116 protein-coding genes, 2 tRNA genes, 2 pseudogenes and 1 riboswitch are annotated in these 103,264 nt (G+C 59.5%); of the genes and pseudogenes, 72 read left to right on the top strand and 48 right to left on the bottom strand.

Going from position 1 to position 103,264, the window contains the following annotated elements; all coding sequences use genetic code 11:
• Window positions 1-15 precede the first annotated feature (15 nt).
• A complete protein-coding gene (locus tag AC1DU9_RS11115) occupies window positions 16-441 on the bottom strand; it encodes a helix-turn-helix domain-containing protein (RefSeq protein ID WP_223462956.1) in 426 nt (141 codons plus the stop codon).
• A 300-nt stretch (window positions 442-741) separates the two neighbouring features.
• Between AC1DU9_RS11115 and AC1DU9_RS11110 the strand changes: the two genes are divergently transcribed.
• The 3 genes from AC1DU9_RS11110 (at window position 742) to AC1DU9_RS11100 (ending at window position 2,732) form a co-directional block, all read left to right on the top strand.
• Complete coding sequence (locus AC1DU9_RS11110) at window positions 742-1,020, top strand: Ogr/Delta-like zinc finger protein (protein ID WP_223462957.1); 279 nt, start codon at window positions 742-744, stop codon at window positions 1,018-1,020.
• Between the two features lie 2 nt (window positions 1,021-1,022).
• Entirely contained in the window at window positions 1,023-1,385 is a 363-nt protein-coding gene (locus AC1DU9_RS11105) for a hypothetical protein (RefSeq protein ID WP_223462958.1), read from the top strand.
• Window positions 1,386-1,517: 132 nt separating this feature from the next.
• On the top strand, window positions 1,518-2,732 hold the full coding sequence (locus AC1DU9_RS11100) for a class I SAM-dependent methyltransferase (RefSeq protein WP_223462959.1): 1,215 nt from the start codon (window positions 1,518-1,520) through the stop codon (window positions 2,730-2,732).
• Here AC1DU9_RS11100 and AC1DU9_RS11095 read toward each other — a convergent pair.
• A complete protein-coding gene (locus AC1DU9_RS11095) occupies window positions 2,723-3,715 on the bottom strand; it encodes a DMT family transporter (protein ID WP_223462960.1) in 993 nt (330 codons plus the stop codon). The genes AC1DU9_RS11100 and AC1DU9_RS11095 overlap by 10 nt on opposite strands.
• 296 nt (window positions 3,716-4,011) lie before the next feature.
• Here AC1DU9_RS11095 and AC1DU9_RS11090 point away from each other — a divergent pair, with 296 nt between their 5' ends.
• From AC1DU9_RS11090 to AC1DU9_RS11080, 3 genes are all read left to right on the top strand, one after another.
• Window positions 4,012-4,593, top strand: a complete 582-nt coding sequence (locus AC1DU9_RS11090) for a DJ-1/PfpI family protein (protein ID WP_223462961.1) — start codon at window positions 4,012-4,014, stop codon at window positions 4,591-4,593.
• Between the two features lie 15 nt (window positions 4,594-4,608).
• Window positions 4,609-4,914 carry a ribbon-helix-helix domain-containing protein gene (locus AC1DU9_RS11085; RefSeq protein ID WP_008051823.1) on the top strand — a complete coding sequence of 102 codons (306 nt, stop codon included), beginning with the start codon at window positions 4,609-4,611 and terminating at the stop codon, window positions 4,912-4,914.
• 164 nt (window positions 4,915-5,078) lie between these two features.
• On the top strand, window positions 5,079-5,423 hold the full coding sequence (locus tag AC1DU9_RS11080) for a YegP family protein (protein ID WP_223462962.1): 345 nt from the start codon (window positions 5,079-5,081) through the stop codon (window positions 5,421-5,423).
• 158 nt (window positions 5,424-5,581) lie between these two features.
• Here AC1DU9_RS11080 and AC1DU9_RS11075 read toward each other — a convergent pair whose 3' ends face one another.
• Window positions 5,582-6,601, bottom strand: coding sequence for a DUF4917 family protein (locus tag AC1DU9_RS11075; protein WP_223462963.1), 1,020 nt, complete (start codon window positions 6,599-6,601; stop codon window positions 5,582-5,584).
• 132 nt (window positions 6,602-6,733) lie between these two features.
• On the opposite strand from AC1DU9_RS11075, the gene AC1DU9_RS11070 reads away from it, so the two are divergent.
• From AC1DU9_RS11070 to AC1DU9_RS11055, 4 genes are all read left to right on the top strand, one after another.
• Window positions 6,734-7,642 carry a LysR family transcriptional regulator gene (locus tag AC1DU9_RS11070; RefSeq protein ID WP_223462964.1) on the top strand — a complete coding sequence of 303 codons (909 nt, stop codon included), beginning with the start codon at window positions 6,734-6,736 and terminating at the stop codon, window positions 7,640-7,642.
• A 252-nt stretch (window positions 7,643-7,894) separates the two neighbouring features.
• Entirely contained in the window at window positions 7,895-9,088 is a 1,194-nt protein-coding gene (locus AC1DU9_RS11065; protein ID WP_223462965.1) for a CaiB/BaiF CoA transferase family protein, read from the top strand.
• Complete coding sequence (locus AC1DU9_RS11060; RefSeq protein WP_477810150.1) at window positions 9,085-10,011, top strand: hydroxymethylglutaryl-CoA lyase; 927 nt, start codon at window positions 9,085-9,087, stop codon at window positions 10,009-10,011. Before AC1DU9_RS11065 ends, AC1DU9_RS11060 begins: the two co-directional genes overlap by 4 nt.
• A gap of 171 nt (window positions 10,012-10,182) precedes the next feature.
• Window positions 10,183-11,514 (top strand): MFS transporter, encoded by a 1,332-nt coding sequence (locus AC1DU9_RS11055; RefSeq protein ID WP_223462967.1) that lies wholly within the window; start codon window positions 10,183-10,185, stop codon window positions 11,512-11,514.
• Window positions 11,515-11,742: 228 nt separating this feature from the next.
• On the opposite strand, the gene AC1DU9_RS11050 is transcribed toward AC1DU9_RS11055, so the two are convergent.
• Window positions 11,743-12,228, bottom strand: coding sequence for a DMT family transporter (locus tag AC1DU9_RS11050; RefSeq protein ID WP_223462968.1), 486 nt, complete (start codon window positions 12,226-12,228; stop codon window positions 11,743-11,745).
• 77 nt (window positions 12,229-12,305) lie between these two features.
• On the opposite strand from AC1DU9_RS11050, the gene AC1DU9_RS11045 reads away from it, so the two are divergent.
• From AC1DU9_RS11045 to tam, 7 genes are all read left to right on the top strand, one after another.
• A complete protein-coding gene (locus tag AC1DU9_RS11045; protein WP_223462969.1) occupies window positions 12,306-13,214 on the top strand; it encodes a LysR substrate-binding domain-containing protein in 909 nt (302 codons plus the stop codon).
• An 87-nt stretch (window positions 13,215-13,301) separates the two neighbouring features.
• On the top strand, window positions 13,302-13,940 hold the full coding sequence (locus AC1DU9_RS11040) for a LysE family translocator (RefSeq protein WP_108227804.1): 639 nt from the start codon (window positions 13,302-13,304) through the stop codon (window positions 13,938-13,940).
• A gap of 79 nt (window positions 13,941-14,019) precedes the next feature.
• On the top strand, window positions 14,020-15,366 hold the full coding sequence (locus AC1DU9_RS11035) for a sensor domain-containing protein (protein WP_223462970.1): 1,347 nt from the start codon (window positions 14,020-14,022) through the stop codon (window positions 15,364-15,366).
• Between the two features lie 117 nt (window positions 15,367-15,483).
• Window positions 15,484-15,642 carry a KGG domain-containing protein gene (locus AC1DU9_RS11030; RefSeq protein ID WP_223462971.1) on the top strand — a complete coding sequence of 53 codons (159 nt, stop codon included), beginning with the start codon at window positions 15,484-15,486 and terminating at the stop codon, window positions 15,640-15,642.
• 72 nt (window positions 15,643-15,714) lie between these two features.
• Window positions 15,715-16,218 (top strand): DUF4142 domain-containing protein, encoded by a 504-nt coding sequence (locus AC1DU9_RS11025; protein ID WP_223462972.1) that lies wholly within the window; start codon window positions 15,715-15,717, stop codon window positions 16,216-16,218.
• A 434-nt stretch (window positions 16,219-16,652) separates the two neighbouring features.
• Window positions 16,653-17,738: a type I restriction endonuclease gene (locus AC1DU9_RS11020; RefSeq protein WP_223462973.1), complete on the top strand. Its 1,086-nt coding sequence runs from the start codon at window positions 16,653-16,655 to the stop codon at window positions 17,736-17,738.
• A 261-nt stretch (window positions 17,739-17,999) separates the two neighbouring features.
• The gene (gene tam, locus AC1DU9_RS11015) at window positions 18,000-18,770 is read left to right on the top strand and encodes a trans-aconitate 2-methyltransferase (protein ID WP_223462974.1); all 771 of its coding nucleotides are present in this window, start codon (window positions 18,000-18,002) and stop codon (window positions 18,768-18,770) included.
• 216 nt (window positions 18,771-18,986) lie between these two features.
• On the opposite strand, the gene AC1DU9_RS11010 is transcribed toward tam, so the two are convergent.
• The 15 genes and pseudogenes from AC1DU9_RS11010 to AC1DU9_RS10940 all read right to left on the bottom strand — a co-directional run bounded on the left by AC1DU9_RS11010 (window position 18,987) and on the right by AC1DU9_RS10940 (window position 33,130).
• The gene (locus tag AC1DU9_RS11010; RefSeq protein ID WP_007997797.1) at window positions 18,987-19,256 is read right to left on the bottom strand and encodes a hypothetical protein; all 270 of its coding nucleotides are present in this window, start codon (window positions 19,254-19,256) and stop codon (window positions 18,987-18,989) included.
• Between the two features lie 448 nt (window positions 19,257-19,704).
• The gene (locus AC1DU9_RS11005; RefSeq protein WP_095945156.1) at window positions 19,705-20,112 is read right to left on the bottom strand and encodes a type II toxin-antitoxin system HicB family antitoxin; all 408 of its coding nucleotides are present in this window, start codon (window positions 20,110-20,112) and stop codon (window positions 19,705-19,707) included.
• Between the two features lie 37 nt (window positions 20,113-20,149).
• Window positions 20,150-20,329, bottom strand: coding sequence for a type II toxin-antitoxin system HicA family toxin (locus AC1DU9_RS11000; RefSeq protein WP_077184214.1), 180 nt, complete (start codon window positions 20,327-20,329; stop codon window positions 20,150-20,152).
• Window positions 20,330-20,623: 294 nt separating this feature from the next.
• Window positions 20,624-20,697: transfer RNA gene (locus AC1DU9_RS10995), tRNA-Gly, on the bottom strand.
• A 181-nt stretch (window positions 20,698-20,878) separates the two neighbouring features.
• Window positions 20,879-21,763, bottom strand: a complete 885-nt coding sequence (locus AC1DU9_RS10990) for an alpha/beta fold hydrolase (protein WP_223462975.1) — start codon at window positions 21,761-21,763, stop codon at window positions 20,879-20,881.
• A 314-nt stretch (window positions 21,764-22,077) separates the two neighbouring features.
• Window positions 22,078-22,770: a pseudouridine synthase gene (locus tag AC1DU9_RS10985; RefSeq protein ID WP_223462976.1), complete on the bottom strand. Its 693-nt coding sequence runs from the start codon at window positions 22,768-22,770 to the stop codon at window positions 22,078-22,080.
• Between the two features lie 36 nt (window positions 22,771-22,806).
• A complete protein-coding gene (locus tag AC1DU9_RS10980) occupies window positions 22,807-23,022 on the bottom strand; it encodes a cysteine-rich CWC family protein (protein WP_223462977.1) in 216 nt (71 codons plus the stop codon).
• A pseudogene (locus tag AC1DU9_RS10975) lies at window positions 23,009-23,206 on the bottom strand (diguanylate cyclase domain-containing protein); the annotation flags it as partial. The pseudogene AC1DU9_RS10975 and the gene AC1DU9_RS10980, both read right to left, overlap by 14 nt.
• A 93-nt stretch (window positions 23,207-23,299) precedes the next feature.
• Window positions 23,300-25,078, bottom strand: a complete 1,779-nt coding sequence (gene atzF / locus AC1DU9_RS10970; protein ID WP_223462978.1) for an allophanate hydrolase — start codon at window positions 25,076-25,078, stop codon at window positions 23,300-23,302.
• 25 nt (window positions 25,079-25,103) lie between these two features.
• A complete protein-coding gene (uca, locus tag AC1DU9_RS10965; protein WP_223462979.1) occupies window positions 25,104-28,751 on the bottom strand; it encodes an urea carboxylase in 3,648 nt (1,215 codons plus the stop codon).
• A 303-nt stretch (window positions 28,752-29,054) separates the two neighbouring features.
• A complete protein-coding gene (locus AC1DU9_RS10960; RefSeq protein ID WP_477810149.1) occupies window positions 29,055-29,696 on the bottom strand; it encodes an urea amidolyase associated protein UAAP2 in 642 nt (213 codons plus the stop codon).
• A gap of 11 nt (window positions 29,697-29,707) precedes the next feature.
• Window positions 29,708-30,433, bottom strand: a complete 726-nt coding sequence (locus AC1DU9_RS10955) for an urea amidolyase associated protein UAAP1 (protein WP_223462981.1) — start codon at window positions 30,431-30,433, stop codon at window positions 29,708-29,710.
• 13 nt (window positions 30,434-30,446) lie between these two features.
• The gene (locus AC1DU9_RS10950) at window positions 30,447-31,235 is read right to left on the bottom strand and encodes an ABC transporter ATP-binding protein (RefSeq protein WP_223462982.1); all 789 of its coding nucleotides are present in this window, start codon (window positions 31,233-31,235) and stop codon (window positions 30,447-30,449) included.
• Window positions 31,232-32,047 carry an ABC transporter permease gene (locus AC1DU9_RS10945; protein ID WP_223462983.1) on the bottom strand — a complete coding sequence of 272 codons (816 nt, stop codon included), beginning with the start codon at window positions 32,045-32,047 and terminating at the stop codon, window positions 31,232-31,234. Before AC1DU9_RS10945 ends, AC1DU9_RS10950 begins: the two co-directional genes overlap by 4 nt.
• 15 nt (window positions 32,048-32,062) lie before the next feature.
• The gene (locus tag AC1DU9_RS10940) at window positions 32,063-33,130 is read right to left on the bottom strand and encodes a putative urea ABC transporter substrate-binding protein (RefSeq protein ID WP_223462984.1); all 1,068 of its coding nucleotides are present in this window, start codon (window positions 33,128-33,130) and stop codon (window positions 32,063-32,065) included.
• 60 nt (window positions 33,131-33,190) lie between these two features.
• Window positions 33,191-33,291: riboswitch (guanidine-I (ykkC/yxkD leader) on the bottom strand.
• Window positions 33,292-33,587: 296 nt separating this feature from the next.
• Here AC1DU9_RS10940 and AC1DU9_RS10935 point away from each other — a divergent pair.
• Both AC1DU9_RS10935 and AC1DU9_RS10930 read left to right on the top strand, forming a co-directional pair.
• Complete coding sequence (locus tag AC1DU9_RS10935; RefSeq protein ID WP_457266122.1) at window positions 33,588-33,833, top strand: hypothetical protein; 246 nt, start codon at window positions 33,588-33,590, stop codon at window positions 33,831-33,833.
• A gap of 167 nt (window positions 33,834-34,000) precedes the next feature.
• Entirely contained in the window at window positions 34,001-34,447 is a 447-nt protein-coding gene (locus AC1DU9_RS10930; protein WP_223462986.1) for a hypothetical protein, read from the top strand.
• A gap of 99 nt (window positions 34,448-34,546) precedes the next feature.
• Here the strand turns inward: AC1DU9_RS10930 and AC1DU9_RS10925 are convergent, their stop codons facing one another.
• Window positions 34,547-35,659: an enoyl-CoA hydratase/isomerase family protein gene (locus tag AC1DU9_RS10925; RefSeq protein WP_223462987.1), complete on the bottom strand. Its 1,113-nt coding sequence runs from the start codon at window positions 35,657-35,659 to the stop codon at window positions 34,547-34,549.
• Window positions 35,660-35,792: 133 nt separating this feature from the next.
• On the opposite strand from AC1DU9_RS10925, the gene ung reads away from it, so the two are divergent.
• On the top strand, window positions 35,793-36,485 hold the full coding sequence (ung, locus tag AC1DU9_RS10920) for a uracil-DNA glycosylase (protein ID WP_008050720.1): 693 nt from the start codon (window positions 35,793-35,795) through the stop codon (window positions 36,483-36,485).
• A gap of 100 nt (window positions 36,486-36,585) precedes the next feature.
• Here the strand turns inward: ung and AC1DU9_RS10915 are convergent, their stop codons facing one another.
• From AC1DU9_RS10915 to AC1DU9_RS10895, 5 genes are read right to left on the bottom strand one after another with little or no spacing between them, the layout of a single operon-like run.
• The gene (locus AC1DU9_RS10915) at window positions 36,586-37,620 is read right to left on the bottom strand and encodes an AbrB family transcriptional regulator (RefSeq protein WP_223462988.1); all 1,035 of its coding nucleotides are present in this window, start codon (window positions 37,618-37,620) and stop codon (window positions 36,586-36,588) included.
• Window positions 37,613-39,127 (bottom strand): tripartite tricarboxylate transporter permease, encoded by a 1,515-nt coding sequence (locus AC1DU9_RS10910; protein WP_223462989.1) that lies wholly within the window; start codon window positions 39,125-39,127, stop codon window positions 37,613-37,615. Before AC1DU9_RS10910 ends, AC1DU9_RS10915 begins: the two co-directional genes overlap by 8 nt.
• 1 nt (window position 39,128) lies before the next feature.
• Window positions 39,129-39,587, bottom strand: a complete 459-nt coding sequence (locus AC1DU9_RS10905; protein ID WP_223462990.1) for a tripartite tricarboxylate transporter TctB family protein — start codon at window positions 39,585-39,587, stop codon at window positions 39,129-39,131.
• A 59-nt stretch (window positions 39,588-39,646) separates the two neighbouring features.
• Entirely contained in the window at window positions 39,647-40,624 is a 978-nt protein-coding gene (locus AC1DU9_RS10900; protein WP_223462991.1) for a Bug family tripartite tricarboxylate transporter substrate binding protein, read from the bottom strand.
• Between the two features lie 39 nt (window positions 40,625-40,663).
• A complete protein-coding gene (locus AC1DU9_RS10895; RefSeq protein WP_223462992.1) occupies window positions 40,664-41,953 on the bottom strand; it encodes an OprD family porin in 1,290 nt (429 codons plus the stop codon).
• 238 nt (window positions 41,954-42,191) lie between these two features.
• On the opposite strand from AC1DU9_RS10895, the gene AC1DU9_RS10890 reads away from it, so the two are divergent.
• Window positions 42,192-42,863, top strand: coding sequence for a response regulator (locus tag AC1DU9_RS10890; protein WP_007979804.1), 672 nt, complete (start codon window positions 42,192-42,194; stop codon window positions 42,861-42,863).
• Window positions 42,856-44,244 (top strand): sensor histidine kinase, encoded by a 1,389-nt coding sequence (locus tag AC1DU9_RS10885; protein WP_223462993.1) that lies wholly within the window; start codon window positions 42,856-42,858, stop codon window positions 44,242-44,244. Before AC1DU9_RS10890 ends, AC1DU9_RS10885 begins: the two co-directional genes overlap by 8 nt.
• Before the next feature lie 127 nt (window positions 44,245-44,371).
• Here the strand turns inward: AC1DU9_RS10885 and AC1DU9_RS10880 are convergent, their stop codons facing one another.
• A complete protein-coding gene (locus AC1DU9_RS10880; RefSeq protein ID WP_223462994.1) occupies window positions 44,372-45,193 on the bottom strand; it encodes an HDOD domain-containing protein in 822 nt (273 codons plus the stop codon).
• Between the two features lie 34 nt (window positions 45,194-45,227).
• Complete coding sequence (gene ygfZ, locus AC1DU9_RS10875; RefSeq protein WP_223462995.1) at window positions 45,228-46,169, bottom strand: CAF17-like 4Fe-4S cluster assembly/insertion protein YgfZ; 942 nt, start codon at window positions 46,167-46,169, stop codon at window positions 45,228-45,230.
• A gap of 149 nt (window positions 46,170-46,318) precedes the next feature.
• On the opposite strand from ygfZ, the gene AC1DU9_RS10870 reads away from it, so the two are divergent.
• Both AC1DU9_RS10870 and AC1DU9_RS10865 read left to right on the top strand, forming a co-directional pair.
• Window positions 46,319-46,573, top strand: coding sequence for an FAD assembly factor SdhE (locus tag AC1DU9_RS10870; RefSeq protein ID WP_003184348.1), 255 nt, complete (start codon window positions 46,319-46,321; stop codon window positions 46,571-46,573).
• Complete coding sequence (locus AC1DU9_RS10865; RefSeq protein WP_223462996.1) at window positions 46,557-47,009, top strand: protein YgfX; 453 nt, start codon at window positions 46,557-46,559, stop codon at window positions 47,007-47,009. The genes AC1DU9_RS10870 and AC1DU9_RS10865 overlap by 17 nt, the downstream gene beginning before the upstream one ends.
• On the opposite strand, the gene nadB is transcribed toward AC1DU9_RS10865, so the two are convergent.
• Window positions 46,978-48,594 (bottom strand): L-aspartate oxidase, encoded by a 1,617-nt coding sequence (gene nadB, locus AC1DU9_RS10860; RefSeq protein ID WP_223462997.1) that lies wholly within the window; start codon window positions 48,592-48,594, stop codon window positions 46,978-46,980. The genes AC1DU9_RS10865 and nadB overlap by 32 nt on opposite strands.
• A gap of 552 nt (window positions 48,595-49,146) precedes the next feature.
• Between nadB and rpoE the strand changes: the two genes are divergently transcribed.
• From rpoE to AC1DU9_RS10840, 4 genes are all read left to right on the top strand, one after another.
• Entirely contained in the window at window positions 49,147-49,728 is a 582-nt protein-coding gene (gene rpoE / locus AC1DU9_RS10855; RefSeq protein ID WP_003172477.1) for an RNA polymerase sigma factor RpoE/AlgU, read from the top strand.
• 31 nt (window positions 49,729-49,759) lie between these two features.
• Window positions 49,760-50,347: a sigma-E factor negative regulatory protein gene (locus AC1DU9_RS10850; protein ID WP_223462998.1), complete on the top strand. Its 588-nt coding sequence runs from the start codon at window positions 49,760-49,762 to the stop codon at window positions 50,345-50,347.
• An 8-nt stretch (window positions 50,348-50,355) separates the two neighbouring features.
• On the top strand, window positions 50,356-51,315 hold the full coding sequence (locus tag AC1DU9_RS10845; RefSeq protein WP_223462999.1) for a MucB/RseB C-terminal domain-containing protein: 960 nt from the start codon (window positions 50,356-50,358) through the stop codon (window positions 51,313-51,315).
• Window positions 51,316-51,493: 178 nt separating this feature from the next.
• Window positions 51,494-52,918 (top strand): DegQ family serine endoprotease, encoded by a 1,425-nt coding sequence (locus tag AC1DU9_RS10840; protein ID WP_108216830.1) that lies wholly within the window; start codon window positions 51,494-51,496, stop codon window positions 52,916-52,918.
• 77 nt (window positions 52,919-52,995) lie between these two features.
• Here AC1DU9_RS10840 and AC1DU9_RS10835 read toward each other — a convergent pair whose 3' ends face one another.
• Window positions 52,996-54,429 carry a M48 family metalloprotease gene (locus AC1DU9_RS10835; protein WP_108216831.1) on the bottom strand — a complete coding sequence of 478 codons (1,434 nt, stop codon included), beginning with the start codon at window positions 54,427-54,429 and terminating at the stop codon, window positions 52,996-52,998.
• 98 nt (window positions 54,430-54,527) lie between these two features.
• Here AC1DU9_RS10835 and AC1DU9_RS10830 point away from each other — a divergent pair, with 98 nt between their 5' ends.
• Complete coding sequence (locus AC1DU9_RS10830) at window positions 54,528-54,767, top strand: sulfurtransferase TusA family protein (RefSeq protein ID WP_223463000.1); 240 nt, start codon at window positions 54,528-54,530, stop codon at window positions 54,765-54,767.
• A 31-nt stretch (window positions 54,768-54,798) separates the two neighbouring features.
• Window positions 54,799-55,869 (top strand): AI-2E family transporter, encoded by a 1,071-nt coding sequence (locus AC1DU9_RS10825; protein ID WP_223463001.1) that lies wholly within the window; start codon window positions 54,799-54,801, stop codon window positions 55,867-55,869.
• Between the two features lie 130 nt (window positions 55,870-55,999).
• Here the strand turns inward: AC1DU9_RS10825 and AC1DU9_RS10820 are convergent, their stop codons facing one another.
• Together AC1DU9_RS10820 and AC1DU9_RS10815 are read right to left on the bottom strand one after the other, a co-directional pair.
• A complete protein-coding gene (locus AC1DU9_RS10820) occupies window positions 56,000-56,473 on the bottom strand; it encodes a peroxiredoxin (protein ID WP_223463002.1) in 474 nt (157 codons plus the stop codon).
• 10 nt (window positions 56,474-56,483) lie between these two features.
• Complete coding sequence (locus AC1DU9_RS10815) at window positions 56,484-57,044, bottom strand: glycine cleavage system transcriptional repressor (RefSeq protein ID WP_007979776.1); 561 nt, start codon at window positions 57,042-57,044, stop codon at window positions 56,484-56,486.
• A gap of 328 nt (window positions 57,045-57,372) precedes the next feature.
• Here AC1DU9_RS10815 and dapA point away from each other — a divergent pair, with 328 nt between their 5' ends.
• The 8 genes from dapA (at window position 57,373) to AC1DU9_RS10775 (ending at window position 63,380) form a co-directional block, all read left to right on the top strand.
• Window positions 57,373-58,251 (top strand): 4-hydroxy-tetrahydrodipicolinate synthase, encoded by an 879-nt coding sequence (gene dapA, locus AC1DU9_RS10810; protein ID WP_223463003.1) that lies wholly within the window; start codon window positions 57,373-57,375, stop codon window positions 58,249-58,251.
• A 17-nt stretch (window positions 58,252-58,268) separates the two neighbouring features.
• Window positions 58,269-59,384, top strand: a complete 1,116-nt coding sequence (gene bamC, locus AC1DU9_RS10805; RefSeq protein ID WP_223463004.1) for an outer membrane protein assembly factor BamC — start codon at window positions 58,269-58,271, stop codon at window positions 59,382-59,384.
• Between the two features lie 4 nt (window positions 59,385-59,388).
• Window positions 59,389-60,147, top strand: a complete 759-nt coding sequence (locus tag AC1DU9_RS10800) for an MBL fold metallo-hydrolase (protein WP_223463005.1) — start codon at window positions 59,389-59,391, stop codon at window positions 60,145-60,147.
• Between the two features lie 28 nt (window positions 60,148-60,175).
• Window positions 60,176-60,889, top strand: coding sequence for a phosphoribosylaminoimidazolesuccinocarboxamide synthase (gene purC / locus AC1DU9_RS10795; RefSeq protein WP_007944067.1), 714 nt, complete (start codon window positions 60,176-60,178; stop codon window positions 60,887-60,889).
• A gap of 83 nt (window positions 60,890-60,972) precedes the next feature.
• A tRNA-Ser gene (locus tag AC1DU9_RS10790) sits at window positions 60,973-61,062 on the top strand.
• A gap of 312 nt (window positions 61,063-61,374) precedes the next feature.
• Entirely contained in the window at window positions 61,375-62,079 is a 705-nt protein-coding gene (locus AC1DU9_RS10785; RefSeq protein WP_477810148.1) for a hypothetical protein, read from the top strand.
• The gene (locus tag AC1DU9_RS10780; protein ID WP_477810147.1) at window positions 62,072-62,716 is read left to right on the top strand and encodes a hypothetical protein; all 645 of its coding nucleotides are present in this window, start codon (window positions 62,072-62,074) and stop codon (window positions 62,714-62,716) included. Before AC1DU9_RS10785 ends, AC1DU9_RS10780 begins: the two co-directional genes overlap by 8 nt.
• Complete coding sequence (locus AC1DU9_RS10775; protein WP_477810146.1) at window positions 62,709-63,380, top strand: hypothetical protein; 672 nt, start codon at window positions 62,709-62,711, stop codon at window positions 63,378-63,380. The genes AC1DU9_RS10780 and AC1DU9_RS10775 overlap by 8 nt, the downstream gene beginning before the upstream one ends.
• A gap of 8 nt (window positions 63,381-63,388) precedes the next feature.
• Here AC1DU9_RS10775 and AC1DU9_RS10770 read toward each other — a convergent pair whose 3' ends face one another.
• The 10 genes from AC1DU9_RS10770 to AC1DU9_RS10725 form a co-directional block, all read right to left on the bottom strand.
• Window positions 63,389-64,603, bottom strand: coding sequence for an Arm DNA-binding domain-containing protein (locus AC1DU9_RS10770; RefSeq protein WP_477810145.1), 1,215 nt, complete (start codon window positions 64,601-64,603; stop codon window positions 63,389-63,391).
• Window positions 64,600-64,815 (bottom strand): excisionase family protein, encoded by a 216-nt coding sequence (gene xisR / locus AC1DU9_RS10765; protein ID WP_477810144.1) that lies wholly within the window; start codon window positions 64,813-64,815, stop codon window positions 64,600-64,602. The genes AC1DU9_RS10770 and xisR overlap by 4 nt, the downstream gene beginning before the upstream one ends.
• A gap of 166 nt (window positions 64,816-64,981) precedes the next feature.
• The gene (locus AC1DU9_RS10760; RefSeq protein ID WP_477810143.1) at window positions 64,982-65,440 is read right to left on the bottom strand and encodes a hypothetical protein; all 459 of its coding nucleotides are present in this window, start codon (window positions 65,438-65,440) and stop codon (window positions 64,982-64,984) included.
• 74 nt (window positions 65,441-65,514) lie between these two features.
• Window positions 65,515-66,327, bottom strand: a complete 813-nt coding sequence (locus AC1DU9_RS10755; protein WP_477810142.1) for a DUF2303 family protein — start codon at window positions 66,325-66,327, stop codon at window positions 65,515-65,517.
• A 42-nt stretch (window positions 66,328-66,369) separates the two neighbouring features.
• Complete coding sequence (locus tag AC1DU9_RS10750; RefSeq protein WP_429560201.1) at window positions 66,370-66,720, bottom strand: hypothetical protein; 351 nt, start codon at window positions 66,718-66,720, stop codon at window positions 66,370-66,372.
• Window positions 66,721-66,779: 59 nt separating this feature from the next.
• Complete coding sequence (locus tag AC1DU9_RS10745) at window positions 66,780-67,022, bottom strand: pyocin activator PrtN family protein (protein ID WP_448645989.1); 243 nt, start codon at window positions 67,020-67,022, stop codon at window positions 66,780-66,782.
• A complete protein-coding gene (locus tag AC1DU9_RS10740) occupies window positions 67,019-67,402 on the bottom strand; it encodes a hypothetical protein (RefSeq protein ID WP_477810141.1) in 384 nt (127 codons plus the stop codon). The genes AC1DU9_RS10745 and AC1DU9_RS10740 overlap by 4 nt, the downstream gene beginning before the upstream one ends.
• The gene (locus AC1DU9_RS10735; protein ID WP_477810140.1) at window positions 67,399-67,680 is read right to left on the bottom strand and encodes a phage antirepressor KilAC domain-containing protein; all 282 of its coding nucleotides are present in this window, start codon (window positions 67,678-67,680) and stop codon (window positions 67,399-67,401) included. Before AC1DU9_RS10735 ends, AC1DU9_RS10740 begins: the two co-directional genes overlap by 4 nt.
• A gap of 10 nt (window positions 67,681-67,690) precedes the next feature.
• Window positions 67,691-68,062: a hypothetical protein gene (locus AC1DU9_RS10730; RefSeq protein ID WP_477810139.1), complete on the bottom strand. Its 372-nt coding sequence runs from the start codon at window positions 68,060-68,062 to the stop codon at window positions 67,691-67,693.
• Window positions 68,063-68,397: 335 nt separating this feature from the next.
• Complete coding sequence (locus AC1DU9_RS10725; RefSeq protein WP_477810138.1) at window positions 68,398-69,075, bottom strand: helix-turn-helix domain-containing protein; 678 nt, start codon at window positions 69,073-69,075, stop codon at window positions 68,398-68,400.
• 438 nt (window positions 69,076-69,513) lie between these two features.
• Between AC1DU9_RS10725 and AC1DU9_RS10720 the strand changes: the two genes are divergently transcribed.
• The 33 genes and pseudogenes from AC1DU9_RS10720 to AC1DU9_RS10560 all read left to right on the top strand — a co-directional run bounded on the left by AC1DU9_RS10720 (window position 69,514) and on the right by AC1DU9_RS10560 (window position 97,075).
• Window positions 69,514-70,002: a phage regulatory CII family protein gene (locus AC1DU9_RS10720; protein WP_477810137.1), complete on the top strand. Its 489-nt coding sequence runs from the start codon at window positions 69,514-69,516 to the stop codon at window positions 70,000-70,002.
• Entirely contained in the window at window positions 69,995-70,201 is a 207-nt protein-coding gene (locus tag AC1DU9_RS10715) for a TraR/DksA C4-type zinc finger protein (protein ID WP_237882088.1), read from the top strand. Before AC1DU9_RS10720 ends, AC1DU9_RS10715 begins: the two co-directional genes overlap by 8 nt.
• Window positions 70,198-72,897 carry a bifunctional DNA primase/polymerase gene (locus tag AC1DU9_RS10710; protein WP_477810136.1) on the top strand — a complete coding sequence of 900 codons (2,700 nt, stop codon included), beginning with the start codon at window positions 70,198-70,200 and terminating at the stop codon, window positions 72,895-72,897. Before AC1DU9_RS10715 ends, AC1DU9_RS10710 begins: the two co-directional genes overlap by 4 nt.
• A 328-nt stretch (window positions 72,898-73,225) precedes the next feature.
• On the top strand, window positions 73,226-73,708 hold the full coding sequence (locus AC1DU9_RS10705; protein ID WP_477810135.1) for a hypothetical protein: 483 nt from the start codon (window positions 73,226-73,228) through the stop codon (window positions 73,706-73,708).
• A 235-nt stretch (window positions 73,709-73,943) separates the two neighbouring features.
• Window positions 73,944-74,294 carry a phage holin family protein gene (locus AC1DU9_RS10700; protein WP_237882082.1) on the top strand — a complete coding sequence of 117 codons (351 nt, stop codon included), beginning with the start codon at window positions 73,944-73,946 and terminating at the stop codon, window positions 74,292-74,294.
• Complete coding sequence (locus AC1DU9_RS10695; protein ID WP_477810134.1) at window positions 74,284-74,643, top strand: HNH endonuclease; 360 nt, start codon at window positions 74,284-74,286, stop codon at window positions 74,641-74,643. Before AC1DU9_RS10700 ends, AC1DU9_RS10695 begins: the two co-directional genes overlap by 11 nt.
• Before the next feature lie 195 nt (window positions 74,644-74,838).
• Window positions 74,839-75,330, top strand: a complete 492-nt coding sequence (locus AC1DU9_RS10690) for a phage terminase small subunit P27 family (protein ID WP_477810133.1) — start codon at window positions 74,839-74,841, stop codon at window positions 75,328-75,330.
• Window positions 75,293-77,107, top strand: coding sequence for a terminase large subunit (locus AC1DU9_RS10685; protein WP_477810132.1), 1,815 nt, complete (start codon window positions 75,293-75,295; stop codon window positions 77,105-77,107). The genes AC1DU9_RS10690 and AC1DU9_RS10685 overlap by 38 nt, the downstream gene beginning before the upstream one ends.
• Entirely contained in the window at window positions 77,104-77,289 is a 186-nt protein-coding gene (locus AC1DU9_RS10680) for a hypothetical protein (RefSeq protein ID WP_423502811.1), read from the top strand. The genes AC1DU9_RS10685 and AC1DU9_RS10680 overlap by 4 nt, the downstream gene beginning before the upstream one ends.
• 2 nt (window positions 77,290-77,291) lie before the next feature.
• Window positions 77,292-78,563 carry a phage portal protein gene (locus tag AC1DU9_RS10675; RefSeq protein WP_423502812.1) on the top strand — a complete coding sequence of 424 codons (1,272 nt, stop codon included), beginning with the start codon at window positions 77,292-77,294 and terminating at the stop codon, window positions 78,561-78,563.
• Complete coding sequence (locus AC1DU9_RS10670) at window positions 78,560-79,504, top strand: S49 family peptidase (RefSeq protein WP_477810131.1); 945 nt, start codon at window positions 78,560-78,562, stop codon at window positions 79,502-79,504. The genes AC1DU9_RS10675 and AC1DU9_RS10670 overlap by 4 nt, the downstream gene beginning before the upstream one ends.
• A gap of 63 nt (window positions 79,505-79,567) precedes the next feature.
• Window positions 79,568-80,887 (top strand): phage major capsid protein, encoded by a 1,320-nt coding sequence (locus AC1DU9_RS10665; RefSeq protein ID WP_477810130.1) that lies wholly within the window; start codon window positions 79,568-79,570, stop codon window positions 80,885-80,887.
• A 48-nt stretch (window positions 80,888-80,935) separates the two neighbouring features.
• Window positions 80,936-81,220 (top strand): hypothetical protein, encoded by a 285-nt coding sequence (locus tag AC1DU9_RS10660; RefSeq protein ID WP_477810129.1) that lies wholly within the window; start codon window positions 80,936-80,938, stop codon window positions 81,218-81,220.
• A gap of 3 nt (window positions 81,221-81,223) precedes the next feature.
• A complete protein-coding gene (locus AC1DU9_RS10655; protein ID WP_477810128.1) occupies window positions 81,224-81,775 on the top strand; it encodes a hypothetical protein in 552 nt (183 codons plus the stop codon).
• Window positions 81,776-81,777: 2 nt separating this feature from the next.
• A complete protein-coding gene (locus AC1DU9_RS10650) occupies window positions 81,778-82,140 on the top strand; it encodes a phage head closure protein (RefSeq protein ID WP_423502817.1) in 363 nt (120 codons plus the stop codon).
• Window positions 82,133-82,654: a hypothetical protein gene (locus AC1DU9_RS10645; RefSeq protein WP_477810127.1), complete on the top strand. Its 522-nt coding sequence runs from the start codon at window positions 82,133-82,135 to the stop codon at window positions 82,652-82,654. The genes AC1DU9_RS10650 and AC1DU9_RS10645 overlap by 8 nt, the downstream gene beginning before the upstream one ends.
• 43 nt (window positions 82,655-82,697) lie before the next feature.
• Window positions 82,698-83,306, top strand: a complete 609-nt coding sequence (locus tag AC1DU9_RS10640; RefSeq protein ID WP_477810126.1) for a phage tail terminator protein — start codon at window positions 82,698-82,700, stop codon at window positions 83,304-83,306.
• 5 nt (window positions 83,307-83,311) lie between these two features.
• A complete protein-coding gene (locus AC1DU9_RS10635) occupies window positions 83,312-83,512 on the top strand; it encodes a DUF2635 domain-containing protein (protein ID WP_477810125.1) in 201 nt (66 codons plus the stop codon).
• Window positions 83,512-84,996: a phage tail sheath subtilisin-like domain-containing protein gene (locus AC1DU9_RS10630; protein WP_477810124.1), complete on the top strand. Its 1,485-nt coding sequence runs from the start codon at window positions 83,512-83,514 to the stop codon at window positions 84,994-84,996. Before AC1DU9_RS10635 ends, AC1DU9_RS10630 begins: the two co-directional genes overlap by 1 nt.
• A gap of 54 nt (window positions 84,997-85,050) precedes the next feature.
• A complete protein-coding gene (locus tag AC1DU9_RS10625; RefSeq protein WP_477810123.1) occupies window positions 85,051-85,398 on the top strand; it encodes a phage tail tube protein in 348 nt (115 codons plus the stop codon).
• Window positions 85,395-85,697, top strand: a complete 303-nt coding sequence (locus AC1DU9_RS10620) for a phage tail assembly protein (RefSeq protein ID WP_477810122.1) — start codon at window positions 85,395-85,397, stop codon at window positions 85,695-85,697. Before AC1DU9_RS10625 ends, AC1DU9_RS10620 begins: the two co-directional genes overlap by 4 nt.
• 131 nt (window positions 85,698-85,828) lie before the next feature.
• Entirely contained in the window at window positions 85,829-87,745 is a 1,917-nt protein-coding gene (locus tag AC1DU9_RS10615) for a phage tail tape measure protein (protein ID WP_477810121.1), read from the top strand.
• Window positions 87,745-89,004: a DNA circularization protein gene (locus AC1DU9_RS10610; protein WP_477810120.1), complete on the top strand. Its 1,260-nt coding sequence runs from the start codon at window positions 87,745-87,747 to the stop codon at window positions 89,002-89,004. The genes AC1DU9_RS10615 and AC1DU9_RS10610 overlap by 1 nt, the downstream gene beginning before the upstream one ends.
• Before the next feature lie 2 nt (window positions 89,005-89,006).
• Window positions 89,007-90,116: a phage baseplate assembly protein gene (locus AC1DU9_RS10605; RefSeq protein WP_477810119.1), complete on the top strand. Its 1,110-nt coding sequence runs from the start codon at window positions 89,007-89,009 to the stop codon at window positions 90,114-90,116.
• Window positions 90,113-90,628 carry a phage baseplate assembly protein V gene (locus AC1DU9_RS10600; protein ID WP_477810118.1) on the top strand — a complete coding sequence of 172 codons (516 nt, stop codon included), beginning with the start codon at window positions 90,113-90,115 and terminating at the stop codon, window positions 90,626-90,628. The genes AC1DU9_RS10605 and AC1DU9_RS10600 overlap by 4 nt, the downstream gene beginning before the upstream one ends.
• The gene (locus AC1DU9_RS10595; RefSeq protein WP_477810117.1) at window positions 90,625-91,011 is read left to right on the top strand and encodes a phage GP46 family protein; all 387 of its coding nucleotides are present in this window, start codon (window positions 90,625-90,627) and stop codon (window positions 91,009-91,011) included. Before AC1DU9_RS10600 ends, AC1DU9_RS10595 begins: the two co-directional genes overlap by 4 nt.
• Window positions 91,001-92,044 (top strand): baseplate J/gp47 family protein, encoded by a 1,044-nt coding sequence (locus AC1DU9_RS10590; protein ID WP_477810116.1) that lies wholly within the window; start codon window positions 91,001-91,003, stop codon window positions 92,042-92,044. The genes AC1DU9_RS10595 and AC1DU9_RS10590 overlap by 11 nt, the downstream gene beginning before the upstream one ends.
• The gene (locus tag AC1DU9_RS10585) at window positions 92,035-92,679 is read left to right on the top strand and encodes a putative phage tail protein (RefSeq protein WP_477810115.1); all 645 of its coding nucleotides are present in this window, start codon (window positions 92,035-92,037) and stop codon (window positions 92,677-92,679) included. Before AC1DU9_RS10590 ends, AC1DU9_RS10585 begins: the two co-directional genes overlap by 10 nt.
• A gap of 310 nt (window positions 92,680-92,989) precedes the next feature.
• Window positions 92,990-93,112, top strand: a pseudogene (locus tag AC1DU9_RS10580) (gp53-like domain-containing protein); the annotation flags it as partial.
• Between the two features lie 93 nt (window positions 93,113-93,205).
• Window positions 93,206-93,493, top strand: coding sequence for a gp53-like domain-containing protein (locus tag AC1DU9_RS10575; protein ID WP_477810151.1), 288 nt, complete (start codon window positions 93,206-93,208; stop codon window positions 93,491-93,493).
• Window positions 93,494-93,575: 82 nt separating this feature from the next.
• Entirely contained in the window at window positions 93,576-96,053 is a 2,478-nt protein-coding gene (locus AC1DU9_RS10570) for a hypothetical protein (RefSeq protein ID WP_477810114.1), read from the top strand.
• 66 nt (window positions 96,054-96,119) lie between these two features.
• Window positions 96,120-96,545 (top strand): cell wall hydrolase, encoded by a 426-nt coding sequence (locus AC1DU9_RS10565; protein ID WP_477810113.1) that lies wholly within the window; start codon window positions 96,120-96,122, stop codon window positions 96,543-96,545.
• Entirely contained in the window at window positions 96,542-97,075 is a 534-nt protein-coding gene (locus AC1DU9_RS10560; protein WP_477810112.1) for a lysis system i-spanin subunit Rz, read from the top strand. The genes AC1DU9_RS10565 and AC1DU9_RS10560 overlap by 4 nt, the downstream gene beginning before the upstream one ends.
• On the opposite strand, the gene AC1DU9_RS10555 is transcribed toward AC1DU9_RS10560, so the two are convergent.
• Window positions 97,044-97,403 carry a hypothetical protein gene (locus tag AC1DU9_RS10555; protein ID WP_477810111.1) on the bottom strand — a complete coding sequence of 120 codons (360 nt, stop codon included), beginning with the start codon at window positions 97,401-97,403 and terminating at the stop codon, window positions 97,044-97,046. The two genes, AC1DU9_RS10560 and AC1DU9_RS10555, sit on opposite strands and share 32 nt — an antisense overlap.
• Window positions 97,404-97,667: 264 nt before the next feature.
• Here AC1DU9_RS10555 and AC1DU9_RS10550 point away from each other — a divergent pair, with 264 nt between their 5' ends.
• Window positions 97,668-98,462 (top strand): DNA adenine methylase, encoded by a 795-nt coding sequence (locus tag AC1DU9_RS10550; RefSeq protein WP_477810110.1) that lies wholly within the window; start codon window positions 97,668-97,670, stop codon window positions 98,460-98,462.
• Between the two features lie 94 nt (window positions 98,463-98,556).
• Here AC1DU9_RS10550 and AC1DU9_RS10545 read toward each other — a convergent pair whose 3' ends face one another.
• The 6 genes from AC1DU9_RS10545 to AC1DU9_RS10520 form a co-directional block, all read right to left on the bottom strand.
• Complete coding sequence (locus tag AC1DU9_RS10545; protein WP_477810109.1) at window positions 98,557-99,504, bottom strand: toll/interleukin-1 receptor domain-containing protein; 948 nt, start codon at window positions 99,502-99,504, stop codon at window positions 98,557-98,559.
• 377 nt (window positions 99,505-99,881) lie between these two features.
• Window positions 99,882-100,268: a hypothetical protein gene (locus AC1DU9_RS10540; protein ID WP_477810108.1), complete on the bottom strand. Its 387-nt coding sequence runs from the start codon at window positions 100,266-100,268 to the stop codon at window positions 99,882-99,884.
• 456 nt (window positions 100,269-100,724) lie between these two features.
• On the bottom strand, window positions 100,725-101,522 hold the full coding sequence (locus AC1DU9_RS10535; protein WP_457266121.1) for a DUF6708 domain-containing protein: 798 nt from the start codon (window positions 101,520-101,522) through the stop codon (window positions 100,725-100,727).
• Between the two features lie 137 nt (window positions 101,523-101,659).
• Complete coding sequence (locus AC1DU9_RS10530) at window positions 101,660-102,652, bottom strand: DUF6708 domain-containing protein (protein WP_223463007.1); 993 nt, start codon at window positions 102,650-102,652, stop codon at window positions 101,660-101,662.
• A complete protein-coding gene (locus AC1DU9_RS10525; protein WP_477810107.1) occupies window positions 102,652-103,077 on the bottom strand; it encodes a hypothetical protein in 426 nt (141 codons plus the stop codon). The genes AC1DU9_RS10530 and AC1DU9_RS10525 overlap by 1 nt, the downstream gene beginning before the upstream one ends.
• The coding region (locus AC1DU9_RS10520) for a hypothetical protein (RefSeq protein ID WP_477810106.1) at window positions 103,067-103,264 on the bottom strand (198 nt) is incomplete at its 5' end. The genes AC1DU9_RS10520 and AC1DU9_RS10525, both read right to left, overlap by 11 nt.

Here is a 103,264-nt window from a genome sequence, read left to right as displayed (position 1 = left end):
GGATTACATGGGTCATCAAGTTTCATTCGAAGGTTTAAGCGTTGCCAGAATGGAAGCCATTTCGGAAAGCCTGAGTTCCATATCACGCAGTCGTTGCTTTTCCTCGAGTGCGTTTTGTATGGCGCAGCGATCATCTTCGCCGAGCAACCGCCAGAGCGTGAGAATGGTGTTTTCCCGTGCTGTGCTTTCCTGATTGGCTTCCGAAGAATTAGTAACTGTTTGTCTCAAAATCGGACCTTCGCCCAGCAGCAGCCAGTCAAGGGATATTCCCCGGTTTTGAGCGATTTCTACGCATAGTGAGTATGGCGTGCTATCGCGCCCTTTCCAGCTGCTAAGGGTTTGCGGGCTGATCTGTAGCGCGGAAGATAAAGAGGCATCGGTTTTTGTGCCCGTGACTTGCTTTAATCGAGCCAGAACAGCTTGTGATTTTTTGCTACGCAATTTGAGCCTCTTTCTTTTGACTTATGCTTTTTGAGTGCCTAATTTATGCGTAATGAATACTTTTTTTCATGTGAGTAATCAATCTTCAAAGATGAGTCAGAAGAATACGATGTTGAAACTTCCTAATAGTATCAGGGTGATTTCCTACGAGCATGGCTCGAACCCATTACACGTCCGCCGGATGCACCTCCTTATGCCTGGCAGACACTGTTCGCAAGTCCGGAGTGCCGCGATGAACGTTTCAAGCAGTATTGCGTTTGATCAGGTTGATTGCCACTCAATGACCGTCGGGAATCAAGCATGAGTACTTATAAAATGGTGTGTCCGCACTGCTTGAACAGGATGCGCATCCGCACCAGCGAGGGCCGACATATTTTCCTGCGGGTGGCGTATCTGCAATGTACGTCGGAAGCTTGCGGTTGGTCCGTACGTGCCGAGTTTGAAATGACCCATGAACTTTCGCCCAGCGGCATGCCCAATCCGGCCGTACGTTTGCCTTGCGCCGGACCCGATTTGCGCCGTGCCGCCCGGCCCGTAGCAGTCAGTCCTGCCACGACAGACGTGCCGCAGGGGGCGTGAGCATGAAAATCATCGATGAATATGCAGACCTGAATGGGGAGCTGCTGGCTATAGCCCAGGCGTTTCTGGGGCGCCATGAAAGTGAAGGGGGGAACGATGATCAAGTCCTGTTTTGTCGCGCGGTGAAGCATCTGCAGAATATGGATGTACCGATGTACCTGGCGGAAAGGCTGGTTAGCCGTGCCTACGGCGTACTCAAGTCGTGCAACGACCGGCGGCGCCTGGATATCGAGGCAAGTTCCGAAACGGTCGCCGTGGTGACTGACCCTGCCAATGGCCTGACTTGGGCGGTACCAGTGGGGCTGATCGTCAAACACATCATCAACTCGCCGAACAACCGCAGGCTTCGCTTGGTGGAACCCTGAGTTTTCGGCGGTTGTATTGAGGTCCTGGGCATCATGACTGGGACCTGCCGCAAAATAACTCCGTGCCCAAAGTCCTCGTCCCCCTTAAAATAACGGCATTCTCCGATTTGCATCGCCTGAGGCCGTTTTTCCATGTCCGTCACCGCCACTCCCGCCAGTCTCGCGCCGGATCATCACACCCAGTTCATCGACCTGGTGCAAACCAGCCTCGAGCAAAATGCGTTCATCAAACTGGTGCTGGCCAGGTACGTGGGTGATGAAACGGACCTGCAGCGGATCATCATCAAACCGGTGACGGTCAAGGCGCTGCCTAGCCTGTCCTTTGTCTACCGCTACAAGACCCGCGACATCACCAAGAACCTGCCGCTGGCCGAAGGTGTGGCAAGCATTGCCGGACTGCTGCCAGCGTCTTTCAAAAATGCGCATTTGTTGGCGTTGACCGACGAAGTCCAGCTCGAATACAGCAAAAAGGGCAAGTCATCGCTGTTCAAGAGCAAACCTCAACAATTGCGCGAAGTGCCATCGGCCGAGCACAACCGTGAGAAAAACCGTTTTCTTGACCTGAGCCGGCCGTTTCTCGCCGACCTGGGTGTGACCAACAAGCAGCATGAACTGATCCCGGCGATGTCGCGCAAGTGGAAGCAGATCAACAAGTTCATCGAAGTGTTCAGCCATGCGCTGACCTCGTCGCCCCTGGCGCTGGACAAACCGGTGCGCGTGGCGGACTTCGGATCGGGCAAGGGTTACCTGACCTTCGCCATCCACGACTATCTGCGCAACACCTTGAAGGCCGAAGGTGAAGTGACCGGCGTCGAGTTGCGTGAAGACATGGTCACCCTGTGCAACGCCGCGGCCGCCAAGCTTGAACACCCCGGCCTGGTGTTCAAGTGCGGTGACGTGCGCAGCGTGGCACCGAGCGAGCTGGATGTAATGATCGCCCTGCATGCCTGCGACATCGCCACCGACTATGCGATCCACACCGGCATCCGCTCCGGCGCGGCGATCATCATGTGCTCGCCGTGCTGCCACAAACAGATCCGCCTGCAAATCCAGAGCCCGGCGCTGCTCAAGCCGATGCTGCAATACGGCCTGCACCTGGGCCAGCAGGCGGAAATGGTCACCGACAGTTTGCGCGCGTTATTCCTTGAGGCCTGCGGCTACGAGACCAAGGTGTTCGAGTTCATCTCACTGGACCACACCAACAAGAACAAGATGATCCTGGCAGTCAAACGCGCCGAGCCGGGGGACCCGGCCCGGTTGCTGGCGAAGATTCAGGAACTGAAGGACTTCTATCACATCAGCGAGCATTGCCTGGAAACCTTGCTGCGCGCTGACGGTTACCTTTGATCCTGTGGGAGCGAGCTTGCTCGCGATGGCGGATTTACAGTCGACAGATGTGTTGAATGTGATGTCCCCATCGCGAGCAAGTCGGATCGCCGCACCGTCGCTCCCACAGGATTGGGTTTGATCGCGGTCTTGCGTCCCAGCATCACAGTCACAATGACGCCGGCAGCAAACAGCCAGGTAATCGGCTCCACATGTTCACCGAAGAACAGCGCCGAGAAGGCGATGGTGAAGAAGATCTGCAGCAACTGGATCTGACTGACCCGGGCAATGCCGCCCATGGCCAGCCCGGCGTACCACGCGAAGAAGCCGATGAACTGCGAAAACAGCGAGACATAACCGAAGGCCCACCAGGTCTTGGCGGAAATTTCGCCCTGATGTTGCAGCGCCAGATACACCACCGGCCCGATCAGCAACGGCGTCGACAGCACCAGTGCCCAGCAGATCACCTGCCAGCCGCCCATCTCCCTGGCCAGTCGGCCTCCCTCGGCGTAGCCCAATCCGCCCACTGCAATGGCCCCCAGCATCAGCAAATCACCGGCCTGAATGCTGCCGGCACCGCTGATCAGTGCATAACCGAGCACCAACGCGCTGCCCAATGCGGCGCAGGCCCAGAAGGCTTTTGAAGGCCGTTCATGGGACAACCACGCGGCATACAGGGCCACGCACAGCGGCTGCAAACCGTTGACCAGCGCACCGTGGGACGCCGGCAAGGTTTGCATGGCCCAGGCCGACAATACCGGGAAACCGAGGATCACCCCGGCCATCACCAGCGTCAGGCCTTTGACCTGTTTCCAGGTCGGCCATTTTTCCCGGTGCCACAGCAACAACAACGCCGCCGGAACCGCTGCAAACAGTGCCCGGCCCAGGCCATTGAGCAGCGGGTGCAGTTCCTGCACGACGATCCGCGTGAAGGGCAGGGTGAGGCTGAAGATCACAACGCCGAGCAGGCCCAGGGCCATGCCGGTGTTTTCGCGCGAGGACATGATGGCAACCAGAATCGTGGAGGGTGGGAGAGGGTGTTATCTAGCCATAAACCCGGGGCTGTGGCGCTTACAGCTGGCTACAGAAGTATCCGTACAGTTTGAGGCCGCCATCGCGAGCAAGCTCGCTCCCACAGGTCCTGTGTCGTTCTCGTGGCCAACGCAAAACCTGTGGGAGCGTGGCTTGCCCGCGAAGAACGATAACGCGGTCCATCAGGTAGTAGCCGGTTGTTACCCACCCCACCGGATAAGGACTACCTTGAATACTCCTGCACGCCCACTTCCAGAGGAGTCCTCCCATGGCTGCGAAAAAAATTCTGATGCTGGTTGGTGATTACGTCGAAGACTATGAGGTGATGGTGCCGTTCCAGGCGCTGCTGATGGTCGGCCACACAGTACACGCCGTTTGCCCGGACAAAACTGCCGGCCAGACCGTGCGCACGGCGATTCATGACTTTGAAGGCGATCAGACCTACAGCGAAAAACCCGGTCACCTGTTTGCCCTCAACTTCGATTTCGCCAAGGTCAACGCCGCCGATTATGACGCCGTGCTGATTCCGGGCGGCCGTGCGCCGGAGTATCTGCGCCTGAACGAAAAAGTCCTGGAACTGGTGCGCGCATTCGACAAGGCCGGCAAACCGATCGCCGCCGTGTGCCATGGCGCGCAGTTGCTGGCGGCAGCGGGTGTTCTCGAAGGTCGCGAATGCAGCGCTTATCCGGCCTGCGCTCCGGAAGTGCGACTGGCGGGCGGTACGTATATCGATATTCCGGTGACGGACGGCCATGTTCAGGGCAATCTGGCCACGGCTCCGGCCTGGCCTGCGCACCCGAACTGGCTGGCCGGTTTCCTGGGGTTGCTGGGTACCAAAATCACGCTGTAACGAGGGGGCATGTCCATGTGCGAGCTGTACGTCAAAGCCGACCCGATTCTTTACGAATCGCGCTCCCGCTCGCTGCGCATCTGCGGGGTGGTCACCACCCTGCGGCTGGAGAATCAGTTCTGGGACATCCTCAGCGAAATCGCCGAGGTCGATGGCATGACCACCAATCAGTTGATCGCCAAGTTGTATGAAGAGGTGATGGACTATCGCGGCGAGGTGGTCAATTTCGCTTCGTTCTTGCGGGTGAGTTGTACGCGGTATCTGAGCCAGCGGCGGACGTCGGCGCCGGAGTTGTCGGTGGTTCGGGCAGTGGTGAAATAGCTGCAACCGCATTGCCCCTTTCGCGAGCAAGCTCGCTCCCACAGGGATCACGCTGAACCTGTGGGAGCGAGCTTGCTCGCGATGGGGCCGGTACAGACGACAGAAACACCAGGCTGGTCTTTACTGTGAAGCGCGCAACCTCTCAATCGCCCAGGAGAAAGAGCATGTCCGGATGGTATGAAGTGAGCAAAAGCAGCAATGGCCAGTTCAGGTTTGTCCTCAAGGCGGCCAACGCCGAGACCATCCTGACCAGCGAGCTGTACACCACCCACGCCGCCGCCGACAAAGGCATCGCCGCGGTCCAGGCCAACAGCCCGCTGGATGAGCGTTACGAGAAGAAAACCACCAAGGATGGCCACCCGTATTTCAACCTCAAGGCAGGCAACCACGAGATCATCGGCAGCAGCGAGGCCTATTCCTCCGCTGCAGCCATGGAGAAAGGCATCGCCAGCGTGAAGGCTAATGGCCCGAGCAAAGTGGTCAAGGACAAGACCTTGCCAGTGCTTTGAACGCTACCTTCACATCCAGTACCAATCCTGTGGGAGCGAGCTTGCTCGCGATGGCGGTCTGACAATCAACATCTGTGTTGAATGTAATGGCCTCATCGCGAGCAAGCTCGCTCCCACAGGGGTAATGCGATCCGACAATGGCGGCAGCCGCGTCGCCGCTAAACCTCGACCGGAACCGCCAGCTTCGGGCCACCCAGCGCATGGCTCTTGGAATCAAAAAACCGCAACTCCACACCCGTCCCCTCAAACACCTTCGCGTAATGCCGCTTCTGGTGCTGGATGAATGCCTTGCTGCGCGGATAGATCGAGATCGCCACCACCTGCGGCTTCGCCAGGCGCAAGGCGTGGATGATATGACTGTCCTGCTCCCCCAACGCATGGCCGAAGATGCACAGTGCCTGGCCGTGACCGAGTAGTTGCTCGTAGCAGAACGACAGATAGTCCGAACTGCGGATGGTCTTGAGCTTGTCCGCGCTCGGCCCTTCGTTGACGAACAGCGGCACGTCGTCGAGGGTCTTGATCGTGTTGTTGATGGCGAAACTGCCCAGCAAGGTGCCCTCGGTCGACATCAGCTTGCGCGCCGTGCCGTCCTGGTTGCGCACCAGATGCAGACCGCCGTGCAGGTACAGCAAACGGGTTTTGTCGGTGGCCGTGTCGCTCAGGTCGAAACCGGGTTCTGCGCCCTGGAACAAATCGGTGATCGCCTCGGGCTGCTGTTGCACCGCCCAGTAGTTGAGCAGGTCGTAATTGGTGGTGAACACCGTGCGATAACTGGCCAGTTCCTGATTGATGGTTGCCAGCGTCGAGGGCACCACCAGCCGCCACGGGATATGCACCGCATGCACGGTGTTGATCAGCGCTTCCTTGATCGCGTAGTAGCGATTGCGCGGGGCGGCGGAGCTGACAGCCAGGGCCTTGTTAACCCGGCTGGTGGTTTTCAGTGCACTCAGTACCTGCTCGAAACTGCGGGTCTGCAGCGCATCGAACACGCTCAGCTCGGACGGGCTCAAGGGTTTTTCTTCAACGGTGCGGGCGTTTTCGAACAGCGACTCGTAGCCGAAATCGTCCCACACCGCGCGACTGGCGCCGTTGCCCACCAGCAAACCACTGAACGAAGCGGTGTTGCGCAAGGCGTTCCAGTCTTCAAGTTGGGCATCGACATCCTGGAAATCGGTCATTGCGGTCTTCGTCTCACGGCAAAAGGTCTTTGGGCGGCGACTTTATCACGACCGGGTGCCCGGACCACGGCACGACGCGGGCGAAGAACGCTATGCTGCGATTCTGTCTGAGCCGACTTCGCCGAGTACCCGATGCTGCAAAAAAGCCTGATCCGCCGTCTCGACCTGATCACTCTGCAATTGTTCGTCGCCGTGCATGAAGAGGGCACGCTGACTCGTGCCGCCTCGCGCGAAGCGATTGCCGTTTCGGCGGCGAGCAAGCGCTTGATGGAGCTGGAGGAGGCACTGGGCATCAGCCTGTTCGTGCGCCAGGCCAAGGGCATGTCCCTGACGCCTGCCGGTGAAACCCTGCTGCACCATGCCCGGCAGATGCTGTTCAACGTCGAGAAAATGGGCCTTGAACTGGGCGAGCACAGCCACGGTGTACGCGGTTATGTGCGGATGCTCGCCAACCTGTCGGCGATCATTCAGTTTTTGCCCGAGGACCTGCGGGACTTTTCCGAGCGTCACCCACAGGTCAAGACCGACCTCGAAGAACGCCCCAGCGCCGGGGTGATTCAAGGCGTGCTCGACGGGGTGGCCGACCTCGGGATCTGTTCCATCGACAGTGATATCAAAGGCCTGCACAGCGTGCTGTATCGCCAGGACAAACTGGTGGTGTTGATGCCGCCCCATCATCCGCTGGCGAGCCGTTCGAGCCTGGCATTCGCCGATACGCTGGACAGCGATTACGTTGGCTTGCATGCCGCCAGTTCGATCAACATGCGTACCCATGCCGCGGCCCGGGAGGCCGGCAAGGTGTTGCGGGTGCGCATTCATGTGCCAGGGTTCGATGCCATGTGCCGCATGATCCAGGCCAACATGGGGATTGGCATCCTTCCGCAGCGGGCCTATGAATTGTTTGGCCGGGCACTGGGTTTGCACGCGGTGCCGTTGACGGACGAATGGTCGGACCGGGCGTTGATCCTGGTGGTGCGCGATGAGGCGTTGCTGTCGCCGGTGAGCCGGATGTTGTTTGAGCATTTGCGGGGGGATGTCTGAAAGATCCCGGCTGGTAGCGCTGGCCCCATCGCGGGCAAGCCCGCTCCCACAGTGGGCAATGTGAAGCACAAGTTGTGCGAACACCGAAGATCCCTGTGGGAGCGAGCTTGCTCGCGATGACGGACTACAGGTCACGACAATCTTCCAGAGCGTTCGCATTTCGCGAACGCTCGTTGCCAACTGAAGGTTGGATTCCCGAGCCCCCTGTCCTCTAGCCTTGGCGCATATTCCAAGAACAAGAGGTACCCCGCGATGACTGCCCCCTTGAGTGCGATCAAAGTGATCGAGATCGGCACGCTGATCGCCGCGCCGTTTGCGGCGCGCATGCTGGCCGAGTTCGGCGCCGAGGTGATCAAGATCGAAGCCATGGGCCAGGGCGATCCCTTGCGCAAATGGCGCAAGCTGCACGAAGGCACCTCGCTGTGGTGGTACCTGCAATCGCGCAACAAGAAGTCCCTGGCGCTGAACCTCAAATCCCCCGAAGGCATCGAACTGGTCAAGCAACTGGCAACCAGCGCCGATGTGCTGATCGAAAACCTGCGCCCCGGCGCCCTGGAGAAACTCGGCCTCGGTTGGGACGTATTGCATGCGCTCAACCCCAACCTGACGCTGGTGCGGATTTCCGGTTATGGCCAGACCGGCCCGTACCGCGATCGTCCGGGTTTCGGTGCCATCGGCGAAGCCATGGGCGGTATTCGCTACACCACCGGCACGCCCGGTTCGCCGCCGGCGCGGGTCGGCGTCAGCCTTGGCGATTCCCTGGCGTCGCTGCACGCGGTGATCGGCGCACTGATGTCATTGCTGCGGGTCAAGACCGGGCAGGGCGGCGGGCAAATCGTTGACGTGTCCCTGGCCGAAAGCGTGTTCAACGTCATGGAAAGCCTGGTGCCGGAATACGACATGCTTGGCCATGTGCGTGAGCGCAGCGGTGGCGCCTTGCCGGGCATCGCGCCGTCCAACACCTATCTGACCGCCGACGGCGCCTACGTGGTGATTGCCGGCAATAGCGATCCGATTTACAAGCGCCTGATGCAAACCATCGGCCGCCCGGATCTGGCCGAAGCCCCGGAGTTCGCCCACAACGACGGGCGTGCAGCCAAAAGCAATGTGCTCGACGCCGCCATCACCCACTGGACCAGCAGCCTGCCCATCGACGAGGTACTGGCCGCGCTGGAGGCCGCCGAAGTCCCGGCCGGGCGCATCTATTCGGTGGCCGACATCGTCGCCGATCCGCACTACCAGGCGCGGGACATGCTGCTCAATGCCGAGCTGCCCGGTGGCGCCACGGTGAAGATGCCGGGCATCGTGCCGAAACTCTCCGAAACCCCCGGCGGCGTGAACTGGTCCGGTCCCGGTCTGGGCCAGCACACCGACGGCATCCTCGCGCAACTGGGCCTTACCGTTGCCGACATAGAGCGCCTGAAAGTCGAAGGAGTGGTGCAATGATCACCGATTATTCCGATAGCCTGATCGTGCAGGAAGTGTCCCCGCGCGACGGCTTGCAGATCGAGCCGACCTGGGTTGAAACCGACGACAAGATTGCATTGATCAATCAACTGTCGCAGGCCGGATTCAGCCGTATCGAAGCCGGTTCGTTCGTGTCGCCCAAGGCCATTCCAGCGCTGCGCGATGGTGAACTGGTGTTCAAGGGCATTACCCGACAACCGGGGGTGATCTATGTCGCGTTGATCCCCAACCTCAAGGGCGCGCAACGGGCACTGGCGTGCAGTGCCGATGAACTGAACCTGGTGATGTCCGCCAGCCAGACTCATAACCTGGCGAACATGCGCATGGGTTGTGATGATTCGTTGGCAGCGTTCGGCGAGATCGTGCAGTTCGTTGGTGACAGTCCTGTGCGACTCAACGGCAGCGTCGCCACCACCTTCGGCTGCCCGTTCGAAGGCAAGATCGATGAAGACCGCGTACTGCAAATCGTCGAGGCCTATCAGGAACTCGGCATCCAGGGCATCACCCTGGYCGACACCACGGGCATGGCCAATCCGCGTCAGGTCGACCGGCTGGTGCGCCGGGTGCTGCAACGGGTGTCCCCAGCGGACCTGACCCTGCATTTTCACAACACCCGCGGCCTTGGCCTGTGCAACGTGCTGGCCGCTTACGAGGCCGGTGCCCGACGCTTCGATGCGGCCCTCGGTGGCCTCGGTGGCTGCCCGTTTGCACCGGGAGCATCGGGAAACATCTGCACCGAGGATCTGGTGAACCTGTGCGACGAAGTCGGCATTCACACCGGTATCGATTTGCCGCTGTTGCTGAAATTGTCCCGAGGATTGCCGGCGCTGCTCGGCCACGAAGTACCCGGTCAACTGGCCAAGGCCGGGCGCAATTGCGACCTGCATCCGATCCCCACCTGACACCAATCCCCTGTAGGAGCGAGCCTGCTCGCGATAGCGGTGGGTCAGTCAACATCAATGTTGGATGTGACTCAGCCATCGCGAGCATGCTCGCTCCCACAGTAAAAAAGCACCTCAACCAGACAACAAAAACAATCGGACACCCACGGGAAGTCCGCCTGGAGAACCGCAATGAGCCTTAATGCACTGGAGGCGGGCGCGAGCCCGGCCGTTAGCCACGACACCGAAAAAGCCCTGGTCAGCAAAGTCGCCTGGCGCCTGATGCCGCTGATCATGGTCTGCTACCTGTTCGCTTTTTTCGACCGCATCAACATCAGCTTCGCCAAGTTTCAGCTGCAGACCGACCTGAGCCTGAGCGACACCGCTTACGGCCTGGGTGCCGGGTTGTTTGTGGTCGGCTATGTGATTTTCGAAGTGCCGAGCAACATGATGCTGTACAAGGTCGGCGCACGCCGCTGGATCGCCCGGATCATGATGTCCTGGGGCCTGGCCACGGCGGCCATGGTGTTCGTCAACAGCGAATGGCAGTTCTACGTGCTGCGCTTCGTGATCGGTGCGATGGAGGCGGGTTTCGCCCCGGGCGTGCTGTATTACCTGACCCTGTGGTTCCCGCAGCACTACCGCGGACGCATCACCTCGATGCTGTTCCTGTCGTCGGCGTTCGCCGGCCTGGTGGGCGCGCCGTTCTCCGGGCTGGTGCTGCAACACCTCGACGGTGTGCTGCAAATGCGTGGCTGGCACTGGCTGTTCCTGCTCGGTGGCGTGCCGTGCATCGGGCTCGGTCTGCTGGTGCTGACCCTGCTCAAGGACCGCATCGAAGACGCCCATTGGCTGACGCCTTCGGAGAAGACCCTGCTGGCCAGTCGCATCGCCCAGCATGAGCCGCACAAGAGCGGTGGTTCGCTGCTCGCCGCACTCAGGATTCCGGGTTTCCTGACCTTGGGCCTGATTTATTTCCTGATTCAGGTGGCGTCCTACGGCTTGAACTTCTGGGCGCCGCAACTGATCCGCAGCGCCGGCACCGAAAGCCCGGTGATGATCGGCTTGCTGACGGCCATCCCGTACATCTGCGGTGCCATCAGCATGGTAGTGATCGGACGCCTGTCCGATGCTTCCGGCGAGCGCCGCAAGTTTGTCGCCGGTCTGGTGGCGGTCGGTGCGATCGGGTTCTTCTGTGCGGGGATTTTCGCCAACCACACGACCTTCCTGATTGTCGCACTGGGCCTGCTCGGTGCCGGGATCATCGCCTCCATCCCGAGCTTCTGGACCCTGCCGCCGAAACTGCTGGCCGGTGCCGGCGCGGGCGCTGCCGGCGGGATTGCGGTGATCAACACCCTGGGCCAGTTCGGCGGCATCGTCAGCCCGGTGATGGTCGGCCGGATCAAGGACCTGACCGGCAGCACCACGCCGGCGCTGTATGTCATTGGTGTCTGTGCGCTGATTGCGGTGGCGCTGTTGCTGTGGGGGTTGCCGCAGAAGTTGCGCACTCTGGACAAGTTCTAAACGGTTCGCAGGCTACGCCGGTTCCTGTACGGACCACGCATCCGTGCCGGGGCTGGCGAAGGCTGTGATCAAAGGTCTGAAGTCTGTGGTGACAACGCTGACGCCATCGCGAGCAAGCTCGCTCCCACATTGGTTCTGCGTCGAATAGGTTATTTGCATTCACCACAATCACTGTGGGAGCGAGCTTGCTCGCGATGACTGCCTGACAAGCACCACAGCACTGTCGCCTTACCCCGTAACCAAAGTTTTGCTCGGTGTGGCACCGAATTGAATCAACACCACCCCTGCCATCAACAGCGCCACCCCAAACACCTTCGGCAAGGTGACCTGCCGCTCCACCAACCCAAACCAGCCGTAGTGATCCAGCAATAACGACGCCACCACTTGCCCCGCCAGCGCCAATGCCATGAACCCCGCGGCACCCAGCTTGGGTAGCAGCACCAACACCAGGGAAATAAAACAAACCCCAAAAGCACCACCGGCCCACATCCAGAGCGGCGCCTTGCTGATGAACGCCAGTGACGGCAACGGCAAGCGCATCGCAATGATGATCGGCAACAACACCACAACGCTCACCAGCAACGAGGCGAGCGTCGCCCACAACGGATGGCCCAACCCGCGCCCGAGATTGACGTTGATGGCGCTCTGAAACGGCACCACCGCCCCGGCGATCATCGCCAGCCCTATCAGACCGGCCCAATGCAACGTACTCATGTTCATGCTCCAACAGGTTTTGCTGGACTCTAGGGTATTCATCGCGCAGATTTAAATTCCGTTTTGTTATCCAGAACATGCAGCAAATGAATGATCTTCGACGCATCGACCTCAACTTGCTGGTGATCCTCGACGCCCTGCTCAGCGAGCAACACGTGACTCGGGCAGCCGAGCGTCTGCACTTGAGCCAGCCAGCAGTCAGCCATGCGCTGGCGCGTTTGCGTGACCTGCTTGGCGATCCGCTGCTGGTGCGCGCCGGGGCCGGCCTTGTACCGACACCGCGAGCGCTGGAACTGGTGGCCCCGCTGGCCGAAGCCCTGGCCCAGGTGCAAGCGCTGCTGGCGCCGAACGCCTTCGATCCCGCGACCACCCGGCGGACCTTCCGCCTGGCGATGTCCGACTATGGCGCCGCCATTGTCTTGCCGAGACTGATCCGAACCTTGCGCCGTGAAGCGCCAGGCATTGACCTGCAAGTCAGCCATGGCAGCCGCGAAAGCATGCTCGAAGGGGTGCTCAACGGTGACATTGATGTCGCCGCCGGTGTATTCCCGGAAATGCCCAACGAATTGCGCAGCACAGCGCTGTTCGAAGAGCACTACGCCTGCCTTGTGGACCGCAACAGCCTGCCCGCCGATGGTGTCCTCGACTTGCCCACCTATCTGGCTCGGCCCCATGTACTGTTGGAAATGCGCGGCAGCGGTACCCCGGAGATCGAGCGTGCGCTGACCGCCTTGCGGGAGCGTCGGCGTGTCGCCATCAGCCTGCCGCATTGGCGCGTGGCCCCACAGCTCATCAGCGGCACCGACCTGATCCTCACCGTCGCGTCGCGCGGATTGCGCGATATCGATGAGTCCTCATTGGTTGTCGTGCCTCCACCGTTTCACATTCCATCGTTCACCTTTGTACTGGCCTGGCACAAGCGTCGAGGCGGGGATCAGGCGTTGAACTGGCTGAATGAGCGGATCGTGCAGGGGACCCACCGTTGAAGAATTTCTGTCGCGATCAGGCAGTCGACAGCTGAAGACCTGATATAGACTGGCCACCATTCACCAAGCAGTTCAAAAGGACTCCCCATGACCCCATCGTTGCTAATGGCCGTGCTTGCCTCGGGTTTTATCTACGGCATCACCCCGGGGCCGGGTGTGCTGGCGGTGTTCGGCATTGGCGCGGCCCATGGGCGACGGGCCGGGGCAGGGTTTCTGTGCGGGCATTTGCTTGGCGATGTGATCTGGTGCAGCACGGCGCTGATCGCGATTGTCGGTGCGCGGGAGATCGGCAGTACCGCGTTCGACGTGCTCGGTGTGCTCAGCGGCCTGTACCTGTTCTGGCTCGGCTGGCGTGCGGTGCGCGCCCGGCGCAGCAGCGCTGATGCGCCACAGGGCCCGGCGCGGCAACCGTTCTGGCACGGCATTCTGTTCGGTTTGACCAATCCGAAGGCCTATCCGGTGGCGGTGGCGACGTTCACGGCCCTGTTGTCGAGCCGCGCGGAACTGCTCAACTGGTCAATGTTGCCGGCGCTGATCGCCCTGAGTTTCGTCGGCGGGTTGCTCGCCTACGCTATTCTCATTGGCGTTGTCGGTGCTCGGCGAGTGCGCAGCTTGTACCAGCGTCATGAACTGGCAATCACCCGGTTGTGCGGGGTGATGTTCATCGGTTTCGCCATTAACGCGCTGGTCCATGCGTTGCCGGGGCTGATGCCGAACAAGGCTTGAATATGATCACAAGGATGCAAGGCCGACAGGGCAGGGATGATTGATAAGCGCTGCATTATCGGGACACCCACGCTGAACCATGGAAAACCGAAATTCCGCGCCACTGGCAAGCTATATCGATCTGTTGCTGGACGCCGTCTGTGCGGTGGATAAACAGGGCCGCTTCGTCTTTGTCAGTGCGGCGTGCGAGCGTATTTTCGGCTACAGCGCCGATGAGATGATCGGAGAGACGATGATCGATATGGTGCACCCGGCCGATCGCCAGCGCACCCTCGACGCCGCGCGGGAAATCATGGGTGGCGAACCCAAGCTCAACTTCGAAAACCGCTACCTGCGCAAGGACGGCAGCGTGGTGCACATCCTCTGGTCTGCACGTTGGTCCGAGGACGATCAGTTGCGCATCGCGGTGGCCCGCGACATCACCGAACGCAAGCAGGCCGAATCCCGCCAGGCCGCGCTGTATGCGATTTCCGAAGCAGCCCATGCGGCAGAGGATCTGCTGGCGTTGTTCAAACGCATCCACATGATCATCGGCGAATGGCTGCCGGCACTGAATTTTTCCGTGGCGCTGTACGACGAGCACTGCGCACAGCTGAACTTCCCTTATCACGTCGATGACCACGAGCCACAGCCCGAGCAGCCTGGAACCATGACCGGGCGCCTGTGCACCGAAGTGATCCGTACGGGGCAGCCGATCCTGCTGACCCCGGACCAGTGCCCACCGCCTGCCGGCTTCGAAGCGCTGGTGACCGGGCAGAACGCACCGTGTTGGCTGGGTGTGCCGCTGAACTCGCAAAAAGGCACCATCGGTGCGTTGATCGTCAAGAGCATTCCGGGCGGCGAGCGCTACACCGAGCAAGACAAGGAACTGCTGCAATACGTCTGCGCCCAGGTCGCGACCGCCATCGAGCGCAAACAACTGCATGCCCGCCTGCAATACATGGCCCAGTACGACCAGCTGACCCAGTTACCCAACCGTGAACTGCTGCGCGACCGGCTCAAGGCATCACTGCAAGTGGCCCGGGAGGACCGCGGGCGCATGGCGCTGTTGTACATCGACCTCGACCGCTTCAAGCACGTCAACGACACCCATGGCCACGCGGTCGGCGACATGCTGCTGCAAGCGGTGGCCAACCGGCTCAAGGGTTGCGTGCGGGAAACCGACACCGTGGCCCGCATCGGCGGCGATGAATTCGTGGTGTTGCTGCACAGCATTCGCGCTGCGGACGATACCGACATCGTGGTCGAGAAAATCCGTCAGGTCCTGGTCCAGCCCCTGCGCCTGGACGGGCACAGCGTGAACATCCAGCCAAGTATCGGCGTCGCCCGATACCCCGATCACGGCACCGAAGAGAAGCAATTGTTCCGGCATGCCGACGAGGCAATGTACTGCGCCAAACGCGAGCATCACCTGCGACTGGTCTGAAAACCGGGCACCGTTCGTCGTGGTATCCATGCAATTTTCTAAACCTTTTGGGACGCGCAACTTCAGATTCTATGGGGGTTACAGCTCGCCGCGATCATCACCAGGAGGAAGAGAATCATGCCTGATTCAAGAAACTCGAACTCGGGAAACTTCGCCAACGATCGAACGAAGGCCTCTGAAGCCGGTCGCAAGGGTGGGAAAACCACCACCACGACCGTCGATAAAGACCCGGCGAAACCCGACATGAGCCGCAAGGGCGGTCAGAAAACCCGCTAAAGGATGCAGGTGGTTTTGATTGAGAGGCGGGGGCGAACGCTCCCGTTTGAATTTGAAAAGGAGGGCGCGACCATGAACCGGATGGCCACCCGATTATGTAATGCCAGTTTTGCCACGCTGCTGGGCCTGATTGCCAGCAGCGCCTTTGCCCAGTCGCCCGCCGAATTCATCGACGAGGCCTCGGCAAAAGGTATCGCCGATATCGAAGCGAGCCGCGTGGCGCACCAGAAATCCGAGTCCAAAGAGGTCAAGGACTACACCATCGTTGTCATCAACGACCGCACCACTGCGAACCAGCACCTGGCGAAAATCGCCAAGAAACTCGACTTACCGGTCGCTCCACGCGAAGAGGTTGTCGAAAAGGCCAAAGCCCTGATGCCACAAGTCATGGATGGGGTGACCTTCGACGAGGCCTATGCAGCCAGTCAGGTGAAGACCACCCAGGAAGCCATCGATCAATTGCAGCAGGAAGCACAGACCACCGACCTGCCGGAAATCAAGGCGTTCGCCGAAGAGACCCTGCCAAAACTGCAAAATCATCTGCAAATGGCCAAGGCGTTGCAGGCTAAAAGTTGAGCATAAGGATTGAACAAAAACGGCGCGGGACTTCGGTCACGCGCCGTTTTTCTTTTCAGCACTGATTCAGATGCGGATTGAGGTTATGCAGTGGATTCAGGCCATTGAGGTCAAGTACTTCGTTCTCGTCCATGGCACGGTAATGCCTGCGCAGCGTCTCCAGGAACGTCCGGGGCTACAGGCCCAGAGGGCGAGTGTCTGCGCGTTTTTTGCGAGTTTCATGACCGTGCTCCTTGTAGGGGATGAACCTGAAGTTCAGGCATAGGTGGCTAGATGAAAATTCGGCTGGGGTTGCGACCCAATGAAGCATGGCGGTGGGCAAGATCTTAATTCTTGGTGGGATTCTTCCTTTGTGCCGGTTTGTGTCTAGTATCAATGGCAGTCAATTTGCCAGCATGTATTCACACGGATCGAAACCGGAAAAGAGGCTACTCATGGAATTCTTCGAAAAGTTAGCAAGTCTCGCTGCCAAAGTTCGTTTGCAGAGCGCTGCCATTCAAACGGAAGAAGCGACCAAGAATGCTTTTGTCATGCCCTTTATCAGCACGGTACTGGGCTACGATGTTTTCGATCCGACGGAAGTGACACCTGAATTCGTTTGCGATATTGGAACGAAGAAAGGGGAGAAAATTGACTACGCAATCATGAAGGCTGGCGAGGTACAGATCCTCATCGAGTGCAAGAAAATAGGCGAGCCACTGCACATCAATCATGCCTCCCAACTGTTTCGTTATTTCCATGTCACCAGCGCTCGAATCTCCATTCTCACCAATGGCCAGGTCTATAAGTTTTTCACTGATCTGGACGCGCCTAACAAAATGGACGAGAAGCCGTTTCTTGAACTCGATCTGCTGGATATAGACGAGTATTCCGTTCCTGAACTGGTGAAACTCACCAAGTCTGCATTCGATGTGGAGTCGATCATCAGCGCCGCAGGTGAGTTGAAGTACGTCAGCCAAATCAAGAAGGTGATTGCATCTCAGGTCAGCAAGCCGGACGACGATTTTGTGAAGGTCTTCGCTTCACGTGTTTACGACGGGGTGATTACTCAGAAGGTCCGCGAGCAGTTCCAGGAACTGACGAGAAAGGCCGTGGTGCAGTTTCTCAACGACCAAATCAATGACCGGCTCAAGTCGGCTATGAGTGGCGTCATCCAGCCTGCGCTCGCCTCTGTACCGGTCGCTACCGGTGGCACTGAGCAATCAGATGTTCGAGACGAGTCAGAGGACAAGGTACTGACGACATTGGAAGAGCTGGAGGGATATCACATCGTCCGTGCCGTGGTCCGGTCGGTTGTTGACGCCAAGCGGATTGTTCAGCGCGACACACAGAGTTACTTTGGCATCCTGCTCGATGACAACAACCGCAAACCGATCTGCCGACTGCACTTCAACCGATCGCAGAAATACATTGGCATATTTGACGAAGAGAAGAATGAAACCCGGCATGCAATCAACTCCGTTGATGACATTTACGAGTACTCGGATCATTTGAAGAAGACTGTCGGGTACTATGATTAAGATTGCTGTCTAGCGACGAAAAAACTGGTCAATAGAGCCTAGGCCGATCAGTTAAGTTGAAAAACTGTGGGAGCGAGCTTGCTCGCGATAGCGCCATGTCAGTCGACGACGATGTTGACTGTGCAATCGCCATCGCGAGCAAGCTCGCTCCCACAGAAGTTTTCGCAACAAAGGTGGAATAGAGCAGAGCCTATTGGCCGATGTATCGTAGTGAACTGGTGGTCTGCCCAGATCACGACAACGTACCGACAGGAGAACGCAATGAGTTGGTCCGCCAAACAGTACGTCGCTTTTGAAGATGAACGCACCCGTCCCGCCCGCGACCTGTTGGCGGCCATCCCCGCCGGGGACGTGCGCTCGGCCATCGATATCGGTTGTGGGCCCGGTAACTCCACCGAGTTGCTGGTGGAGCGTTTTGCCAACGCCACGGTCCGAGGCCTGGACAGTTCGATCGACATGATCGAGGCCGCGCGCAAGCGTCTGCCGCAGGTGCAGTTTGATGTCGCGAACATCGACACCTGGAACGACGGGGGCCCGTTCGATGTGATTTTCGCCAACGCGGTATTGCAGTGGGTGCCTGATCACGCCACGTTGTTGCCGTCGCTGGTGAGCAAACTGGCGCCGGGTGGCAGCCTGGCCGTCCAGATGCCTGACAACCTGAATGAACACTCGCACCGCTTGATGCGTGAAGTCGCCGCTGATGGCCCTTGGGTCGGCAAACTGGCAGGCGCCGCCGGGCAGCGGACCGAGATGGCCGATGCCAGTGGCTACTACTCGATACTCAAAGCCTGCTGCACCCGCGTCGATGTGTGGCGCACCACATACCATCATCCGCTCGCGGGCGGTGCGTCTGGGGTGGTGGAGTGGTTCAAGGGCAGTGGCTTACGGCCGTTTCTCGATCCGCTGGACGAGGCGGAACGGGCGCAGTATCTGAAGCAATATCAGACTGCTATCGAGCGGGCGTATCCGGCCATGGCCGATGGTTCGGTGCTGTTGCCATTCCCGCGACTGTTTATCGTCGCGACCCGCTGATGCGAAAAGGGGACAGTTGAAGAGCGTCTTGATCTCGGGGCGAAGGATGGCAACCCGTGGCGAGGGAGCTTGCTCCCGCTGGACTGCGTAGCGGTCCCTATTCGGGGTCGCTTCGCCCGAATGCGGACCGCCCCAGCGGGACGGTGCGGCGATCCGACAAGCTCCCTCGCCACAATGACTGTTCGTCCGTGCTATCTCTTAACTGGCCGCGATCGCTCAGGACGGCTCTGCGTCCATTCGTCGAGCGATCACATCCAGCACATCGCAACCATCACGCAACGGCACGCAGCACAGCAATGCGAAGTCACTGAGTACAACTGAGTCAGAGGTAAGGTCGCCGCGCATTGCGAGATTTTCAAGCAGCTGCGTCACGGCTCGAATTCTGTAGCTGGCGGTGCTGAGCAGGGAGTGTAGGGGTTGGGTGGTGTTGACGTAGAGGGAGGGGAGGTCGTCGGCGTTGCTGGTTAAAGCCATGAATTCTTTCATGAGTGAGTACCAATTGTAGGTGGAAGACCTACCACTCAATTGTCGCCAAACAATAGGGTGGTAGCTGTACGCGGGTTGGCGAACCGGACAATGGTAAAACCGGCAGACCCGAAGGTCTCCCACGCACAGCTACCGAAAAAGCAGCCAAGCGTGATCAAAAGTGCTCCGAGAAATCCTCGGAGCCTTCTGTACCGTTGTTACCGAGTCGCCAAACCCGATACGCCATTTGGGCGCGGTCGGACTATAGGTCTCATGACAAAGGCACAGCAATGCGCAAGTGTACGGACATTTCCCAGTGTCGTGTAGGACGTTGCTTTTTCTAGCGTTGATCTCCGTTGGGCCTTTAAAAGTGGGTCTTTGCACTGACTTCGACGGGCCCTTCATCAAATCCCGCCCACAAAAAAACCGGCCACTTGGGACCGGTTTATTCATGTCAAAAGCAAGGTTTTCAGCTCTGTTGCAAGACCTTGAGTGCCGCCGAGGCCAGAAAGCCCGAACGGCTTTTCTCTTCCGGGTGATGCAGTACGTACTCATCAATCCGGTTGAGGAGGTAGCCAGGCAACGTGATGTTCAGCTTCTGGGCCTTGCCCAGATATTTGGTTACGTCGATGTCCACCAGCGCCCACGCACACCCCGCGTACTTTGGGTTGGCAGCATGTAAGGTCACTTTATTGGCGGGGGGAATTGGCGAACCGTCTTCGGCCAGAATCTCGAAGTGGCCTTCAATGGCTTCCCGCGCCATGGCCATCGCGTCATCCAGGTCTTCCCCAGCGGAAAAGCAGCCCGGAATGTCGGGGACTTCCACACCCCAGGCGTGTTGGTCGTCGCCCATTGAAATTGCAATTGGGTACAGCATGTTCATTGTCCTCCACGGACCTAGCGCATCGGGCTCCTTAGAGCAGCGCCTGTTGCAAAATACTGATGGCCGTTTTCTTGAGCAGATCTTTCTTCGGGTGAGGGACTGTCACCAGCCCCGGTTTGGTCGGGTGCTTGAAGTGATGATGGCTGCCTCTGATTCGTACCAGATACCAGCCGTCCGCAACGAGTTGGCTTATCAAAAATCGGCTATTCACATCACCTCCCTGTGGTGTGCTTGTGGTTACTATACCTACTAAGATTTTGTTATCAACACTATACCTACCAAACCTTCCTGGGTTCGGCGGGAAAGCGATAGGCTTCGAGTCTAGGAGGGCGCTGTGGCAAAGGCTTTGGGTAAGCCTGTCATTACCTATTTTGTGTATTGCGAGGTTTTGCCGTAAACACGTGACACTCGAATTTCAGGCATAAAAAAACCGGCCATCAAGACCGGTTTTTTCTGTCTCTGCATCCCCCGTCAAAACCACCCTGACGTGAGATCAAAATTCGATTGGAGCGGGTGAAGGGAATCGAACCCTCGTTATCAGCTTGGGAAGCTGGAGTAATGCCATTATACGACACCCGCTCAGAGCGCTGACTTTGTACCAGATACGGCCGCGGATTTGAAGTTTTTCTTTACGTGGAGCGGGTTTAACGCAAATGTGACAAAAAAGCCCGAATCGCATGACGGTCGATCGCGGGCAAGCCTCGCGCCTGCAGAATACGTTTAACGCAGCAGGGTGGGGCTTGCTCGCGATGACGCTACTTCAGTTTGCCAATGCATGGTGTTCCTGGGCTTTGTGGTAACGCGGTCGGCTTTCGTGTTGCGCTGGCTTCAGGAAGCCCATCAGTGCGTTGCGGCTGTCTCGGCAGGCGGCTTTGTGCTCCATGTCGAGAAAGTGGCCGGTGGCCTGAATGGTACTGAACGTGCTGTGTTGCACGTGGCTTTCGAACAACCGGGCGTCGTCGGCGGCGGTGTATTCGTCCCATTCGCCGTTGAGGAACAGCACCGGCACGTCGATTTTTTTTGCCGCGTGCAGGTAGCACTGGCGATCGTTGTGCAGCACGTCGTTGATGTGGAAGTGCATCTGCCCGTACTCATGTTCGGCCAGGGAGCTGACGTGGCGATAGTTGAAGCGCTTGAACAACGACGGCAGGTGTTTGCCGATGGTGTCGTTCACCAGATGCCCGACCCGGTCGCGGTCCAGGTTGCTGAGGTGTTCGACGCCACGCTCGAGGTAGTCAAGCATGTGCGCGTTGATCACCGGGGAGAACGAGCTGATCACGGCTTTTTCGATGCGCCGTGGCCGTTGCGACAACGCCATCATGGTCGCGGCACCGCCCCAGGAAAACGACAGCACGTGCTCGGCGGCGAAGTGGTCGATCAGCTCGAGCAGGATCTGCCCTTCGATTTCCTTGGTGAGCATTTTTTCATGCAGGTTGTGGGCTTTTGACCGGCCCGCGTAGGGCTGGTCGTAGCAGACGACGTTGAACTGCGGATGGAGGTTTTTCACGGTTTGTGCAAACGACGCAGTCGTGGCCATCGAGCCGTTGACCAGGATAATGGTCCTCTCTGCGGCGTCTGCGCGATAGAACTCCGTGTAAACCCGATACTGACCCTGTATATCCAACACAGCGATTTCTGGCCTCATGTCATAAGACTCCTGGCAAGCGGGTATGCGCGCAAATAGAGATTGCACGAGCTTTGTGACAGGTAGGCATACGCCTGGAATTTGAGAGGCCCATGTCGATCCACTGCAGTCCGGTCGACGGGTATTGTTATTGGCGGGCAGTCTGCCGGATGAGGCCGGAACCCTTGGGTTCCTACCGGCAAAAAGTTTCTTGGAAGTATGTGGTGACTCGTCGGTCACATTTCGGCCGACGTCCTGATTCAAGCAGGGGTCACGTCATCGCGCAAGTGCCATTGGTAAATTGTTCGACAACTTTCTGCTCGGCGGTCGCCTGCTTAGATCAATCCGATCTCTGCATCGCTCAGTGAGCGGTATTCGCCCGGTTTCAACGCGTCGTCGAGCACCAGCGGCCCCATGCGTTCGCGGTGCAGGCGCATCACCTTGTTGTTGAAGTGGCCGAACATGCGCTTGACCTGGTGGTAGCGACCCTCGACGATGCTCAGGCGTGCGCATTTTGCCCCGAGCAGCTCTAGCCCGGCCGGTTGCGTGGTGAGGTCTTCGAAGGCGAAGTACAGCCCTTGGCTGAACTTGACCGCGTATTCGGGGCCGATGTCCTGTTCGGTTTCGACGTAATAGACCTTGGGCAGTTTGGTCTGTGGTTGGGTCAAGCGTCGCGACCAGCTGCCATCGTTGGTGATCAGCATCAGACCGGTGGTATTGAAGTCCAGGCGTCCGGCGATGTGCAGTTCTTCCTTGTCCGGTTCATCAATCAGGTCGAGCACGGTTGGGTGCTGCGGGTCCTTGGTAGCGCTGACGCAACCGGCAGGTTTGTGCAGCATGAAGTGGCGCAGCGGTTTACCGACTTGCAGCACGTCGTTGTCGACTTCGACGCGGCTGAATTCGCGGACTTCGCTGTGCGGGTCGCTGACGACTTTTCCGTCAACCCTGACGCGTTTTTCCACCAGCAACAGGCGTACCTGCTTACGGTTGAAGCACGGCAGGTTGCTGAGGAAACGGTCGACGCGCATGACTAAGGATCAGTGAGGAAAGGGGCGCGCATCTTACTAGAACGATTCGGGCGCTGCTTGCAACTGCGTCTCGACTTCGGCGCAACGCGGGCACAGGCACGAGGCGTTGCGCAGTTCCGTCGGCAGCGCCTGGAGCACCGCCGGGTCGATGCTGACGCCGTAGCACCAGCAGGCGCGGTCAGCGGTTCGCGGGTCGGCCAGGGTGCAGTCGTTGGGGGCGCCGCAGGCGGGGCAGAGCTCAGGCTGGTTCATGGACGGAGTGAGACTTCTCTACGCAGGTTCGGTTGCGGCCACTTTGTTTGGCCCGATACATCGCATGATCCGCCCGCGACAGCAGGCTGTGCAAGGTGTCATCGGGCTGCAGGGTGGTGAGGCCGATGTTCACGGTCAGTTGCAAGGCTTCGTGCAGGAGCCTGTGGGAGCGAGCTTGCTCCGAGCGGCGATCCGACGATTGCGGTATGTCAGTCACATCAATCGTGAATGTGCTGACGCCATCGCGAGCAAGCTCGCTCCCACAGGGGATGTGTGTTTATCGCAGGGTTTTCAGATACATCCGCCACCCGCCCAAATGACTGATGTTCACCGCACCCTCCAACCCATAGGCCTCACAGATAAACCCGCTTTCCCAGCGACCATCCGCCAGTTGTACCTTGCCCAATCCCAGCGGTGCCGGAATCCCGGTCAGGAACGAACCCAACTCGCTGCTTGGCAACTCCCAGACTTCCACCGCAATCGCCACGCCGCCACCCTTCACCCGGACCATGCCCGGACGAAACGGCGGGCCGCCGGCCAGGGCATAGAGTTGATAGTCCGGCGAACTGAATGTCGATTCCACCAGGCGGGCGCCGCGCTGCTTGAGCTGCCAGTTCAACGCCAGCCCGTCCAGGTGCGCGCCGCAGACCACCAGCCGCGCCCGATCATGGCGTGCAACCGGCGCCGGGGCAGGTGCGGCCAGGCCTTGCTGACGCTGCAGGGCATCCGCCACGCTCAGCAGATACTGATCGGTGAAGGCCCGGCCAAACAGCGTCACGCCCCAAGGCATGCCGTTGTCCATGAAGGCGCTGGGCACGGCGACAGCGGCGTAGTCGAGCAGGTTCATGAAGTTGGTGTAGTAGCCCAGTTCCGAATTGCGCAGCACCGGTTCGGCCTCGAGTTCAGCCAGCGTCACCGGGCGGCCGATGGTCGGCGTGACGACACAGTCGAGGCCTTCCAGCGCGTTGTCGCACAGGGCTTTGAGCGCTTGCAGGCGGTATTGGGCGCGGAAGGTTTGCACGCCGTCGACGGCGGACGCCTTGGCCAATACGGCGCGAATCACCGGCAACACGGCCTCGGGATTTTGCGCCATCAACTCCCCGGCCACGCTGTAGCGCTCGGCCACCCACGGGCCTTCATAGAGCAAGCGGGCGGCCTCCAGAAACGGTGACAAGTCCAGTTCCACCGCTTCGCCGCCCAAGGCCTTGAGGTGGTCGATGGCATCACCGAACAACAGCGGGCCTTCAGGGCAACCGAAAAATTGCAGATCCTGCGCGCGCGGCACGCCGAAACGGAACGGCCGCGGTGTGCCGAACGCCGAGCCGTCGTTCCACAACGGGTTGCTGCGGCTGTATTCGTCCCGTGGATCGAGGCGCGCAGTGAGTGCCAGCAACTGACTGGCCTCCCGGGCGGTGGCAGTGAACGTGGTGACGCAATCCAGCGTACGACAGGCCGGTACGACGCCGGCCGTCGAGATCAGGCCCTTGGTGGCTTTCATCCCGACCAGATTGTTCAACGCCGCCGGCACGCGTCCGGACCCTGCGGTGTCGGTGCCCAGGGAAAAACTCGCGACGCCGAGCGCCACCGCCAGCGACGAACCGGCGCTGGATCCGCCCGATGGGTACTGCGGCAGCACGCTGTTGGGGCACGCGCCGTAGGGTGAGCGGCTGCCGTTGAGCCCCGTGGCGAACTGGTCGAGGTTGGTCTTGCCCAACGGAATCGCACCGAGGGCCAGCAGTTGCTCGACGATGGTCGCCGAACGCTGCGGCACGTAGGCAAATGCCGGGCACGCCGCCGTGGTCGGAATGCCCGCCAGGTCGATGTTGTCCTTGATCGCGAACGGCACACCATACAGCGGCAGACTGTCGGGAGCGCGATCGTCGAGGGCGGCGAGGTAAGGTTCCAGTTCTTCGGCGCTGAGCAAGTGGATGAACAGGTGATAGTCCGGGTTCAGCGCGGCGGCTTTGTCCCGCAGGTTCAGCAGCAGTTGCCGGGGGGTAAGGTTGCCGTGGCGATAAGCGCTGCGCAGGGCGTCGAGTTGCAGGTTGATGTTCATGGCATGAGTCCTTGGCAAAATGGGTTCAGTCGAGTTCCAGCACCACGACGCGCTGTCCGGCGCGCACCGCCGAACCCGGTTGCACGCGAATCTCGCGCACCACGCCGGCCATCGGTGCGAGCAGGGGGATTTCCATCTTCATCGACTCCAGGATCACCAGCACGTCACCGGCCTCGACGTGGCAACCGGCCTCGACCTGAACCTGCCAGAGGTTGCCGGCGATATGGCTGTCGACGCTCTGTTGGCCGCTGGCCAGCGGCGCCTCTGCGGTCGCCTCCGGGGCCGGTTCTTCACTGTCGAAATGGGCCTGGCCGCTGGCGATCCAGCGCTCGCGTTCGGCGTTGAACGCGCCTTTTTGCTGATTGCGAAACGCGCCGATGGTCTCGGCTTCCTGCGCCAGAAACGCCTGATAATCCGCCAGATTCAACTGACTGTGCTCGATGTTCAGGTCGAAGCGCCCGAGGGGGAAATCCCGGCGGATGCGCAGCAGTTCATTGGCGCTGACCGGGTAGAAACGGATCTGATCGAAAAACCGCAGCAACCACGGTTTGCCATCGAAGGCTGCGACTTCGCGGTAGCGGTTCCACATCTGCAGCGTGCGCCCGACAAACTGATAGCCGCCGGGGCCTTCCATGCCGTAGACGCACATGTAGGCGCCGCCGATGCCCACCGAGTTTTCCGCGGTCCAGGTGCGCGCCGGGTTGTACTTGGTGGTCACCAGGCGATGGCGCGGGTCGAGCGGGGTGGCGACCGGTGCGCCGAGATAGACATCGCCCAGGCCCATCACCAGATAGCTGGCGTCGAACACCGTGCGTTGCACTTCATCGAGGTTCGGCAGGTCATTGATGCGGCGGATGAACTCCAGGTTGCTCGGGCACCATGGCGCGTCCTTGCGCACGGTGGTCATGTATTTCTCGATGGCCAACTGGCACGCCGGGTCGTCCCAGGACAACGGCAGATGAACGATGCGCGACGGTACTTGCAGGTCTTTGGCGGCGCATACGGCGTCCCATTCGCCGGCGACGATGCCGAGCAGGTCGGACAGCGGCAGTTGTTCGGGCTGATAGTGAATTTGCAGGGAACGGATGCCTGGCGTCAGGTCGATCACGCCGTGCAGGTGTTTGCTTTCCAGCGCCTGCATGAGGGCGTGGGCGCGGAAGCGCAGAACCAGGTCCAGTTCGGGGGCGCCGATTTCCAGTAGCAGGTGGGTGTCGCCGGACAGCCTCGCCACCAGCCGCGTGTCATCCTGCCCCAAATCCAATACCACAGGCGACACAATTCCCTGTAGGAGTGAGCCTGCTCGCGATTGCGGTGTTTCAGTCACAGAGATGTCGGATGTGATGCCGTCATCGCGAGCAGGCTCACTCCTACAGGAGGGAGTCCATTTCAAGGCCAGGGTGCGGGCGGTCTTGAGGTCGACAGGGGAGAACTGCACCTTGTCCCCCGCCTTGAGTTGCCCCAGTTGCCAAAGATCCGCCTCGATCACCGTCACCGGGCACACGAACCCGCCGAGGCTCGGGCCATCCGGGCCGAGGATCACCGGCATGTCACCGGTAAAATCCACCGCGCCGATCGCGTACGGATTGTCGTGGATGTTCGACGGATGCAAACCGGCTTCACCACCGTCGGTGCGCACCCACTCAGGTTTCGGTCCGATCAGGCGCACGCCCGTGCGGCTGGAGTTGAAGTGCACTTCCCACTGCGTGGCGAAGAAGGTGCCGATGTAGTTTTCGGTGAAATATTCCGGGGCCCCGTGGGGACCGTAGATCACGCGAATCTGCCGAACCGCCGGCAACTCGGCGACCTGTTCTTCAACCAGTTGTTCACCGGCGCTACGGTCATCCAGCGCTGGCACATGCAATATGTCGCCGGCCCGCAAGGCGCGACCACCGTGGCCACCAAACTGACCGAGGGTGAAGGTGCTTTTGCTGCCCAGATAGTCCGGCACTTGCAGGCCGCCGCGCAGGCACAGATAGCTGCGCGCGCCCGCACCGGCAATGGTGCCGAGGCTCAAGGTGGATCCTACGGCGACCAACAGCGCAGTGTTCATCGGCACGGCTTCACCGTTGAGCAGTAATGGAGTCACCGCCCCGGTCACCGCCACCACCGCCTCGCAGTTGAAGCGCAGCAACGGCCCGTTCATGGTGATTTCCAGCGCCGCCGCGCCTTCGTCATTGCCCAGCAAACGGTTACCCAGACGCAACGCCCGACTGTCCATCGGCCCCGATGGCGGCACGCCGACCGCCCAGTAACCGAGACGGCCGGGATAGTCCTGAACACTGGTTTGCGTACCGGCGCTGAGTACCTCGAAAGTGTTGGCCTGATAGACCAGGCCTTCCAGGCAACGGGTCCACGGCTGGCCGCTGGCGAAAGGCACATCGAGCAGAATCTGCCGCAGGTAGTCGCGGTTGGTTTCCACGCCATACAGCTGACTGTCGCCGAGGGCTTGATGCAAATCGGCGCGGGCCTCTTCGCGAGTCGGCGCCCAACTGATGACCTTGGCGATCATCGGGTCGAAGTAGGGCGGGATCTCGCAGCCAGCCTCGACCCAGGTGTCGATGCGCAGTCGAATGCCATTGGCCGCCGGGAAATCCACGGCGGTGAGCAAGCCCGGGCTGGGTTGAAAATCGCGACCCGGATCCTCGGCATACAACCGTGCCTGAATCGCATGGCCCTGCGGTTTCAAACCCTGTGCCAGATCGCTCAGCGGCGGCAGGTCACCGGCCGCCAGTTGCACCATCCAGCGCACCAGATCGACACCCCATACCTGTTCGGTGACACCGTGTTCCACCTGCAAGCGAGTGTTCACCTCAAGGAAATAGAAGCGCCGGGCATCGCTGTCGAAGACGAACTCCACGGTGCCGGCACTGCGGTAGTTCACTGCCTTGGCCAGTTTGATCGCCGCCGCACACAGTTCATCGGCCATGCCGTCGGGCAGGTTTGGCGCCGGGGTTTCCTCGAGGACTTTCTGATTGCGGCGCTGCACCGAGCAGTCGCGCACGCCGAGGGCGATCACTTCACCGTGACCATCGCCGAATACCTGCACTTCCAGGTGACGGGCACGCTGGATGTACTTCTCGATGAACACCCCGGCGTCGCTGAAGTTGTTCTGGCCCAGGCGTTTGACGGCCTCGAAGGACTCGCTCAACTCGGCCGCGCTGCGGCACACGCGCATGCCGATGCCGCCACCGCCGGCGGTGCTTTTGAGCATCACCGGATAGCCGACCTGTTCGCCGGCGATCAATGCGGCATCGAGGCTGTCGAGCAGTCCGGTGCCTTCGAGCATGGGCACGCTGTGTTGTTTGGCCAGGGCGCGGGCGGTGTGCTTGAGGCCGAACACCCGCAGTTGTTCGGGCGTCGGGCCGATGAAGGCGATGTTGGCGGCCTCGCAGGCTTCGGCGAACGCGGCGTTTTCCGATAGAAATCCGTAGCCGGGATGGATCGCGGTGGCGCCGGTGGTTTTGGCGATGGCGAGGATTTTATCAACCATCAGGTAAGTGCCGGCGGCCGCACCTTCGCCGAGGCTGTGGGCCTCGTCGGCTTGCAGGATGTGCAGGCTGGCGGCATCGGCTTCGGAGTACACGGCAACGCCCTGCACTTGCAGCTCGCGCAAGGTACGCAGGATGCGGCAGGCAATGGCGCCACGGTTGGCAATCAGGACTTTTTCGAACATGGCATAACCCCCGGAGGCGATAGCGCATCAGCCTCGACTGGGATGCGGGCCGTCCCGCAGTTTTTTTGATGCACCTGGGCCGTCCCCGGTGACAAATCAGTTCACTTCGCAACACCGCCGATCCCCTGTGGGAGCGAGCTTGCTCGCGATAGCGGTGGGTCAGTCAACATATGTGGTGAATGCGCTGACGCCATCGCGAGCAGGCTCGCTCCTACAGGGTTTATTGGTGTTCTGTAGATTTGAGGCACTGGCCGGATCGGGCCTGGCACAAGGCAAACAACCAGCGCCGCAATCTCGGGAATTTCAGTTCCATACCAGCAGCTCCGCAGGCGTCGGGTTGTAGGCATTGCACGGGTTGTTCAGTTGCGGGCAGTTGGAGATCAACACGATCACGTCCATCTCGGCGCGCAGGTCGACGTACTTGCCCGGTGCCGAGATGCCGTCTTCGAAGGTCAGGCCCCCGTCAGCGGTGACCGGCACGTTCATGAAGAAGTTGATGTTCGGCCCGATGTCGCCCTTGCCCAGGCGGCCATCGTGAGCACAGGCGCGCAGGTAGTTGTCGCGGCAGCTGTGCATGTAGCGTTTTTCCAGGGCATAGCGCACGGTGTTGCTCTCTTGCGCACAGGCGCCGCCCAGGGTGTCGTGACGCCCGCAAGTGTCGGCGACGATGGTCAGCATCGGCTTGCCGAGGTTGGAATACAGCACGCTGCCAGTGCTCAGGTACACGCTGTTCTGCCGACGCAGGGTGCGCTGCACGTCGTAGCGCTCCCTGGGATTGGCAACGCTGTAGAACAAGGTGTCGACGGCCTGATTGCCCTCAAGGTCGAGGATGCGCAGGGTCTGGCCGGCCTTGACCTCCATCAGCCAGGGTTCGCCGGCGGGGATGGTGGCGCGGTAGATCGCGGTGTCTGGTTGCTTGTKAACGGTAGCGATAGCGAGTGACATGGCAGCGATCCTCAGGCAAACAAACGGTCGGTGTTGATGAAGCCGCGCTCGTTTTCCGGGCGCGAGGTGCGGCAGTGTTCGGCGACGCTGGCGTCGGCGTTCATCCAGCTGAGCTTCAAGGGTTTCGGTGCATAGTCCGGCGTCGGGTCCATCGGGTGCTGCAGGGCGGTGAGCACCACCAGGGTGTCCATCGGCGCGTACAACTCGATGTAGTCGCCAGCCTTGGAATTGCCCTCGACGAAGTGGAAACGTCCGGCGTCATCGACGTTCACGCGGCTGAACAGGTTGAGGGTCATCAGCAGGTCGGACAGGCCCAGCCCCCACTTGCCCAGTTCCACCAACAGGTTGTCGGTGCCGTTACGGAAGAAGCCGTTGCGCAATTCCTGATAGCGGCCGACGCCGTATTTTTCTGCCACTTCTTCAGCGCAGAGCACGCCACCGAGGCTGTCGCTCCAGCCGCAGGTGTCGGCGGTGATGGCGGCCAGCACGCGGCCCATGTCCGAGTACAGGCAATGGCCGGCGGTGAGCTTGGCGGTGTGTTGGCATTTGAGGCTGTCGGGCAGGTTCAGGCGCTCGGTTTTTTCATTGGCGTTGAGCAACGTCAGGCTGACGTTGGCGCCGCCGCGCAGGTCGGTCAGGCGCAGCAATTGGCCGCGCTTGAGCACGAAGGAACGATGGCCGCCGCCGGGGAGCATTTCTTCGGCGAAGGGCGGGAACAGTTGGGTTGAATCGGTCATGGGCAGAATCCTCTCAAGCGATACGGAGCGTGCCAGCCAGTTGCACCGGCAAGGCGTCGACGGCCTTGCTCCGGGCGCGGCGGTCGCTGTTCAAAGGGATGTCGTAGGTGATGCGTGCGCCATAGGCGCCGGGGGCGTGCGGATCGAGGCGGACCTTGTCGAACACCAGCAGCCGCGTGCCGAGGCTGAAACCTTCGGACAGGTCATGGGTGACCATGAACACCGTCAGTCGGGTCTCGCGCCACAGCTCCAGCAGCAAGGCGTGCATGTCTTTGCGGATGCCCGGATCGAGGGCGCCGAACGGTTCGTCGAGCAGCAACACCCGCGGCTTCATGATCAGCGCCTGGGCGATGGCCAGCCGCTGTTGCATGCCGCCGGAGAGCTGCGCCGGGTACTTGTCCAGCGAGTGGCCCAGGCCGACTTTGTGCAGCAACACCGAAGCCTGTTCGCGGGCCGCTTTTTTCGCGCCGCCGAACAGTCGTCCAAGCAAGGGTGAGCGCGGCAGTTCGAGACCGAGGGCGACGTTGTCCAGCACGCTCAGATGCGGGAACACCGAGTAGCGCTGGAACACCACGCCACGGCTGGCGTCCGGCTCTGCGGCCAAGGGCTGACCGTCGAGCAGGATCTCGCCACGACTGGCGCGCTCCTGGCCGAGCAGCAGGCGCAGGAAGGTCGATTTGCCGCAGCCGGACGCGCCGACGAGTGTGCAGAACTCACCTTCGTTGACGCTCAGGTTCAGACCTTCGAGCACCACCTGATCGTCGTATTGCTGCCAGACGTTTTTAACGGTGATGAAACTCATTTGGCAGCCCCCTCATACCAGGGAAAGGCGCGGTGAGTGAGGTGCTTGAGCCCCCAATCCATCAGCCAGGCGAGCAGGGTGATCCACACCACGTAGGGCAGGATCACGTCCATCGCCAGGTAGCGGCGCACCAGGAAAATCCGGTAGCCGAGACCGTCGGTAGAGGCGATGGCCTCGGCGGCGATCAGGAACAGCCATGCCGAGCCGAGCATCAGTCGCAGCGAGATCAACAAGCGGGGCAACAGTTGCGGCAACACCACCCGCAGCATCAGGGTCCAGGTCGAAGCGCCGAGGGTCTGGGCCTTGATCAGCAACTCCACGGGGATTTCCCGGGCGCGCTGTTCCAGGTCACGGGCCAGGGCCGGGGTGATGCCGATGACGATCAGCATCACTTTCGACAATTCCCCCAGGCCGAAGACGATGAACAGGATCGGCAGGATCGCCAGCGGTGGCACCATCGACAGCACCGTCAGTAACGGTGACAACGGCGCACCGAACAGCGGCAGGGTACCGGCGGCGATGCCCAGGCACAGCCCGGCCAGGGCGCTGATGCCCAGGCCGATGGCCAGGCGTTGCAGGCTGGACGCCGTGTCCTGCCACAGCAGGTATTCGCCGGTGCGGGTGTCGGCCACGAACGCCAGGCGTTTCACCGCATCGGTCATCTGCACGGCGCTGGGCAGTAGCTTGTCGTTGGGGTTGTCCGCCAGTCGCTCGGCCGAGCCTGTGAAGTAGGCGAACAGCACCAGGGCGAACGGCAGGATCACCAGCAACAGGCGACTCGGACGGTCCGGGTGACGGTTGATCAGGCGCATGGCCAGTTCTCCTGATTACAGCTTGGCGTCGGCGGCCATCTGCACGTAACTCGGGTCGAAACGCAGCTTGAGGTTGCCTTTGTCGCCGCTGGTCACACCGTTGGCGAAGGCCATGCCGACTGCGCTGGTGTCCTTGGCGCCTTCACCCAGCAAGCCGTGCTGGAAGGAGAATTCGGCGACCTTGCGCATGGTCTCCGGCAGTTGCTTGCTGGTGGAAAACGCCAGCGCTTCTTTCGGTGTGGCGAACAATTTAGTGGTGTCCAGTTGTGCCTGGAAACCCGCCAGGTCAGTGCCCGAGGCCTTGGCCATGTGTTCCAGCGCGGCTTTGCTGGCGGCGTTTTTCGCGCTCATCAACTCGACCACTTCGAACCAGGCGCCAGTCAGTGCCTTGCCCAGGGCCGGGTTGTCTTTGAGGGTGGCGCTGTTGACCACCATCATGTCCATGATTTCGCCGGGGATCTGGCTGGAGTTGAACACCTCGGTCACGGCAGGCTTGGCCTTGATGTCCGAAAGCATCGGGTTCCAGGTGGTGACGGCACTGACCTGATCGGTGTTGAAGGCGGCGGAGATGTCGGCGTCGGAGGTGTTGACCACTTTCAGGTCTTTCTCGGTGAGGTCCACCGAATCCAGAGCCCGGGCCAGCAGGTAATGGGACACCGACAGCTCCACCAGGTTGACGTCCATGCCCTTGAGGTCGGCGACTTTTTTGCCTTCGCCCTTGAGCACGATGCCGTCATTGCCGTTGGAGAAATCGCTGACGATCAGCGCAGTGCTGTCGACGCCGCCGGCGGCCGGAATGGTCAGCGCGTCCATGTTGGTCATGGTGCAGCCGTCGAACTGGCCGGCGGTGTATTGGTTGATCGATTCGACGTAGTCGTTGAGCTGTACCACATCGATCTTGATGCCGTACTTTTTCGCCCATTTGTCGACGATGCCCTGGCTGCCGGCATATTCCCACGGCATCCAGCCGGCGTAGATCGTCCAGCACACGCTGAAGTGGTCTTTCTGGGCGGCCTGGGACGAGAAGCTCACGAGGGCTGCGAACGCAGCGGCGAGCAGGGCGGGTAAACGAAGCTGGGACATGGTGGTTCTCCAGTTGATCAAGGACGGACAGGACGGCAGCGGCACCGCTAACGGTGGCTTGTCTCCCGGGCTTTTGTCCCGCCGTGTAACCTCAACTGGAGGTCGCCAACTCTCGGACCAGTCACTCGCGATTGCGAGCCGGAACCCTAGTCAGCCATTTGCAAATTGTGGTGCCGCGAACCTGTAGTGACGCCTGCACATTTTTTTGGAACAAGTGCGCTAAAGCGAGAGGCGTGCCAAGTCGGCCCGAGGGCTCTAGCGTGGGGGGCGGGGTGATCGGCGGGTTTGATCGGGAAAGCAGGCTGCCTTGTGATGGTGCGCAAGTGCACCGCATTGGAACGTATCCGCCGCTGATCAGGAGGTGCTCGCGGCATTGCACTTGGCACAGTTTTGCCAGTCAAAACAGATGTCAGCCGGTCTGTGCCGACTGCTGTCACGGGTCTTTACGGAGGCCGTCATGTTGCGTCGATTGTTGTTCGGTGCATTGCTCGGAGTGGGATTGTCTGGCTGCTACTACTACGACAGTCCTGCCGACGTCTACGCGGCACCTTATTACTATCCCGGTTACTACTCGCCTTATTACCACGGCGGCTATTACGGCCCACGTTATTACGGTGGTTATCGCTCCTATTACTACGGTGGGCATGGTTATTACCGTGGCCACGGCTATCACGGCGGTGGATATCGCGGTGGCCACCGTTAATCAGGACGTGAATGGATGAAAAACCTTTCATCGGGCAGATGTTTCTACTTGTTTCATAGACGCACCAGATTCCGAATTCGATGTCTGATATTTCGACAGTCACCGAACATTTGATTGTCGCCTGTCAGCGTCGCTGGCGTGGCTTATCCGCGGTCCAGGAGGCCGCCATGCTCTGTCAAAAAAATCTGTGCCGAATTCTTCTGCTTGCTCTGTTGGGGTTGTCCCTTGGTGGGTGCGCGCCTTACTACGACGAAGGAGGCAGTTACTACAGTTCCGAAGTCTATACCTCGCCTGCGCCAACCTATTACACCGGGAGGAGCTCTTACTATTCCAATGGTTATTACACACCGCCGCCCCGGTATTACGTGCCACCAGCGCGGTATTACCAGCCGACACCGCGCTATTACTCGCAGCCGCGGATGTATCAACCGTCGCGCCAGTACCAGTCGCCCCCTCGTTACTATCAGCCGTCGCAGGGTGACTACCGCATGCATCAGCACCATGACTGGGACGGCCATAACCGCGGGAACTGGAACAACGACTATCGCGGTCAAGACGGGCGCAACCATCGTAGTGAGCGTGGCGGTCACAACTGGCGGGATAACCACCGCTAATCATTCAGTTAAATACAATTCCTGTGGGAGCGAGCCTGCTCGCGATGGCGGTGTGTCAGACACTCCGTCTTCGCGAGCAGGCTCGCTCCCACAGTTCGTTCAGTACTCGGAGAGGTCCGCCAGCGGATGCCGACCTTCCCACGCCTTGTGAAAATGCGCCTCTACTACCGCGTCCGGCACGTTTTTGATGTCCGGCCAGTGCCAGTGCGGCTTCTGATCCTTGTCGATCAACCGGGCACGTACGCCTTCGCTGAATTCCGGATGACGACAGCAATTGAGGCTCAGGGTGTATTCCATCTGAAAGACTTCGGCCAGCGACAGGTGCCGGGCGCGGATGATCTGCTCCCACACCAGATGAGCGGTCAGCGGGGCGCCTTCGTTCATGGTCCTGGCTGCGCGGCTCAGCAATAGATCTCTGTGATCGCGCAAGGTGCTGATGGCCTTCCAGGCGCAACGCACGTCACTGACATCCAGCAGCTCGTCGATCTGCTGACGGCGCGGCAGCCACTGGGCTTCGGGCATCTGCGCCACGGCTTCCTGTTGCAAGGCCTTGAGCAGGCTGTTGAGCTGCATCGGTGTCTGTTCCTGCCAGTTCAATTGCAGCAGACCTTCGATCAACTCCGGCTGCTGCTCATCGAGCAGGAAACGATCCGCCAGGTCCAGATCGATGGCATCGCGGCCGTTCATATGCGCACCGGTCAGGCCCAGGAATAACCCGAGCTTGCCGGGCAGGCGCGACAGAAACCAACTGGCGCCAACGTCCGGGTACAGGCCGATGCTGATCTCCGGCATGGCCAACCGGCTGCTCGGCGTGACGATGCGGATGCCTGCCCCTTGCAACAGTCCCATGCCGCCGCCGAGCACATAGCCGTGGCCCCAACAGATCAACGGTTTGGGGTAGGTGTGAAGTTTGAAGTCCAGGCGATATTCCGCCGCAAAAAACTGCGCGGCCAGTGGCGGTACTTCACCTGGATGGACGCGACAGGCTTCCACCAGGCTGCGCACTTCACCACCGGCGCAAAAAGCCTTGGCGCCTTTGCCGCGCAACAGGACGCAAACGATCTGCGGGTCCTTGGCCCAGGCCTCCATGCGGTCGCGCAGGGCGTTGATCATCGGCAGGGACAGGGCGTTGAGGGAATTTTCGGCATCCAGACTGGCGATGCCGATGCGGGCGCCGTCCGTGCCGGTGAGTTCTTCGAAGTGCAGATTCATCGTGACCTCGATCGGGAATTTGAGGGTTAAGTATGATCGCTATATGGGAAAGTGCCGGATCTGCGTCAGATCAATTGACAAGTGTGGCGAGCTTTCCTAGGGTTCGCGCCAATTGTTTTTGCCGGATGTAACCATGACTGCTGACGACCGTATCAAACTCGAACCGGGCTGGAAGGAGGCACTGCGTGCCGAATTCGACCAGCCCTACATGGCAGAATTGCGAAACTTCCTGCAACAGGAGCGGGCGGCCGGCAAGGAGATCTATCCGCCGGGGCCGATGATCTTCAACGCGCTCAATTCCACGCCGCTGGACAAGGTCAAAGTGGTGATCCTCGGCCAGGATCCTTATCACGGCCCGGGCCAGGCTCATGGTTTGTGCTTCTCGGTGCAACCCGGCGTGCCGGCGCCACCGTCGCTGGTGAACATCTACAAAGAGCTCAAGCGCGACCTGAACATCGACATCCCCAACCATGGCTACCTGCAGAGCTGGGCCGATCAGGGCGTGCTGATGCTCAACACCACCATGACCGTCGAGCGCGCCAACGCCAATGCGCACAAGGACAAGGGCTGGCAGTTTTTCACCGATCGGGTCATTGAAGTGGTCAGCCAACAGCAACCACACCTGGTATTCATGCTGTGGGGCGCCCATGCCCAGAGCAAGCAGAAGCTCATCGATGCCACCAAGCATCTGGTGTTGACCTCGGTGCACCCGTCACCGCTGTCGGCCTATCGCGGCTTCCTCGGTTGCGGGCACTTCAGCCGCACCAACAAGTTTCTGGAGCAGAATGGTGAGACGCCGATCGAGTGGCGCTTGCCGCCGGTTTGATGTGCTGACCGGGCCGGCCCCATCGCGAGCAGGCTCGCTCCTACAGGAAAATGCATTCCCCTGTAGGAGTGAGCCTGCTCGCGATGAAGTCGACTCAGTCTTACTCTGGATCGCGGTTCCAGTACTTGAACAACGGCTCCGCCAGAAACAGCACGAACAACAGGCGCATCACCTGCATCGCCGTCACCAGCGGCACCGAAAGTTGCAGGGTCTCTGCCGTCAGGCTCATCTCGGCAATGCCGCCGGGCATCATGCCCAGCGTCAGCGAGCGCAGGTCCAGATGGGTCAGCGCGCTCAAGCCCAATGCCGCCACCGTGGCGATCAGCATGGTCAACGCCGTGCCAATCAAGGTGCGGCCCATGAACGATGGCGCACGCCGGAAAAACTGCCGGTTGAAGTGACAGCCCAGACCGCTGCCGATCAACCATTGGCCGATCTGGCTACCGCCGTTGGGCAAACCGATGTGCAGGTCCCAGCCGATGCTGACTGCCGCACTGACCAGCAATGGCCCGAACAGCCAGGGGTTGGGTTGACGCAGGCGTTCCCAGATCCAGGCGGCCAACGCGCCAACGGGAAACAACACCGCCAGCCAGCGCCAATCGATGCTGCCAACATGGGAAATCGGCGCTCCGTCGCCCAACAAATACTTGAAGGCTGCCGGTACGCACAGCACGACCACCAACACCCGCAAACTCTGCCCCGCCGCCACACGGCTGAGCACCGCGCCGTTGCGGGCGCCGAGGTTGACCATCTCCCCGGAACCACCGGGCATGCTGGAAAAGAAAGCCGTGGCGCGATCTTCACCGGTGCGGCGCATCAGCCACACGCCGACCACGGCAGACAGGCTGGTGACCAACGCACCGAAGAAGATCAGACCGAAATGACTCAGCACCTGCTCCATCACCGGCGGGGTGAAGTGCAGGCCGATACCGATGCCGACGATCCACTGGCCGCACTTGCGCCCGCCAGGGATTTCGGCCAATTGCCAGGGTGTCAGGCAGCGCACTAGGATGATCGCCAGCAACGAGCCGACCATCCACGGCAAAGGCCAGCCGACCTGGCTGGCGAGGTAGCCGCCAAGCAGGCCGACCAGCGGGGTTCCCCACCAGTTTCTGAAGGGTGACCGATCAGACATCGGCGATAGCGCGCTGCGTGGCCGAACGTTTGCGCCAGATGCGGATGATCGGCATCAACAGCATGATCGCCGTCAGTACCCAGACACCGAAGGTGATCGGGCTCGACCAGAGGATTTCCAGCGCGCCGTTGGAAATCGACAGGGCGCGACGCAGGTTTTGCTCCATCAGGCCGCCGAGGATGAAGCCCAGCAGCAGCGGCGACAACGGGAAGTCCAGCTTGCGCAGGATGTAGCCGAAGATGCCGATACCGATCATCAGGAACAGGTCGAACGTGGTGGCGTGCACCGCGTAGACGCCGATCCCGGTGATGATGGCGATCACCGGCACCAGTGCCCAGTTCGGCACGGCAAGGATGCGGGTGAACACGCGGATCATCGGGATGTTGAGGATCACCAGCATCACGTTGGCGATGAACAACGAAGCGATCAGGCCCCAGACGATGTCGGGTTGTTCCTGGAACAGCAACGGGCCCGGGGTGATGTTGTACAGCGACAGGGCGCCGATCATCACCGCCGTGGTGCCGGAGCCTGGAACACCGAGGGTCAGCATCGGCACCAACGCACCACAGGCTGCGCCACCGATGGCGGTTTCCGGGGCGGCGAGGCCGCGCTTGTCACCTTGGCCAAATTTGCCGCCAGCACCGGCGATGCGTTTCTCGGTCATGTACGCCACGGCACTGGCCAGGGTCGCGCCGGCACCCGGCAATACGCCCATGATGAAACCCAGTACGCCGCAACGGATGTTCACCGTGAACACCGACGCCGCTTCCTTGAAGTTGAACATCATGCGGCCCGTGGCTTTCACCGCTTCCTGGCCGTGATGGGTTTTTTCCAGCAGCAGAAGGATTTCGCTGATGGAGAACAGACCGAGCACCAGCACGACGAACTGGATGCCGTCAGTCAGGTGGATGTTGTCCCCGGTGAAGCGATACACACCGCTGTTGGCGTCGATGCCGACGGTCGACAGGAACAGGCCGATCAGCGCCGCGATGAACGTTTTCAACGGACGGTCACCGGCCATGCCGCCAAGGCAGACAATTGCAAACACCATCAGCACAAAGTATTCCGCCGGCCCGAAGGCAATCGCCCATTTCGCCAGCAGTGGGGCGAACAGCACCATGCCGCAAGTCGCGATGAAGGCACCGATGAACGAGCTCCATGCCGACAGCGACAGCGCGACACCGGCCAGGCCCTGGCGGGCCATCGGGTAGCCATCGAGGGTGGTCATCACGGTGGACGCTTCGCCCGGAATGTTCAGCAGGATCGAACTGATCCGGCCGCCGTATTCGCAACCCAGGTACACCGCCGCCAGCAGGATCAGTGCCGACTCCGGTGGCAGGCCGAGGGCGAATGCGATCGGGATCAACAGTGCGACGCCGTTGATCGGCCCCAGGCCCGGCAACAGGCCGACCACGGTGCCGATCAGGGTGCCGCACAGTGCGGTCACCAGGTTGTACGGGCTCAGCGCGACGCCGAAGCCCTGACCCAAATAGCCAAGAGTATCCATATCAGTTCTCCAGAACGTCGAGCAGGCCGAGGGGCAGCGGTACGTCCATCACGCGGTCGAACAGCAGATAGAGACCGACGGCCATCAGGCTGATGATCACGATGCTGGGTACCCAGCGGCCGCCATACAGGCGCGCCATCGGCACACCGGTCAGGATGCTGGCGACGATGAAGCCCAGGGGTTCGAAGGTGCCGGCGAATACCAGCAACAGCACTACGCAGATGCCGATCTTGGTCAGGGTCTCGCGATCCAGCGGCGGCTCGTCATCGCTGTGCTTGATCGGCGCAGGACGGAACACCATGTACAACAGTGCCGAGCCCATCAGGCCGAGCATCAACAACGGGAAGGCCCGAGGTCCCACCGGTTCGTAGGAAAAAGCCGCTTGATACGGCCACGCCATCAGTGCCAGGCCGATACAGACCAGCAACAGCACCGAAGCAAAAATGCGTTGTAAGAGCATGAGGAACTCCTGGGCTGCGGCTCCGCCAAAACGGAGCCGCAACCGCTAGACAGAGACGATCACTGGATCAGGCCGAACTCTTTGGCCAGCACTTTGTAGTCCGCGACCTGCTTCTTCACGTAGGTGTCCAGCTCCGGGCCGGTCATGGCGAACGGGAAGAGCTCGCGCTGATCGCGCAGCTTGGCGAAGTCTTCGGAGGCCAGCAGTTTGTCGAAGGCCGCTTTCCACCAGGCGTAGTCTTCATCGCTGACTTTTGGCCCGAGGTAGAAGCCGCGCACCACCGGCCAGACAATGTCATAGCCTTGCTCGCGTGCTGTCGGAATGTCCTTCATTTCCGGCTGGTCCAGACGCTTGTCGGAGAACACTGCCAACAAACGCATGTCACCGCTCTGGATGTGCGGCATGGAGTCGGAGATGTCGGTGCTGCCAACCTGGATGTGGCCGCCGAGCAGGGCGGTGGCAATCTCGCCGCCACCTTCGAGGGCAACGTAACGCAAGTCGCGCGGGTTGATCCCGGCAGCCTTGGCGATCAGCGCGGTTTGCATCCAGTCCTGGCTGCCGACGGTGCCGCCGGAACCGATCACTACTTTGCTCGGATCTTTCTTCAGTGCCTGGACCAGATCGTCCAGAGTCTTGTAAGGAGAATCGCTTTTAACCGCGATGGCGCCATAGCTGGTACCAACGGCGGCCAGCCAGCGCACGTTGCTTTCATCGAAGCGACCGAACTTGCCTTGCGCCAGGTTCAGCAGCGAACCACTGGACCAGGCCACCAGGGTGCCGGCATCGGCCGGACGCTGGGCGACCACCGCGTTGTACGCTACCGCGCCGACACCGCCGGGCATGTAGGTCACGCGCATTGGCTTGGTCAGCAGTTTTTCGTTGACCAGCGCGCTTTGCGCCAGTTTGCAGGTCAGGTCGAAACCACCGCCGGGCGAGGCCGGGGCGATGCATTCCGGACGTTTGGGTTCGGCGAGCGCTTGGCCGGTGAGCAGCAGGACGCTGGCGGCGAGGGCTAGTTTACGCATTGACAGGTTCATTCAAGTCTCCTTGGGAGTTGTTGTTATTGACGTACTGAATTACCAAAGGGCAACGCTATAGCTCACCAGCAGACGCACTTCATCGGCATCGCGAGCGGAGTAGTTGGAACGGTAGGTGGCATTGCGCAGACGCACGGCGACATCCTTGAGCGCGCCGCTTTGTACAACATATTTAATCTCGCTGTTGCGTTCCCATTCTTTGCCTTCGTCACCGTTCTTGAGCTTGATGTTGTCACCGCTCACGTAACGGCTCATGAAGGTCAGGCCGGGGACGCCGAGGGTGACGAAGTCGAAGTCATAACGCGCTTGCCAGGAGCGCTCTTGGGCGCCGGCAAAGTCGTTGATCTGCACGAAGTTCACCAGATACGGGTCGCTGCCATCCACATAGGGGAACGCGCTGTCGCCGGACATGTGCTGGTAGCCCGCGCTGAACTTATGCCCGCTCAAGGCGTAACTCACCAGACCGTTGAGGGACTTGTTGTCGATCGGGCCGCCGCGGGCCTCGCCCTGGTCATCACTGATGGCAAATCGCAGGTCGCTGGCAAAGGTGCCAGGGCCGAACGGCTGCGCAGCAACCAGCCCGAGATAGTGCTGGTTGTAGACTTCATCGAGTTGCGCGAAGTGGTAGCTGCCGGTGATTTTGTCGGTGAACTTGTAGTCCACGCCGCCAAAGTCGAAGTGCTTGCCGGCCACGGTGCCAGCGAAGCGGCCGTTCTTGTTGTTGAGGGCGATGTCCTCGAAGTCGGTGCTGTCGCGATCCTTGGCCTTGTCCAGACGCCCGCCGGTGAAGGTCAGGCTCTTGATTTCCCTGGAGGTCAGCATGCCGCCCTCAAACGTCTGCGGCAGGATGCGCCCATCGTTGGGTTTGAGGATCGGCAGTTCCGGAATCAGGGTGCCGATTTTCAGCTCGCTGGCGGAGATTTTCACTTTGCCGGTCAGGCCGAGTTTGGAGTATTCGTCGACGGCTCGCCCATCGTCAGTCGGCAGCAGGCCGGTACCGGTGCGGTCAGGGCTTGAATCGAGCTTGACCCCCATCATGCCCAGCGCATCGACACCGAACCCCACGGTGCCGTCGGTGTAGCCTGATTTCAGATTGAGCATGAAACCCTGGGCCCACTCGTCACGCTTGGACTGTTGGGCACTGGTACCGTCGCGATAATCGCGATTGAAGTACATGTTGCGGGTTTCGAAAGTGGCCGAGCTGTTGTCAAAGAATGCGGCCTGGCTCAACGGTGAAAAACCGGCAAGGGCGGCAGCGCTGGCAAGCGCAGCGTGGCTGAAACGGGAGAGGCGGGCAGGCGCGATAGCCTGGGTCTGCAGGGACTGCATGGATGACTTACTCCGTTTATTGTTCTTATTTGTCGAAAACGCTTCGAGGCGTTTTTCGTATCGCTGTGTGGCTGCAGCGACGGCAGTCGAAACTGTCCGTGGTCCGACTCTAACGGGCTAACCTTTCGCTAACCTTTCAGAAGGCTTTCACGATTTTTCGGGCTTCACAGCGACGGATGCCGCTGTAAACTCCGCGCCAAAGAATGGCGTCGACCATCCCTGAATGAGGTAAAGATCCATGCGTGTTCTGCTCGTCGAAGACCATCTGCAGCTCGCCGAAAGTGTCGCTCAGGCGCTCAAGAGCACCGGGCTGACCGTGGACGTTCTGCACGATGGCGTGGCAGCCGACCTGGCGCTGGGCAGCGAGGAATACGCCATGGCGATCCTCGACGTCGGCTTGCCGCGCATGGATGGTTTCGAAGTGCTGGCGCGCTTGCGGGCGCGGGGCAAGAACCTGCCGGTGTTGATGCTGACCGCCCGCAGCGACGTCAAGGACCGGGTCCACGGCCTGAACCTCGGCGCCGACGACTACCTGGCCAAGCCATTTGAACTGACCGAACTCGAAGCCCGGGTCAAAGCCTTGTTGCGCCGCAGCGTGCTGGGTGGTGAGCGCATTCAGCGTTGCGGTGTGCTGGCCTATGACCTGGAAACCCGGCGCTTCACCCTCGGCGAAGAGTTGCTGACCCTGACCTCCCGCGAGCAAGCCGTGCTCGAAGCCCTGATCGCGCGCCCCGGTCGGGTGATGAGCAAGGAGCAACTGGCCTCGCAGGTGTTCGGTCTCGATGAAGAGGCCAGCCCCGATGCGATCGAAATCTACGTGCACCGCCTGCGCAAGAAACTCGATGGCCAACCGGTCGCCATCGTGACCTTCCGCGGCCTCGGTTACTTGCTGGAAAGCCGCGATGCATAGTCCGAGCAGTCTGCGCTGGCGGTTGCTTTGGAACCTGGCGCTGTTGCTGGTGGTGTTGATGCTGGCCAGCGGATTGAGCGCCTACTGGAACGGTCGTGAAGCCGCCGACACGGCTTATGACCGGACCCTGCTGGCGTCGGCGCGGACCATCGCCGCCGGCGTCTCCCAGCGCGATGGCTCCCTGAGTGCCGACGTGCCCTACGTGGCCCTCGATACTTTTGCCTACGACAGTGCCGGGCGAATTTTCTACCTGGTCAACGACATCAATCAGAAGCTGATTTCCGGTTACGAAAACCTGCCCGCGCCACCGCCGGGAACGCCGCGCACTGATGACTATCCGGCGCTGGCACGTTTCTACAACGCCCAGTACCGCGGGCAGAACGTGCGAGTGGTGAGCCTGCTCAAGCCCGTGAGTGAGCCGAACATGAACGGCATGGCGGAAATTCGCGTGGCGGAAACCGATGAAGCGCGCGTCAGCATGGCCCGCAGTCTGGCGGCGGATACGTTGCTGCGCCTGGGCATGCTGGCAATCGGTGCGTTGATGCTGGTGTGGTTTGCGGTGAGTGCCGCGTTACGTCCGCTTGAGCGCTTGCGCACGGCGGTGGAAGAGCGCCAGCCGGACGATCTGCGCCCCTTGCCGCTGGTGGAAGTGCAGCGCGAATTGTGGCCGCTGGTGCGCGCCCTCAATCACTTTACCGAGCGCTTGCGCGGACAGTTCGAGAAGCAGGCGCAATTCATTGCCGAAGCCGCCCACGAACTGCGCACGCCATTGGCAGCACTCAAGGCGCGACTGGAGCTGGGCATGCGTTCGGCCGAGCCCGACACCTGGCGCAGCACCCTGGAGACCGCCGCCCAAGGCACTGATCGCCTGACTCATCTGGCCAATCAGTTGCTTTCCCTGGCTCGGGTCGAAAATGGCGCCCGGGCGATCGCCGAGGGCGGCGCGCAGTTACTCGACCTCAGTCAGTTGGCTCGGGACCTGGGTATGGCCATGGCGCCGCTGGCCCACAAGCGCGGCATCGCGCTGGCGCTGGAAGCGGATGAACCCGTCTGGTTGCGGGGCGAACCGACGTTATTGAACGAACTGCTGAGCAATCTGGTGGATAACGCACTGGCTCACACGCCACCGGGTGGCAACGTGATTTTGCGCGTTTCGGCGCCGGCRGTGCTGGAAGTCGAAGACGATGGCCCCGGCATTCCTCTTGAGGAACGCGATCGGGTATTCGAGCGCTTTTACCGACGCAATCAGCAAGTGGCCGGTTCAGGGTTGGGGTTGGCGATTGTCGGTGAGATCTGCCGCGCGCATCTGGCGCAGATCAGCCTGCACGACGGTGAGCACGCAGGGTTGAAGGTGCGGGTGAGTTTTATTGCGGGAGATTGATGGGGCTTGTTCTGGTCCCATCGTCGGAACGCCGCCCGGAGCAAGCTCGCTCCCACACTGGATCTATGCAGCACCACAAATCCTGTGGGAGCGAGCTTGCTCGCGATGGGGGCGGCGCGGTTTTGGATCAGTAAAACATCGAGCGTGTTTCTTCCAGGTCAGCACACATCGCCTTGTCGTCCGGATCGATCCCGAGTTTGACGAAAGCAGGCACGCTGAAGGGATCGATGCGCGAGATCGGATGGTCGGTGTCTTTGTGGCAATACAGGCTGGCCACTTGCACCAGATCCACATAATCGACCTGCGCAGACTGGCGTTTGAAGTTCAGGTACAGCTGCGGCACTTGCACCAGCATGTCGGGAAATTCCCAGACCCTGAGCAGTTTTTCGCCGATCAGCGGATGAATCTGGTCGATCACATGGTTGAGGCTGACCGGGTCGGACAGCAGCTCATAGTGATCTTCGGCGTAGGTCAGGATCGGCAGCACGCCGATCTGATGCACCAGCCCGCCAAGGGCCGCCTGGTCGGGCTTGAGTCGGGTATAGCTGCGGCACAAGGCGTAGCTGACGCCGGCGATTTCCAGGCTTTTACGCCAGACATCGCGCATCTTCTGTTCAACCACGTCGGAGCGGGCATGGAAAATCTGCTCCATGACCAGGCCGATCGCCAGATTGCAGCTGTAGTTGATGCCCAGGCGGGTGATCGCGGTATGCAGATCGGTCACTTCCTGGGTCGCGCGCAACAGTGGGCTGTTGACCACTTTGATCAGGCGTGCCGACAGCGCGGTATCGCGGCCGATCACTTTGCTCAGGGTACTGACGCTGACTTCCGGGTTTTCTGCGGCCTTGCGAATCTGCAGGGCCACTTCCGGTAACGTTGGCAGAACCAGGTCATCGTTATTGATGGCCTCAACCAAATCCTTTTGGACCTTTTCCGCCAGTTCGCTCATGTAGTCTCTCTAGGTGTTGCGCCAAATGCTGCCGTTATTGCTGGATTTCGCGATCGCGGTCCAGTTCATAAGGCAGGTCGAGCAGCTGCAGGGACGGCCCTTCGAGCTCGCCCAGGTGGATGTCTCCACTGTCTGCTGCTTCGGCTTGCAACACAGCCAGCAGTTCAATGTTCTGCCCGGCGCGGGCAGCCAGCACCACTTCGCCGATGGAACTGCCGTGGGTCGGGGAAAACAGCGGGGTACCCGGCTCAGGCAATTCGCTGGCAGCCAGTTGCAGGCGATACAGACGGCGCTTGAGTTTGCCCAGGTACTGCATGCGCGCGACGATTTCCTGCCCGGTGTAGCAACCTTTCTTGAAACTCACGCCACCGACCGCTTGCAGGTTGAGCATCTGCGGGATGAACAACTCGCGGGTACCCGGCATGACCTGGCCGATCCCTGCGCGGACCTGGCCCAGCAGCCATTGATTCAGATCAGCTTCGCTCAGCACCGCCGATAGCTTGCCTTTGACCGCATTGGCTTGACCGGCGGCAACCCACAACTCGGCGCGTTGCGGCGAGACACGGATGGCGATCAGTCCATCGTTGCGCACGACGCTGTCGGTTTCTGCCGGCAGGCCCAGACCGAGGCTGGCCAGGGCGGCGTCGCCATGGTCAATGCCGAAGCGGACCCAGGCGGCACTTTCATCGGTCAGTTTCGACTTGGAAAACACCGCGTATTTTTTCAGGTCCGCCAGTTGCGGTTCGAGCAATTCAGTGGCCATGGCCAGGACCACGCCATCCCCTTCGAGCAGGATGCGGAAACTCGATTGCATCCGGCCTTTCTGGGTGCAGCGCGCACCGAGGCTGGCCCGGGAATCGCTCAGGTAGTTGAGATTGCAGGTCAGTTGGCCTTGCAGGAATTTGCTGGCGTCCGCGCCGCGGACCGCGAGAACACCTTCATGAGAAAGCGTGCAGAAAAAAGCAGAATCGGCCATGGGTCATCGCAGGGTAAAGAGTCTGGCGGACATCATAAGGGGGCGCCTTCGAAATGGGTAGTTCACAAAGGATCACCGGTGCCCGACCAAAGCCGACTGTTCGACGGAGCGCGGGCCTGTATACTTGCGGCCTATTTGAGGAGCGCTCCATGGTCGAAGATGTTGAACTGAACCGCCTCTACTGGCACAGCCGCCGCGGCATGCTTGAGCTTGACGTGCTGCTGGTGCCGTTTGTGAAAGAGGTTTACCCGCACCTCAACGAGGTTGATCGCGCCTGCTACGTCAGGTTGCTCGAATGCGAAGATCAGGACATGTTCGGCTGGTTCATGGAACGCAGCGAATCCGAAGATCCTGAACTGCAGCGCATGGTTCGCATGATCCTGGACCGTGTCCAGCCCAAGTAACTCGTTCGAATGCCGCTGGCATGCCTCACGGCACTTGCTGGCGGCGTATCTTCTGGCCCAGCTGTTCGCGTTGGGTTCGTTGTTTTTACTGTCAATTCCGCTCTGGGCCAGCTCGCTTGGCGTCGCGCTGTGCGTGGCTCACGGAGTCTGGCTGTTGCCCCGGCAGATCTTGCTGACGCACCCGCAGGCATTTTGCGGCTTGCGGCGTGATGCCGATGGCTGGCAGTTGTGGAGTCGGGCCGGGGGCTGGCAGCCCGTGCAACTGAGGCCGGACAGCCTGGCGCTGCCGTTGGTGGTGGTACTGCGTTTTCGATTGCGTGGCGAGCGCCGGGTCAGGGCCATTTGCGTGCCCCGGGATGCGCAGGCGGCGGATGTGCACCGACGCCTGCGGGTCCGGCTCAAGTTCAGCCGACGTAGGTGGGCGGCACCAGAATAGTGTCCAGCGCGACCGGCAGCAGGTTCGGGTAGTCGAGGGTGTAATGCAGGCCACGGCTTTCCTTGCGCTCCATGGCCGACAGAATCATCAGCTCGGCCACTTGAGCCAGGTTGCGCAGCTCGATCAAATCCCGGCTGACCTTGTAGTTGCTGTAGAACTCGTCGATTTCATCCAGCAGCAATTGCACGCGGTGTTGCGCCCGCTGCAGACGCTTGTTGGTGCGCACGATGCCGACGTAGTCCCACATGAATCGCCGCAACTCATCCCAGTTGTGCGCAATGATCACGTCTTCATCGGAATCGGTGACCTGGCTCGCATCCCAGGCGGGAAGGGGGACTGGCATCGGAATCCGGGGCAACTGTTCGAGAATGTCCGCGGCCGCCGAGCGGGCATAAACGAAACATTCCAGCAACGAGTTGCTGGCCATGCGATTGGCGCCGTGCAGGCCGGTGAAACTGGTTTCGCCAATGGCGTACAGACCCGGCACGTCGGTGCGGCCCTGTTGATCGACCATCACACCACCGCAGGTGTAGTGTGCTGCCGGGACCACTGGAATCGGTTGCTTGGTGATGTCGATGGAAAATTCCAGGCAGCGTTCGTACACCGTCGGGAAGTGCGTCTTGATGAAAGCTTCGGGCTTGTGGCTGATGTCCAGATAGACGCAATCGACGCCCAGGCGCTTCATTTCATGGTCGATGGCCCGGGCGACGATGTCCCGTGGAGCCAACTCTGCCCGTGGATCGAAGCGTTGCATGAAGCGCTCGCCGTTGGGCAGCTTCAGGTGGGCGCCTTCGCCTCGCAGGGCTTCGGTGATCAGGAAGCTCTTGGCTTGCGGGTGATACAGGCAAGTGGGGTGGAACTGGTTGAATTCCAGGTTCGCCACCCGGCAGCCCGAGCGCCAGGCCATGGCGATGCCATCGCCGCAGGCGCCGTCGGGGTTACTGGTGTACAGGTAAACCTTGGCCGCACCACCGGAGGCGAGGATCACGAAACGGGCGCCGTAGGTGTCGACTTCGCCGGTGGCGCGATTGAGCACATAAGCACCGAGGCAGCGATCGCCTTCGAGTCCCAGGCGTTTCTCCGTAATCAGGTCAACCGCCACTCGCTGTTCCAGCAGTTCGATGTTGGGTCGTTTCCTGGCCTGGTCGAGCAGGGTAGTGAAAATGGCTGCACCCGTGGCATCGGCGGCGTGGATGATGCGCCGATGGCTGTGGCCGCCCTCGCGGGTCAGGTGGAACTCAAAGCCGCCATCTTCGTTACCCGACTGTTCATCGCGGGTAAAGGGCACGCCCTGGTCGATCAGCCACTGAATGGCTTCCTTGCTGTGCTCGACGGTAAAGCGCACGGCGTCCTCATGGCACAGGCCGCCGCCCGCATTGAGCGTGTCATCGACATGGGATTCAACGGTATCGGTGTCATCCAGCACGGCCGCAACGCCGCCCTGGGCCCAGAACGTCGAGCCATTGGCGAGGTTGCCCTTGCTCAGTACGGCAATGCGCAAATGACCGGGCAAGGTCAGCGCAAGGCTCAAACCGGCAGCACCGCTGCCAATTACCAGAACATCGTGTTGAAACTGTTGGCTCATTTCAGGATTCCGCTCAAAGCGACYCGGGTCGGGGGTGGCGCAGCTGGACAGGCGAGTCAAGGCAGCCGCACAGCCTACTAGTATATAGAGGGGGGGAGCGGCACAATACCCGAGCTGGCATGGCATTGTGAAACTACTGTGACGCAAAACATCGGACGCTTCGTCGGATGTTTTTCTGCCCGTTGGGCGCGAGAATGACTGTATCGCCGATTTAACAGTGTTTTTCCCTTCACGGTTGCACAATGTCGGGGCGGCGCCGCTATAAATATTTGGAACTTTTGCCAAAGGGCCAAGATCAATAGACGGTTGCCTGAAACAAGGGACAGCGTCGGCTTCAGTGCGGGATTGCGGTTTGATCCTTGCTGAAGAGTCCGATGACAAGATTATCCGCGCAGCCGGGTCAACTCGTGCTGCGCTTTTCGTGCGTGCCAAATCAGAGCCCGCAGGAAACTTGCCTGGAGGGGGAGAACTTTTGCGAAAAGCCCGAGTCTATGTTTGCAAGTCTGGTGGATTACTTCTGCAAGCCTCCTCCGAGCTCATCGAGGAGTGTTCATGCTAACCCAGGAAGAGGATCAGCAACTGGTCGAGCGCGTTCAGCGCGGCGACAAGCGTGCTTTCGATCTGCTAGTGCTGAAATACCAGCACAAAATTCTCGGGTTGATCGTGCGTTTTGTGCACGACACCCATGAAGCCCAGGATGTGGCACAAGAAGCCTTTATCAAGGCGTACCGTGCACTTGGAAATTTTCGCGGAGACAGCGCGTTTTATACGTGGCTTTACCGCATCGCCATCAACACGGCGAAAAACTATCTGGTTTCACGCGGCCGTCGGCCGCCGGATAGCGATGTCAGTTCCGAGGATGCAGAGTTCTACGATGGCGATCATGGCCTCAAGGATCTCGAGTCGCCAGAACGGGCTTTGCTGCGGGATGAGATCGAAGGCACCGTCCATCGAACCATTCAGCAACTGCCGGAAGATTTACGTACGGCTTTAACTTTACGTGAGTTTGATGGTCTGAGTTACGAGGACATTGCGAGCGTCATGCAATGTCCGGTAGGCACCGTGCGCTCCCGGATCTTCCGCGCCCGGGAGGCCATCGATAAAGCCCTGCAGCCGTTGTTGCAGGAAAACTAAAGACAGCGGCGACAGCCAAGAGAGGAACGCCATGAGTCGTGAAGCCCTGCAGGAATCGCTGTCCGCAGTGATGGATAACGAAGCGGACGAACTTGAATTGCGTCGGGTATTGAATGCCTGTGACGATGTTGAAACCCGTGAAACCTGGGCTCGTTATCAGATCGCTCGGGCAGTGATGCACAAGGATCTGCTGCTTCCACGTCTGGACATCGCGGCGGCTGTTTCTGCTGCTCTGGCTGACGAAGCCGTGCCGGCAAAACCTTCCCGTGGTCCATGGCGCAGCCTGGGTCGTCTGGCGGTCGCAGCTTCCGTGACCCTGGCGGTACTGGCCGGTGTGCGTCTGTACAACCAGGACGAGATCGCCGGTGTCGAATTGGCCCAGCAATCCAGTCAACCCGGACTGGCCGTTCCTCAAGTAAAAGGCCCTGCTGTTCTCGCAGGCTACAATGAGAGTTCGCAAGCTACTGGCCCAATGGCCAACGGCGTTTTGCAAGGTCAGCCAGGGTGGCACGATCAGCGTCTGCCAGGCTACTTGCGCCAACATGCACAACAGGCTGCACTGAAAGGTACTGAGAGCGCTCTGCCGTACGCTCGTGCCGCAAGTCTGGAAAACCGTTAAGGAGGATCATGCGCGCCATACCTCTACTTTCGCTTCTGCTCAGCGGCTGGTTCATCGTTCCAGCCCAAGCCGATGATGCCCAGGACTGGTTGACCCGCCTGGGCCAGGCAGAGCAACAGCAAAGCTTTCAGGGTACTTTCGTCTACGAGCGTAACGGTAGTTTTTCTACCCATAACATCTGGCACCGTGTCCAGGATGGAAAAGTCCGCGAGCGTTTGATCCAGCTCGACGGCTCCGCTCAGGAAGTCGTTCGCATTGATGGGCAAACCCAATGCGTCAGTGGCACGCTGATAGCAGGGCTTGGGGACTCCCCGAACTCCGCGGCCCGTGCACTTGATCCTCAAAAGCTCAAGAATTGGTATGACCTCGCTGTCATCGGCAAGTCGCGTGTCGCCGGGCGTTCGGCGGTGATCGTATCGCTGACACCCCGCGATCAACACCGCTACGGTTTTGAACTGCATCTGGATAAAGAAACCGGCCTGCCTCTGAAGTCTTTGCTATTGGACGACAAGGGACGGTTGTTGGAGCGTTTCCAGTTTACGCAACTGGATACCGCTGACGTTCCTTCCGAAAAAGACCTGCAGGCCAGTAATGATTGCAAGCCCGTCAATCTCGAAAGTGACAAGGCTTCTGCCGTCAAGGCTGCCCAGGTCTGGCGTTCCGACTGGTTGCCGCCCGGCTTCGAGCTGACCAGCAGCACCGCTCGCAAGGATCCGGAGACCAAAACCCAGGTCAATAGCCTGATGTATGACGATGGTCTGACGCGCTTTTCGGTATTCCTCGAGCCGCTCAATGGCGCAACAGTCACCGATACCCGCACTCAGTTGGGGCCGACCGTTGCGGTTTCCCGGCGCTTGACCACGGCACAGGGTGAGATGATGGTGACCGTCGTCGGTGAGATACCGGTCGGTACCGCTGAGCGGATAGCGCTTTCGATGCGTACCGACGCCGCTGCGACCAAGCAGTGAGCTGAATTCGAAATGTTTCGTGAGCATTTCAATTTGCTAAAATCCCGTAAATTTCATATAGGTCAGAGTCCCTCGGCTCTGGCCTTGTTTGTTGTTCCCGGAACAAAAATACCGGCGTATTGTTCCCGGTGTTTCTTGCTCCATATCGCTTAACCATGCTCGTCGTAACGGGAGCCGTATGTCGATACCACGCTTGAAGTCCTACCTTTCCATTATTGCCACCGTACTGGTGCTTGGTCAGGCGGTCACCGCCCAAGCGGTCGAATTGCCTGACTTTACGCAACTGGTCGAACAGGCCTCGCCTGCGGTCGTGAACATCAGTACCACGCAAAAGCTGCCGGATCGCCAAGTCAGCCAGCAAATGCCCGACCTCGAAGGCTTGCCGCCTATGCTGCGCGAATTCTTCGAGCGAGGCATGCCGCCGCAATCGCGTTCACCTCGCGACCGTCAGCGCGAGGCAACTTCCCTGGGGTCGGGTTTCATCATCTCTACTGATGGCTATATCCTGACCAACAACCACGTGATCGCCGATGCTGACGAAATCCTCGTCCGCCTGGCTGATCGCAGCGAAATGAAAGCCAAGCTGATCGGTACCGATCCACGTTCCGACGTGGCGCTGCTGAAAATCGAAGGCAAGGATCTGCCAGTGCTGAAGCTCGGTAAATCCCAGGACCTGAAGGCTGGCCAATGGGTTGTCGCGATTGGTTCGCCATTCGGCTTTGACCACACGGTGACCCAGGGCATCGTCAGTGCCGTCGGTCGCAGCCTGCCGAACGAAAACTATGTACCGTTCATCCAGACCGACGTACCGATCAACCCGGGTAACTCGGGCGGCCCGCTGTTCAACCTGAACGGTGAGGTGGTCGGGATCAACTCGCAGATCTACACCCGCTCCGGTGGCTTCATGGGTGTGTCGTTTGCGATCCCGATCGACGTGGCCATGGATGTTTCCAATCAGCTGAAATCCGGTGGAAAAGTCAGCCGAGGCTGGCTGGGTGTCGTGATTCAGGAAGTCAGCAAGGACCTGGCCGAGTCGTTCGGTCTGGAGAAGCCGGCGGGTGCGCTGGTTGCTCAGATTCAGGATGATGGCCCGGCTGCCAAGGGTGGCCTGCAAGTCGGCGACGTGATCCTGAGCATGAACGGTCAGCCAATCGTCATGTCGGCCGACCTGCCGCATCTCGTTGGTGCGTTGAAGGCTGGCGCAAAAGCCAATCTGGAAGTGATTCGTGACGGCAAGCGCAAGAAAGTCGAGCTGACCGTCGGTGCCATTCCGGAAGAAGCTAAAGAGCTGGATGCCGAGCCAAAATCCAGCATCGAGCGCAGTAGCAATCGCCTCGGTGTTTCTGTGGTCGAGTTGACTGACGACCAGAAGAAAACCTATGACCTCAAAGGCGGTGTGATGATCAAGGAAGTGCAGGACGGTCCTGCCGCCATGATCGGCTTGCAGCCGGGTGATGTGATCACCCACCTGAACAACCAGGCCATCGGTTCCACCAAGGAGTTCGCGGACATCGCCAAGGCGCTGCCAAAGAACCGCTCGGTGTCGATGCGGGTACTGCGTCAGGGTCGAGCGAGCTTCATCACCTTCAAACTGGCTGAATAACCCGGTAGTTGGTTGAATAAAAAACCGCCTCGAAAGAGGCGGTTTTTTTGTGTCCGGACTTTTTGTCTGCGAGGGCGTCAGCCCATCATGTCCTTGATCATGCGCTCTTGTTCCATCAGCTCACGTTGCCGTGCGTCGATCCGCGAAGACAGCGGGAAGTTCGTGCCGGCCTTGCGTTTGGCGAAGTCCAGTTGCTGAATGGCCTGTTTATAGTCCCCGACCAGTGCAAAGTATTCGGCGCGAGCCTGATGCAAGCCGATGATATTGCCTGACAGGCCGCGTGTCTCGGCAACCTGATACCACACGTCCGGATCATCCGGGCGGGACTTGAGCAGGCCTTCGAGGGCTTTCTCCGCATCCGCAGTACGGTTCTGCTTGAGCAGCAGGTCGACTCGAATCTGGTTCAGCGGGTAGTTGCCAGCGTATTGGCCCATCAACCGGTCAACCCGGGACTGGGCATCGGGCAGGCGATTGTTGGTGATGTCCAGATCCACCTGAGCCAGGTTGTAGATGATTTCGTTGGGTGCCTTGGCCAGCAACTGCTTGAGGTTTTCCCGTGCTTCGTTCAGTTGGCCGCCCTTGATCTGGGCGATCGCCAGGCCGTAGCGTGCTACGTCGTTTTTCGGGTTCTCGTCGAGCTGGGCGCGGAAGCGCTTGGCGCCAAGTCCCGGGGTTTCTTCATAGATCAGTTGAACGCGTGCGCGGATCAGTTGGTAGCGCATGCTGTCTTCGATACCTCCCTTTGGAAACTGTTCGGCGCGGTTGCGGGTGTCGGCGATACGCGATTCGGTGACCGGGTGAGTCAGCAGAAATTCCGGTGGCTTGGCATCGTAGCGGTACTGACGCCCCAGGCGCTCGAACATGCTGGGCATCGAGCGGGGATCGTAACCGGCCTTTTCCAGATTGAGGATGCCGATACGGTCGGCTTCCTGCTCGTTCTGGCGGGAGAATCGCCGCTGTTCCTGGATGGCTGCGGCCTGTGTGCCGGCAATGGCTGCAATCCCGGCGTTACCGCCACCTGCGGCTGCAACCACGATGCCGGCCAGCAATGCAGCCATCATCGGTACTTGCATGCGTTGTTGCGCTTCGACGCCCCGGGCAAAGTGGCGTTGCGACAAGTGAGCCAGTTCGTGCGCCAGTACCGAAGCGTATTCGCCTTCGGTCTGGGCGTAGAGGAACAGGCCACCGTTGACCCCGACGATCCCGCCGGGTGCCGCAAAGGCGTTGAGCTGCGGGCTGTTGATCAGGATGAACTCCAGGCGCCGGTCAGTGACCTGGCTGGTCTCCACCAGTCGGTAGACGCTGGATTCCACGTAATTCTTGAGTTGCGGATCGTTGAGCTGTGAAACCTGGCTGCGCAACATGGCCAGCCAGGCGCGGCCGAGCTGGTATTCCTGTTGCGGCGAGACAATGGCAGAACTGGCGTCGCCGAGTGACGGCAGGTCGTCGGCAAAGCCCGGTGAGGCGAGCAGGCAAGCGAGCGTCAGCAGGGTAGGGCGCAAAAATGTCATGCACAAAGCCTTAGTCGACAAAGACCTTACTGTAGCCGGACACAGGCGTTGCGACCAGATATTCTAGGCAACTCAACCACCTGACCCGGAGTGATGCAATGACCGACGCTGTAGAGCATGACGTTGAACTCGACGCCAGCGGCCTGAATTGCCCGTTGCCGTTGCTCAAGGCCAAGATGGAGCTCAACCGGCTGGCCAGTGGTGCGGTGCTCAAGGTCATCGCCACCGATGCAGGTTCGCAGCGCGACTTTCGCACCTTTGCCCGATTGGCCGGTCATACCCTGCTTCTTGAAGAAGAAGATGCGGGTGTTTACCGCTACTGGTTGAAAAAAGCCTGAATTCGGCTGCGTTTGCCCCTAAGGATTATTGATGTTCAAAGTGTTACGCGACTGGATTCAGCGCTATTTCTCCGATGAAGAAGCGGTGGTGCTGGCTGTCCTGCTGTTTCTGGCATTCACCGTCGTACTGACCTTGGGCGGTATGCTGGCGCCGGTACTCGCCGGGATGGTGCTGGCGTACCTGATGCAGGGGCTGGTGGTGGCCCTCGAGCGCCTGCGCGTGCCGGGTTGGGCCGCGGTGGGGCTGGTCTTTGCGTTATTCATGGGGCTGTTGCTGGTATTCATCGTGGTTGTCGTGCCGTTGCTGTGGCACCAACTGATCACGTTGTTCAACGAGTTGCCCGGCATGCTTGCCAAGTGGCAGTCGCTGTTGTTGCTGCTGCCCGAGCGTTATCCGCACCTGGTATCCGATGAGCAAGTATTGCGGGCCATCGAAGTGGCGCGGGGCGAAATCGGCAAGTTTGGTCAGTGGGCACTGACGTTCTCGCTGTCGAGCCTGCCTTTGCTGGTGAACATCATGATCTACCTGGTGCTGGTGCCGATCCTGGTGTTTTTCTTCCTCAAGGATCGGGCCATGATCGGCCAGTGGGTGCGCGGTTACCTGCCCCGTGAGCGGGCGTTGATCACCCGGGTGGCCCATGAAATGAACCGGCAGATCGCCAATTACATTCGCGGCAAGGTCATCGAAATCATCATTTGCGGTGGCGTGACCTACATCGCCTTTGTTGTTCTTGAACTGAACTACGCGGCGCTGCTGGCTCTGCTGGTGGGAATTTCGGTGGTGGTGCCTTATGTCGGCGCCGTGGTGGTGACCGTGCCCGTGTTTCTGATTGCGCTGTTCCAGTGGGGCTGGAGCGATCAGTTCATTTATCTGATGGCGGTCTACGGGATCATTCAGACGCTGGACGGCAACGTGCTGGTGCCATTGCTGTTCTCGGAGGCGGTCAACCTGCACCCGGTGGCGATCATCTGCGCGGTGTTGCTGTTTGGTGGCTTGTGGGGGTTCTGGGGTGTGTTCTTCGCGATTCCCCTGGCGACGCTGTTCAAGGCCGTGCTGGATGCGTGGCCGCGCAAGGAGCCGGAGGTGGCGCCGCTGCTTTAATTCTTCAGTGAGGCTGATTGCCTCTTCGCGAGCAGGCTCGCTCCCACATCAGATCGCGTCAGTCAAAACAACTCGGTCAACTGTGGGAGCGAGCCTGCTCGCGATAGCGTCGGAACAGGCCTCGAAGAAATCAGGCTTTGTTGAGGGCCTGAGCAGCAACCAGCACCGCATCAACATGCCCCGGCACCTTCACGCCGCGCCATTCCTGGCGCAGCACGCCTTTGGCGTCGATCAGGAAGGTGCTGCGATCCACGCCCATGTATTCCTTGCCGTAGAGCTTTTTCAGCTTGATCACGTCGAACAGCTGGCAGATGGCTTCGTCCTTGTCGCTGATCAGCTCAAAGGGGAATTCCTGCTTGCATTTGAAGTTCTCGTGGGATTTCAGGCTGTCGCGAGACACACCGAACACTTCGGTATTGGCGGCCTTGAACGCTGCGTACTGATCACGAAAGCCTTGCCCCTCGGTCGTGCAACCCGGCGTGCTGTCCTTGGGGTAGAAGTAGATCAGCACCTGCTTGCCTTTCAGGCCAGCGAGGCTGACGGTGTGCCCGCTGGTGGCGGGGGCTTGGAAATCGGCTACCGGTTGGTCGATGGCAACGGCCATGAAAGCTTCCTTACATTGGGTTCTGTGGGCGCCAGGGTTCGATCAGGGCATCGAGGTTCAGCGCGTCGGCAAAATCCAGGAACTGATCGCGCAGCCAGCTGATTTGCACGCCGGCCGGCAAGGTCACGGTAAACGTGGCGTTGAGCATGGTGCCGCCGGTCTGCGGAGCCTGATAGGTGTCGCAGGTCAGGTTTTCCAGCTCGACATTGTGGTCCATGAAGAACTGGCACAGCTCGTTGATGATGTCCGAGCGGTAGGCCGAGCTGACATAAGCGACGTACGGCAGGGCCTGGGGGCGGTTTTCCAGGGCGGCGCTGCGCACCACGTTGACCGTGAACGCATGCCGCTTGGCCAGCACTGGCAGGCTGCCTTCCAGGCGTGCCAGGGCATCCCAGCTACCGGAGATTTCCAGCACCAGCGCACTGCATTCGCCATGACGGGTCAGGCGAGAAGTGACCACGGCGCAGCGGTTTTCATGGCTGGCGCGGCACAGGACGTTGGTCAGCTCCATGGGGTTGGCGCCGAGGGCACTGATGACAAGGAATTGTTCGCGAACTGTGGGGGTGGACATGCAGCATTCCTAAAGCGATGAGCGGTCGATACGTCAAAGGGCTGAATTATCGGGAGCGAGCCTGCGGATGCGAACTCAGAAAGCCCCAAGTGACAGGTTGCGACGTGCTCCGGCAGGGCGGGAGCGAGGCGTGGCAACGCTGGACCAGGGCTTGTGATGCCGAAAATGGAGGCTGAAACCCGACGGACGAGCTTGTCTGTATCGATCAAAGTCTGAAGGGTAGCGAAAACCGGCGCCAAGGGGAATGGCGGCAGCACAGTACTTCGCTTGTGCAAGCATCTTGGCGCCAGTACCATTACGGCTCTCTTTTTCCGGCAGGAGCGGTTTCATGATTGCGGGCAGTATGGTGGCACTGGTCACACCCATGGATGCACAGGGGCGTCTTGACTGGGACAGCCTCAGCAAACTCGTGGACTTCCACCTTGAAAACGGCACCCATGCCATTGTCGCCGTCGGTACCACCGGCGAATCGGCAACCCTCGACGTCAACGAGCACATCGCAGTCATCCGCGCCGTGGTCAAGCAGGTCAATGGCCGCATTCCGGTGATCGCCGGTACCGGCGCCAATTCGACCCGCGAAGCCGTCGAGTTGACCCGCAATGCCAAGGAAGCCGGCGCCGACGCCTGCCTGCTGGTCGTGCCGTACTACAACAAGCCGACCCAGGAAGGCCTGTACCTGCACTTCAAGCACATCGCCGAAGCGGTCGACATTCCGCAGATTCTCTATAACGTTCCCGGCCGCACCTCCTGCGACATGCAGGCCGAGACCGTGATCCGCCTGTCCACCGTGCCGAACATCATCGGTATCAAGGAAGCGACTGGCGACCTCAAGCGCGCCAAAGCCATCCTCGATGGCGTAAGCAAGGACTTCATCGTCCTGTCCGGCGATGATCCGACCGCGGTCGAGCTGATCCTGATGGGCGGCAAGGGCAACATCTCCGTCACCGCCAACGTCGCTCCGCGGGAAATGGCCGATCTGTGCGAGGCCGCCCTCAAGGGTGATGCCGTGACTGCACGGGCAATCAACGAAAAACTGATGCCGTTGCACAAGGACCTGTTCATCGAAGCCAACCCGATTCCGGTGAAGTGGGCTTTGGTTGAAATGGGCCTGATGCACGAAGGCATTCGCCTGCCGTTGACCTGGCTGAGCGCACCTTGTCACGAAACGCTGCGCACGGCCCTGCGCCAGTGCAGCGTCCTGGTTTAATTGAGGAAGTACAACGCATGAAGCGAATGGCCGGACTTTCCGCACTTGCCTTGATTATCTCCAGCACCAGTGGCTGTGGATGGGTCTGGGGCCCGGAAGGTTATTTCCGTGACCGTGGTAGCGATTACCTGCAAGCGCAACAGACTGCACCGATGCAAATACCGCAGGATGTCCGTACCGCCAAGCGTCTGGATCCGCTGTTGCCGATCCCGCGCAACGTGGCTGATGACACTGAGAAGGGCGAGTACACCGTGCCTCGTCCGCAGCCACTGACGGCGGCTGCGGACGCCAGCCCCTACACCCTGCAGAAGAGCGGCGGCTCCAGCTCCATCCTGGCGCAGAACCCGCCGGCCGAAGTCTGGCCTGTGGCCGTTCAGTTCTTTCAGGACAACGGCTTTCGTCTGGATGAACAACGTCCGCAAACCGGCGAATTCACCACCACCTGGCAGCATTCCGACGAACTGTCCGCCGCCATGGGCAAACGCCTGAGCGCGGCCGGCGTCAGCACGGACAGCGAAACCCGCGTGCGGGTGCGCATCGAGCCGGGCGTGCAGCGCAACACCAGTGAAGTCTATGTGGTCAGCGCCGAGCGTCCTGCCGGCAGTACCGCTGACGTGGCTTTCACCAACCGTTCGGTCAACACTGGCCTGGACGCGGCACTGGTCGACGACATGCTCGCGAGCATGAGCCGTATCTCGGAGAAGGGCGGTTCGGTTTCCATGCTGGCTTCACGTGATTTCGACGCGCCAAGCCGTGTCAGCCTAAGCGAAGACGGCAGCGGCAACCCTGTGCTGAACGTCGGTACCGACCTGGATCGTGCCTGGTCGAGCGTCGGTCGTGCGCTGGAACAAGGCGAATGGCGTGTTGAAGACATCAACCGCAGCCTGGGCCTGTACTACATCAACCTGGCCGAAAAAGCCGAGAAGAAAGACGACAAGCCAGGCTTCTTGAGCAGCCTGTTCGGCAGCGCGCCGAGCAAGGAAGAGCTGGATGCCCGCGCCGAGCGTTATCAGGTTCGCCTGAGCAAGGTTGGCGAGAACGTCCAGGTCACCGTCGAGAAAAACATCAACACCGTGGCGCCGCCAGAGGTAGCGCGTAAAGTGTTGAGCAAGATTCAGGACAACCTGGGCTGATCCTATGCGTTTTGCCGTTCTCGGCAGCGGCAGTCAAGGGAATGGCACGCTGATATCCAGCGCTGATACGTACGTATTGGTGGATTGTGGTTTTTCCCTGCGGGAAACCGAAAAACGCCTGCTGCGCCTGGGTGTGAACCCTGCGCAGCTGAGCGCGATACTCGTGACCCACGAACATGCCGACCACGTGCATGGCGTGGGTTTGCTGTCTCGGCGCTACAATCTGCCTGTCTACCTCAGTCGCGGGACCTTGCGCGGGATGCGCAAACCGATTGAACCCGCAGGCTTTCTGGCCGGCGGCGAGCAACTGCAAATCGGCGACTTGAGCATCGGTGTCATTGCCGTGGCCCACGATGCACAGGAACCGACGCAGTATGTCTTCAGTGACGGTGAGCGGCGCTTCGGCCTGTTGACCGACCTGGGTTCGTATTGCGACAAGGTGCTGGACGGCTATCGGGACCTCGATGCGTTGATGATCGAGTCCAATCACTGTCGTGACATGCTGGCTCGCGGTCATTACCCGTACTTTCTCAAGCAACGGGTGGGCGGTGAACTGGGACATTTGAATAACCATCAGGCGGCATTCCTGGTGGCCGAGTTGGGCTGGAAAGACCTGCAACACCTGGTCCTGGCCCATCTGAGCAGCAAGAACAACCTGCCGCAGCTGGCCCGGCAATGTTTTGTCGACACCCTCGGGTGCGACCCGGACTGGCTGCAACTGGCCGATCAAGATTCAGGGCTCGACTGGCGCCACATCGCCTAGCCCATCTACTTAGCAAGCGGAGCCCATCATGGAAAAACGTGAAGAACTCTACCGCGGCAAAGCCAAGTCGGTTTACAAGACCGACGACGCTAACCGTTTGATCCTGCTGTTTCGCAACGACACCTCGGCGTTCGACGGCAAGCGCATCGAGCAGCTCGACCGCAAAGGCATGGTGAACAACAAGTTCAACGCCTTCATCATGCAGAAGCTCGAAGCTGCTGGCGTGCCGACCCAATTCGACAAATTGCTGGGCGACAATGAATGCCTGGTGAAAAAACTCGACATGATCCCGGTCGAATGCGTCGTGCGTAACTACGCTGCGGGCAGCCTGGTCAAGCGTCTGGGTGTCGAGGAGGGCATGAAGCTCAATCCTTACACCTTCGAACTGTTCCTGAAGGACGACGCCAAGGGCGACCCGTTCATCAACGAATCCCACGTCGTGGCTTTCGGTTGGGGCACCGCCGAGCAACTGGTTCGCATGAAAGAGCTGTCGCTCAAGGTCAACGAAGTCCTGAGCAAACTGTTCGACGACGCCGGCCTGCTGCTGGTCGACTTCAAGCTGGAATTCGGCGTGTTCCACGATGGCTCCATCGTGCTGGGCGACGAATTCAGCCCGGACGGCTGCCGCCTGTGGGACAAGGCGACCGGTAAGAAAATGGACAAGGACCGCTTCCGTCAGGGCCTCGGTGACGTTATCGAAGCCTACGAAGAAGTCGCCAATCGTCTTGGCGTACCGCTTTAACCGACGCAAGCATCTGATAGCACAGAAATATTTCGCTTAGGGGGTTCGCTTCCTGCGAAAGTGTTGTTATGATGCGCGCCGTTGGAGAGATGCCAGAGTGGCCGAATGGGACGGATTCGAAATCCGTTGTACCTTCACCGGTACCTAGGGTTCGAATCCCTATCTCTCCGCCATTATTGCTACACGCTAAGCCCCTGATAACGTTAAAGTTATCAGGGGCTTTTTGTTTTTAGAGATCAATCCTAGGGCATATTTAGGGCATCCTAAGACCTAAGGCGCCGGCTAAATGCTCTGAGCTCGAAGCCTAAAAAATAGCTGTCGATTTCTAGTATTAATACCGTCTCGAATTCTTTCGCGAACATGGTGCAAGGCCATGAGTATTTAGCTAGACTCGGTTTGCTCAGTACCGCTTACGAATAACGAATGCATGAAGCTCGCGTAAGTGATCCCTGAAGGTTCTACGTTTGTTTACTCAAGTGAATCCAATGACTCAAACCTACGCATGGCTTACGGAATCTATTCGCTTTTCTCTTTTGGGTGTCCCTGAAGGAGCAAAGATTTCTTGGCACTCGATCATGGGAAAGGACGCAGAATCGATGACCAATCGTCCAGCACAGCAACTGGTGATTGAGGAAGGGCCTTGTGAGAACGGTAGGTTAGTTGTTACTGCGCAACCTGGCAGAATTGATATCACCTTGACCGCAATGCCGATGGATCCCGTCAATCATCCTTCGCTAGGTTCGTTTGATGAAGTGTGCTCGGGTTTCGAGCGGCGATTAGCAGCCGTTAAAATGCCTGTAGCTGCGCGGCTTGCATTTGGCGCGGTGTTGAACACGTTTCCAGGTAGCACGGAAAAAAGCAAAACGTTATTCAAAACGCTGGTTCCGGGGTTTTCAATCGATCCTGAAGTTGATGATATTATGCTTCAGTTTAATCGAGCTAAAAAACTTCCGAAAATTAGCGGAATTGTATTGAATAGATTAACTAAATGGTCGCAGTTGGCTTTGCAGACTGTTCAGTATCAAAGTAACATAGCGTTGCCTTCTAAAAGTACCCCTTTGATACAGCTGGAGTTAGACTTTAATAGTCATCCAGAGTCTAAGCTGCCTAACTCATCTGCTTATGGGTCGTTAATAACTGCAATGTGCTCTGAGGCAAGGTTGGTTGTTTCGGGAGGTGCCAATGGATAGCCCTGTTTACTATGTTGAATCTGCTGTCCTGCAGGCTCCTGTTGAAAGACGGGTAGGGGAATTTGATACTTCAATTTTTTTCTTCAATCCTAGTTCAACGGCTTCTTTCCAGCTTTTCGAGCGTAGATCAGAGAAAGTAAGGCCTGCGGCAACTGAAAGTGCGGTTAAAATTGAGCTCCGCTTTGATGATGAGTCAACTAGCGCGAGTGCCTATGTCGCTGGCGACAAGAACAGGTGGGAGCCAAGTTATGTTAGTGCAAAGGTTGAGCCTTTAACTTCGAAGCTTTCAGCTGGTGTCCGTTCGCAAGTTGAGGTAATACATACTCTTGATTCAATTGCCGCCGAAAGTTCTGATTCAAGCAGAATCGCTCTAAGGGCGGTAGTTGATGCAGTCGAAGATCATATAAAAAATAATGATCTTTGGAGTTTGAATGAGCTATTGATTAACGTAGACCCTTCTGCATTTAGAAAGATTACCAGTGTTGCGTTCTTGAGAACATCGTTTCGCATGCGTGATAAACTAAGTGGTTGGGCGGCACTTTATGATAGAACTCTAATTCATTTGAACGAAACTGGTCAGGATGCAGATCGTGCCCTGCGTGGGCTTTCTAGAAAGAAGGTAGCGCAGCTTGTCTGAAGGAAAGTTGATAGGAAAAGTAGATCTATTCGGCGCGGCGATCTACCAGACAGATAACCCTGAGCAGCGACATGCAGCCATTGTCTTTAAAGATCGTGCGAAGCCGAATGTGAGCTTGCTCCATCTGGCTTGGCACTATCATTTGCTAAGCGAACCCCTCCAGCCGGGGTACCGCTGTGTGCCGATGCCTAGCTTTGACGAGGAAGAGCTGCAGTTATTTGCTGAACAAGCCTCTCGGATATTTGAAGAGAACTCGTCCGGAATTCCTTATGGTATGGGATATACCGGTGCTGCAGTTTTTGGAGGAGACCTAAAGTTTCTAGAGTCGCCTGGAGCCGGCTTGACCTGTGCTACGTTTCTTCTCGGATTTTTCGATACGTTAGGATTCGAAATTATTGACGTTGAGTCATGGCAGAGTAGGGCGGACGATGTAGTTTGGCAGGGTAATATTTATGCACTCTTAGAAAAAAGGCTTGAGAAGGATAACGCTATTGCACAAAAAGATCTGATCGGTAAAGCATTTCGCTTCCGCCCTGAGGAAGTGGTCGGGTCCGTGGGTATCTATCAAAATGAACCATTGGAGTTTTCCGAGTCGACAGCGGTTGGCGCCCGTTTATTAGCTGAAATGCAGAAGCCTAAACAAGCAGCCAAGCCGCAAACCTAGGTACTTGTCTACTCCACAAAGCCCAGCATTCTTGAAACTACTCCCGCCATACTTTTGGTGTCTGTCGGTATCCATCTCCCATAATGTTTTCGGATCATCGTTGTATCAGCGTGCCCAAGTTGTCTGGCTACCCATTCAACTGGAACATAGCTCGACAGCATTTGACTTGCGAATGTGTGGCGGCATTGGTTGGCACCACGATGACGCACTTCGGCTTTTTTGAGATGCGCAGTAAACCAATTGCTCAATGTCTTTCCGCTCCAGAGCAAACCACTAGTAGAACTTCGAAAAAGAAACCTCACTTTCATTTTCCTCGAGGTAATGTTGTCGCGCTGAATTACAGTGATTTCAACAATAGGCGCTTCCTTAGCAGCGATAATAATCTCCCGCATCAGCTCGAGAGCTGGGTCTATCAGCTCGACGACTCTTACCCTGGAACGTTCTTTGGGCACTTTGAACTCACCAACGACTAATGCCCGGCGGACATGGACAAGGCCGGCATCAAGATCTATATCTTCAACGGCTAGCCCTATGAGTTCGGATAGGGAAAGCCCGGCCCAGCAGTTGAACTCAATCATTCGAGCGTCGGCTCGCCGATCGGGATCCGCTTTGCCGATCAGCTCAATCTCGGTACGACTGAAAGGGTCGGCATGCTCCAGATCGACGTCCGAACCGACGTTGCTGATCCGGTCGAGCGGGTTGGCTTTCAGGATGCCATCGCCGAAGGCATCAGCCCAGACGCCGCGGACGACGGTGAAGATGTCGTTCACTGTCTTTGGGGCCAAGCCTTGCTTGAGCAGTTGCGCTTGAAACAGTTCGATGTCGCTCTTGCTGATGTCGACGATCCGACGCTTGCCGAATTTTTTGTCGACGTGCACGGCCTTGCTGACGTAGTTGACGACGGTGCTCGAGGCTTTGAGCGCGCGCTGAACCTCCAGCCAGCGGTCTATGCCTTCTTTCACGGTGCGCTTTAGCGAAGGGCCGCCAGTCCCTGTGAACATGGCAGCCCTGGGCGAGCTCGGAAAGTGGGCCGCATAGTCGAAGCGACCCTCTTTGATTTCCGCGAGGATAGTTCGGCGCTTGTTGTCGGCATAGGCGATCGCGGCTTTGTTAACTTTCGAGATCCCCTCAAGAGGTTCCCGGCACCTTTGGCCGCTAAAGATGAACCAGATGCGCAACTGCTTGCCGTTCATCTCAACGCCGGTCGGCATCTTGTCGGTCATGGTTTCCCTTCCATCCAGCGTTCAATGGCTGCGCGGTTGTAGACGATCACGTTGGCTGGATCCTTACGCCAGTGTTTGCCTTCAAGCCAGAGGCCACGGGTGCGGTACTTGCGGACGGCTTCGGTGCTCAGGCCGAACACTGGGTACAGCAAATCCTGGCGGAACCAGGCGCCTGGTGTGATGTGGAAGTCGAGTTTCTCAGCTGCGCTCATTGTGGTCTCTCCCCTGCGCGCCGCGCGATACCCTCGGCCTGGCGCTGCTTGCTGCATTGTTCGTGGTTGCCGTGTGCCCTTGACTTGTTGCATTTGTCGCAGATCGTTTGTAAGTCGAGAGGTGGCATTTGGCCGCGGCGGATTCGGACTGTTCGGCGAAGGGCGGTCATGCGGCATCCTTAAGCGCCAGGCGTTTCTCAGCACTAATGCTATCCAGCAAGCGATAAGCCAGGTCGCCGACGAAGTGGGCCTGGTTGATAGCTTTCACGCGATAAGCCTCGGTTCCGGGGAATGCATCCCAAGTGTCTTTGGCTAGCCTGAGGGTGGTGGCAATCTCTAGCAGGGCCAAGTGGTCGCTCTTGAGGAAAGGGGTTGCGCGTATGGCGCGCGCTTGGCGAGCCAGTTTCTGCAGCCGGTTTTGGTCGGCGCGATGCAGGCGATTCAGGTCGGCGATGTCGCTGTTCAAGGCTTCAATGCGAAGCGAATGCATGGCATTGCGTTCGTCAAGTCCCCTGGTGTAGCTACGGGCGAGAGCGCGCAAGACTGCTTGGCGGATGAAGTAGGCCATCAGCAGCAAGCCAATGCCTGTGCAGGCGGCAATGATGATCAGGTGTTGGGTTTGCATGTGCTGTGTTCCTCGATAGAGCCCGCCGCCGGGATTCTTGGTGAGAGGACGGCGGCGGGGTGTTGCAGTGGTGGTTAACCCAGGTTGAAGCTGCCGATGGTCAGGTTGGCGGCGCCGCCTACTTCCTGCTGGACGACATCCTTGAACTCTTGGGCCAGGTCTTCGCGCAGCTGCTCTTCACCAATCCAGCGCAGGCGCAGCAATGGCTTGTCACCGCCAGTGAGCACGGCAACGCGCAGGCGGATGATCTGGACCTTCAGCCCTTCGTAAGGCTCGACGGTGAAGAGGAATTCGGCGGGCAAGCCTTCCGATGACTTGGCTTCGATCTGATCCATTGCGGAACGGGATGCGCTCAGGTCGCCGACGACGTGCTCGCTCTTGCGTGCTTGCTCAATGCTGATAGAGCGAATAGCGCTCGCCGCTTTGCGCAAATCGATGGGGTTGTCATCGGCTGTAAGGGCTTGGAGGTTTGACGCCCAATCCTCGATCCAGTCGCTCAGGTCTTTCTGTGCAAATTGAATGGACGCAGCACGCTCCAGCGCCCGGAAGGCGGCGGTCTTTCTCAGGTTCAGGGTGGCGGTGAAGTCGCCATGCCCAGGTTCCTTGGTGTCACCGAGGTTGAAGTACACGCTGCACGACATGGCTTCAGCGTCGACAAAACCGGAGGCGACGGTCTCAGCGCTTTGTGCCATCACGTAGTTGCCGAAGTCGAGCAATGAGTGGGTGGTGAGCGCGCCCCGGAAGCGGCTGCGAGCGGCTTGGAACTTCTCGATGCTGTGGATTTTCTGGTCAGACGGCAGCACGAGAGTCGGCGTGAAGGTATCCAGTGGCTTGGCATAGGCCAGAACGGCGGTGTCTTGAATCAACTGAATTGCTTTGGCTTCCATTGGATCGATTTCCTTTTGGTGAGAGGTATGGAGCGGGTGGGTTTAGGACTTGGCGTGAACTGGAGCGTCGTCTCTGTTGAACAGCTGGCCAGCGCGAGGCGCTTCGGCAAACAGGGTCAGCCTGCCACCCTCATTCACGTGCATTGGAGTATCGAGGGTGGTGTCTTCGCTGCGGCTGCCGCGTTTGGTTGGCACCTTATAGGCCAGCTTGTGGTTGACCGTGACCTGGTGGCTGTTGGCGATCTGCTTCAGGGTGAAAGTCAGCGTGACTGAGCCAACCTTGCCGTTATCGACGACGCCTGATGCCACTTCGGAAAGGGCGTGACCGATCTGGTTGGCGAAAACGCCTGCGTTGAGCTCGCCGATGAATTCGGCTGTGTCTGTAGGTTTCATGTGCTGTGCCTTGTTGGGTTTGTGTTGTTTGCCCCTGAACGGCAGGGACCACCGGTGAGTCAGGCCGCTTCCTTCGTCGCTTGAGCGTCGAGGTAGGCGGCCAGGTTGTGCAGGTACACCACGGGCTTGGCCCGTGCGGAGTTGTGCAAGCGCGTCACGATCAGCGCGATGCGGCCGGCCTTGATTTCGTTCAGCAGGTAGCGGTCGGTGCGGATGTGCGTGAAGTACTGTTCGCGTACTGCTGACAAGGTCGGGCAGGGCGTGGCGAACTGTCGGCGCAACTGGTCGAGTGTGTTGCTCACGCTGCATCCTCCCCGAACCCCTCCGATCGGGGCACCAACTTGAGGCGTATCAATTCGGCGAGGCCTTCTTTGCTTTTGCCCTTGGCGGCGGCGCAGATCTGACCTTTTTCGTCAGCAACAACGGCGCCGAATGGATACTCAGGGGAGTTGGTTGGGGTGACGTAGGCCACTTGGCCCTCGTGGATCACGTTGTTGACGCAGCGGAACACCTCAGCCAGTTCCACGGTACGGCATGGAATGCTTTCCAGCAGGTCAATGGCTTCGCTTGCTGCACCGATGAGTGTTGCGCGGCTGACGACGCCCGGGCTGTCCAGGTAGATCGGAATCAGTCGAAGGGCGCCGAGTGCTTGGGTGTAGGCGTTGAAGTAGTTGGTTGTCATGCTGCGGCGTCCTTGTTCTGGGTCTTGATGCCGATGCCGAGTTGCTTCGCGAGCCAGTCGACACCGCGCTCAGTAACCATCACCACGGCGTAGTGGCTGCAGGCTTTGATATTGTCGTTCCAGCGGCTGCGCGGGTCGGAGAACAGGTAGCCACGATCGCGGTGCTGGCTTGCGAGGTCGCCGCTTTGGGTCAGCACGCGGAGTTCGCGCAGTCGCTCGCGAAACTTCCGAGGTTTGAGGCCGAGCACGGCGGCCGTTTCGTCCAGGGTGCGGTTCATGGCGCTGTCCTCAGGCGGCGATCAGTTTGCGAACGTGTTCAAGCAAGGCTTCCGAATCGGCCAGTGCTTGATCAAGTTGCGCCAGGCGGCCGGACTGCTCTGGTGGTGCGGACTGCGCCGACTCAATTCGGCCGTTCGCAATGTCCTGAATGAAGTCCCGCAGGTGCAGGTGGTTGGCCCGGTCCGAACGTTTGAGGGTCAGTTCGCCGGTGTGGTCGCCCAGGTCAACGTTGATGACTGCGGTGGTGTCGGTGAGCTCGACTTCAAAGCTTGCATGGATAGTTTGCTCTGGTCGCTGGAGAGGGCACACGGCTGTGCCACCCACTTGCAGCATGTGGTGCAACAGCTCTTGTTTCGGGAGTGGGATGCGATAGCTATTCATGCTGCGTCACCTCCGAAAGGCCACGAACTATCTAGGGCGTTGCTGGTGGGCTCGACAGCCTTGATGCGGCCTTTGGGGTTGGTGATTACCAGCAGCCCGGTTCGGTGCTGTATAGCTTCGACTGCGGCGCGACTACTGCACGCAGATGGATGCAGATAGACCGGGCAGCGTGGATTGCTGTGCTGTGTGGTTTGCATGGCTCGTACTCTTTGGTGAGAGGTATACGAGGCAAACGATACAAATACGTATTGATCGAGTCAATGCGTATTTGAATTGATTTTTTGAGAGGCATAAAAAAGCCCGCAAGGTGCGGGCTCAATTTGTTGTGCGATGTATTAGAAAATTTCTAGTTTCGAGAAGACGACACCGCAAATCATTGCGTCGTCTCCCAGCTCGATAATCGGCTCGGGCCAAGCCGGATTCAGCGGCTTCAGGAATCGACGCTTTCCTTCCATCACCAACTGTTTAAACGTGGCTTCTTGGCTATCGACTAATTTGGCGATGATAAGTGAGCCGTTCTCGGCGTCCTTCGCTGGGTCAACAAAAATGATGTCTCCGTCTCTGAAAGAGCGACGTTCATGTTGGTTGAACATGGAGAGTCCGCGCACCCTGAGAGCGTAAGTTTGACTGCTATGGGACGCGGCGCAGGGCAGCCAGATCTCCGCATCATCCAGAGTGCGAACGTCTTCTATTTCGCACCAGGCTCCTGCTTGTACCCAAGAAATCAACGGCACATATCCTTTGATTGCCGGCCCTGGTTCCACATTAGATTCAGAGCTTGAGATCGATTTGATCTCAATGGATGGTTCTTTGTGTTCGCCTCCTTTCCACAGCCAGTTACTGCTGACTTTCAAGGCTTTGGCGATTTTTTCAACGTTCTCGTGACGCGGGCTGGCCACCGAATTTGTCACGATCCTATGAATAGTCGGCTGAGGGACGCCAGAGCGGCGGCCGAGTTCGCCTTCGGATAGATCTAGTTCTTGCATGCGTTGAGCAATGCGGTCGCCAATCACTTTTCTCTACCTTGATTCAAAAACGTATCGGCGATTGTATTGAATCAATCAATACGTTTGTGTATTGTAGCGTCCAATGCGAAAGCGCATCGGTGAACGATATGACTATCCAAGAAATGCTCGCGGAGTTGCTGCGGTCGGGTTTATCCCAGCGAGTTATCGCAGATCGCGTAGGGACAACGCAGCCGACTATTAATCGTGCCGCTAGGGGTGCGGATGTTCGGTATGTAACAGGGAAGGCTATCGAATGCCTTTACCTGCAAGAGAAAGCAGCTGCTGGCTTGAAGTCGGCAGCTTAAAAGGTGCCGGGCTGGGGCCTCTCACCAAAGAATCCCCCAGCCCAGCTACGACGACACACAGCACATGCACATCGGTCGTGGTTGTAGGATAGGGATTACCCTGTCTTATGGCTACACCGTAAATGGGGGATTTACGGTTATGAGTCGCACAGATCTATTACCGGACGCTGGTCCGGTCCTTCCTTTGCGCCAGGCTATTTATCGCGCTGGACGTGACTACAAGGGCGGAATCACCGCCCTTGCCTTTGACATGGTGTTGGACAACGACACCCTTCAAAAGAAACTCAAGCTCGACGAAGAACGACGCTGGCTGAATCCTGATGAGCTTGAGGAGGTGATCAGGCTGACAGCCGATACGCGCTTGCTCGACGCGCTCATGCGGCCGGCGGGTGCGGTTTGGTATCGCCCGGTACCTGTACCGGCAACACGCGATGCGTTGAAGGCCGTTGGTAAGCTGCTCGGCGAAACTGGCGAATTCGTGGCCGCAATGCACGATGGTGCTGCCGACAATGTCTGGGAGCTTCATGAAGTCCTCGATCTTGAAAAGCAGGGTATGGACGTGATCCGCGAAATCCTCGGCATCATGGCGGGTGCCCGTCAGGCGATGGAGGATCGCATCCATGGCTGACGATATCGATCGCGCCAATGACCAGGCGCAATACCTGCTCGACGTTGCGCTTCAGCGCAGCCGCCGTGCTCCATCAAGCCGCATCAGCGCGCAGTTTTGCGCGGATTGCGACGAAGCTATCCCGTTGCTTCGACAGCAGACGATTGTGGGTTGTCAAACCTGCGTTGACTGTCAGGGGTTGCGGGAGGCTCGGCGATGAGTGAACCGGCCAAAGGAATAGCCATCGCCACATGGGCAAAACGTTACATCACTACTTTCGACCTCGCCCTGGTGTCCATTGAGCCAGGTGAAAAAGCCCCAAAGGGCATGGGGTGGAACAAACCCGGCGGCTACATCACTGATGCCGCCACGGCTGAAGCGTTCTGGCAACGAAACCCTAACCATAACCTCGGCGTAGTGCTCGGGCCAAGCCGTGTCTGCYCGTTGGACGTCGATGACGTTCAGTGGACGCGGCATGTGCTGTATGAGCTGCTGGGCGTCGATCTGGATGCCATGGCGGTGGTGTATCCGACCATTGTCGGTAACCCTGCGCGTTTTCGGGTGTTGTTCAAGCTGCCGGAAGGCGTTGAGCTGACCCGGCATTCTTTGTCTTGGCCGAATGAAAACGACCCTGATGGTTCGATTTTCAAAGGTTTGATGAACAAGGCCAAGGCTGCGAAAGAGCAGGGCGATATTGCAGGGGAAGCCGCGGCGCGTGCCGAAGCCGATCCGTTCAAACGCTTTACGTTGTTTGAATTGCGTGCCGGCCTGGTGCAGGACGTGTTTCCGCCGTCGATTCATCCGGGTACCGGCAAGCCTTACACTTGGAAAACCCCACCAAACGCCGCGGACGGGTTGCCGACGCTCACCAACGATCTGCTGAACATCTGGCAAAACTGGGACATCTTTAAGCGTGATGCTGAGGCGGCGTGCCCGTGGGCGGTCAAGTCAACATTGCCGCCGGCGAAGGTAAACAAACGTCCAGCACCTACGGCAGGTAAATCTCCATCGGTGATTGATGAGTTCAATCGTTGCCACGGCGTCGAAGAGCTTTTGCGCACCCACGGTTACATCAAGCGGGGCAGCAAGTGGCTTTACCCGCAGAGCAGCACTGGCCTGCCGGGCGTGACGATAAGTGATGGTAAAGTTTACTCGCACCACGGCGCCGATCCGCTCGCGAACGGGCATCAGAATGACGCCTTCGAGGTGTTCTGTTTGCTCGAGCACGGCGGTGACCAGTCGAAGGCGGTGAAGGACGCCGCGCGTATGTTGGGTATGCAGCATTCATCGCGGCCTGATCCGCGTGATCTTCCCCCGACCCCATCCGATGACGCGAGCGAGCCGGGCTTACCGAATGACGACGTCAGCGAGGCCGCTCCGGCTCCTAATGGGGGCGCGGGGGAGGTGCTGACGCTCGATCACGTTCTTCGGCGATTTGCATTGGTAGAGGGCACCACGCACGTGTGGGACTTCGACCAATCGCGGGTGATGAAGAAGTCGGCATTTGAAGCGCGAGTCGGTAAGCCTTTGGCGAAACAGTGGTTGGAGGACACCGAGCGTCGAAAGCTGATATCCGATGACCATGTGCGTGACATCGAACAGTCTCGACGCATGGCAGGCAAGAAAGGCGGTGCCTTCGGCATGCCGCCGACCGAGCGATACGTGTACATCGATGGCACGAAGGATGTTTGGGATCGCGAGAAAAAGCGGCGGGTAGCAGAGGGCGCCGTGAAGATGGCCCTGGGGGATACGTACCCGTTGTGGTTGAACAGCAGCGAGCGTCGGGTGGTCGATGTTGACCATATCGTCTTTGACCCGACAATGACCAAAGACCCGAACGTCTACATCAACACCTTCGATGGCCTGCCGCTTGAACCGATCAATGATGAAGCTGCCTGCGAAAACCTGCGCTGGCTGATTTCGTTCCTTTGCAACCATGATCAAGATGCCGCTCGGTGGTTGACGCGGTGGATGGCGTACCCGCTGCAACACCTCGGCGCCAAGATGGACACGGCTGTACTGATGCACTCGATCATGGAGGGCTCCGGTAAGAGCCTGCTGTTCGCCGATGCGATGGGCATGCTTTACGGTCAGTACGCCGCCACCGTTGGACAGACTCAGCTTGAAAGTAATTTCAACGCCTGGCAAAGCCGGAAACTCTGGTCGGTGTTTGAAGAGGTCGTCAGCCGCGATCAGCGCTACAACCAGGTGGGCAAGATCAAGCATTTGATCACAGGCAAGACGGTGCGTATGGAATCGAAGTTCATCAATGGCTGGGAAGAAGCCAACCACATGAACGCGGTTTTCCTGAGCAACGAGATCATGCCGTGGCCCATCAGCGAAAGTGACCGGCGAATGCTGGTGATGTGRCCCGAGCTCACTCTACCGGAAGACCGCCAGAAGGCTATCGGCCAGGAGCTGAAAAACGGTGGAGTCGCTGCTCTGTATGGTTGGCTGTTGTCGATCGACCTCGGTGATTTTGACCAGCGCACTCGGCCACCGAGTACGGCGGCGCGTGAACGCCTGGTGGCGTTGAGTCGGGCCGGCTGGCAGACATTCCTCAACCTTTGGAAGTACGGCGAGCTGGGGCGCGATCTGTGGGGAGTGTGTCTTTCGACCGACCTTTATTCGCTGTTCCTTGAATGGTGTCACCGCAACAAAGAGCACGTGATGAGCCAGACGAAGTTCTCGCTGTTCATTGGTTCGGAAGTGGACAAGACCCGATCTATCCCCTGGACCGAAGGCAGCAACAGGCGCTTTGGTGCGTTTTTCTTTCCGAACGACCCCGGTGCTTCCCAGCCCCCATCACTGAAGGCGGCCGATCTGGGCACGACGGTCTCCAACTGGCGTGCCCAGGCGAAGCTGGCCGGCTGGAACGTGGACAACTGGGAACACGTCAAGGCGGCTGCAGCATGAGTGCGCCTAAAAGTGTGTTGGGTGTGTCGGAGGTGTGTCGGGTTGGTTTTTGGTACCACACACAATTTCAGGCCTTTATTTGTGCGGCTTTCCGGCTGCTGTGCTGGGTGTGTTGGGTTTGTCGTCGCGCACGCGCATACGTGACGTTAATTGCACTGAAAAGAAGGCCGAGATTTTTTCCTTATGCGAGGAACAATAAATCCAACAAACCCAACACACTCAACTCAAAGTTAATAAAGGTATTGATTTTAAAGAGATTTATTTGTGTTGGGTTTGTGTCGGGTTGCGGGTTTTCTGTGTTGGGTTCGGTTTTTCGGGGGGAAGGGCGATGATTGAGGAAATGGAAGTACTGCTGAAGCACTGGGGCGAGCAATGCCGTCTCAATGGCGAAAGCGGCGGCATGGGCAGCCCGATGGCAACGATCATGGAGTGGGGTGGATGCGCACCTCGCGGCACGCCTGGCTCGCGGATCATCCTCGGTGCTGGAGCTGGTCCTGATGGTGTCGCTCAAGAGATCACCGCCGCATTGTCGGAGATCGCTCGACAGGATGACCGCGGTGAGCGGTTGCAGCGGTTGGCAGTCTTACGTTATGGCGATGATCCGGCGCCGACCTGGCTTATGCAGTTGCATCTGCTGGGGTTGGAGTCGAGAGCGAAACAGACTTACTACGACCAGGTACATCGGCTGCATGAGCGGCTGCTGGAGGTGCTTACTGAGCGTGCCGATGCCCGTAAGTGGCTTACCGCTGGTCGGGGCGTTTTGCCTCAAAGTCTCCTCAAAGTTGCGTCAAAGTTGCGTCGAGCTGGATAACCGAAAATGCCCCCTTTTCGGTTCCGTACTCAGGGGGTAAAAAGTCACCACGATATGAAATTTGCGCCTTGGCGCTTACCTCGCACGTGCTGTGCAGCTTCATCCGGCCCGCCCTGAGCCGGTCACCCTAACCCCGCTTCGGCGGGGTTTTTCATTTGTGCTGCCGGCCCTGATGCGGGCCGCCAGTCTTGCCCGAAACAGTAGGGCTTTTTTTCCGTCGCCGAGGAGGCAACGCATGTCGACTGAACAGGAGGTGCAGCAGTCGCTGGCCGATCTTCCTACCTGGCTGCTGATTCTGGTGGCGCTTGCGGGTTTGACAGGGGAGATGTGGCGCGCTGATGCGGCAGGGATGGCTGTGCCGGTGTTGATCAAGCGGGTGCTGTTGCGCTTCGGCGCTTCGGCCGTATTTGGTCTAGCGACGGTAATGCTTGCCACTGCCTTGAGTTGCAGYCTGATGACGGCTGCTGCGATCGGCAGCGTCGTGGCTTGCCTCGGCGCCGATGTTGCTAGCGGGTTGTACGCTCGTTGGTTGGCGAAGAAGGCCGGCCTGTGCGAAGTACCGCCGAGCAGTCAGCATGAGCAGTGATCGGCGAGGCAGCAGCACAGAGCGGGGTTATGGGTACAAGTGGCAGAAGTCCCGTGATGGTCATCTGCGTCAGCATCCCTATTGCACCATGTGCTCGACTGATCAACGACCAGTGGCGGCCACCGTTGTCGACCACAAGATCGCGCCGAAGCTGAAGGTAGCCAAGGACAGCGGCGATCCTGTTCGCATCAAGGCCGCATGGAAGTTGTTCTGGAGCCCGAAGAACTGGGCGAGCCTGTGCAAGTTCTGCCACGACTCGACGAAGCAGCGGATAGAGAAGACCGGCCGGCTTCCTGGCTGCGGGTCTGATGGTCGACCGACCGACCCTGGTCACCACTGGAACCGGTGACCATCCGTCGCCGCCGCACCAAAAAATGGCACACCCCGAGGGTAGGGGGGGTGAAAAACTTCTTTCGGACTTCGTTCTAGACCGCTCGCCCCCCTCTTTACGCAAAGTCGGGAAAAATGAGGGAGGGGGGGTATCAATAGGCAGGGATTATTTATGGCCGGAAATGGAAACTCGGGTCGCCCTGGAAAACCAGCGGTGCTCAAACTTTTGCAGGGAAATCGGGGCCGGGAAAATCTCGGTGACCTGCTGGCCGAAGCCACTTCGCCGGCGGTCCCCGTCGGGGCACCGCCGATGCCAGACGTCCTGTCGACAGAGGCGATAGCGGAATGGGAACAGTTGGTTCCCGCACTGATCGCCCTCGGTATCGTTTCGAACCTGGATTCGATGGCGCTGGCGACTTATTGCCAGGCCGCCGCTGATTGGCGCCGCTACCAGCGGCTGATCACCAAGCGCAACGCTGCATCCGATGACGAATTGGGTGGCGATATCCAGACCTTCAAAACCGGCGCGCAGCAAATGCACGTCCTCCGCCAGTTGGCGAACGACGCCGAAAAGCGCGCCAACGCCGCCGGCGCTCAGTTTGGCCTGTCGCCAATGTCCCGGCGCAATCTGAAAACCACGCCGGCACCGCAAGGTGAGCTATTCCCCAATGAGCAACGAGACGCCGCAGACAAATACTTCAGTTGACGATCGCGTCACCGCCTTTGCCCATGCCGTACTAACCGGCGAAATTGTCGCCGGTCCCAACGTTCGCAACGCCTCTAAACGTCATCTGCGTGACCTCGAACACGGACCGGCCCGCGGTTTGGTTTGGGATCTGGAAAAAGCCAATCGTGCGATCGGCTTTTTCGAAGATGTGCTTTGCCTCAACGGTGGTGATTACGAAGGCATGCCTTTCCTGCTCGCTCCCTGGCAGGCATTTGTGGTCGGAAGTTTGTTTGGCTGGATGACCGTTGACGGTTATCGACGTTTCCGACTGGGCTACATCGAGACTGGGAAGGGCTCTGGTAAAAGCCCACTGGTTGGTGGGATCGGCCTTTACGGGTTGGTTGCCGACGGTGAACAGCGCGCTGAAATTTATGCGGCGGCCACCAAGCGCGATCAGGCGATGATTTTGTTTCGTGATGCCGTGTCGATGGTGGACATGTCGGAAAAACTTCGCTCCCGGCTCGTGCAATCGGGGCGCGACGAAAAAGTCTGGAACCTGTTTTATCCGAACACCAATTCCTTCTTCAGGCCGATCAGTGCCGACGAAGGCAAGTCCGGCCCACGGCCCCACATTGGGCTGCTCGATGAGGTGCACGAGCACAAGAGCGCGGCAACTGTGAACATGATGCGCGCCGGTACCAAGAACCGCCGCAAAGCCATGGTGGTGATGATCACCAACAGCGGTTCCGACAAGAAGACGGTCTGCGGTCAGTACCACGATCTGGGCGTGCGGATCTGCGCGGCCATTGAAGATGACGACAGTTTCTTCGCCTTCATCTGCTCTCTGGATGAAGGTGATGATCCATTCAAGGACGAAGCCTGCTGGCCCAAGGTCAACCCCTCGCTGGACTACATCGCCGAAGGGCAAAGCGATGGCATCCCCGGTCGTAAGTACTTGCGTGAGCAGGTCCAGTCGGCCCGAGGGTTGCCGGCTCAGGAGTCGGTAGTGCGCCGTCTCAACTTCTGCGAGTGGACGCAAGCCGATGCCCCATGGATTTCTTGGGGTGTTTGGAAGCAGGCCGAAGAACGTGTGCCAATGCGGCTATTGCGCAACCGCCGATGCGTTGGCGGGCTCGATCTTGCGAGCACCACGGACTTGACCGCATTTGTCCTGATCTTCTGGCCCGCCCCACACGATCCGCACTGGCGACTGCTGCCGTACTTCTGGATCCCGGACGACGACCTTCAAGGGCGCGAGGATCGCGACAAGGTGCCCTACGCCATGTGGGTTAAAGATGGGCACCTTGAAACGACCCCGGGCCGTGCCATCAGCAAGCTGCATGTGCTGCGTCGCCTGGTCACGATCTGTGCGTACTTCGACGTCGAGCGCATCGCCTATGACCGGTGGCGCATTGAAGACCTGCTGCAGCTGATGTCCGAGTACGACATCTCACTGCCGGAAATGGTGGGCTTCGGCCAGGGTTACAAGGACATGGGGCCGGCAGTCGATGAGTTCGAGCGCCGTCTTCTGGGCCTGGCCCCTGAGCAGGACGTGATCGATCTTGATCCCGCTGACTGGGAGGTCATCGAAAGCGAGACGGTTGAAACCCTGCGTCACGACGGCAACCCGGTAATGACCTGGTGTGCCGGCAACGCGGTGATCGTTTCCGATCCAGCCAACAACCGGAAGGCCGACAAGGCCAAGGCGACCGGCCGGATCGACGGCATCGTCGCATCCATCATGGCCGTCGGAATCAGCAGCAAGGCTGCTGGGCCGAGTGGCAAATCCATCTACGACGAAGGGGCGGGTATATGAAATTGGTCATCCTTTCATGGCTGGCCGGTCTGCTGGGCTTCGGTCTGCTTGTGTGCGGCGTGGCAATGATCAGTACGCCGGCTGCCTGTATCGTCGCAGGCCTGGGCTTGATGGCCTGGTCATTCCTTGCCGATCGCGCATCCGCCGCACTGAAAGCCAAATCTAAACCCCAAGGAGGTTGAGCATGTTCTTTTCAAGCGTGCTCGGCGAGGGGCGCGGAAATCTGACAGAAACGGGCGGCGGCTTTTGGCGCGGTCTTCTGGGTGGCGGCCGCAACAGCACGGGCGTGAGGGTCACGCCGGAATCGGCGTTGGGCCTGCCGATCCTGCAAAACTGCGTCACGCTCCTGGCCGAGACCATGGGGCAACTGCCTTGCGAGATGTACCGCCGACTGGACAAAGGCCAGCGCGAAGCAGCCATCAACCATCCGGCGTATGACGTCCTTCGGTACCAGCCAAACGGATTTCAGACGCCTTATGAATACCGGGAGTGCACGCAAGGTGCTGCCGGTTTGCGGGGTAACGCTTACAGCTTCATTGACCGTCGGGATGACGGAAACGTCGCGGCGCTCTGGCCCTTGTGCAACGACAAGGTGCAGGTACTGAAGGGCGCGGACATGCTGCCGTACTACCGGATCAGCGGTGGCGAAGCTCTGCCGATGCGCATGATCCATCACGTACGGTGGTTCAGCACCAACCATTACGTAGGGCTGTCGCCGATAGAGGTCCATGCCGAATCGTTGGGGTTGGCTCAGGCGGTGCGGCAGTACACGGGCAAAAGCTTCGCCAACGGTGTGACCGTCTCCGGTGTGATCGAGCGGCCGCGTGAGGCCCCGGCGATCAAGGATCAAGGCAGCATCGACAAGATTGTCGATCAGTGGGGGCAGAAGTTTGGCGGCATGGACAACGCCAAGAAGGTTGCGCTGCTGCAGGAGGGCATGACCTTCAAGCCCGTCTCCATGAACAACGTCGATGCCGAGGTGTTGGGGATTCTCAAAACCACCGGTACCGACATCGCCCGGATTTACAAGATCCCACTGCCCATGGTCAACGACCTGGAGAAGTCCAACTACAACACGCTTGAGCAGCTGATGATTCAGTTCGTGGTGTTCGCGTTGTTGCCTTGGGTCAAGCGTCACGAGCAGTCGATGATGCGCGACTTTCTATTGCCCGCTGACCGGCGTGAGTACTTCATCGAATTCAACTTGTCCGGCCTGCTGCGGGGCGACCAGAAAAGTCGGTATGAGGCCTACGCCATCGGGCGCCAGTGGGGCTGGCTCAGCGTCAACGACATCCGCCGGCTGGAGAACATGCCTCCGGTACCGGGCGGTGAGATTTACCTGCAACCGCTGAACATGGTGGACGCCGGCAAGGGTGCTCCTGATCTGACTAACCCCAACGTGCGAGCGCAGCTCGAACTGCGGCACGCTGAAATCGAGAGGATGTTGGCGCAATGAAACACTACCTGCGAGCTTCCAGCCTGCTGTTCAATCAGCCGCTGTTGGTGACGCCTGACATGTTGGACCTCGGCGTTCGCTGGGCCAACCAGGCAATGAGCTTGAACATCGTCAACATCGGGGCTGTAGCAGGCGCCGGTCTTTGGTCGGATGATGGCCTGGACCGCATCGCCCAGCGCGAAGAAGAACGCCGCACATCCATTGCACGCACCGGTATCGAAGTGATTCCGGTCAGCGGCGTGTTGGTCAGTCGCGGCAGCCACGTCAGCATGTGCGAGACGATGACCAGCTATGAAACGCTGCGGGCTCAGATTCGCAACGCTGTCGCGGATCCGATGGTCGAGCGCATCGTGTTGGACATCGACAGCCCCGGCGGTTCCGCTGTCGGCGCATTCGAGCTGGCGGCCGACATTCGCGCCATGGCGCAGCAGAAGCCCATCACCGGCATCGTCAACTTTATGGCCTACAGCGGCGGCTACCTGATCGGCGCGGCCTGTAGCGAACTGGTGGTGAGCCAGACCAGCGGTGTCGGCTCCATCGGTGTCATCGCCAGTCACATGGATCGATCCAAGCAAGAGGAAGGGATGGGCGTCAAGGTGACTACTGTGTTTGCCGGCGCTCACAAAAACGACCTCAGCCCTCACGAGCCTTTGAGTGACCAGTCGCTCAAGTACCTCAACGACGTTGTGCAGGAGAGCTATCAGCTCTTCGTCAATGCGATTGCCGACTACCGCGGGCTCTCGGTACAGCAGGTCATTGCCACTGAGGCGGGCTTGTACCGAGGGCAGGCCGGTATCGCGGCGGGCCTCGCCGATCGCATGCAAAGCCCGCAACAAGCCGTCGATGATTTATCCAACTCGGTGGCACAGAGTCGAGCCAGCCGGCAGCAAGGCCGTCTTTCCGTCCGTGCAGCTGCAATGGATTTTCAAACCAAGATCTGACCGCGTTCGCGGCAGTCGTTCGAAGCCCGCCTTGTGCGGGTTTTTTAATGCCCAGGAGGCACCATGTCCCTTGTACTTCAATTGCGTAGCGAACGCGCCAAACTCAATGAGTCGCTTCAGGCTCTGGCAAAGCTTGAGTCTGGCGGTGAAACCCTGTCGGCTGAGCAACTGACTCAATTCACCAGTCTGGAAGCTCAGTTCAATGCGCTGACTGACAAAATCAGCCGAGCCGAACAGGCTGAGCGAATGGCCGCCGCCAGTGCGGTACCGGTCAGTGAGTCGGCGCAAGGCCGCACCGGTCCACCACCAGGTTATATTTCCGGTTCGGGTCCAGCTGATGCGCCAGGTGTGCGCATGGCTCAGATGGTTCGGTTGCTGGCCGCTGCCGGTGGCAATCAGCATCAGGCCGCTCAAATGGCAGAGCAAGGTGGTTATTCCACCGATGTTGCCATGGCTTTGAGCACCGTGACGCCGGGTGCCGGTGGTGTGTTGGTTCCTCAAAACTTTGCAACCGAAATCATTGAAGCTCTGCGCCCAATGTCGGTTGTGCGCAAGATGGGTACCCGGAGTCTGCCATTGAACAATGGCAACTTGACCATGCCGCGAATCACCGGCAACACCATCGTGACCTACATCGGTACCGAAACTGATATCCCGATCACCGGCATGACGTTCGCTGACACGAAGCTTTCCGCGAAAAAAGCAGCAGCGATTGTGCCTATCTCGAATGACCTGATTGCCAATGCGGGTATCAGTCCTCGCATTGACGACATTGTTGTGAACGATCTGGCAGTGTCGATGGGGCTTTCTGAGGACCTGCACTTCATCCGCGCCGACGGCACCGGCACGCTGCCCAAGGGTATGCGCTATTGGGCGCAAGCGTTCAACGTGCTGCCTGCTCCGGACGTTGCCACCATCACCCTGGAAAAAATCGACCTGTTCTGCGGCGGCATGATGCTTCGCATCGAAACGGCGAACGTGATGATGAAGGACTGCGGTTGGTTGATGCATCCACGCGTGTTCCGCTGGTTGCAATCGCTGCGTGATGGCAACGGCAACAAAGCCTATCCGGAAATTGAACAGGGTCTGTTCAAGGGTTACCCGGTTGGTCTGAGCAACCAGATCCCGGTCAACCTCGGTGCCGGCGGTAACGAGACCGAATTCTACTTCGTCAACTTCGCAGACATGATGATCGGCGAAGACATGGACCTGACGATCTCGTTCAGCAACGAGGCCTCGTATAAGGACTCCGAGGGCAACATGGTCAGCGCCTTCCAGCGTGACCAGACTCTGGTCAAGGTAATCGCCAAGCACGACTTCGGGCCACGCCACGTGGAGTGCATCGTGGTCGCCGTCGCCGTGAAGTGGGGCGCCGGCATGTAATCCCTTTGCCCCGCTTCGGCGGGGCTTTGCATATCTGAGGTCGAAACGATGAGCGATAAAGTTGTGGTGCGGTTTCTGAAAGCCTGGCGTGGTTACTCGGCAGACGAGTTGGCTGGGTTTGACGAAGAGGTTGTTGAAGGCCTGAAATCCAAGGGCTTCGCTGAAGTCTACGAAAAGCCAAAAGCTGGTAAGACTGCAACGGCGAAAACCAGTAATGCAAAAAATGCTGGTGAAGCGGGCGCGGCAGGCTCGCCCACGGAGACGCCAGGCGCAACGTCAAATGGTGATGGCGGCGAAGCGAGTGCGGCTACCGATGACGACGCGAAGCCGTAAGCCATGGCCCGTCGAATCGAGTACTTCGGCGACCCGGTCCTGACACTGGAACAGGTGGCTTTCCAGTGTCGGGTTGAGCCGGAGGATATGGAGCCGGCGCTGATTGAACAGATCATCATTCCCGGCGTGACCACTCAGTGCGAATCGAAAACAGGTGCTTCGATTCGCGGTGCCGTTTACGAAGAAGAATGGCCAGCCGATCGGCAGAGCGGGCATGCCTTGGATGTTGGGCAGGCCAATGAGGTCGTTTCGGTGTTGTCGCAGCAGCCAGACGGAACATGGACCGAGCAGGCCGGACCATTCGAGTTGCAGCAGGACCAGCGGGAAAGCTTTCTGTTCTTCCCCGCAGCCCGGCCCAGCGGCCGGCTACGGATTCGCTACAAAGCAGAGCTCGATCTTGACCTGAATCCGGGCGTCCGGAACTGGTTGTTGATGGCGGCCGCGACGATCTATCGCCATCCGGAAATGTTCTTGGTGGGGCAGACGCTGGCCGAACTGCCGTCGGCATTTCTAGATCACCTGGTGGCAGATATCACCGTACCGCCGAGGTTTTAACTATGGCCATGCGCGAACCGAGTGCGGGGGAGTTGAATCGGCGTATCACCCTACGGTTGAGAACCGACATCCCAGCGCTGGATCAGGGGCTTGACTCGTTGTTCACCGATCAGAAAAGACGATGGGCAAAGATTGAGCCGGTCGGTACCGCTGTTTATGCGAACGGTGTCCAGACCGATGTGAAGATCACCCACCGGGTGACTTTTTACTATCTGAAGGGCATGAGCGAGTCGCACGAAGTTGTGCACGGTGCCACGATTTATCGAGTGCGCCGAGTCGCAGACATGAACGGCAATCGTCGGTTTACCTTGCTTGAGGTTGAAGAGCTGGGGCCGGAACAAGCCGGGGGAGGGATCTATGGCTAACTCAGCATCCATTGACGGCTATTTGCATTTTGAAGGCTACGACAGCCTACCGCGAGATATCTTCGACAAGAAGAAAATTCGTGCTGGCATGCGCAAGGCCGGGCGGCTGGTGATGCAAAAGGCCCAGATGAACCTGGCCCTTGCCCGTGGAGAGGAAGGCTACCCGGTCAATCGCACCGGGGCGACCTTGGAGTCGATCTCTTTCAAGGTGTCTCGATCGGGTTTCCTGGTCAGGGTTGCCCCGCGCAAGACCAGTGCCATGCCTGAGTTTTATCCATCCTACTTGCACTACGGTGTGAAGAAAGGTCGTCGCCCTGGGAAGCTGGCACCCGGTAAGGGCAAGGGTCGGAAGAATCGTCGCGCCGCTGGTGCCCGCGCTCGTCTCGTTGCTGAACGGGCTGCCGGTGAGTGGCGTATCACACCCCGTGACAACTACATGGCCGATGCATTGCAGGACTCCAAAACTGACGTTCAAGCCATTCTCTCTGCGGCGTTCGCCGCGGCTCTGAGCTGATCTCCGCCAGCAGCTGCTGGCGCTTCTATCCCTGGAACAAACGATGAAAATCAGTCTGATCGTCGCGCACCTGCGTGCGTACTGCCCTGCGTTTTCCGGCCGTGTGTCTGCTGGTATCGATTGGGACGCAGTGGCCAATAGCGCAAAGCTGAGCCATCCGTCGGCGTACGTGATCGCCGCTGGTGATGATGCTGCCGGAAACGACCTACAGAACGGCATCCGCCAAGACATCACCGATTTGTTTGACGTGATCCTGGTGCTCGACAGCACCGATGAACGCGGCCAAGAAGCTGCAGATCTGCTGCACGAATTACGGGCCGGTCTGTGGAAGGCGTTAGTGGGCTGGAAGCCCGGCACCGAGTACGACCCGATCGAGTACGGCGGTGGCAGCTTGGTCTTTATCAATCGTGCTCGCGTTGTTTACCGCTTCAGCTTTGAAGCTGCGTTTCAGCTGGGCCGAAACCGGGCGTCTGACCCTGCCGAAACTTGGGAGGAGTTCGAGCTTGATGGCTTGCCGGCGCTGGAGGGCGTCGATGTCAACGTCGACTTCATTGATCCCGCTGATCCCAATCTGCAGCGTCCCGCCCCCGATGGCCGGGTCGAGGCGACTTTCTCCGTTGAACTACCGCAACCCACTGAGGACTCTCCATGAGCCGCATGACTGTGTACCCGGCCGCGGGCCGGGTGGTACCCGACCCTGAAGCCGGCGGCGACCTGCCCGCGGAGGGGCGTGAAGTCCCGCGTGACGCCTATTGGCTGCGCCGCCTGCAAGACCTGGACGTCACCCTCGACGCGCCGAAGAAGGCCAAAACCACCTCTAAAACCCCGGCTTTGTCCGAACCAGGGAGCGCTGAATAATGGCGATCAGCTTTAACACCATCCCCAGCGATCTGCGCGTTCCGCTGTTCTACGCCGAGGTCGACAATTCGCAAGCCAACAGCGGTGGGTCGAGCATGCCGCGGTTGATCGTGGCGCAGGTCAACGACGACGCCACTGCGTCGGAAATTGGCCAACTGACCTTGGTGTCGAGCCTGGGCCTGGCCAAGAGCATCGGCGGCATCGGCTCGATGCTCGCGCAGATGTACGACACCTGGCGCCGTAGCGATCCGGCCGGCGAGGTCTGGTGTCTGCCGCTTAAGGGCACCGGAGTCAAGGCCTCCGGCACCGTGACCATTACCGGCACGGCCACCGCCGGTGGCGAGCTGAGTCTGTACCTCGGGGGCAGCCGCGTGCGTGCGACCGTGGCCAAGGGCGCGACCCCGACGGCGGCGGCTGCGGCGTTGGCGGCTGCGGTGAATGCCGCCGGGCTGGCGGTGACGGCGGTGGCAGCCGTCGGTGTGGTGACGCTGACCTGCAAGTGGTCCGGCCTGAGCGGCAACGACCTGGCGTTGCAGCTCAATCGCTTGGGCCGTAACAACGGCGAATCCACGCCGTCGGGGCTGACGGTGGTGGTGGCACCGATGACCGGCGGTGTGGGGACGCCTGACGTCGCGGTGGCCTTGGCCAGTCTCGGTGACGAGCCGTTCGAGTTCATCTGTGCGCCGTGGGCTGATGCCACTTCGCTGGATGCCTGGAAAGCCTTCATGGACGATTCCAGCGGGCGCTGGAGCTGGGCCAAGCAACTTTATGGGCACGTCTACACCGCCCAGCGCGGCACCCTCGGTGAGTTGGTGGCGTTGAGCGCGTCGCGCAACGATCAGCACGCGACGATTCACGGGTTTGAAGCCGGCTGCCCCGATCCGGTGTGGAACGTGGCGGCGGCCTATGCGGCGCGTACCGCGGTGTTCATCTCGGCCGACCCGGCACGGCCGACGCAAACCGGTGAGCTGTCGGGCATCAGTCCGGCGCCGGCCGGCGAGCGCTTCACCTTGACCGAGCGGCAGTCGTTGTTGAACCGCGGCATTGCCACGGCCTACTTCGGCGGCGGTTCGCAGCGCATCGAGCGGGCGATCACCAGCTACCAGTTCAACGCCTTCGGTCAGGCGGATGATTCCTACCTGGACAGCGAGACGCTGCACCAGTCGGCGTTTGTCATCGGCTACCTGAAGTCGCGGGTCACCAGCAAGTACGGCCGGCACAAGTTGGCCAATGACGGCACGCGCTTCGGTGCTGGCCAGGCGATCGTCACGCCGAACGTGATCCGCGCCGAAATGATCGCCGGCTACTACGCACTGGAGCAACTGGGCATTGTCGAAAACGCCGAAGCCTTCGCGGCCAATCTGATCGTGGAGCGCTCCAGCACCAACCCGAATCGGCTCAACGTGCTGTACCCGCCGGACCTGGTCAATCAGCTGCGGATCTTCGCGCTGCAGTATCAGTTCCGCCTGCAGTACGCGGTCTGACGTCACCCCCGTTCATAGCCCGCCGCGTGCGGGCTTTTTTGTAGGAGAGAGGCCATGGGCCAGAAAGTTGCGGGCACCGTCTACATCAAGGCAGACGGCGTTCAGTTCACCGTCACCGGCGGCGTGGAAGTGCCGCTGAGTGACAAGAAGCGCGAGTCGGTGGCGCCTGGCTTTTTCAAGGAAGAAGACCTGGTGGCGTATGTGAAGGCCACCGTGGTCGATTCGCCGGATCTGCCGATCAAACAAATCATGGCGGCCACCGACCAGACGGTCACCGTCGAGTTCAAGAACGGTCGGGTCTACGTGTTGGCGGGCGCCTATGTGGTCGACGAGCCGAGCGCCAAGGGCGATGACGGCACCATCGACATCCAGTGGGATGGCAACAAAGGGGGCTTCCAATGAGCCAAGTGACGACCTACACCCTGGCCGCGCCGATTCAGGCGCATGACCAGGAAGTGCTGGAACTGACCCTGCGCCGTCCGACCGTGGTCGAGGTCCGTGCGATCAAGGCGCTGCCGTACAAGATCGACAAAGATGAAGACGTGTCGTTGGACATGGACGTGTCGGCCAAGTACATCGCCATCTGCGCGGGGATTCCCGCACCGTCGGTGAACCAACTGGACCTCTCGGACCTGAACAAATTGGGCTGGGCCATCGCGGGTTTTTTCATGACTGCGGCATCGGTGAAGTCGACGACCTGATTGCCGTGGCCTATGACCTGGCCTTTTTCTGGAAAGTCGGACCCGAACAAATGATGGTGCTCCCGCTGGATACATTCGCCGAGTCGTTGGCGAATGCCCAGCGCATTAATCAAGTTCAGCAGGGGTAGGGTATGGCCGATAAGTTTCAACTCAAGGCGCTGATCACCGGCGTCGATAAGCTGTCACCGACCCTGGCCGGTATCCGGAAAAACGTCGCCGGCTTTCGCAAAGGGCTGGAGCGCACCGGGCTGGGCAAAATCGGCTTTAGCGACGTGGTCACCGGCGGTGCCTTGGCAGCCCCGTTCATTGCCGGGGCCGCGGCGGCGATTGAATTTGAGTCGGCCCTGGCGGACGTGAAGAAGGTGGTCAACTTTGACACCCCGGGGCAGTTCAAGCAGATGGGTGAGGACATCGGCAAGATGTCCGAGCGGCTGCCGATGGCCGCCAATGACATTGCCAAGATCGTCGCCGCCGGGGGCCAGTCGGGCATTGCCCGGGAGGAGCTGCTGGGCTTCGCCGAGGCCGCGGTGAAGATGGGCATTGCCTTCGACCAGAGCGCCGACGAAAGCGGCAGCATGATGGCGACGTGGCGCACCGCGTTCAAAATGACTCAAACCGATGTGGTCGGGTTGGCGGATAGGATCAACTACCTGGGCAACACCGGCCCGGCCAACACCAAGCAGATTTCCGCCATCGTTACGGAGGTCGGGTCGCTGGGTGAGGTCGCCGGTCTTTCGTCGGGGCAGATCGCCGCGTTGGGCGCGACCATGGCCGGCGTCGGCGTGAAGCAAGATGTCGCCGCCACCGGCATCAAGAACTTCATGTTGGCGATGACCAAGGGCTCGGCGGCGACCAAGAGCCAAACGGAGGCTTACAAGGCGTTACGGCTGGACTCCAAAAGCGTTGCTGTGGCGATGCAAAAAGATGCCCAAGGGACCATGCTGGATCTGCTCAAGCGCATTTCGCAGGTCGATAAAGCCAAGCGTCCAGCGTTGCTCACCAATTTATTCGGTAGCGAATCGATCTCGGCCATCACGCCGCTGCTGACCAACTTGGAGTTGCTTGAGAGCAACTTGCAAAAAGTCGGCGACGCCTCGAAATACGCCGGCTCGATGGATACGGAGTACGCCTCCCGCGCGGCCACCACGGCCAACAACCTGCAGCTGTTGCGCAACGCCGCGGCCAGCGTGGCGCGGGCGGTGGGCAATGCCCTGCTGCCCGGGATCAACACGGTAGTGGATAGCCTGCGGCCGATGATTTCGACCGTGGCCGAGTTGATCCAGGCCAACCCGCAGTTGGTCAAGGGCCTGGCCATCGCCGGCGCGGCCTTTACCGCGCTGCGTATTGGGGTGTACGCCGCGACCGTGGCCACCCGGGTGTTGGGTGTGGCCTTTGCGGCGACACCGGTGGGCATCATTGCCGTGGCTATCGCCGCGGCGGCCGGGTTGATCATGGCCAATTGGGACACGGTCGGGCCGTTCTTCACCGCATTGTGGGAGCTGATCAAGGCGCTGGCCACGCCGTTCATGGACTTCATGAAAACGGTATTTGACTGGTCGCCGCTGGGCATGATCATCAAGCATTGGTCGCCGATCACGGCCTTTTTCAAAGGCTTGTGGGAGGGCGTCAAACCGTACCTGGAACCGATCATGAGTTTCTTCGGGCTGGAGGAGGGCGGCGCGGGGCTCACCGCCAAAGTGGCGAGTTACGCCGAGGAGCAACGCCAGCGCAATGCCGGCGCCGGCGGCGGTACCGGCGCGTTCCTGCAGGCCAATGCGGTGAGCCTGGCGAAAAATCAGCAGAGCCAACGCAACCTGACCCAGACCGGACTCGACCCGGGCCAGCTGTTACGGCCTCCGGTTATGCCGGCGCCGGGCGCCCTGCTGCAGCAAGGCGCGGCGAACAACCGGGCGCAGCTGGAAGGCGGCCTGGTGATGCGCTTCGAGAATGCCCCGCCCGGCTTTCGAGTCGATCCGGGGACCAGCAATCAGCCGGGGCTGTCGATCACCCCGAAGGTGGGCTACCGCACGCTAGGGAGTAATCCGTGATGAGTGAATGGCGCGACCGCAAACAAGGCGCCTCCTTTCGAGGGGTGCCGTTCCTGGTGGACAACGACAGCGTGCCTGTCGGTCGGCGCACCCAGTTGCATGAGTTCCCGAAGCGCGATCAACCCTTTGTCGAAGACCTGGGGCGGCGCACGCGGCAGTACAAGTTCACCGGCTTTGTCGCCGGCGATGACTTCCTGGCGCAACGCGACCGGCTGCTGACCGCGCTGGACACGCCCGGCGCCGGTGAGTTGGTGCACCCGTGGTTCGGGCGCCTGACGGTCACCGCCGGCGAGTGCGAGTTGTCGCATGCGCGCAATGAACTGGGCATGGCGCGCTTTAACCTGGTGTTCATTGACGGCATGCTGGAGTTCCCGGTGCAGTCGCCGAACACCCGCCGGGCGCTGGCGGCGCAGGCACCGAGCCTGCTGGGCTCGATCAAGGGACGCTTCAACGCGGCCATGGCCCCGGTCGATTTGGCCCGGCAACGGACCAGTGCGGTGCGCGCGGCGCTGTCGGGGGCCATGGGTTTTGCCCTGAAGTTCCTCAGTCCCGGTACCGGCTTGGGCAGCGATATCAGCGGTCTGGTGTCCTCGCTGATGAATGGCCCGGGCGCGTTCGCCGACAGCCTGCTGTCCGGGATCAGCGGCCTGCAGCGCGACTTCGGCGGCTACGGCTCCAGTGGTTCGTTTAGCGGCAGCAGCGCCAAGGCGACGGCGGTGTCGTCACTGCAGGCGTCGGCACCGGTGCCGGATGATCCGGAGGTCGCGACGATTCAGCGCGCGGTGATTGCCCTGGTGCAGGATGCGGCGCTGTTGGATGTGCTGCTGGACATGGCCGAGGTGCCGGTCGCCATCCGTCAGGGCGTCAGCGAACCGGCGGCCGTGGACGTGCAACTGGCGCAGCAAGGGGCCACGGTCGAGGCCGGTACCGAGGTCGAGACGGCGGTGCCGGTGGCCGATGATGTGCTGGCGGTGCGTGACGCGATCAGTGAGGCGTTGTGGTCGGTGGCGGGGGAAAGCCCGGCGGAACACTTCGGCGTGCTGAGTGAGGCGCGTGTGGCCTTGGATCGGCACTTGACCGAGGTGGCGCGCAGCGGAGTCGGTCTGCGCAGGTATGCCCCGGCTGAAACCGTGTCGGCCCTGGTGCTGGCTCATGCGCTGTATGGAGATGCGCTGCGCAGTGGCGAGATCGTTGCGCGTAACCGCGTGCGTCACCCGGGCTTTGTGCCCGCCACCGAACTTCAAGTTGCGAAAACCTAACCATGGACGAGCTGAACAAAGTCACCCTGAGCGTGGGTGGGCACGACTACGCCGGTTGGAAAAGCATCAGCATCGGCGCCGGCCTCGAACGCCAGGCGCGGGACTTCAACCTGGGCGTGACCTGGCGCTGGCCGGGCAGCGCCGAGGTGCCGGTGCGGATTCGCCAGGGCGAAGCGGTGGAACTGCGCATTGGTCCGGATCTGCTGTTGACCGGTTATGTGTTCAGTACGCCGGTTCGTTACGACAGCGAGTCGGTGACCCTGAGCATCAGCGGCCGTTCGCGCACCGCGGACCTGGTCGACTGCGCCGCGATCAATCAGCCGGGGCAATGGCGCGGCCAGAGCGTGCAAACGATCATCGCGGCGATTGCCGGCGAATACGGGATCAAGGTGGTCAACGATGCCGCGGTGACCTTGGGCCTCGAGGACCACACGCTGGAGCCGGGCGAGACGGCGTTTGAAAGCATCGACCGGCTGTTGACCCTGTCGCGGCTGTTCAGCACCGACGACGGTCAGGGCCGCCTGGTGATTGCCCGAGCGGGCAGCGCAGGGCGGGCGGTCGACACCCTGGAGCTGGGCAAAAACCTGCTGTCCGGCGATACCGCGTTGGACTTCTCCAGCGTGTTTTCCGAGTACGTCAGCAAGGGCCAGCGCAGCGGCAGCGACACCAGTTTTGGCGCCGCGGCCAGCGAGGTCGAAGCGCGCCTGAGCGACCCGCGCATTGCCCGGCGGCGGGTGAAGGTCATCCAGCAATCCGGGCAACTGACCGCGGCGCTGGCCCGCGAGCGGGTCGAGTGGGAGCGGGCCAGCGCCGTCGGTAAGGCCTTGGCCGTGAACTACGTGGTGCAGGGCTGGCGGCAAAGCAACGGCGCGTTGTGGCGGCACAACATGCTGGTGCGGGTGGTCGATCCGTTGATCGGCCTGGACCGCGACATGCTGATCAGTGAAATCAGTTACGAGCTGGGCGAGCAGGGCACCACGGCCAAGATCAGTGTGGCGCCGCCGGAGGCCTTCCTGCCGGAGCCGAACGACGCGCAGGCCAAACGCAAGCTGAAGAAAGGCAAAAAGAGCGACAACTTCGAGTACCTCATTCCAGCGGACTACAAAGCATGAGAAACGGCATCGCGAACTTTCTGGCACGCGGCGTGGTGGCCTTGGGTAACTCGGCCAGCAAACTGCAAAGCCTGCAGCTGCGGCTGTTGGCCGGTGAGGTCAAAGACAACGTGGAGCACCTGGAGCCCTATGGGTTTACGGCCTGCCCCCTGGCGGGTGCGGAGGCGCTGGCCGGGTTCATCGGCGGCGACCGCAGTCACGCGGTGGTGATCGTGATCGCGGATCGGCGCTTCCGCCTGCAGGGGCTGAAGCCGGGCGAGGTGGCGCTGTACACCGACGAAGGCGATTTCATTCACTTCAAGCGCGGCCGGGTCATCGACATCGAAACCGTGACCCTGAACGTCAAGGCCACGGACTCGGTGAACTTCGACACGCCGCTGATCACCAGCACCGGGCGCATTGAGTCGGCGGGCGATCAGATCGCGGCCGGGATCAGCCAGGTCAATCACCAGCATGACGGTGTGAAGCAGGGCATTGAGCAAAGCGGGCCGCCGGTCGGGGGTGACGCATGACCCGTGAAGAGTTATTGCGCCGCTCGGTAACCATCAGCCTGTTCACCTGGCGCCGGGCCGGGCCGGATGACGCGGTGGACGACAGCGACCGTAAAGGCTGGTGGGGCGACTGCGTGCCATCGGTGGCCGGCGACCGGATCGGCTCGCGGCTGTGGTTGTTGGCCCGCCGCACGCTGGTCGCGCAGACGCTGCAGGACGCCCAGGCCTATGCCGAAGAGGCGCTGGCCTGGCTGCTCGATGACCAGATTGCCACGGCCGTGACGGTCACGGCCGAGCGGCAAGGCAACGACCGGATGAACCTGCGCGTGATGCTGACCGAGCAGAGCGGCGAAACGCTGGAACTGAATTTTGCAGACACCTGGGAGTTGATCAATGGCGTATGAGATTCCGACGCTGCCGGCGCTGATCCAGCGCACCGAGGCCGATTTTGAGCGCAACGCCCCGGATGCCTTGCGCCGCGCGGATGCCAAGGTGGCGGCGCGAGCACTGAGCGGTACGGCCTTCGAGCTGTATGGCTATCAAGACTGGATCGCGCGCCAGTCCAACCCGGCGACGTGCGATGAAGCCATGTTGTTGCGCTGGGCCGAATGGCGCCTGGAGGGCGGGCGCAACCCGGCCGTGGCGGCCACGGGGGCGGCTTCGGTGATCGGCTCCAGCGGTGCCCTGGTCGATGCTGGCCAGCTCTATCAATCGGAGGACGGTCGCCGCTATGTGGTGCTGCATGCCGTCACGCTGGTGGCTGGTGCGGCCACCTTGCAAGTGATGGCCGAAGCGGTGGGCGCCCTGGGCAACCTCGAGGCCGGCAGCCTGACGGCGGTGACGCCGGTGATGGGCGTCAACGCGACGGCCAGCATTGGTCCCGATGGCATCGTCGGCGGCACTGAAGAAGAGGCGTTGGAGGCGCTGCGCGAGCGGGTGCAGGCGGCCTTCAAAAACCCGAGCAAGGTCGGCAACGGTGCCGACTTTGTCGAGTGGGCCTTGGAAGTGCCAGGCGTCACCCGGGCCTGGCCCTTGCCGCGTTGGATGGGGCCGGGCACGTTTGGCCTGGCGTTCGTGCGCGATGGCGATCCCAACCTGATCCCCTCGCCGGTGCAGGTCGCCGAGGTGCAAGCCTACCTGGAGCAAAAGCGCCCGGTCACCTCAGAGATTTACGTCGTGGCGCCCGAGGCGCGGCCGATTGATTTCAGCCTGCACCTGGTGCCGGATGGCCTCGCGCTGCGCGCGGCTGTCACGCAAGCCTTGCATGGCCTGATCGTCGACGAAGGCGGGCCCGGCGAAACGCTGCGGATTACGCATGTGCGCAACACCATCAGCAACACCCCGGGGGAAACCGACCATACCTTGAGTTTGCCGGCGGGGGATGTGCTGCTGGGCGCTAATCAAGTGGCCGTGCCGGGGGTGGTCACATGGCTTTAACCGAGGCGGATTACCTGCAGCAACTGAGCCAGCTGTTACCGCCGGGTCCGGCGTTTGATCCGGAGCTAGAGCCGGACTGGGCGCAGATCGTGGCGGCCCTGGCCCCGGAGTTGGCCCGGGTCGATGGCAATGGCGAGGCGCTGTTGCTGGAGTTGAACCCGGCCACCGCCACGGCGTTGTTGCCGTATTGGGAGGGCTATCTGGGGTTGCCCGATGTGTGCACGGTGCCTGGCTCGCAAACCCTGGAAGAGCGCCGCCAGGCGGTGATCGACAAGCTAACCGCGACCGGGGCCCCGCAGCTGAGTTACTACCGCAAGTTGGCCAGCCAGGTCGGTATCACGACCACCATTGAAGAGTTTCGACCCGCCCGGGTGGGGCCGACCCAGGCCGGCGATTTTCTCTATGGGGATGGCTGGTCCTGGAGCTGGATTGCTTCGGTGCCGCTGGAGGCCTACGGCACGCCAGAGGCGGCCGCGCTGGAGTGTCGGCTGCAGCGTGATGCACCGGAGTACACCGACGTGGTGCTGGGCTTCGGCAAGGATGTGGTCGAGGGCATTGCGCTGAAAGTGGACCAACTGTTCAACGCCATTCATTACGTGATTCCGGCCGCTGTGGCCGGTATCGAGGACCTATAGCATGCAGAGAATTTCTAGTTGGACCGATCTGGTCACGGCCTTGGGCCTGTTTCGTTATGGCTCGGTGGTCGGCGGTGTCGCCCCGACGCCGTTGAAGGCCGAGTGGTTGAACATGATCCAGGAAGAGCTGGCCAACGCCATCCTGGCCTATCTGCCGGCGCTGAACGCCAATGACCCCACGCAACTGCTGCAGGCGATTCAGGCCTCGGGCGCGAACTTCGCCCTGAAGGCCACGACGCTGGCCGGCTACGGCATTCTGAATGCCTACACCAAGCCGGAGGCGGATTGGCTGTTGTCGCAGAAAGCCAACAACGCCATCACCCTGGCCGGCTATGGCATCGGTGATGCCTACACCAAAACAGCCACCGACGGGCTGCTGGCCGGGAAGGCCAACAACGCCATCACCTTGGCCGGCTACGGCATTGGCGATGCCTATACCCAGACGGCGGTGAACGCCCTGCTGGCGGAAAAGCAAGCGCTGATCGACGAACTGGAAGCGACCAAGCAGGACAAAAACACCGCGTTGATGGCGCCTGTTGGTTGGCGGCTGGATAAGGCCACGGGATTGCTGGAGCAGTGGGGCGACGGTTACTGCGCCACGGACGGTGCGACCTCCCCCATAGACTTCCCGACGCCCTTTGCCGAGGTCTACAACTGCTTTGGTAACAAGGTGACGCCTAACAGTGAGGACGCCGATGGTAACGCTGCCGGTGCGCAGGCCCTCAGCACCACGCAGTACCGGCTGTTCAATGACTCCGTAATGTATGGGGTCACCATCCATTGGCGCGCGATTGGCCGGGCTCCAGGGTACTAACCCGGACTGGCCCGCGCCGCCTTCATCCGCTCAAAGAACACCCGACCCGCTCCGCGGGTTTTTTTCGCCTGGAGAAACATGCATGACTGATATTTCAGCGTTGGAGGTCTACGCCGGCCAGTTGTCGGAAGCGGCGGCGTTGGCCACGGCCTCGGCGGAAACGCAGCGGCAGGTTGTCAACGGTGATGCGCTGACCGATGTGCCGACCGAATCGGGGTCGGTACCGACGCTGGCCAAGCAAGCGGTGTTGGCCCAGGCCAAAGTCACCGCGGCGCTGGAGGAAGTGGCCTCGCAGATGGCCGGGGCGATGACCTATGCCACCACCGCCCTGGGGCTGGCGGGCACTAACAACGGCGGATATTTCAGCGTGCCGAGCCCGGACAGTCTGGAATCCTTGATTCTGTACCAAAACGTCTTTGGCGTTCCGGTCGATGTCAAGCACCTTTTGAGTGCCGCGGTCAGCACCTTGACGCTGAATTCGGGGAAGGCCTTTCCATTGAAGTCGGCCAACCGTGCCGGCGCGGTCAGTGCTGAGCGGCCGACCGTCAGCAAGGCGGTCATCGACATCAAAGTGATCGGCAACCCGGTGGGCAAGTTCGTGCGCTTTGCGTGGTACGGCAACGGCACTGTGGCGTTTGGCGCACCTGACTACGGCATGATCTTTGAGACGGCCGATACCGCGACGTATCCCAGCACCGGCGTAGCGACTCAGGTCGTCACGCGTGTCACCCCATGGGTTGAGGTTGCGGTCAGCGGTACTATCGTGACCCGGATCTACCGGTCTACCACGGTAGAAGGTTTGCTGATCTCCATCACCTATGACAAGGCGGTGTTTGACCAGACGTTGGGGGCCGAGGTGGTCCTGAATGGCGTGGGCTCACCCGGTTACAGTTGGATCATTGATCCGGCCTGCTACATGCCGATGCAGGCTGCACGGGTGCTGGATTCGCTCAAGGTCAACAGTGCCGTCAACTTCCCGCTGGCCAGTTACAGTCGTGCCGGGGCGGTCAGCGTGGCAGAGTCCCGTCTGAACCGGGCTATTCTGGATGCCAAGATCACCGGCGTGGAGGAAGGCAAGTTGGTGCGTCTGGCCTACATGGCCAACGGCACGACCGCCTTTGGTGGCGTCCCGAACTACGGCTGGATCATTGCGTTGGCGGATGCGGCCACCTACAACACCACCGGGGTGACCACTGCGCTGGTGGACCGCACCGATCCTTGGCAGGAAGTGCCCGGCGAAGGGACGCTGGTCACGCGCTATTACCGGCAAACCAAGCAGCCCCAGGGCGGCATCACTATCGCGGTCACCTACGACAAGGCCGTGCTGGCCGAGATCGATGGTGAGCCGATCGTCATGAACAACCCGACCTACCCGGCCTATAGCTGGATCTTCGACCCAGCCTGTTATCGCCCAGCCGAGAAGCCGGCAGCCGCCAAGACCAAGGGGCTTCTCTATTCGGCCACGGCCGATGAACTGACGGTGACATGGCAGTACTCGGCGGCCAAGCTGATGCGGATCAAGATCGGCCGGTACGGTCCTAACCTGCTCAATGACATCGGCGAGATTGCCGAACAGGCGAGCAGCACCCTAACCTTTGGCGGTACGTGGACCGTTTTGGCCGGTCGTTTTACCGACTGGATTGGCCCCTATCAGGTGACTGCGGTCAATGGCGGGGACGGTGGCGGCACCGTTCAGTCTACGGGGGGTAATCACCCGATCGACAACACGTCCACGACCACCGCCGAACAGATCAGCCGCGAGGTGTATGCCGATGGCGGCTTGCTGGTTACCGGCAATGGCCAAGCGGATGAGATAGTAATCTCGTGGGCCAACCGCGTCATGGGGCACAACACCATGACCACGGCGCGGCGCTATATCCTGCGGGAAGACCTGATGCTGCGCATCCGCCCCGGGTCTTTCGAGGTGCATGGAGAAATCACCGCACTCGAAGATATTCTGATTGGCAACTACTTCGGCTTGCAGTGCTATGACCCGGGTCATGCGGATACCATCCATTTCTTCAATGGCCAGGACGGCGGTCGCGTCGCGGTTACTCCGACCATCGCGCAATATTCTGGCAATCCGGCGACCTACCCGAATGCATGGGGGGTGTCCCTTCGCGGCAGCGAACGTAACCTGACGCTGTGGATGGATCGTACCTACGGCATGGCAGCACCGGGTTATCTGCCGGTGACTGGCGTGAGCGGGTTGATCTTCCATCAGGCGAACTCCAAGAAGGCCTATCACCAGTTGCTGGCCCAGGGTAAGCCCTTGGCGTTGGCGAGCGGCGCATCCGACTGCTGGCGGGGCGGCTATATCTTCTCGCCGAACCTGTCGGCTTCCGCCGACCTAGCGCAGCGCTACTACAACGGTGATGTGCCGGCCTACCTGGTAGCAATGACCGCCGCTGGATCGGCAAAAGTCACCACGCCGCTGGCAGATGCTAACCGCAAGGTCACCCAGGATGGCAGCGGAATGACTGTGCCCGGATACATCCCGCCAAGCGGTCTGTCAGTGAAGGCCACGGGTTATAACGTGACCAAGCTGTCTATCACTTAATCCACCGATTTCTAACCCCTAAGTGCCCGCCCCCGAAGCGGGTTTTTTTTCGCCTGGAGAAAAGTAATGACGGTATCCGAGAAAGACCGCGACATCCTCGCCCGCACGTTGTGGGGCGAGGCCCGCGGCGAATCCCTGGCTGGCCAGATCGCCGTAGCTTGGACAATTCGTAACCGTGTGTTCGACGGTAAGGCCAAGTCCTGGTGGGGCGAGGGCTATGCCGGTGTGTGCCAAAGGCCCTACCAGTTCAGCTGCTGGAACAAGAACGACCCGAACTTCGCCTACCTGAGTGGCGCGAAACAGATTCCTTTCCGCGAGTTAGCCCAGGCACAGATCGCTGCCGACCAGGTGATCGATAGAAAGGTGCCGGATCCCACCGGAGGTGCCACGCACTACTACGCGACCACCATGCCCAAGCCGCCGGCCTGGGTGAAAAGTGCCAAGGAGACGTTGAGGCTCGGCCATCACGTCTTCTTCAAGGATGTGCCATGAATTCTGCCACATTGAAAGTCGCACTGGCTGGCGCTTTGCTGCTGGTGCTGGCCACCGCTGCTGGTGTCTGGAAGGTTCAGGACTGGCGCTACGGTAAGAAGCTGGCCGAGCAGGAGGGGATGCACCAGTCAGATCTCGACACCATCAGCAATGCCGCTGCCACCGCGCAACGGACCGAACAGGACAAACGTCTCGCCCTCGAGCAGCGGCTATCGGCCAGCGAACAAACCCACTACAAGGAACTGAGCGATGCTCAAACGAAACAGGCTCGCCTGCGCGATCGCCTTGCCACTGCTGATCTGCGGCTGTCAGTCCTCCTCGACACTACGGATTCAGCCAGTGGCTGTTCAGTGCCAGCCGGTACCGGCGCCGGCGGCATGGTTCATGGAGGAGCGCGAGCCCGCCTTGACCCAGCGCATGCTCAACGAATTATCGGAATCACCGACGCCGGTGACCAAGGACTGATAGCGCTGGCGGCATGCCAAGCCTACGTGCGGGCTATTGTGTCCTCCGCTCCCGTTTCTCCATGAGCAGTTTCTGGTTCTCTCGAAACAAGTGATCCCGCTGGTCAGAAACGAGCATAAGGCTGCGGACTGTCCCGGATAACTCAGAGTTCTCGATGTAGAGACGGGATACCTCGGCCTTGGCTGTGGCCAACTGTGAGCGCAGCGCATCGCGCTCACCTACCGCTTCGGCGTGCATCTCGACCAGCTTGAAGATCTTTTCCCTGGCCTGGCGCAGCTGCAGAGTCAGTTCCTCAAATTCGTTCTCATAGATCCGGAGTTGATGTCGGCAGGTTTCGAGCGGAGTCGGGCAGCCGAGCCAGTCTGAGGTGTCTTCAGTTTCGTACGGGTCCACGGTCACACCTTGCGCTAGCTGGTTTTATATACAGTAGTTTAGGCGTGAAGATTAGGCGAGATCAAGGTGACGAAATGCTGGGCCGTTCCGGCTTCGTAGCCTCAACATTAAAGAAAAAGAGCGACCGAGCTGGGTGCGTCAACACCCAGCCTGGCCGCCGTCCCTGCAGATTGTCCCTGCAAGTCCAGCCAAGGCTCTTGCTCCGTGCACAAAGCGCGGCGAGCCTAGCACCTGTTTATATATACAGTAAAGGTCTTGCTATCTATGTCCACACCCATCATTCCTTGGATGGGCGGCAAACGCCGCCTGGCCGATCGCCTCATTCCACTTTTTCCGCCTCACGAATGCTACGTCGAAGTCTTTGCCGGCGGTGCCGCGCTGTACTTCATGCGACCCCAGGCTGCGCCCGTTGAAGTCCTCAACGACATCAATGGCGACCTGGTGACGCTGTACCGGGTCGTGCAGAACCATCTCGAAGAGTTCGTGCGCCAATTCAAATGGGCGCTCAGTTCGCGCCAGGTGTTCGAATGGCAGAAGATGACCCGTCCTGAAACCCTAACCGACATCCAGCGCGCGGCCCGTTTTTTCTACCTGCAGCACCATGCCTTCGCCGGCAAGGTGACCGGGCAGACGTTTGGCACGGCGACCACCGGCCCGGCCATCAACCTGCTGCGGATTGAGGAAAACCTCTCGGCCGCCTGGCAGCGTCTTTCCGGTACGTACGTCGAAAACCTGCCCTGGCTCGAATGCGTCGAACGCTACGACCGTGCCCACACCTTTCACTACATGGACCCGCCTTACTGGCAGACCGCCGGCTATGGGGTGGACTTTCCGTTTGAGAATTACGAACGGATGGCCGACTTCATGCGCTGCTGCAAAGGCAAGGTGATGGTCAGCATCAACGACCACCCGGACATCCGATGTGTGTTCGAGGGTTTTCACTTCGAGACGCTGGACATTCGGTACAGCAATACCAATCAGCGTCAGGGCAGTGTAGGGGAGAGTGGCGAGTTGGTTATCACGAATTGGCAGCCGGAGATTTTTGGAGGTCTATTCTAAATACCACGGCCCAAATGTCAGGCCTGCCTGGGAGGGCAGGCTGTAGAACCGTCAACGACAAAAAGCGAGCATTTTTCGTCAGAGTTACGTTGATCTAAGTGCGCCACATTGGAGCGCCGCACTGGATTGGAAGCGCCTCGGTAATGGTTCTGAGAATTTCGATAGGTTGAACATTTTTCCAAACGTAGGGACGTAGAGGCACAGGGACCTCTCCATAAGCACCATCGTCACCAGGAATCAGCAACGTTATGATATTGAACTTATCACCCTTCGCTCGCTTTTCTATCAGTGCGTAATCTATTTCGGACGCAAGATAACCGTCATCAACAAACCTTGGTGTAACGAAAAATACCGCCGCACAGGAGTCTTGGAATCCTTGCAGGATGGCACGTTCCAGATTCGCGCCGGCCTTCATTCGGTCTTCGTCGAGCCATGGTGTTAGACCAACCGATTTCAGCGCTAATGCCACCTCCCTTACTAAGGTTTTGTCTGGGCTCTTGTGACTTAGAAATATGTTTTTGGGCTTTTGCAATTCGATGTGCTCCTCGTACTTGGTACGATCAAAATCGGTCAGCAGTTGTGCCGCTTGGTTCACTGAGGCATTCCGGACTTTCCACTCTTCCGACTCTTCTCTTACGCTATAAATCGCCGGAAAACTGATGCAGATAGGCGTGATAAATTTCTGTGTGTCCGTTAAAAAGGTGTCTAGATCGACAAGATGAATGACAGTTGCGTTCGTTTCGACACCCGGATGTTCAGCTATGAACTGTTCTTCAGGTATTCGAAAGAATTCCTGCCACTCGGGGGACTCCCTGAGTGGGTAGTGGCGATGCGCACCGCTAGATAAACATAGAAGGGCAATGCGCGCGCCTCGGACGAAGAAAAAGTCTCTGTTGAGGAGACTTTGGGTGAACCGTGCTAAAGGAGGGTCATTACCTAAAAGGTTGTCGACTTGAGTTGCTAAGTCACCCAAGTGTTCGGCATAGGGTAGAAATATTCCCTTGCCAAAATGCTTTGTTTGGCGGAATTCTGACCAGGACATTACACCTCCATTTGATAGCAGTTATATCTAGCGTGGCGGGTAGCATTTCTCCCGCTGACGAAACGGTTATCCCGTCCTTCTGATTCTAGCGTGCGCTTCCCTATCCGCGCCTCGACTATATTCGACTGACCGAGCCGAGCATTGAGGCGCTGGTACGCAGCCACGGCGTGGCAAAGCGGTTGATAGGCTTTGATCTGCGAGCGAGTGGAAGGTGACGACTTTTCTATGGGGCAAAAATGGGGCAAATCGGGCGCCAACCAATGCCATTTAATGCCAAATGAACAATAAACGCGATATGTCAAAAAAGCCCTACAGCCCTTTATTCTCAGGGCTGTAGGGCTTTTTTTCGTTAGTACTCCAACACAATCGGGGTGTGATTATTTTTGGGGTATCAGGTTTCGGAAAAAATTCATTGCTTGATCCGCGTACATGCTGGTTGACAACTCAATCAGGTTCACAGCTATGGAAGTAGCCGATGATGCGTTTTGCAAAAAGGGGACGATCAAGCGTTTCAGTAATGCGATTTTCTGCTCCGGTGGTGCAGCGGAATGTCCTTTCAAAATTGTCAATGCCTTGACGACTACTTCTGGAGGAGTATCCCGTGGTAATCCCAGCGTTTCCAGAACTGAAGGAGGGTCTCTCTCTTCGATCCCTTTTCCGCAATTGATCAGAGTGGCGCCATTGAGCTTTACATCGGCGCCATGCGAAACAGAGATGCCGGTGCGGCAGCCTTTAACATAAACATTGGAAAGATCCAAGGCCATTTTTATGCGCACTCCAATTAAGGGAGATTGCACGATAGCTTAAAGCTGGCTGCGAATGAGGGGGCGCTGAATAGTTAGGGCATTTTTAGGGCATATTGCAGGCTGATACAGGCCGTTGTAGGCCAACGGCAGCGCAGAATGATCCGGCATTTTAAGGCCTATAGCGGCCCCAAAGGTATACGTTTCGGGTTCGAATCCCTATCTCTCCGCCATAAATACTTAAGAAATCCCGCGAGTTAGACGCTCTGCGGGATTTTTTTTGCCTGCTGAAAAATCACGCGACTATCAAATCGACCATCAAACGATGTGCGCCATTCAATGGACGTTCATGCTTGTCCGGGGCTGTCGGTGGACGGGGCGTTTTTTCCCACGAGCGGCGCATCATGGCAGCTATTCCCTTTCGGGAAGACTCGGAACTGATCACAAGTCCGCATTGTCCGCCCTGCTACGGCGACATTAGGGTGCGGAGCGTGATTCCAGGTCTATTTCCGTCGGCCACCGCACTTTGGGGGCCAGGTGGCGTGCGAGATTGAAGTTCACACCTTCGTTGTTCCAGTCGCGAGGTGGGCGAGGGAATTGAGGTAGCGCCTGAGGGCCTTGCTGCATGAACAACAGGGCCATGGCCCAGTACATCTCGCCTTGCATGGTTCCGTGGGCGAAATGGAAGCGGTCGATGACCTGATGTGTGCCGGGTTTCACCACGGCAATGCTGACCGATTCGATCAAGCCGCCGGTGCCCATGGGACCATAAACGCTGCATACCTCGGCGCGCAGGTCATCCCAGTCGTAGACTTCCGTGCGCACTCCCCAGCCACTGCGGCTAAAGGGCCGTAGCCCATCGTGGTGGAAACGATAGACGTAGACTTTGCGGCGCAGGCGGTTGAAGCGGATGGGTTCGTCGCGGGGGGCTTGCACGTCCATTCGCCAAGCGTACACACCACCCCAAATTCCAATAATGAACAATATCGGGATGGTAAGAGTGACGATTAAGGAGGGAGATTCCCATGTTTCAAGTGGAAAGAAGATCGTGAATGGAGCACAGGACAATGCGAAAAATAATGCTGCAAGCCATGGTCCGGCCCCTCGTGTTCGGACTGTAGAGCGCCGCAATTCAAGGTAAGTGTGGTCTACATGATTGGGTGAGTTTGACAGTACTGGTGGATAAGGCTTGAGGTTAGGTGCCTCGTTTGGTTTTGGCAGATCGCGCTTCCAGCCGGGGGCCGGTGGGTCGAGCAAAGGTTCGGTGAAGAACATCATTGACCTCCGGAAGGGTTAGAGGTTGGAGTAGGTAGTCAGGGTGAGCGCCGCATAGCCCTCGTGACGAAAATAAATCCGTCACCTTTTTGTCAGGGTGAGCGTGGCACCAGCGCGTGACGCAATATTTCATGGGATCAGCGGCCTGCATCCTCAATGGAACGAGGAAACCTTGGCTCGTAACACAACAGCAGGGAGACCCAATGGCCACAGGCATGCACAAGGATCAACGGCAGTAACAGGCCATAGATCGGCACGAAGATCCACAGCTGAGGAATTTTCACGAACCGGCTGTCCAGTTGCCACACGGCCATGAAAGAGCGCCACGGCCAGGGRAATTTGCCGATGAGTTTTTTGGGTTTGGGCGCCGCTTCCGGMCCCTCTTCCATGTAGCGCCGRATGTATTCCCAGAACGCCAASAGTTCGGAGGCGTTACGGGTTGGCTTGCCCACGAAGGTGATTTCGAAGTCGTCCTTGAGATGGCCGTCGGCGTCACGGACGGAGTGGGTTTCTTTGTCCCATCCCAGCATGACGAAGCCTCCGGTGCCGTCCAGTTCGGACATCTTCGGGTTGATACAGACTTCGGCGGTGTCCCAGTCCAAGGCGACAATGCCTCCCAGGTGTTTGGGGCGAAGCAGGTAGATCTTGCGGGTGATGCGGTTGAAGCGGACGATCAGGCGCCGGGCGGTGAATGCTTCGAGTCGTAAGTAGCGAAAGACGTATTTTATGTAAAGATACAGAGAAGTTATAGGAATTAATGGAATGATATGCAGCGAAATAAAATCAATAATGCTAAGCGGAGTACTCTCGGAACCTTTGTGTTCGTTATAGTAATACGTGGCGAGGAAATAAAATGCAAGGAAGAACATCCATAGTAGTCCTGCGCCGACTCCGCCCACTATTAAGGTTATCAGTCCGCGCTTCTCATCGTTTGGAGTGCGGACATCAATGTAAGTTGGATTGTAATTATACAGTGACTCATTATCTGTAATAGCTTTCGAAATTGTTTGTGTTACACGAATGGGAGGCAGCTTTTCATTGGTCTCTTTTTGTAGGTCGGCTTCTCTTCCTAATGCTTCGTAATCAGTCGTCGCACGTCCGTCATACATGAGCCATTCAAAAAAATACATTAGAGGGTTGCCTCGATAGCTTTGTGGAAATTTTTTAGTTCTTGCTCTACGGATTTGGGGGTTCCATTGTCTCGATCTTTTCGAAAAGTACAGTGGTTCAAGTAATTCTGAAGCTCATTGGGGAGCAGCATTTCTAACGCGACGGAAGCGGCGAAAATCACCAGGTTGATTCGTATGCACCAACGCAGCATAAAAGCCATTTTCAATGCGAGTTGTGTGGACGTCTGATGGGCATATACCAAAAAACGATTTCGTCCATGTATCTGGATTAGTCGTTCCAAATACGGGGCAGCAGCTGCCAATCCGATGGCTATTGAAAAGAGGGCGGATCCAGCTTGGGCAGCAGCACGCATGAAATATACTAGGGATAAAGAGTGGTTTTCTCGAAGATGGGCTTTTTTGGCGTCGGATAAATCAAAAACCATCCCGGCTGCTGCCGCCCCCCCCCGCCAACACCCCCGCCATCAACTTCAACTGACTCCCCATCACCCGCCCGGCCTGGCGAATCGCCGTGTTATGACTTCGCTCGGCCAACCCCACCGCCACCGCCCCCAACTCCAGCCCGACCGCCGACACCGCGAGCATGGCGGCCGTCAGCTCGATGTACTCGCG

The organism is Pseudomonas sp. P4_C1 (assembly GCF_056402155.1).
This window is presented reverse-complemented; position numbering and strand designations above follow the sequence as displayed.

Bases quoted from the DNA above. Each gene is read 5' to 3' on its own strand.
- AC1DU9_RS11045 (WP_223462969.1), top strand. From the start codon at position 12,306: ATGCAGCAAATGAATGATCTTCGACGCATCGACCTCAACTTGCTGGTG.
- AC1DU9_RS10685 (WP_477810132.1), top strand. From the start codon at position 75,293: ATGAGCAACGAGACGCCGCAGACAAATACTTCAGTTGACGATCGCGTC.
- AC1DU9_RS10740 (WP_477810141.1), bottom strand. From the start codon at position 67,402: ATGACAACCAACTACTTCAACGCCTACACCCAAGCACTCGGCGCCCTT.
- AC1DU9_RS10630 (WP_477810124.1), top strand. From the start codon at position 83,512: ATGGCGATCAGCTTTAACACCATCCCCAGCGATCTGCGCGTTCCGCTG.
- AC1DU9_RS11020 (WP_223462973.1), top strand. From the start codon at position 16,653: ATGGAATTCTTCGAAAAGTTAGCAAGTCTCGCTGCCAAAGTTCGTTTG.
- AC1DU9_RS10615 (WP_477810121.1), top strand. From the start codon at position 85,829: ATGGCCGATAAGTTTCAACTCAAGGCGCTGATCACCGGCGTCGATAAG.
- AC1DU9_RS11025 (WP_223462972.1), top strand. From the start codon at position 15,715: ATGAACCGGATGGCCACCCGATTATGTAATGCCAGTTTTGCCACGCTG.
- ung (WP_008050720.1), top strand. From the start codon at position 35,793: ATGACTGCTGACGACCGTATCAAACTCGAACCGGGCTGGAAGGAGGCA.
- AC1DU9_RS10605 (WP_477810119.1), top strand. From the start codon at position 89,007: ATGGACGAGCTGAACAAAGTCACCCTGAGCGTGGGTGGGCACGACTAC.
- AC1DU9_RS11055 (WP_223462967.1), top strand. From the start codon at position 10,183: ATGAGCCTTAATGCACTGGAGGCGGGCGCGAGCCCGGCCGTTAGCCAC.
- AC1DU9_RS11010 (WP_007997797.1), bottom strand. From the start codon at position 19,256: ATGAAAGAATTCATGGCTTTAACCAGCAACGCCGACGACCTCCCCTCC.
- atzF (WP_223462978.1), bottom strand. From the start codon at position 25,078: ATGAACATCAACCTGCAACTCGACGCCCTGCGCAGCGCTTATCGCCAC.
- tam (WP_223462974.1), top strand. From the start codon at position 18,000: ATGAGTTGGTCCGCCAAACAGTACGTCGCTTTTGAAGATGAACGCACC.
- dapA (WP_223463003.1), top strand. From the start codon at position 57,373: ATGATTGCGGGCAGTATGGTGGCACTGGTCACACCCATGGATGCACAG.
- xisR (WP_477810144.1), bottom strand. From the start codon at position 64,815: ATGAGCGCAGCTGAGAAACTCGACTTCCACATCACACCAGGCGCCTGG.
- AC1DU9_RS10785 (WP_477810148.1), top strand. From the start codon at position 61,375: ATGACTCAAACCTACGCATGGCTTACGGAATCTATTCGCTTTTCTCTT.
- AC1DU9_RS10930 (WP_223462986.1), top strand. From the start codon at position 34,001: ATGCTCTGTCAAAAAAATCTGTGCCGAATTCTTCTGCTTGCTCTGTTG.
- AC1DU9_RS11040 (WP_108227804.1), top strand. From the start codon at position 13,302: ATGACCCCATCGTTGCTAATGGCCGTGCTTGCCTCGGGTTTTATCTAC.
- AC1DU9_RS10540 (WP_477810108.1), bottom strand. From the start codon at position 100,268: ATGGCCTTGGATCTTTCCAATGTTTATGTTAAAGGCTGCCGCACCGGC.
- AC1DU9_RS10945 (WP_223462983.1), bottom strand. From the start codon at position 32,047: ATGCGCCTGATCAACCGTCACCCGGACCGTCCGAGTCGCCTGTTGCTG.
- AC1DU9_RS10640 (WP_477810126.1), top strand. From the start codon at position 82,698: ATGAAAATCAGTCTGATCGTCGCGCACCTGCGTGCGTACTGCCCTGCG.
- AC1DU9_RS10825 (WP_223463001.1), top strand. From the start codon at position 54,799: ATGTTCAAAGTGTTACGCGACTGGATTCAGCGCTATTTCTCCGATGAA.
- AC1DU9_RS10935 (WP_457266122.1), top strand. From the start codon at position 33,588: ATGTTGCGTCGATTGTTGTTCGGTGCATTGCTCGGAGTGGGATTGTCT.
- nadB (WP_223462997.1), bottom strand. From the start codon at position 48,594: ATGAGCCAACAGTTTCAACACGATGTTCTGGTAATTGGCAGCGGTGCT.
- AC1DU9_RS10980 (WP_223462977.1), bottom strand. From the start codon at position 23,022: ATGAACCAGCCTGAGCTCTGCCCCGCCTGCGGCGCCCCCAACGACTGC.
- AC1DU9_RS10835 (WP_108216831.1), bottom strand. From the start codon at position 54,429: ATGACATTTTTGCGCCCTACCCTGCTGACGCTCGCTTGCCTGCTCGCC.
- AC1DU9_RS10955 (WP_223462981.1), bottom strand. From the start codon at position 30,433: ATGACCGATTCAACCCAACTGTTCCCGCCCTTCGCCGAAGAAATGCTC.
- AC1DU9_RS10760 (WP_477810143.1), bottom strand. From the start codon at position 65,440: ATGCAAACCCAACACCTGATCATCATTGCCGCCTGCACAGGCATTGGC.
- AC1DU9_RS10770 (WP_477810145.1), bottom strand. From the start codon at position 64,603: ATGACCGACAAGATGCCGACCGGCGTTGAGATGAACGGCAAGCAGTTG.
- AC1DU9_RS11030 (WP_223462971.1), top strand. From the start codon at position 15,484: ATGCCTGATTCAAGAAACTCGAACTCGGGAAACTTCGCCAACGATCGA.
- AC1DU9_RS11100 (WP_223462959.1), top strand. From the start codon at position 1,518: ATGTCCGTCACCGCCACTCCCGCCAGTCTCGCGCCGGATCATCACACC.
- AC1DU9_RS11095 (WP_223462960.1), bottom strand. From the start codon at position 3,715: ATGTCCTCGCGCGAAAACACCGGCATGGCCCTGGGCCTGCTCGGCGTT.
- AC1DU9_RS11075 (WP_223462963.1), bottom strand. From the start codon at position 6,601: ATGACCGATTTCCAGGATGTCGATGCCCAACTTGAAGACTGGAACGCC.
- AC1DU9_RS10715 (WP_237882088.1), top strand. From the start codon at position 69,995: ATGGCTGACGATATCGATCGCGCCAATGACCAGGCGCAATACCTGCTC.
- purC (WP_007944067.1), top strand. From the start codon at position 60,176: ATGGAAAAACGTGAAGAACTCTACCGCGGCAAAGCCAAGTCGGTTTAC.
- AC1DU9_RS10670 (WP_477810131.1), top strand. From the start codon at position 78,560: ATGAAACACTACCTGCGAGCTTCCAGCCTGCTGTTCAATCAGCCGCTG.
- AC1DU9_RS10625 (WP_477810123.1), top strand. From the start codon at position 85,051: ATGGGCCAGAAAGTTGCGGGCACCGTCTACATCAAGGCAGACGGCGTT.
- AC1DU9_RS10575 (WP_477810151.1), top strand. From the start codon at position 93,206: ATGGCGCCTGTTGGTTGGCGGCTGGATAAGGCCACGGGATTGCTGGAG.
- rpoE (WP_003172477.1), top strand. From the start codon at position 49,147: ATGCTAACCCAGGAAGAGGATCAGCAACTGGTCGAGCGCGTTCAGCGC.
- AC1DU9_RS10635 (WP_477810125.1), top strand. From the start codon at position 83,312: ATGACTGTGTACCCGGCCGCGGGCCGGGTGGTACCCGACCCTGAAGCC.
- AC1DU9_RS10735 (WP_477810140.1), bottom strand. From the start codon at position 67,680: ATGAACCGCACCCTGGACGAAACGGCCGCCGTGCTCGGCCTCAAACCT.
- AC1DU9_RS10525 (WP_477810107.1), bottom strand. From the start codon at position 103,077: ATGGTTTTTGATTTATCCGACGCCAAAAAAGCCCATCTTCGAGAAAAC.
- AC1DU9_RS11085 (WP_008051823.1), top strand. From the start codon at position 4,609: ATGTGCGAGCTGTACGTCAAAGCCGACCCGATTCTTTACGAATCGCGC.
- AC1DU9_RS10950 (WP_223462982.1), bottom strand. From the start codon at position 31,235: ATGAGTTTCATCACCGTTAAAAACGTCTGGCAGCAATACGACGATCAG.
- AC1DU9_RS11065 (WP_223462965.1), top strand. From the start codon at position 7,895: ATGACTGCCCCCTTGAGTGCGATCAAAGTGATCGAGATCGGCACGCTG.
- AC1DU9_RS10665 (WP_477810130.1), top strand. From the start codon at position 79,568: ATGTCCCTTGTACTTCAATTGCGTAGCGAACGCGCCAAACTCAATGAG.
- AC1DU9_RS10570 (WP_477810114.1), top strand. From the start codon at position 93,576: ATGACTGATATTTCAGCGTTGGAGGTCTACGCCGGCCAGTTGTCGGAA.
- AC1DU9_RS10820 (WP_223463002.1), bottom strand. From the start codon at position 56,473: ATGGCCGTTGCCATCGACCAACCGGTAGCCGATTTCCAAGCCCCCGCC.
- AC1DU9_RS10675 (WP_423502812.1), top strand. From the start codon at position 77,292: ATGTTCTTTTCAAGCGTGCTCGGCGAGGGGCGCGGAAATCTGACAGAA.
- AC1DU9_RS10840 (WP_108216830.1), top strand. From the start codon at position 51,494: ATGTCGATACCACGCTTGAAGTCCTACCTTTCCATTATTGCCACCGTA.
- AC1DU9_RS10680 (WP_423502811.1), top strand. From the start codon at position 77,104: ATGAAATTGGTCATCCTTTCATGGCTGGCCGGTCTGCTGGGCTTCGGT.
- AC1DU9_RS10590 (WP_477810116.1), top strand. From the start codon at position 91,001: ATGGCGTATGAGATTCCGACGCTGCCGGCGCTGATCCAGCGCACCGAG.
- AC1DU9_RS10940 (WP_223462984.1), bottom strand. From the start codon at position 33,130: ATGTCCCAGCTTCGTTTACCCGCCCTGCTCGCCGCTGCGTTCGCAGCC.
- AC1DU9_RS10695 (WP_477810134.1), top strand. From the start codon at position 74,284: ATGAGCAGTGATCGGCGAGGCAGCAGCACAGAGCGGGGTTATGGGTAC.
- AC1DU9_RS10800 (WP_223463005.1), top strand. From the start codon at position 59,389: ATGCGTTTTGCCGTTCTCGGCAGCGGCAGTCAAGGGAATGGCACGCTG.
- AC1DU9_RS11005 (WP_095945156.1), bottom strand. From the start codon at position 20,112: ATGCTGTACCCAATTGCAATTTCAATGGGCGACGACCAACACGCCTGG.
- AC1DU9_RS11090 (WP_223462961.1), top strand. From the start codon at position 4,012: ATGGCTGCGAAAAAAATTCTGATGCTGGTTGGTGATTACGTCGAAGAC.
- uca (WP_223462979.1), bottom strand. From the start codon at position 28,751: ATGTTCGAAAAAGTCCTGATTGCCAACCGTGGCGCCATTGCCTGCCGC.
- AC1DU9_RS10730 (WP_477810139.1), bottom strand. From the start codon at position 68,062: ATGAATAGCTATCGCATCCCACTCCCGAAACAAGAGCTGTTGCACCAC.
- AC1DU9_RS10705 (WP_477810135.1), top strand. From the start codon at position 73,226: ATGATTGAGGAAATGGAAGTACTGCTGAAGCACTGGGGCGAGCAATGC.
- AC1DU9_RS10755 (WP_477810142.1), bottom strand. From the start codon at position 66,327: ATGGAAGCCAAAGCAATTCAGTTGATTCAAGACACCGCCGTTCTGGCC.
- AC1DU9_RS10565 (WP_477810113.1), top strand. From the start codon at position 96,120: ATGACGGTATCCGAGAAAGACCGCGACATCCTCGCCCGCACGTTGTGG.
- AC1DU9_RS10660 (WP_477810129.1), top strand. From the start codon at position 80,936: ATGAGCGATAAAGTTGTGGTGCGGTTTCTGAAAGCCTGGCGTGGTTAC.
- AC1DU9_RS10620 (WP_477810122.1), top strand. From the start codon at position 85,395: ATGAGCCAAGTGACGACCTACACCCTGGCCGCGCCGATTCAGGCGCAT.
- AC1DU9_RS10780 (WP_477810147.1), top strand. From the start codon at position 62,072: ATGGATAGCCCTGTTTACTATGTTGAATCTGCTGTCCTGCAGGCTCCT.
- ygfZ (WP_223462995.1), bottom strand. From the start codon at position 46,169: ATGGCCGATTCTGCTTTTTTCTGCACGCTTTCTCATGAAGGTGTTCTC.
- AC1DU9_RS10890 (WP_007979804.1), top strand. From the start codon at position 42,192: ATGCGTGTTCTGCTCGTCGAAGACCATCTGCAGCTCGCCGAAAGTGTC.
- AC1DU9_RS10815 (WP_007979776.1), bottom strand. From the start codon at position 57,044: ATGTCCACCCCCACAGTTCGCGAACAATTCCTTGTCATCAGTGCCCTC.
- AC1DU9_RS10655 (WP_477810128.1), top strand. From the start codon at position 81,224: ATGGCCCGTCGAATCGAGTACTTCGGCGACCCGGTCCTGACACTGGAA.
- AC1DU9_RS10895 (WP_223462992.1), bottom strand. From the start codon at position 41,953: ATGCAGTCCCTGCAGACCCAGGCTATCGCGCCTGCCCGCCTCTCCCGT.
- AC1DU9_RS11080 (WP_223462962.1), top strand. From the start codon at position 5,079: ATGTCCGGATGGTATGAAGTGAGCAAAAGCAGCAATGGCCAGTTCAGG.
- bamC (WP_223463004.1), top strand. From the start codon at position 58,269: ATGAAGCGAATGGCCGGACTTTCCGCACTTGCCTTGATTATCTCCAGC.
- AC1DU9_RS10545 (WP_477810109.1), bottom strand. From the start codon at position 99,504: ATGTCCTGGTCAGAATTCCGCCAAACAAAGCATTTTGGCAAGGGAATA.
- AC1DU9_RS10535 (WP_457266121.1), bottom strand. From the start codon at position 101,522: ATGTTCTTCACCGAACCTTTGCTCGACCCACCGGCCCCCGGCTGGAAG.
- AC1DU9_RS10650 (WP_423502817.1), top strand. From the start codon at position 81,778: ATGGCCATGCGCGAACCGAGTGCGGGGGAGTTGAATCGGCGTATCACC.
- AC1DU9_RS10880 (WP_223462994.1), bottom strand. From the start codon at position 45,193: ATGAGCGAACTGGCGGAAAAGGTCCAAAAGGATTTGGTTGAGGCCATC.
- AC1DU9_RS10870 (WP_003184348.1), top strand. From the start codon at position 46,319: ATGGTCGAAGATGTTGAACTGAACCGCCTCTACTGGCACAGCCGCCGC.
- AC1DU9_RS10990 (WP_223462975.1), bottom strand. From the start codon at position 21,763: ATGAGGCCAGAAATCGCTGTGTTGGATATACAGGGTCAGTATCGGGTT.
- AC1DU9_RS10915 (WP_223462988.1), bottom strand. From the start codon at position 37,620: ATGTCTGATCGGTCACCCTTCAGAAACTGGTGGGGAACCCCGCTGGTC.
- AC1DU9_RS11070 (WP_223462964.1), top strand. From the start codon at position 6,734: ATGCTGCAAAAAAGCCTGATCCGCCGTCTCGACCTGATCACTCTGCAA.
- AC1DU9_RS10985 (WP_223462976.1), bottom strand. From the start codon at position 22,770: ATGCGCGTCGACCGTTTCCTCAGCAACCTGCCGTGCTTCAACCGTAAG.
- AC1DU9_RS11050 (WP_223462968.1), bottom strand. From the start codon at position 12,228: ATGAGTACGTTGCATTGGGCCGGTCTGATAGGGCTGGCGATGATCGCC.
- AC1DU9_RS10610 (WP_477810120.1), top strand. From the start codon at position 87,745: ATGAGTGAATGGCGCGACCGCAAACAAGGCGCCTCCTTTCGAGGGGTG.
- AC1DU9_RS11110 (WP_223462957.1), top strand. From the start codon at position 742: ATGAGTACTTATAAAATGGTGTGTCCGCACTGCTTGAACAGGATGCGC.
- AC1DU9_RS11105 (WP_223462958.1), top strand. From the start codon at position 1,023: ATGAAAATCATCGATGAATATGCAGACCTGAATGGGGAGCTGCTGGCT.
- AC1DU9_RS10910 (WP_223462989.1), bottom strand. From the start codon at position 39,127: ATGGATACTCTTGGCTATTTGGGTCAGGGCTTCGGCGTCGCGCTGAGC.
- AC1DU9_RS10550 (WP_477810110.1), top strand. From the start codon at position 97,668: ATGTCCACACCCATCATTCCTTGGATGGGCGGCAAACGCCGCCTGGCC.
- AC1DU9_RS10925 (WP_223462987.1), bottom strand. From the start codon at position 35,659: ATGAATCTGCACTTCGAAGAACTCACCGGCACGGACGGCGCCCGCATC.
- AC1DU9_RS10830 (WP_223463000.1), top strand. From the start codon at position 54,528: ATGACCGACGCTGTAGAGCATGACGTTGAACTCGACGCCAGCGGCCTG.
- AC1DU9_RS10560 (WP_477810112.1), top strand. From the start codon at position 96,542: ATGAATTCTGCCACATTGAAAGTCGCACTGGCTGGCGCTTTGCTGCTG.
- AC1DU9_RS10585 (WP_477810115.1), top strand. From the start codon at position 92,035: ATGGCTTTAACCGAGGCGGATTACCTGCAGCAACTGAGCCAGCTGTTA.
- AC1DU9_RS10595 (WP_477810117.1), top strand. From the start codon at position 90,625: ATGACCCGTGAAGAGTTATTGCGCCGCTCGGTAACCATCAGCCTGTTC.
- AC1DU9_RS10905 (WP_223462990.1), bottom strand. From the start codon at position 39,587: ATGCTCTTACAACGCATTTTTGCTTCGGTGCTGTTGCTGGTCTGTATC.
- AC1DU9_RS11035 (WP_223462970.1), top strand. From the start codon at position 14,020: ATGGAAAACCGAAATTCCGCGCCACTGGCAAGCTATATCGATCTGTTG.
- AC1DU9_RS10645 (WP_477810127.1), top strand. From the start codon at position 82,133: ATGGCTAACTCAGCATCCATTGACGGCTATTTGCATTTTGAAGGCTAC.
- AC1DU9_RS10845 (WP_223462999.1), top strand. From the start codon at position 50,356: ATGCGCGCCATACCTCTACTTTCGCTTCTGCTCAGCGGCTGGTTCATC.
- AC1DU9_RS10850 (WP_223462998.1), top strand. From the start codon at position 49,760: ATGAGTCGTGAAGCCCTGCAGGAATCGCTGTCCGCAGTGATGGATAAC.
- AC1DU9_RS10720 (WP_477810137.1), top strand. From the start codon at position 69,514: ATGAGTCGCACAGATCTATTACCGGACGCTGGTCCGGTCCTTCCTTTG.
- AC1DU9_RS10600 (WP_477810118.1), top strand. From the start codon at position 90,113: ATGAGAAACGGCATCGCGAACTTTCTGGCACGCGGCGTGGTGGCCTTG.
- AC1DU9_RS10750 (WP_429560201.1), bottom strand. From the start codon at position 66,720: ATGAAACCTACAGACACAGCCGAATTCATCGGCGAGCTCAACGCAGGC.
- AC1DU9_RS10900 (WP_223462991.1), bottom strand. From the start codon at position 40,624: ATGAACCTGTCAATGCGTAAACTAGCCCTCGCCGCCAGCGTCCTGCTG.